General features: G+C 34.5%; 102 protein-coding genes, 8 tRNA genes and 1 other RNA gene (2 of these 111 cut by a window edge). 65 read left to right on the top strand and 46 right to left on the bottom strand.

The genetic code is table 11. The features are described from left to right. The 7 genes from CQ046_RS04850 to tilS all read right to left on the bottom strand — a co-directional run. Positions 1-455: the 5' portion of a patatin-like phospholipase family protein gene (locus CQ046_RS04850; protein WP_105701183.1), read on the bottom strand. The gene continues 352 nt to the left of window position 1, outside the view; 455 of the gene's 807 nt are visible here — the first part of the coding sequence; its start codon is at positions 453-455; its stop codon lies off the left edge, out of view. A gap of 72 nt (positions 456-527) precedes the next feature. Then, entirely contained in the window at positions 528-1,310 is a 783-nt protein-coding gene (locus CQ046_RS04855; protein WP_105701184.1) for an alpha/beta fold hydrolase, read from the bottom strand. 112 nt (positions 1,311-1,422) lie between these two features. Beyond that, on the bottom strand, positions 1,423-1,947 hold the full coding sequence (locus CQ046_RS04860; RefSeq protein WP_105701185.1) for a biopolymer transporter ExbD: 525 nt from the start codon (positions 1,945-1,947) through the stop codon (positions 1,423-1,425). 275 nt (positions 1,948-2,222) lie between these two features. Then, complete coding sequence (locus CQ046_RS04865) at positions 2,223-4,292, bottom strand: protein-disulfide reductase DsbD family protein (RefSeq protein WP_105701316.1); 2,070 nt, start codon at positions 4,290-4,292, stop codon at positions 2,223-2,225. A gap of 332 nt (positions 4,293-4,624) precedes the next feature. Continuing rightward, the gene (locus CQ046_RS04875; protein WP_105701186.1) at positions 4,625-5,584 is read right to left on the bottom strand and encodes a redoxin domain-containing protein; all 960 of its coding nucleotides are present in this window, start codon (positions 5,582-5,584) and stop codon (positions 4,625-4,627) included. An 80-nt stretch (positions 5,585-5,664) separates the two neighbouring features. Next, positions 5,665-6,162: an RNA polymerase sigma factor gene (locus tag CQ046_RS04880; RefSeq protein ID WP_228406879.1), complete on the bottom strand. Its 498-nt coding sequence runs from the start codon at positions 6,160-6,162 to the stop codon at positions 5,665-5,667. A 3-nt stretch (positions 6,163-6,165) separates the two neighbouring features. Next, entirely contained in the window at positions 6,166-7,518 is a 1,353-nt protein-coding gene (gene tilS / locus CQ046_RS04885; protein WP_105701188.1) for a tRNA lysidine(34) synthetase TilS, read from the bottom strand. Positions 7,519-7,605: 87 nt separating this feature from the next. Here tilS and CQ046_RS04890 point away from each other — a divergent pair, with 87 nt between their 5' ends. Then, positions 7,606-8,439 carry an OmpA family protein gene (locus tag CQ046_RS04890; RefSeq protein WP_105701189.1) on the top strand — a complete coding sequence of 278 codons (834 nt, stop codon included), beginning with the start codon at positions 7,606-7,608 and terminating at the stop codon, positions 8,437-8,439. A gap of 52 nt (positions 8,440-8,491) precedes the next feature. Here the strand turns inward: CQ046_RS04890 and CQ046_RS04895 are convergent, their stop codons facing one another. Genes CQ046_RS04895 through CQ046_RS04905 form a run of 3 tightly spaced genes read right to left on the bottom strand, consistent with a single transcriptional unit; the run spans position 8,492 to position 10,677 of the window. Beyond that, the gene (locus CQ046_RS04895) at positions 8,492-9,496 is read right to left on the bottom strand and encodes an HTTM domain-containing protein (protein WP_228406880.1); all 1,005 of its coding nucleotides are present in this window, start codon (positions 9,494-9,496) and stop codon (positions 8,492-8,494) included. After that, positions 9,462-10,031: a hypothetical protein gene (locus tag CQ046_RS04900; protein WP_105701190.1), complete on the bottom strand. Its 570-nt coding sequence runs from the start codon at positions 10,029-10,031 to the stop codon at positions 9,462-9,464. The genes CQ046_RS04895 and CQ046_RS04900 overlap by 35 nt, the downstream gene beginning before the upstream one ends. 52 nt (positions 10,032-10,083) lie before the next feature. Beyond that, positions 10,084-10,677 carry a hypothetical protein gene (locus tag CQ046_RS04905; RefSeq protein WP_105701191.1) on the bottom strand — a complete coding sequence of 198 codons (594 nt, stop codon included), beginning with the start codon at positions 10,675-10,677 and terminating at the stop codon, positions 10,084-10,086. Between the two features lie 774 nt (positions 10,678-11,451). Between CQ046_RS04905 and CQ046_RS24030 the strand changes: the two genes are divergently transcribed. The 5 genes from CQ046_RS24030 (at position 11,452) to CQ046_RS04925 (ending at position 14,953) form a co-directional block, all read left to right on the top strand. After that, entirely contained in the window at positions 11,452-11,607 is a 156-nt protein-coding gene (locus CQ046_RS24030; RefSeq protein ID WP_410493401.1) for a CCPGW family putative bacteriocin, read from the top strand. 119 nt (positions 11,608-11,726) lie between these two features. Then, complete coding sequence (locus tag CQ046_RS04910; protein WP_105701192.1) at positions 11,727-12,374, top strand: O-methyltransferase; 648 nt, start codon at positions 11,727-11,729, stop codon at positions 12,372-12,374. A gap of 85 nt (positions 12,375-12,459) precedes the next feature. Further along, on the top strand, positions 12,460-13,176 hold the full coding sequence (locus tag CQ046_RS04915) for a C40 family peptidase (RefSeq protein ID WP_105701193.1): 717 nt from the start codon (positions 12,460-12,462) through the stop codon (positions 13,174-13,176). A 22-nt stretch (positions 13,177-13,198) separates the two neighbouring features. After that, positions 13,199-13,666, top strand: coding sequence for a DUF1648 domain-containing protein (locus CQ046_RS04920; RefSeq protein ID WP_105701194.1), 468 nt, complete (start codon positions 13,199-13,201; stop codon positions 13,664-13,666). A gap of 48 nt (positions 13,667-13,714) precedes the next feature. Next, positions 13,715-14,953 carry a 3-deoxy-D-manno-octulosonic acid transferase gene (locus tag CQ046_RS04925; RefSeq protein ID WP_105701195.1) on the top strand — a complete coding sequence of 413 codons (1,239 nt, stop codon included), beginning with the start codon at positions 13,715-13,717 and terminating at the stop codon, positions 14,951-14,953. Here CQ046_RS04925 and CQ046_RS04930 read toward each other — a convergent pair. Genes CQ046_RS04930 through CQ046_RS04940 form a run of 3 tightly spaced genes read right to left on the bottom strand, consistent with a single transcriptional unit; the run spans position 14,945 to position 17,380 of the window. Next, entirely contained in the window at positions 14,945-15,571 is a 627-nt protein-coding gene (locus tag CQ046_RS04930) for a deoxyuridine 5'-triphosphate nucleotidohydrolase (RefSeq protein ID WP_105701196.1), read from the bottom strand. The genes CQ046_RS04925 and CQ046_RS04930 overlap by 9 nt on opposite strands. Further along, on the bottom strand, positions 15,571-16,326 hold the full coding sequence (locus CQ046_RS04935) for a glycosyltransferase family 2 protein (protein ID WP_105701197.1): 756 nt from the start codon (positions 16,324-16,326) through the stop codon (positions 15,571-15,573). The genes CQ046_RS04930 and CQ046_RS04935 overlap by 1 nt, the downstream gene beginning before the upstream one ends. A 22-nt stretch (positions 16,327-16,348) precedes the next feature. Next, positions 16,349-17,380: an acyltransferase family protein gene (locus CQ046_RS04940; RefSeq protein WP_165790466.1), complete on the bottom strand. Its 1,032-nt coding sequence runs from the start codon at positions 17,378-17,380 to the stop codon at positions 16,349-16,351. 145 nt (positions 17,381-17,525) lie between these two features. Between CQ046_RS04940 and CQ046_RS04945 the strand changes: the two genes are divergently transcribed. The 13 genes from CQ046_RS04945 (at position 17,526) to CQ046_RS05005 (ending at position 32,364) form a co-directional block, all read left to right on the top strand. Next, on the top strand, positions 17,526-17,999 hold the full coding sequence (locus CQ046_RS04945) for a lipocalin family protein (protein ID WP_105701199.1): 474 nt from the start codon (positions 17,526-17,528) through the stop codon (positions 17,997-17,999). 171 nt (positions 18,000-18,170) lie between these two features. Then, entirely contained in the window at positions 18,171-20,984 is a 2,814-nt protein-coding gene (leuS, locus tag CQ046_RS04950; RefSeq protein ID WP_105701200.1) for a leucine--tRNA ligase, read from the top strand. A 240-nt stretch (positions 20,985-21,224) separates the two neighbouring features. Continuing rightward, complete coding sequence (locus CQ046_RS04955; protein WP_105701201.1) at positions 21,225-22,088, top strand: MotA/TolQ/ExbB proton channel family protein; 864 nt, start codon at positions 21,225-21,227, stop codon at positions 22,086-22,088. Between the two features lie 61 nt (positions 22,089-22,149). Continuing rightward, entirely contained in the window at positions 22,150-22,758 is a 609-nt protein-coding gene (locus CQ046_RS04960) for an ExbD/TolR family protein (RefSeq protein WP_105701202.1), read from the top strand. Between the two features lie 11 nt (positions 22,759-22,769). Next, a complete protein-coding gene (locus CQ046_RS04965) occupies positions 22,770-23,336 on the top strand; it encodes a biopolymer transporter ExbD (RefSeq protein WP_105701203.1) in 567 nt (188 codons plus the stop codon). Positions 23,337-23,364: 28 nt separating this feature from the next. Then, positions 23,365-24,204 carry an energy transducer TonB gene (locus CQ046_RS04970; protein WP_105701204.1) on the top strand — a complete coding sequence of 280 codons (840 nt, stop codon included), beginning with the start codon at positions 23,365-23,367 and terminating at the stop codon, positions 24,202-24,204. Positions 24,205-24,282: 78 nt separating this feature from the next. Beyond that, on the top strand, positions 24,283-24,477 hold the full coding sequence (locus CQ046_RS04975) for a DUF308 domain-containing protein (RefSeq protein ID WP_105701205.1): 195 nt from the start codon (positions 24,283-24,285) through the stop codon (positions 24,475-24,477). Continuing rightward, positions 24,467-25,339, top strand: a complete 873-nt coding sequence (locus CQ046_RS04980; RefSeq protein WP_105701206.1) for a PstS family phosphate ABC transporter substrate-binding protein — start codon at positions 24,467-24,469, stop codon at positions 25,337-25,339. Before CQ046_RS04975 ends, CQ046_RS04980 begins: the two co-directional genes overlap by 11 nt. A gap of 91 nt (positions 25,340-25,430) precedes the next feature. Then, a complete protein-coding gene (locus tag CQ046_RS04985) occupies positions 25,431-27,083 on the top strand; it encodes a tetratricopeptide repeat protein (RefSeq protein WP_105701207.1) in 1,653 nt (550 codons plus the stop codon). Positions 27,084-27,164: 81 nt separating this feature from the next. After that, the gene (bshB1, locus tag CQ046_RS04990; protein WP_105701208.1) at positions 27,165-27,884 is read left to right on the top strand and encodes a bacillithiol biosynthesis deacetylase BshB1; all 720 of its coding nucleotides are present in this window, start codon (positions 27,165-27,167) and stop codon (positions 27,882-27,884) included. A 35-nt stretch (positions 27,885-27,919) separates the two neighbouring features. Next, positions 27,920-27,995: transfer RNA gene (locus CQ046_RS04995), tRNA-His, on the top strand. Positions 27,996-28,147: 152 nt separating this feature from the next. Then, positions 28,148-29,818, top strand: coding sequence for a right-handed parallel beta-helix repeat-containing protein (locus CQ046_RS05000; protein ID WP_105701209.1), 1,671 nt, complete (start codon positions 28,148-28,150; stop codon positions 29,816-29,818). 215 nt (positions 29,819-30,033) lie between these two features. Further along, positions 30,034-32,364 (top strand): FG-GAP repeat domain-containing protein, encoded by a 2,331-nt coding sequence (locus tag CQ046_RS05005; protein WP_123906570.1) that lies wholly within the window; start codon positions 30,034-30,036, stop codon positions 32,362-32,364. Between the two features lie 110 nt (positions 32,365-32,474). On the opposite strand, the gene CQ046_RS05010 is transcribed toward CQ046_RS05005, so the two are convergent. Continuing rightward, the gene (locus CQ046_RS05010; RefSeq protein ID WP_027375472.1) at positions 32,475-32,810 is read right to left on the bottom strand and encodes a DUF3276 family protein; all 336 of its coding nucleotides are present in this window, start codon (positions 32,808-32,810) and stop codon (positions 32,475-32,477) included. A gap of 99 nt (positions 32,811-32,909) precedes the next feature. Continuing rightward, positions 32,910-34,571, bottom strand: coding sequence for an ABC transporter ATP-binding protein (locus tag CQ046_RS05015; RefSeq protein ID WP_105701211.1), 1,662 nt, complete (start codon positions 34,569-34,571; stop codon positions 32,910-32,912). Positions 34,572-34,662: 91 nt separating this feature from the next. Between CQ046_RS05015 and CQ046_RS05020 the strand changes: the two genes are divergently transcribed. The 5 genes from CQ046_RS05020 (at position 34,663) to CQ046_RS05040 (ending at position 38,494) form a co-directional block, all read left to right on the top strand. Continuing rightward, the gene (locus CQ046_RS05020; RefSeq protein ID WP_105701212.1) at positions 34,663-35,568 is read left to right on the top strand and encodes a transcription antitermination protein NusB; all 906 of its coding nucleotides are present in this window, start codon (positions 34,663-34,665) and stop codon (positions 35,566-35,568) included. A 1-nt stretch (position 35,569) separates the two neighbouring features. Beyond that, the gene (locus tag CQ046_RS05025; protein WP_105701213.1) at positions 35,570-36,076 is read left to right on the top strand and encodes a DUF1573 domain-containing protein; all 507 of its coding nucleotides are present in this window, start codon (positions 35,570-35,572) and stop codon (positions 36,074-36,076) included. A 10-nt stretch (positions 36,077-36,086) separates the two neighbouring features. Then, positions 36,087-36,449 (top strand): preprotein translocase subunit YajC, encoded by a 363-nt coding sequence (yajC, locus tag CQ046_RS05030; RefSeq protein WP_105701214.1) that lies wholly within the window; start codon positions 36,087-36,089, stop codon positions 36,447-36,449. Positions 36,450-36,591: 142 nt separating this feature from the next. Beyond that, positions 36,592-37,326, top strand: a complete 735-nt coding sequence (locus CQ046_RS05035) for an SDR family NAD(P)-dependent oxidoreductase (RefSeq protein WP_105701215.1) — start codon at positions 36,592-36,594, stop codon at positions 37,324-37,326. Positions 37,327-37,648: 322 nt separating this feature from the next. Next, positions 37,649-38,494: a mechanosensitive ion channel family protein gene (locus tag CQ046_RS05040; RefSeq protein ID WP_105701216.1), complete on the top strand. Its 846-nt coding sequence runs from the start codon at positions 37,649-37,651 to the stop codon at positions 38,492-38,494. Positions 38,495-38,561: 67 nt separating this feature from the next. On the opposite strand, the gene CQ046_RS05045 is transcribed toward CQ046_RS05040, so the two are convergent. After that, positions 38,562-39,104 carry a hypothetical protein gene (locus tag CQ046_RS05045; RefSeq protein ID WP_105701217.1) on the bottom strand — a complete coding sequence of 181 codons (543 nt, stop codon included), beginning with the start codon at positions 39,102-39,104 and terminating at the stop codon, positions 38,562-38,564. A gap of 159 nt (positions 39,105-39,263) precedes the next feature. Between CQ046_RS05045 and CQ046_RS05050 the strand changes: the two genes are divergently transcribed. Both CQ046_RS05050 and CQ046_RS05055 read left to right on the top strand, forming a co-directional pair. Beyond that, positions 39,264-39,833, top strand: coding sequence for a Crp/Fnr family transcriptional regulator (locus tag CQ046_RS05050; protein ID WP_105701218.1), 570 nt, complete (start codon positions 39,264-39,266; stop codon positions 39,831-39,833). Between the two features lie 164 nt (positions 39,834-39,997). Beyond that, positions 39,998-41,266 carry an adenylosuccinate synthase gene (locus tag CQ046_RS05055; RefSeq protein ID WP_105701219.1) on the top strand — a complete coding sequence of 423 codons (1,269 nt, stop codon included), beginning with the start codon at positions 39,998-40,000 and terminating at the stop codon, positions 41,264-41,266. A gap of 82 nt (positions 41,267-41,348) precedes the next feature. Here the strand turns inward: CQ046_RS05055 and CQ046_RS05060 are convergent, their stop codons facing one another. The 3 genes from CQ046_RS05060 to CQ046_RS05070 form a co-directional block, all read right to left on the bottom strand. Continuing rightward, positions 41,349-42,680, bottom strand: coding sequence for a M12 family metallopeptidase (locus CQ046_RS05060; RefSeq protein ID WP_105701220.1), 1,332 nt, complete (start codon positions 42,678-42,680; stop codon positions 41,349-41,351). Between the two features lie 502 nt (positions 42,681-43,182). Next, a complete protein-coding gene (gene aspS / locus CQ046_RS05065) occupies positions 43,183-44,937 on the bottom strand; it encodes an aspartate--tRNA ligase (RefSeq protein ID WP_105701221.1) in 1,755 nt (584 codons plus the stop codon). Between the two features lie 138 nt (positions 44,938-45,075). Further along, positions 45,076-45,438, bottom strand: a complete 363-nt coding sequence (locus CQ046_RS05070; RefSeq protein WP_105701222.1) for an ankyrin repeat domain-containing protein — start codon at positions 45,436-45,438, stop codon at positions 45,076-45,078. A gap of 112 nt (positions 45,439-45,550) precedes the next feature. Between CQ046_RS05070 and CQ046_RS05075 the strand changes: the two genes are divergently transcribed. Beyond that, on the top strand, positions 45,551-46,945 hold the full coding sequence (locus tag CQ046_RS05075) for an MATE family efflux transporter (RefSeq protein WP_105701223.1): 1,395 nt from the start codon (positions 45,551-45,553) through the stop codon (positions 46,943-46,945). A 249-nt stretch (positions 46,946-47,194) separates the two neighbouring features. Continuing rightward, positions 47,195-47,314 carry a 30S ribosomal protein THX gene (locus CQ046_RS05080; protein ID WP_065119703.1) on the top strand — a complete coding sequence of 40 codons (120 nt, stop codon included), beginning with the start codon at positions 47,195-47,197 and terminating at the stop codon, positions 47,312-47,314. A gap of 59 nt (positions 47,315-47,373) precedes the next feature. On the opposite strand, the gene CQ046_RS05085 is transcribed toward CQ046_RS05080, so the two are convergent. The 3 genes from CQ046_RS05085 to CQ046_RS05095 form a co-directional block, all read right to left on the bottom strand. Next, a complete protein-coding gene (locus CQ046_RS05085; RefSeq protein WP_105701224.1) occupies positions 47,374-48,027 on the bottom strand; it encodes a DUF937 domain-containing protein in 654 nt (217 codons plus the stop codon). An 81-nt stretch (positions 48,028-48,108) separates the two neighbouring features. After that, positions 48,109-49,368 (bottom strand): protein O-mannosyl-transferase family, encoded by a 1,260-nt coding sequence (locus CQ046_RS05090; protein ID WP_105701225.1) that lies wholly within the window; start codon positions 49,366-49,368, stop codon positions 48,109-48,111. A 1-nt stretch (position 49,369) separates the two neighbouring features. Continuing rightward, on the bottom strand, positions 49,370-49,879 hold the full coding sequence (locus CQ046_RS05095; protein ID WP_105701226.1) for a DUF2480 family protein: 510 nt from the start codon (positions 49,877-49,879) through the stop codon (positions 49,370-49,372). Between the two features lie 78 nt (positions 49,880-49,957). Here CQ046_RS05095 and lpxB point away from each other — a divergent pair, with 78 nt between their 5' ends. The 13 genes from lpxB (at position 49,958) to CQ046_RS05160 (ending at position 74,183) form a co-directional block, all read left to right on the top strand. Next, on the top strand, positions 49,958-51,061 hold the full coding sequence (lpxB, locus tag CQ046_RS05100; RefSeq protein ID WP_105701227.1) for a lipid-A-disaccharide synthase: 1,104 nt from the start codon (positions 49,958-49,960) through the stop codon (positions 51,059-51,061). 41 nt (positions 51,062-51,102) lie between these two features. Continuing rightward, entirely contained in the window at positions 51,103-52,194 is a 1,092-nt protein-coding gene (locus CQ046_RS05105) for a glycoside hydrolase family 99 protein (RefSeq protein WP_105701228.1), read from the top strand. Positions 52,195-52,335: 141 nt separating this feature from the next. Continuing rightward, positions 52,336-54,108, top strand: a complete 1,773-nt coding sequence (locus CQ046_RS05110) for a ComEC/Rec2 family competence protein (RefSeq protein WP_228406881.1) — start codon at positions 52,336-52,338, stop codon at positions 54,106-54,108. Positions 54,109-54,253: 145 nt separating this feature from the next. Continuing rightward, complete coding sequence (locus CQ046_RS05115; protein WP_047373501.1) at positions 54,254-54,916, top strand: succinate dehydrogenase cytochrome b subunit; 663 nt, start codon at positions 54,254-54,256, stop codon at positions 54,914-54,916. Positions 54,917-54,931: 15 nt separating this feature from the next. Beyond that, complete coding sequence (locus tag CQ046_RS05120; protein WP_105701230.1) at positions 54,932-56,944, top strand: fumarate reductase/succinate dehydrogenase flavoprotein subunit; 2,013 nt, start codon at positions 54,932-54,934, stop codon at positions 56,942-56,944. Positions 56,945-56,967: 23 nt separating this feature from the next. Continuing rightward, positions 56,968-57,735 carry a succinate dehydrogenase/fumarate reductase iron-sulfur subunit gene (locus CQ046_RS05125; protein WP_062675785.1) on the top strand — a complete coding sequence of 256 codons (768 nt, stop codon included), beginning with the start codon at positions 56,968-56,970 and terminating at the stop codon, positions 57,733-57,735. A 309-nt stretch (positions 57,736-58,044) separates the two neighbouring features. Beyond that, on the top strand, positions 58,045-59,586 hold the full coding sequence (locus CQ046_RS05130) for a TlpA family protein disulfide reductase (protein WP_105701231.1): 1,542 nt from the start codon (positions 58,045-58,047) through the stop codon (positions 59,584-59,586). Positions 59,587-59,745: 159 nt separating this feature from the next. After that, a complete protein-coding gene (gene rlmD / locus CQ046_RS05135; protein WP_105701232.1) occupies positions 59,746-61,152 on the top strand; it encodes a 23S rRNA (uracil(1939)-C(5))-methyltransferase RlmD in 1,407 nt (468 codons plus the stop codon). A 75-nt stretch (positions 61,153-61,227) separates the two neighbouring features. Next, a complete protein-coding gene (locus tag CQ046_RS05140) occupies positions 61,228-61,704 on the top strand; it encodes a DUF6452 family protein (protein ID WP_105701233.1) in 477 nt (158 codons plus the stop codon). Beyond that, positions 61,670-62,335, top strand: a complete 666-nt coding sequence (locus tag CQ046_RS05145) for a DUF6048 family protein (RefSeq protein ID WP_105701234.1) — start codon at positions 61,670-61,672, stop codon at positions 62,333-62,335. Before CQ046_RS05140 ends, CQ046_RS05145 begins: the two co-directional genes overlap by 35 nt. 319 nt (positions 62,336-62,654) lie before the next feature. Then, the gene (locus tag CQ046_RS05150) at positions 62,655-64,670 is read left to right on the top strand and encodes a M43 family zinc metalloprotease (RefSeq protein ID WP_105701235.1); all 2,016 of its coding nucleotides are present in this window, start codon (positions 62,655-62,657) and stop codon (positions 64,668-64,670) included. Between the two features lie 168 nt (positions 64,671-64,838). Continuing rightward, positions 64,839-69,272, top strand: a complete 4,434-nt coding sequence (locus CQ046_RS05155; RefSeq protein WP_165790467.1) for a GEVED domain-containing protein — start codon at positions 64,839-64,841, stop codon at positions 69,270-69,272. 231 nt (positions 69,273-69,503) lie between these two features. After that, positions 69,504-74,183 carry a GEVED domain-containing protein gene (locus CQ046_RS05160; RefSeq protein ID WP_105701237.1) on the top strand — a complete coding sequence of 1,560 codons (4,680 nt, stop codon included), beginning with the start codon at positions 69,504-69,506 and terminating at the stop codon, positions 74,181-74,183. A gap of 138 nt (positions 74,184-74,321) precedes the next feature. Here the strand turns inward: CQ046_RS05160 and coaE are convergent, their stop codons facing one another. From coaE to ruvB, 4 genes are read right to left on the bottom strand one after another with little or no spacing between them, the layout of a single operon-like run. Next, on the bottom strand, positions 74,322-74,951 hold the full coding sequence (gene coaE, locus CQ046_RS05165; protein ID WP_105701238.1) for a dephospho-CoA kinase: 630 nt from the start codon (positions 74,949-74,951) through the stop codon (positions 74,322-74,324). Between the two features lie 9 nt (positions 74,952-74,960). Further along, positions 74,961-75,827 carry an MBL fold metallo-hydrolase gene (locus CQ046_RS05170; RefSeq protein ID WP_105701239.1) on the bottom strand — a complete coding sequence of 289 codons (867 nt, stop codon included), beginning with the start codon at positions 75,825-75,827 and terminating at the stop codon, positions 74,961-74,963. Between the two features lie 13 nt (positions 75,828-75,840). Then, positions 75,841-76,452 (bottom strand): FMN-binding negative transcriptional regulator, encoded by a 612-nt coding sequence (locus CQ046_RS05175; RefSeq protein WP_105701240.1) that lies wholly within the window; start codon positions 76,450-76,452, stop codon positions 75,841-75,843. Between the two features lie 53 nt (positions 76,453-76,505). Then, complete coding sequence (gene ruvB, locus CQ046_RS05180) at positions 76,506-77,528, bottom strand: Holliday junction branch migration DNA helicase RuvB (RefSeq protein WP_047425136.1); 1,023 nt, start codon at positions 77,526-77,528, stop codon at positions 76,506-76,508. Between the two features lie 261 nt (positions 77,529-77,789). Here ruvB and hutI point away from each other — a divergent pair, with 261 nt between their 5' ends. The 4 genes from hutI (at position 77,790) to CQ046_RS05200 (ending at position 81,783) form a co-directional block, all read left to right on the top strand. Further along, a complete protein-coding gene (gene hutI / locus CQ046_RS05185) occupies positions 77,790-79,013 on the top strand; it encodes an imidazolonepropionase (RefSeq protein ID WP_105701241.1) in 1,224 nt (407 codons plus the stop codon). A gap of 14 nt (positions 79,014-79,027) precedes the next feature. Further along, positions 79,028-79,429, top strand: a complete 402-nt coding sequence (locus CQ046_RS05190; protein ID WP_105701242.1) for a hypothetical protein — start codon at positions 79,028-79,030, stop codon at positions 79,427-79,429. A gap of 8 nt (positions 79,430-79,437) precedes the next feature. Then, entirely contained in the window at positions 79,438-80,352 is a 915-nt protein-coding gene (hutG, locus tag CQ046_RS05195) for a formimidoylglutamase (RefSeq protein WP_105701243.1), read from the top strand. Positions 80,353-80,490: 138 nt separating this feature from the next. Beyond that, on the top strand, positions 80,491-81,783 hold the full coding sequence (locus CQ046_RS05200; protein WP_105701244.1) for an aldehyde dehydrogenase family protein: 1,293 nt from the start codon (positions 80,491-80,493) through the stop codon (positions 81,781-81,783). 210 nt (positions 81,784-81,993) lie between these two features. On the opposite strand, the gene pyk is transcribed toward CQ046_RS05200, so the two are convergent. The 5 genes from pyk to CQ046_RS05225 are packed head-to-tail and all read right to left on the bottom strand — an operon-like array spanning position 81,994 to position 86,175. Then, on the bottom strand, positions 81,994-83,439 hold the full coding sequence (pyk, locus tag CQ046_RS05205) for a pyruvate kinase (protein WP_105701245.1): 1,446 nt from the start codon (positions 83,437-83,439) through the stop codon (positions 81,994-81,996). Further along, positions 83,432-83,905, bottom strand: a complete 474-nt coding sequence (locus CQ046_RS05210; protein WP_105701246.1) for an IPExxxVDY family protein — start codon at positions 83,903-83,905, stop codon at positions 83,432-83,434. Before CQ046_RS05210 ends, pyk begins: the two co-directional genes overlap by 8 nt. Next, positions 83,883-84,647: a ribonuclease III gene (gene rnc, locus CQ046_RS05215; RefSeq protein WP_105701247.1), complete on the bottom strand. Its 765-nt coding sequence runs from the start codon at positions 84,645-84,647 to the stop codon at positions 83,883-83,885. The genes CQ046_RS05210 and rnc overlap by 23 nt, the downstream gene beginning before the upstream one ends. A gap of 9 nt (positions 84,648-84,656) precedes the next feature. Continuing rightward, the gene (gene fabF / locus CQ046_RS05220; protein ID WP_105701248.1) at positions 84,657-85,901 is read right to left on the bottom strand and encodes a beta-ketoacyl-ACP synthase II; all 1,245 of its coding nucleotides are present in this window, start codon (positions 85,899-85,901) and stop codon (positions 84,657-84,659) included. A 34-nt stretch (positions 85,902-85,935) separates the two neighbouring features. After that, positions 85,936-86,175, bottom strand: a complete 240-nt coding sequence (locus tag CQ046_RS05225) for an acyl carrier protein (RefSeq protein ID WP_002976354.1) — start codon at positions 86,173-86,175, stop codon at positions 85,936-85,938. A gap of 851 nt (positions 86,176-87,026) precedes the next feature. Between CQ046_RS05225 and CQ046_RS05235 the strand changes: the two genes are divergently transcribed. The 3 genes from CQ046_RS05235 to CQ046_RS05245 all read left to right on the top strand — a co-directional run bounded on the left by CQ046_RS05235 (position 87,027) and on the right by CQ046_RS05245 (position 90,766). After that, on the top strand, positions 87,027-88,322 hold the full coding sequence (locus CQ046_RS05235; RefSeq protein WP_105701250.1) for a phage integrase SAM-like domain-containing protein: 1,296 nt from the start codon (positions 87,027-87,029) through the stop codon (positions 88,320-88,322). A 515-nt stretch (positions 88,323-88,837) separates the two neighbouring features. Beyond that, positions 88,838-89,101, top strand: a complete 264-nt coding sequence (locus CQ046_RS05240) for a helix-turn-helix domain-containing protein (RefSeq protein WP_105701251.1) — start codon at positions 88,838-88,840, stop codon at positions 89,099-89,101. 258 nt (positions 89,102-89,359) lie between these two features. After that, a complete protein-coding gene (locus tag CQ046_RS05245; protein WP_123906571.1) occupies positions 89,360-90,766 on the top strand; it encodes a hypothetical protein in 1,407 nt (468 codons plus the stop codon). A 34-nt stretch (positions 90,767-90,800) separates the two neighbouring features. Here the strand turns inward: CQ046_RS05245 and CQ046_RS05250 are convergent, their stop codons facing one another. From CQ046_RS05250 to CQ046_RS05280, 7 genes are all read right to left on the bottom strand, one after another. Beyond that, positions 90,801-91,808, bottom strand: a complete 1,008-nt coding sequence (locus tag CQ046_RS05250) for a hypothetical protein (RefSeq protein ID WP_123906572.1) — start codon at positions 91,806-91,808, stop codon at positions 90,801-90,803. 123 nt (positions 91,809-91,931) lie between these two features. Next, positions 91,932-92,951 (bottom strand): RES domain-containing protein, encoded by a 1,020-nt coding sequence (locus CQ046_RS05255; protein WP_105701254.1) that lies wholly within the window; start codon positions 92,949-92,951, stop codon positions 91,932-91,934. Beyond that, positions 92,951-93,910 carry a sce7725 family protein gene (locus CQ046_RS05260; RefSeq protein WP_105701255.1) on the bottom strand — a complete coding sequence of 320 codons (960 nt, stop codon included), beginning with the start codon at positions 93,908-93,910 and terminating at the stop codon, positions 92,951-92,953. The genes CQ046_RS05255 and CQ046_RS05260 overlap by 1 nt, the downstream gene beginning before the upstream one ends. 2 nt (positions 93,911-93,912) lie before the next feature. Continuing rightward, entirely contained in the window at positions 93,913-94,761 is an 849-nt protein-coding gene (locus tag CQ046_RS05265) for a sce7726 family protein (RefSeq protein WP_105701256.1), read from the bottom strand. Between the two features lie 93 nt (positions 94,762-94,854). Continuing rightward, positions 94,855-95,610 carry a hypothetical protein gene (locus CQ046_RS05270; protein WP_123906573.1) on the bottom strand — a complete coding sequence of 252 codons (756 nt, stop codon included), beginning with the start codon at positions 95,608-95,610 and terminating at the stop codon, positions 94,855-94,857. Positions 95,611-95,705: 95 nt separating this feature from the next. Further along, the gene (locus CQ046_RS05275; protein WP_105701258.1) at positions 95,706-96,020 is read right to left on the bottom strand and encodes a hypothetical protein; all 315 of its coding nucleotides are present in this window, start codon (positions 96,018-96,020) and stop codon (positions 95,706-95,708) included. Between the two features lie 12 nt (positions 96,021-96,032). After that, positions 96,033-96,524 carry a hypothetical protein gene (locus tag CQ046_RS05280; protein ID WP_165790468.1) on the bottom strand — a complete coding sequence of 164 codons (492 nt, stop codon included), beginning with the start codon at positions 96,522-96,524 and terminating at the stop codon, positions 96,033-96,035. 26 nt (positions 96,525-96,550) lie between these two features. Here CQ046_RS05280 and CQ046_RS05285 point away from each other — a divergent pair, with 26 nt between their 5' ends. Further along, entirely contained in the window at positions 96,551-96,859 is a 309-nt protein-coding gene (locus tag CQ046_RS05285) for a hypothetical protein (protein WP_228406882.1), read from the top strand. 130 nt (positions 96,860-96,989) lie between these two features. Here CQ046_RS05285 and CQ046_RS05290 read toward each other — a convergent pair whose 3' ends face one another. The 7 genes from CQ046_RS05290 to CQ046_RS05320 form a co-directional block, all read right to left on the bottom strand. Continuing rightward, positions 96,990-97,490, bottom strand: coding sequence for a hypothetical protein (locus CQ046_RS05290; RefSeq protein ID WP_105701261.1), 501 nt, complete (start codon positions 97,488-97,490; stop codon positions 96,990-96,992). A gap of 2 nt (positions 97,491-97,492) precedes the next feature. Next, on the bottom strand, positions 97,493-98,065 hold the full coding sequence (locus tag CQ046_RS05295) for a DUF6705 family protein (protein ID WP_123906574.1): 573 nt from the start codon (positions 98,063-98,065) through the stop codon (positions 97,493-97,495). Between the two features lie 11 nt (positions 98,066-98,076). Then, a complete protein-coding gene (locus tag CQ046_RS05300; protein ID WP_105701263.1) occupies positions 98,077-99,681 on the bottom strand; it encodes a hypothetical protein in 1,605 nt (534 codons plus the stop codon). Positions 99,682-100,383: 702 nt separating this feature from the next. Continuing rightward, the gene (locus tag CQ046_RS05305) at positions 100,384-100,695 is read right to left on the bottom strand and encodes a hypothetical protein (protein ID WP_105701264.1); all 312 of its coding nucleotides are present in this window, start codon (positions 100,693-100,695) and stop codon (positions 100,384-100,386) included. Between the two features lie 22 nt (positions 100,696-100,717). Next, a complete protein-coding gene (locus tag CQ046_RS05310) occupies positions 100,718-101,296 on the bottom strand; it encodes a hypothetical protein (RefSeq protein WP_185126148.1) in 579 nt (192 codons plus the stop codon). A gap of 6 nt (positions 101,297-101,302) precedes the next feature. Next, positions 101,303-101,824, bottom strand: coding sequence for a hypothetical protein (locus tag CQ046_RS05315; RefSeq protein WP_105701265.1), 522 nt, complete (start codon positions 101,822-101,824; stop codon positions 101,303-101,305). A gap of 285 nt (positions 101,825-102,109) precedes the next feature. Continuing rightward, positions 102,110-105,898 (bottom strand): hypothetical protein, encoded by a 3,789-nt coding sequence (locus tag CQ046_RS05320; protein WP_105701266.1) that lies wholly within the window; start codon positions 105,896-105,898, stop codon positions 102,110-102,112. Positions 105,899-106,550: 652 nt separating this feature from the next. On the opposite strand from CQ046_RS05320, the gene CQ046_RS05325 reads away from it, so the two are divergent. Further along, complete coding sequence (locus tag CQ046_RS05325; RefSeq protein WP_105701267.1) at positions 106,551-107,075, top strand: antirestriction protein ArdA; 525 nt, start codon at positions 106,551-106,553, stop codon at positions 107,073-107,075. A gap of 156 nt (positions 107,076-107,231) precedes the next feature. Here the strand turns inward: CQ046_RS05325 and ssrA are convergent. After that, positions 107,232-107,633: a transfer-messenger RNA gene (gene ssrA, locus CQ046_RS05330) on the bottom strand. Positions 107,634-107,902: 269 nt separating this feature from the next. On the opposite strand from ssrA, the gene rpsU reads away from it, so the two are divergent. From rpsU to CQ046_RS05405, 15 genes are all read left to right on the top strand, one after another. After that, positions 107,903-108,100: a 30S ribosomal protein S21 gene (gene rpsU, locus CQ046_RS05335; protein ID WP_045501128.1), complete on the top strand. Its 198-nt coding sequence runs from the start codon at positions 107,903-107,905 to the stop codon at positions 108,098-108,100. 78 nt (positions 108,101-108,178) lie between these two features. Continuing rightward, entirely contained in the window at positions 108,179-109,066 is an 888-nt protein-coding gene (locus CQ046_RS05340) for a tyrosine-type recombinase/integrase (protein WP_105701268.1), read from the top strand. Continuing rightward, the gene (locus CQ046_RS05345; RefSeq protein WP_105701269.1) at positions 109,063-109,353 is read left to right on the top strand and encodes an HPF/RaiA family ribosome-associated protein; all 291 of its coding nucleotides are present in this window, start codon (positions 109,063-109,065) and stop codon (positions 109,351-109,353) included. The genes CQ046_RS05340 and CQ046_RS05345 overlap by 4 nt, the downstream gene beginning before the upstream one ends. Positions 109,354-109,462: 109 nt before the next feature. After that, positions 109,463-109,536 (top strand) — tRNA-Thr (locus CQ046_RS05350). A gap of 18 nt (positions 109,537-109,554) precedes the next feature. Next, positions 109,555-109,635 (top strand) — tRNA-Tyr (locus CQ046_RS05355). A gap of 87 nt (positions 109,636-109,722) precedes the next feature. Next, positions 109,723-109,795 (top strand) — tRNA-Gly (locus CQ046_RS05360). Positions 109,796-109,884: 89 nt separating this feature from the next. Beyond that, positions 109,885-109,958, top strand: a tRNA-Thr gene (locus CQ046_RS05365). 20 nt (positions 109,959-109,978) lie between these two features. After that, a tRNA-Tyr gene (locus CQ046_RS05370) sits at positions 109,979-110,059 on the top strand. 86 nt (positions 110,060-110,145) lie between these two features. After that, positions 110,146-110,218: transfer RNA gene (locus tag CQ046_RS05375), tRNA-Gly, on the top strand. A 41-nt stretch (positions 110,219-110,259) separates the two neighbouring features. Next, positions 110,260-110,331 (top strand) — tRNA-Thr (locus CQ046_RS05380). Positions 110,332-110,396: 65 nt separating this feature from the next. Next, a complete protein-coding gene (locus CQ046_RS05385) occupies positions 110,397-111,503 on the top strand; it encodes a hypothetical protein (protein WP_105701270.1) in 1,107 nt (368 codons plus the stop codon). Positions 111,504-111,575: 72 nt separating this feature from the next. After that, complete coding sequence (locus tag CQ046_RS05390) at positions 111,576-112,256, top strand: response regulator transcription factor (RefSeq protein ID WP_105701271.1); 681 nt, start codon at positions 111,576-111,578, stop codon at positions 112,254-112,256. Next, the gene (locus tag CQ046_RS05395; RefSeq protein ID WP_105701272.1) at positions 112,257-113,621 is read left to right on the top strand and encodes an ATP-binding protein; all 1,365 of its coding nucleotides are present in this window, start codon (positions 112,257-112,259) and stop codon (positions 113,619-113,621) included. Positions 113,622-113,838: 217 nt separating this feature from the next. Further along, entirely contained in the window at positions 113,839-115,080 is a 1,242-nt protein-coding gene (locus CQ046_RS05400; RefSeq protein WP_105701273.1) for a TolC family protein, read from the top strand. A gap of 4 nt (positions 115,081-115,084) precedes the next feature. Next, positions 115,085-115,343 carry the 5' end (the start) of an efflux RND transporter periplasmic adaptor subunit gene (locus tag CQ046_RS05405; RefSeq protein ID WP_105701317.1) on the top strand. 827 nt of this gene lie beyond the right edge of the window, so 259 of the gene's 1,086 nt are visible here — the first part of the coding sequence; its start codon is at positions 115,085-115,087; its stop codon lies beyond the right edge, outside the window.

The raw sequence follows: 115,343 nt of genomic DNA on the forward strand, positions 1-115,343 counted from the left end.
AGAATAAAAGGAACACTGGAAGAAGCTAGTAACGGACCGAAAAGTTCTCCTTCAGAAAAGAAGTCTACAATACCCTGGGTCATTTCAGTAGCAGCAATGTAAACAGGGATTTCCAAAATACTGAAATTGTCTTCCGGAAAATAATCTTTGAACAGTTTTAAAATAAAATTAGAGCTGAAAATGCCGTTTTTGGATAGTTTTAAAGATGATCTTGAGAAAAATGAGGTCTGTCTTACAATTTCCATCATTTCATCCGGTGTTTTGCCAAAAGAATAAAAAGCCCCAATAATAGATCCAGCGCTGGTTCCGGAGATAATTTGCGGTTTTAGGTTATACTCTTCTAAAGCTTTCAGTACGGCAATATGAGCAATCCCACGCATTCCTCCGCCTGAAAGTGTAAGTCCGATAACCTGTGGTGCCGGTGGTTTCTTTTTTTTAAATGAAAATAAAGCCATTGCAAAAATTATCCTCTACTAATATACAGGATTTTTTGTTAAACACGGCTTTAATCTGTTATGAAAAGGATGTTATAAAACCAGTTTTTTAGGAAGGTTGTGAAGAAGTTCTGTATTGATGATTTCAGCACAAATGCCAGGTTTTTCCCAATGGCCATTATGTCCGCAGTCCAGAATATAAGATTTGATATTTGTTCTGTCCGGAAGATGTTTGATCATCATGTCCGTTTTTACAGCATTGTCATGTTTGCCTGCCAATACTAAGATTTTTGCCTCCAGGTTTTCCAGAATATGTCTTTTATCGGTTCTTTCTACCATTCCTTTCACACAGGCTAATGCACCCAGATTGTTGGTGGAAAGTGCCGTTTCAAGAGCGGTTTCTATTTTGCCTTCCAGGATATCCCTTTCATTGGGATTGAATAAATTGGGAACGCCAACTCTTGCATAATGAACAAAAGCATCTTTTATAATTCGGTAGCTTTTGATGCGCTGCTGTTTTTTCTCTTCATCATCAGGAAAGTAGGTAGAGAAAAATAAAGTCAGACTTTTTAAAGAGGTTGGATATTTTTCAGCAAAAGCAAGGGAAGTATACCCTCCCATAGAATGACCCAGAAGGTGAACTTTTTCTAAATGCAGATGATCTAAGACTTTTTTTACTTCCTCAGCCATCAGTTCCATGGTGTGAACTTCTGCAAGAATTTCAGACTGTCCGTGGCCGGGAAGGTCAATTTTGAGCAGTGAAAAATCTTTGGAAAGATGAGATTCCATATCGCTCCAGATGGATAGATTTTCCATAAATCCGTGAAGAAGTGCCAACGTTTCTTTTCCGTTTCCTTTTCTCTCAAAGTTCAGCATGATTCCAAAATTATAGAAGGTTAAAAATAATGCAGTCAGCTACGTACTGCAAATCCGTTTCTCCTTTCAAAAGTAAACAAAAAAGAGCATTTTTTAAAACGCTCTTCGTCTTTTATTGATTTAATTCCTTGTAAATCTTTGTTTCCCAAGGTTTGATATCAGTTACGCCATATCTTTCCTTTTTAGAGATAGCAAGATTATCCAGCATGTCTACAAAATTCTTGTAATTGGCATCGTCCGTTGGTTTTACAATTACGGTGAATTTTTCCTGAGCCGGAGCTTTTTGATAAGCTTCCGCAATGATCTTTGAAATTTTTATTCCACTGAAATCTGTTTCTTTAAGATTGGTGGTATTTAAATCTGTGGCATTGCTCTGATGATAAAATACACGGTTGTCTTTTCCTAAAATAAAAGTAATCTGATTTTGATCTCCGATTACAGTAATATCTGTTGGATGAGGATTAGGATCTTTTGCCGGGAGTCCCAGATCCATTACATTAGGTTTTGTAAAATTAGTGGTAAACATAAAGAATGTGATGAGTAAGAATCCTAGATCTACCATTGGAGTCATGTCTACTCTGATCATTTTTTTCTTTTGTTTGCCTCCTTGTTTCTCTTGTGCGATTACTTCTGCCATGATTAAAAATTTTTAAATGTTAAACGGTATTTGTTGAAAAAATCTTACAAAACACATGCCTTGTTTGTTGAATAATCAATAGATTCATGAATCTATTGATGGTTTTTGTAAATAATTTTAAAAATTCTACTATTTCTTAATCTCTCTTTTAAAGATTAATCATCATGATGCTTTGGTTTACTGATTTTTGAATTTTCAGAATAGTTTTTGTCAAAAGGTTTAAACAAAAAAACTCACACGATAAAGTGTGAGTTTTTAAACGATATATAAATGATTTATTTATTCTTTTTATAGAAATTAACGCCACATTCCAGGAATTTTTTGAAATCCTCTTTTGGCATATATCCTGAAACAGGAGTGTTGATTACTTTTCCGTCCGGAGTGATTAATACATAGTGAGGCTGAGAGTTATTATTAAAGTTAACCTGTTGGAATAAACTCCATCTGTCACCAATTGTTTTTACCTTTTTAATCTGTCCTTCCCCAAGGTCAATTTTAGTTTTTTGATCCTCAGGAAGCTCTTCTTTGTCATCTACGTATAGAGAAGCTAATACGACATCATTCTGTAATATTGGTAAGATGTCTGGTTCGCTCCATACAAATTCCTCCATTTTTCTACAGTTTTCACATCCGTATCCAGTGAAGTCAATCAGAATTGGTTTATCTTCTTTTTTAGCCAGTTCTATTGCTTTGAAGAAGTCGTGTTCCGGATGCATGCCTAGAATTCCGTCTTTTTCATCATGGAAATAGCTTACGTTTAATGGAGGCAAAATCCCACTTAATAATTGAAGTTTCGGACGATCAGAAGGGATTAAACCTTGAACCAGGTAGATCACAAAACCGATTCCCAATACGCCCAATATTTTTCTTGTGATAGAAATTTTAGGTTTTTTATCATCATGCGGGAATCTGATTAATCCTAACAGATATATTGCTAATCCTAATGCAATGATGATCCAGATTGCAATAAAAAGTTCTCTTTTTAAGAAGAATGTTTTAGATACAAGATCTGCTTTAGATAAGAATTTCAATGCTAACGCCAATTCTACGAAACCTAAAACCACTTTTACCGTATTCATCCATCCTCCGGATTTCGGAAGACTTTGTAATGCCTGCGGGAATAATGCCAGCAATCCAAAAATAATAGCCCACGCCAGCCCGAATCCAGCCAAAGCAAAGGTTAATAACATAGGAACGTTTGTAGAGCCTGTTACTGCACTTCCCAATAAACTTCCTAAAATAGGTCCCGTGCAAGAGAAAGAAACAATCACCAATGTCAATGCCATGAAGAAAATACCGATAATTCCTCCCGCTTCTTCAGCTTTCGAAGATTTGTTAGCAATTGAACTTGGTAACGTGATATCATAATACCCGAAGAAACTTCCGGCAAAGAAGATGAATATGATAAAGAAGGCTATATTCAGCCATACGCTGGTAGAAATCTCGTTGAAGATATTTCCGGCAATTCCATCAATAATGTGGAAAGGAACACTTAATAAAACGAAGATCAGAAGAATGAAAAATCCATAAATAAGAGCATCTCTTTTTCCTTTTGCTTTGTTCTTGCTTCCTTTGGTAAAGAATGAAACCGTCAGTGGAATCATCGGGAAAACGCAAGGTGTAAGCAAAGCGATTAAGCCTCCGATAAATCCTAAGAATAAATACGTCCAATAATTTTCATCCACTTTCGTAGATGCTGTACCACAATCTGTCAATGGCTTTTTGAAATCAATTGTTGCAATTTTTAGCTGCTTAGGATCCAGTTTTGAAGTTTCTGTGATCGTAGCTTCTGTTTTTGTAGGATTTTCAGTAATCGTTTTTGTTGTTTTTACAGAATCTTTTGCAGGACCTGCTGATTCCTCAGTAGCAACCTCTTCGGTAGCCCCTTTTGGCGTAACTTTTTGGTTGAATTCTAAGGTATTGGGAGCTAGACAAACTCTGTCGTCACACGTCTGATAGGTAATCTCAGAAGTGACATCTGCAGGTTTTGTAGGATCTTTTAATTTAAATTTTTGCTTAAATCCAGCTGAATTGGAGTAGAAAACAATTGTTCCTCCAAATGCTTCAGAAAATTCTTCATGTTTTTTACCTACTTCAGTAAATTTTCCAATCAATTCAATATTCTTTCCTGTTACTTTATACTCAGTAGGAATTCCGGTATCTTCCGGTAAATCTTTTGAGTAAATGTGCCATCCACTTTCCATCGTAGCATTCAATACAGCTTCGTATTGATTATTTCCAAGATCGTTGATGGTAAATTTAAATTTTACAGGATTTTTTATCTGTGCATTAATTCCTGTCGCTAAAAATAGTAGAATTAATAAAAACCAATTTCTAAATTTCATTGTTCCTTTCATTAAAAATTTTGAGACTCCACTTTGTCTTCTCATTCTTTGTATATCTTCCATTCTGTCTGAAAAAGAGTGATCCCGAGTACGGAATCATTACTGTCAGTCAGTATCCAGATTTTTGCCTCGCTAAAATAGATAATTTTTCGTCCCTAAAAAACTTAGAAACTTTCTTTTTTTAAGCCTGATGTTTAAAATATTTCGTCTATTGCCTTGATTGCAATAAAACTGTTACTTATTTAACCATTCAAAATGATTATTGATTTTGTGAATTCGGTTGATTTGGTATTATGATAAGCATTCTTCCAAGGCAAAAAACTTTAAGAAAATCAATTCAGATTTTTTACAATATCTTCTACAGATGCTCTCTTTTTATAGTCTGTATCAAAATGTCTCCATGTAATTTCTTTATCCTCGTTAAGGATGAAGGTTGCCGATACAGGAAGTCTTCCGGAATTATCCGATCTGCTGTTGGTAAAATCCTCCTTTAATTTTGAGTTGTAAAAATTAAGAGTTTCACTGTCGGGAGTATAAAGAACATCAAATGCTTCTGCAATTTTATATCCTTCATCATATAAAACCGTATAATCTGTCTTTGTTTTGCTAATCGTCTTTTCTATAAATTCCGGTTTTTCAGGAGAGATGATCACAAGTCTTGCATTTTTTGATTTCAATTCCGGAGACAGATTTTGTAATGTTTCCACATATTTGTTACAATAAGGGCACCATTGTCCGCGTATAAAAACGATGACCAGTTTTTTGCTTTCTTTTGATAAAGAAAATGTATTTCCCAGGTGATCTTTCGCATTGAAATCATCAATTTTATCTCCTACCATTTTTCCTTTTACCTGATTTAACATTTTTCCGGATTGAGGCTTCTTTTTTTCCAGAACAGAGGCTCCTACTCCTAAAAACTGTTCAGGATTATAATATCCGAAGTCATATTGAACCAGTTTTCCTTTTGAATCCAGAAATAAAAAAGAAGGATAGTTTACCACTTTAAATTCTTTCGCCAGGTTGATTCCTTCTTTTTCTGCATCTATAGCAAGATTTACAAAATTTTTGTTGAACATCTCACCAATTTTAGGATCAGTAAAGGTTTTTTTTGCCATGAGCTTACAAGGTCCGCACCAGGTGGTGAAAAGATCAATGAAGATCAGTTTATTCTCTTTTGCTGCAATTTTTTTCGCAGCCTCTAAATCAATTTTTTGAAAATTGATGCCTGTGCTTTGTGCATTAAATGAAACTCCTACTAATATAAGAAGACTCAATACGATTTTTTTGAACATATATTTCTTTTCTTATTAGGTTCCCTGAAAAAGAAAAAAATCACCCATAAATTATATGGTTTCGAGTAATTGTTTGATTTTCAGGTTAAAAAAATGCTTTTGTTTTTAATCTTTTTGATCTGCTCTACACATTTGTACTTTTGATTCTGAGCATTATGTTTGGTGGAGTACTGATATTTATTCTGGATTTCCTCCATACTTTTATTTTCAATAAAAATATCATGGATCAGATTTTGACAATGTGAAGAGATAGATTTCATGTAACCCATCAGCTTTTCCCAATAATATTTTTCATTTTCTATAGCAGCACTTATTTCCTGCTGATTTTCCATGAAATAGCTTTCGGGAGACTCTACATAAAAATTTCTGTTTTTTAATTTTTTTAACCACAAATTTTTAACGATTCCAATGATATAATTTCCCAGACAGGTTTGAACCTTGAATTCATCAGCATTCAGTTTTTCATAAAGAATCAGCAGTGCATCCTGAAAAATATCTTCCGCATCTTCCAGATTCCCTTTATTATTAAGAACGAATTTTTTGGTATAACCGAAATACTGTTGGTATAAAATCATCAACCGCTAACGAATTAGTTGTTCTTCTGTCCACTTTACAGTTATCTTTTTTTGAGTAGTTCTGTCTGCCTGATATCTGCGATCCTGTCTAAAAGGGATGATTCCCAAAATATGATTTCCGGAGTCACATAGTAACCAGATTTTTTCCCTGGCCAAAGCAGATAATTTTTCGTCCCTAAAAAATTTAGAAACTTTCTTTTTCCCTGAAAACTCTGTTGGATAGAATTCGTCCCCATCCTGTTGTCTTCTCAAAAGGAGAGGGAATTGAAGCTTTTCAGCATCGAAATCCCATTCAAATCTTTTGTTGATTCCATCAATGTTTTCAATACTATCTACGAGATTGATGCTGATCTGGTTTTGTGAAAAATCATAATGTTCAATCAGTAATACTTCTTCTTGAGCTTTCTTTTTGTCATTTTTATCAATAAAAATTAATTCATCACGATTGACAATCAACTGATATTCTTTTGATAAAAAAGAACTGTTGTTTTCTGCTTTAAAAATTTTGGGTATTTCTTCCTCCTGATTGAATCCGTATTTTTTTAAGATTTCAAATTTTACGAAATCGCTTTCCTGATCCAGCTTTTCCTTTGATAAAATTTTATAGTCTTTGTTAAATATTGTAAGATGATTTTCTATTTTCTGGATCTGTTTCTGAACAAAATCTTTGGTTTGATTCATCAGCAAAGAACTCTTTCTGAAGTTTTCCAGAAAGTGATCATTGGTTTCCATCAGGATGGGAACAATCTCATTTCTAATCTTATTTCTCAGATAATCATTCTTTTTATTAGAAAGATCTTCACGAAATTCAATGTTATTCTGTTTGGCCAACTGATAAATTTCTTTTTTTGAAAAATTTAAAAGAGGACGCAGAATATTATTGTCATTAGATGGAATTCCGCTCAGGCCATTGATACCTGCCGCTTTGGAAAGATTGATGATAAAAGTCTCCAGCTGATCATTCAGATGATGTGCTGTAACAAGGAATTCAAGTTTTTCTTTTTCCTGAATTTTTTTAAAAAAGGCATAGCGAAGTTCTCTTGCCCAGAGCTGAATAGAGTTTTCTGGTTTCTGATCTTTTTCCGAAACTTCATACAGATGAAATTTTATATGATTTTTCTCACAAAAATCCTGTACTGTTTTCTGATCCAGCTCCGAATCATTTCCGCGAAGTTTATAATTGATATGAGCTACCTGAAACCGGAACTTTGAATCCTTAATTTCATGCCCGAAATCCCTGAACAAAGAGGCTAAAACCATAGAGTCAGCACCTCCGCTTACCGCCAGAAGATAGGTGTGATTTTCCGGCTCGTGAACGAGATTTTTTAATTGATTGATAAAGGTTAATTTTTTCAACATATATGTTGAGAATTTCTTTTATGCAAAGATAACCGATATAATTCAATTGAATTTCCCTAACTTTGAGTAGTCTAAAAATGATTATTTATGAAGATTTTAAAAGTTTTAGCAATTTCTGCAATGGCGCTGGGAATGACATCTTGTGTCAGCAAAAAGCAGTATGATGCTTTGAGTTCCAACTATAAGCAGTGTATTGAAAACATTGGAGAAAGACAGAGAGAAATTCAGGATTTGAAATCTCAGAACTCTGCATTGACAGGTGAAAACAACTTGCTGAAAAGTCAGCATGATGCTTTAAAATCATCCCTTGATGCATGTCTTTCCAATACAGGAAAAAGTTCTGCTAACATTGATAAACTGGTAGGAGAAATCAATGCTTCTAATTCTTATATCAAGCAATTGATCTCCAGTAATGCTAAGAATGACAGCTTAAACCTTGCATTGTCTAACAAATTGAAGAGATCTTTGGATAATGTTTCTGATGAAGATGTACAGGTAAAAGTATTGAAAGGAGTGGTAATGATCTCTCTTTCTGATAAAATGTTATACAAAACAGGTGACTACAACATTTTGCCTGCAGCTCAGGAGGTGTTAGGTAAAGTAGCGAAAGTAATCAATGATTACGACAAATATTCAGTATTAATTGAAGGTAACACCGATAATGCTCCTTTGAATTCTCCAAATCTTCCAAGAGATAACTGGGATCTTTCTGCATTAAGAGGTACTTCTGTTGCTAAAGTTCTTCAGACTCAGTTTGGAGTAGATCCGGCAAGAATTACAGCTGGTGGACGTTCTGAATACAACCCTAAAGCGACTAACATGAGCGTTTCAGGTAGAGGAGAAAACAGAAGAACAGAAATCATCATTATGCCTAAACTGGATGAGTTTATGAAACTGATGGATATTACTCCTAAGAAGTAATCACTAAAACATATATTATAATAAATCCCGAAGCAATTCGGGATTTGTTTTTTTATGAACTGATCTGTTTCGGAATATAGTGAGTTGATAGTTTTTTCTTTGATGAGGTGACAGCCTTTTTAACGGGCTGTTCAAAATAAAAATTAGTGATATTCCATACAATCATAATGGCTGAAAAGTAGTATAAATTGAGGATGAGTGCAATTCCTATGTGCATAGAAATCGTTAGAAAAAGCCATGTTTTTTGTGTCGGTTTATACCAGATAATAATCGGATAGCACATTTCGATGAGAATTGTACTCCATCCGATGAGGCTTAAAATGTAAGAGTGTTCTATCAGCCAGCTGAAATCAATATTCAAATCTCTGTTAGAGTAGGGCAGATGAATGGCTTTCCAGATAGATTCTCCGTTCCACCAATTAAATCCTAATGCTTTATCCAATCCGGAAAAGAAATAAGCAATAGAAATATGAATCTGAAATAATCTTTTCACCGGAGTAATATTTATAGAGACGGGTTTTCTGTTGAAAATAAAATTTCTCAGTGAAAAATGCTGATCTGTTGGAAAAAGAATCAGATAGAATAAAGACATGCTTGTGAAAAAATCTGCACCATAAGCAAAGAAAGAACTTCCCTTAAGCAATGCAATCTGCAGGATAAGCAGCAACAATGCAGAAATTCTGGAATAAAATCCGGTAATAATAAATACACACAGTACAATAAATGATACTTTGGTAATCATAATTGTTGTAGTTTCTTCAATTCCAAAAGTTTGTAAAAAGCTTACTATTTTTGAGAACGTTATCAGCCAGTCTGGAGTGAAAACACTCATAATATCCTGTGGGATGATACTGTTGCTTGAAAATAATTTGTCAAAATCTGGCAATACTGCAGTAAACTGTAAGAGGATAACGATTCCTATGGCAACCCGGAAGAAGCTTAAGAATTCCGTTTGGTTATCCTGTTTGAAAAAGAAGTTTTCAATTTTGGTGTAGAATGTATTCAGCTTTTTCATGGCTTTATTATTTAAATTCATCAATGAGAATAAGGTTTTCATTCGTTTTTCCCTTTTTGAAATTGGCAATCGTAGGATAGTCATATAGATAAAGTTTGGTGGTGACACTGGCTGCTTTCGGATTCTCCTTCATGACATGTGCTGCAATCTGTCTGATAATAATATCCAGATATTGATAGTACTTTTTGTCGTATTTATTCTTGTCAGAAAGTTTATCAAGGAACATATTAAAGACTGTGGTATATCTTACTCTGCTTTCTTTATTTTTAAAGTATGGCAGATTTTTTTGTTCCAGAATTTTCCCATTTTGATCTTTTAATTCAAAGTTCATAACAAAGTCGCTGGCAACATTCGGTGCGTAGAAACCATATCCTGTATCAAAACCCGTGTAAGAAGTAAATATGTTGACAGGTTTTGACTCTGCAATATTCTCTGAAATCTTATAAAGCAGTGGCTTTTTATAGTCTTTGTTTTCATAATAAAAACCATAATAACCATCAAATGTTCCTTTCAGACCAATGGTGAAAACCACCAGCAGGATCATGAAAATTCCGGATAACTGAAGCTTTCTTTTCATGGCAAAAGATTTAAGAAAAGGCTGTCTTCGGACTAAAAACAGCCTTTTGTGGTTATTTATAATTCATCAATACACTGTTCAGTTTTACATTGATTCTTGGATCAATAGCTGTATTGACTTTGTAAGATTTTATGATCACATTGGTAAGATTTTTTCTTCCCATGGTTGGCGGACAGATGGTGTACTCTTCAGCGCCTCTTATCGTTAATTTACTTAAAGAGGCAATGTCCTTCTGGCTTAATAATGCTGCATTTGTAGCAACCTGGTTGTTTTGAATAGCATAATAATTGGCACCCAGTTCTTTAGCTCCGTATTTTTTCAGAATCCCTTCCACTTTTGCTCTCAGATCACCATATTTTGTCCAGTCGATGTTGGCTTTCATAAGACATCCGCGGATCACATACTGTCTGTTGATTTTGTAAATAATAAAATTGGTCCCCAAACTGTTCTGGTGAAGTTTCTGCAGGCTTAATAAACTCTTCATGTCTTCATCAGAAATTTTTTTTACATCTTTCAGAATGTAATTGTTGTCTACAATGTAATTGCCTTTTTCTTTATAAAAAGACATCTCCTGAGGCTTTAGTTGGGAAAAAATCATAACAAGTCCCACTATAGCTCCAATTAATAATAAAGTCTTTGTTTTCATGTGGATGTTTTTAAAATATCCCTACTCTGTTTAGGATTTTCGGGTTCCTCCTTGATTTGAATGTTTCATGGTTGAAAAACTTATATCAAAGGTAGGAGCACAAGAATGGATATACATAAGTGTTTTTCCTGTTTTTTTTGAGGATTTTGACTTTTGGAAATGAGGTTGAAGTAAAGATTTCCCGGATAGAATGCCTGTTCATAGTAATTTTAAGCGATGGTGAATTGCTTAAATCATGAATTTAGATAAAGGCTTGTAGAATGAATGTTTTAAATTGATAATTCAGGAATGGAATGTAGTGATTGGGTTTAAAGCAAAAATAAATCCCGAAGGTGGCCGGGATTTATTTTTTAATCAAATTAATTCTTCCTTTTTCAGGAGCGAAATAATTCGTTGCAAAAATGAAGTGGATATTTCTTTCTTAGTTTTTGCTGCAGAAGCATCAGCTCTACCTCTCGGTATGACTGTCTTGCGATTCTCATGGTTAGTTTGTGTCTCTCCTGCAATCATCTTGTTTCTCTTAGTGTTTTTACCCCTTATTCTTATTGCAAACTTATCATTAATACCATTACAATACCACCCGTATTTTCACGGTATTTTATATGGGGTTTTCACTGTATGTTTTGACTTTTCTATTTTTTAAATAAGATATTTAGTCATAATTCTTTGATTAATAAAAGAATATGTATATTTAAATCTCTGTAAAAGGAAATAAATAAAAAGAGATATCCGAAAATCTAAAGAGTAGGAAATTAATACTAAACTAAAATTATTATGAAAAATTTAAAAAAACTTTCAAGAGAAGCAATGAAAACTGTACAAGGTGCTATTAATGGGTGTAATCCACAGATATTTTGTACTAGCCCACAAACAAAATGTTGCCCAGGATGGGTTTGTGCTGGTATAAGACAATATTGTATAGCCGTATAATAATTTTTTAGAGCCAATACACACATATGGAAGAGAGATTAATTTCTCTCTTTTTTGTATCTTCTTTTGAATTTAAAAAGTAGCTTTAAAATCCTTAAATTTGCTTAAATTAAAATGGTATGAGTTTTTTTGAAGAAAAGAATCCTGAAATGGACAGATATTTGGAAGCACACGCTTCTTCGGAATCCGAAATTCTGAAAAAACTGAGAAGAGAGACTTACCAGAAGACGACACAGCCTCATATGATTTCCGGTTATCAGCAGGGAAGACTATTAACAATTATTTCCCAAATGCTGCAGCCGAAAAGTATTCTTGAAATAGGAACATTTACAGGATATGCTACCTTATGTCTTGCGTCAGGATTAGCAAAAGACGGAAAAATTACGACTCTGGATGTTAATGAAGATCTTGCCTATCTTCCAAAAAAATATTTTGAGTCAAGCGAATATGCCAGTCAGATTGATTTTAAACTTCAGGATGCCAAGGAATATTTAAAAGAAACGGATGAATTTTTTGACCTGATTTTTGTAGATGCCGATAAAGAAAATTACGCCGAATATTTCAGGCTCATCAAACCCCATACAAAATCTGGATCCGTAATTATGTTCGATAATGTTTTGTGGTACGGAAAAGTATTGGAAGAAAACCCAAAGCTGAAATCTACCCAGTCTATACAGGAATTAAATGATTTGGCAGCAAAAGATGACGATTTTGAAAATCTTATTCTACCTTTGCGTGATGGAGTCAACTTTCTGCGAAGAAAGTAATTAAAATATCCAAAGATTATAGCATTTAAAGAGAGTATAGTTCGTATTTTTTCTTTAAATTATTCAATCTTTAAATTGATAGTTAATGAATAAAGGAATTTGTATTGTTACAGTAGCGCCGGTTCGTGCAGAAAATTCTGACAGAGCTGAAATTGTTACGGAAATATTGTTTGGAGAAAGTGCCGATATTTTGGAAGTAGATAAAAACTGGACCAAAATAAAAATGCACTATGATGGTTATGAAGGATGGATGGATACCAAACAGTTGAAACCAATGACAGACGAAGATCTGGCCAAAAGAAAAATGACTATCGTTACTGAAGATTTTTCTTCCGTATTGATGAATGATGGCAAGACCTTACTATCTATGGGTTCAGAAGTAGAGTTCCCGGTAGTCGCTTCCAGAAGAAGCCATGATGTACGAGAAAGTATCGCTCTAACGGCAAAAGAGTTCCTTAATGTGCCTTATCTGTGGGGTGGTAAAAGTTTTTTTGCCGTAGACTGCTCCGGATTTACGCAATTGGTTTATAAAATTCATAATATAAAAATACCCAGAGATGCTTCACAGCAGGCTGAGGTAGGAGAAGCACTCACTTTTGTAGAAGAAACGCAGCCGGGTGACCTTGCTTTCTTTGAAAATGCAGAAGGGAAAATTATCCACGTTGGAATTATGCTGGACAATCAAAAAATCATCCATGCTTCCGGAAAAGTAAGAATAGATACGCTGGATTCCACAGGGATTTTCAATAAAGAAATGAATAAACACACTCATAAACTGAGAGTACTGAAAAGCGTCATTTAATTCTCATTAAATCTCATCTGAAATGGAAAATATTCTTTTTATAATTTTTGATGTTTTTAATTTTGGATGGGTAGCGTTCCTTTGGTGGTTTACCATCAGAAATTATAATACTTTACCCGAAAAAATTCCTGTTCACATGGATCTGGACGGAAACCCGGACAGATTTGGGGGGAGAATTTATGCTTTTTTAATGCCAGTACTGGCAACGGTATTTTATGTTGTATTTACCTATGCTACAAGGCATCCCGAAGGGACAAATTTTCCGGTAGAAATTACAGATCAAAACAAGCATGCCCAATTTTTAATTATGAAGATCTTTATGAGGGTTTTATTCACATTCCTGATGCTGATGTTTATAAATAATCAGGATTATATGATCAGACGTTCCACCGATGAGAATGCAAAACCGAAAATTTCGATTGCTACTACTATTTTAAGTGTTATTGCATTTTTGCCTATACTATTGGTAATTATCAATTTATTTAAATAATACCCTATAAAGTCAATTTGACAGAATTGAAATTAAAGAATAATTAAAATGGCTTTTCTCTACAATATATTTATCAGTCTCCTTACTTTCGGAATGAAAGTTTTCGCATTAATTCATGATAAAACTAAAAAAGGCGTTGAAGGGAGAAGTCAGTCTCTGGATAAAGTGAAATCTGCATTTTCAAAAACAGATAAAGTAATCTGGATGCACGCAGCCAGCCTTGGCGAATATGAGCAGGGCTTACCTGTTCTGGAAATGCTTAAAGAGAAATTTCCTCAATACAAAATACTGGTAACTTTCTTTTCACCCTCTGGTTATGAGAATGTGGTTAAAAAGAAACATATTGCAGATGTGATGTGTTATCTGCCATTCGATAAAAAAAGAACTATAAAGGAATTTATAGATCAGTTTAATACTGAACTATTTTTTACGGTTAAATATGATTATTGGTACAATCTCCTTGCTGAATTGAAAAATAAAGGAACAAAAATCTATGTAATTTCTGCACTTTTTTATGAAAGACAATCTTTCTTTACATCCTATGGAAAATGGTTTGTAAAACAGCTTCAGAAAAATGTAGATTGGTTTTTTCATCAGACTCAGTTTTCATTGGCTTTGGCGAAAAGTGTAGGGTTGATAAAGTCTTCCGTAACGGGAGATACAAGATTCGACAGAGTAAAACAGCTTCGCGAACGGGATAATCACGTAGACTTCATTGCAGAATTCCTTGGAGAGAATAAAGCAATTGTTTTCGGAAGTTCCTGGCAGGCTGAAGAGAAAATAGCAGAAGTGGTTTCCCGCAAAAACAATACGGTGAAATTCATTATAGCACCTCATGATCTGAAAAGAGTAGAGCATTTGAAAAATATATTTCCGGACGCTTTATTATACAGCGAATTACAAAATACCCAATCTTCAACTTTCAATTCTCAAATTCTGATCATAGACAGTATTGGTTTACTATCAAAGCTATATTCTTATGCAGATGCAGCTGTTGTAGGTGGTGGGTTTCATGATGCAGGACTTCACAATATACTGGAAGCTGCAACCTTTGGAGTTCCTGTGATCTTTGGAAATCACTATAAAAAGAATCCGGAAGCTGATGACCTGATCTCTGCTAATGGCGGAAAGTCTTTCCCTGACGAATATACAGCTTCAGAATTTGTTTTATTTCTCATAAATGAAGAGAATAGAGAAGAACTTGAAGAAATGTCTCAAAATGCAGGAAAATTCGTAGATGATAAACCGAATTCTACCAAAATGATTCTTCAGAAGATTTTAGCGTAAATATCCCTGGCTTTTCATTTCCTTCATAATCTGGTCAATGTTTTCAGGAATCCTGTCACATTCCAGCCAGCTAATATCAAGACCATTGTTGGTGCATAGTTTTTGAAGATAATGATTCTCTGAGATTTTCTTTTGAGTATCACGAAGATATTCATCAATTTCCATCCAGTAATCTTCATCCAGTTTTTTTATCAGGATTAATGATTTGAAAACTTTATTGATGATATAAATATAAAGTTTGTAAACATTGTCAAACCTTTGTCTGCTGAGATCGCTATTGTTTTCCAAAACCTTGTTCACGAGAAGAAGATTCAGTGAAACTTCCCCAAATTTATCAGTAGTAATTTTTACGTGCTCTGTAATTTCAGCACTTATTTTTCGAACGACAGTCAGGAAATATTTGGCATTTCCCACATATTTTGAAGCCAGAAGAACCTGTTTCTCCACATGTTCTTCCATGGAATTTCTTTTATCATCCGTGGTTTCCGGATCAATGAGTTCAAAGTAAAGCTTTTTAGACAATAATTTATCCTTTCTCAGGAGTCTGAAAATAAGTTTGTCTTTATCGGAACCGGAAAAAGCACTCAGAGCAGCTTTGAACTCTTTTGAATATTCCATTAATTAAAAATTTTCGAGTATTTCAGGAATCCGTTTAACGCCCAGTTAGCCGTGTAATACAACGATTTTACTGTGGAGAATCCCATGAAATCTTTATAAACAAGATATTGATCTTTGATGATATTTTTTTTGTTTCTGGAGACACTGTTTTCACGCATCCTGTATTTGGCCATTGTCTTTTTTACGGGAATCCCTTCAGGAATTACTTTTAAAAGATTCAGCCACATCACATGATCTTCACGTTTACTTTTTACAGGAAACAAAAACTTTCCTACTCTTTTGGTATCATACATGGTTGAAACCGGTGCAAGACGGCATGTTTTCAGCAGGTTGGAGAATGTAACCACTTTATCTGCCAGAAAATCTTTCAAAATAGGCTGAAGCTGTTCATTGCATCTTGAATAGTTACAATACACCAGTTCAACGTTATGTTCCTGCATATAATCCGTCATAGTTTCCAGATATTCCGGATACCAGTAATCGTCAGAATCCAGAAAAGCAATATATCTTCCCTGTGCTCTTTCCATGCTTTTGTTCCTTGCATTTCCGGCACCGCCGTTTTTTTCCAGTACCTGCAGTTTTATTCTTGGATCATTATATTTTCTAATGATTTCAACAGTATTGTCTTTGGAAAGGTCATCAGTAATCAGCCATTCCCAGTTTTCATAGGTTTGGTTCAGGACAGACTGTACGGTTTCCTCGATAAATTCCGCTGAATTGTAGCAAGGAGTAATAATGGAGACAAGATCTTTCATTTATGTTTTATAAACTGCAAAATTATAAAAATCTTTTTTCATAAAGATGCCAGGAGCTTACACCTACCGCAACAACCACCAGCATACATACCAAAGCCATTACAAATGGATTGTAATCTTCAAACAATCCTAAAGTCTGGAAAGTTCTGATAATAGGAAAATGGAAAATGTAGATTCCATAGGTGAAATCACCATATTTTCCGAAATTATTTAAGAATTTGAATGAATAGGCAATATACATGACGATAACGCCGATCATCATGGGAGAAAAAAGCTGAATATTTAAGAATAAATCAATCCATACGGTGGCAATAGCAATGATGAAAATGATATTTTTATGTTGGATGAATTTATCAAAATTAAAGTAAATAAGCATTCCGGGGATGAAATAAGATAGTGTTCCGGGAAGCTGTTTGGCAAGTGAAATTTTATTCAAAGATTCAAAATAATTGAGATAAATAAGCGACAAGAAGTATAAAATAACCAAACTTATATTCCTGTATTTATTATTCTTTCCGAAAAGCAAAAACAACAAAGGAACCGCAAAATAGTAGCACATTTCTATTTTCAGCGTCCATAAAGCGCCATTCACAGCTTGATTCCCAAAAACTCCGGGAAGCCAGGGTGCTTTAAAATTTAAAAATAATGAATTCCAAAATAGATATTTGTAAACTTGTGTATTGCTGAAATATTCGGTGAAAGAATAGGTACTCACCAAGCTTAATAAAATCGCACATAAAAAAATAACCAATAAGTAAGCGGGAACAATTCTTTTGATTCTCTTTTTTAAATAACTTTTCAGGCTTGAAGATCTGTCATAGCTCCTTGCAATAAGAAATCCGCTCACTGCAAAAAAACCGAAAACGGCAATTTCTATAGGGCTGTGCTCAAAAATCTTGAGATCAGGAGAAGCGCTGAGGGTGCCAAGATGTCCAAGAAAGACAATAAAGGCGAGGAGAACACGTATAAAGTCAAAATTGTTTTTCGTTATATCCTGCATTTGTATTTTGTTTCCTGCAAAAATAACTTTTTTAATAGAATGAATGATGCTCATGTATTCATTATTTGTTAAATAAAGGGAAAATGGGGTCTGAGTATTTAAATATATATATAAATAAAGGTTGATGAAATAATTTTTCATAAAAAATAGTAATATAAATCAAAAAAATTATAATTTTAGCGCTTGAAAAAATTGATCTATGAAGAAATTAGCATTACTATTTGCAGGTTTGTCATTGTTTGCCGCTACAGGATGTAGTGATAGCAATGATGCTGTTTTGGAAGCTCCTCTAGTTGGGACCTGGCAACCATTGAAAGAAGTGGTTACTACTGTTAAGACTGGTGAAGATCCGGTTTCTAACACGATTACTTATACGGACTGCCAGAAACAGACCAGATGGTGGTTCAGCGTTGATTCCAAAGGAGGAAAAACAAACTGGGGAGATACCGCTACACCAGGTCAGTGTGCTATTCTTTCAGATATAAAATTCAACTATACCTATAATAAGGAAGGGAAAGATGTTCAGATGAAAATTCAGGGAGTAGTAGAGCCTCAGAATGCAAAGATTATTACGTTGGATAATACAACACTCAATCTTGCTGTAAGAGAAGAGACTCAGGATCCTAAGATATTTCAGACCAGAACTTATACTTTCAAAAGAGTTCCACAATAATAATATACTTCAGGACATAAAAATAGATCTCATCCCCGGATGGGATTTTTTTGTTGAGCAGAGAATGGCAATTCATTATAAATTAAATTTCTATTTACTTTAAAATCATTAATTTTGTGAATCTTGTCAAAAAGAAAAATAATTCAGTCTAACATATAACAGATATATAAAGTGTTTTACGATCATCAGCAGATAGAAAAAAAGTGGCAGAAATACTGGGAGGAAAATCAAACCTATAAAACCTCTAATAACACAGATAAACCTAAGTTTTATGTACTCGATATGTTTCCGTATCCATCAGGAGCAGGACTTCACGTAGGTCACCCGCTGGGATATATTGCATCAGACATCTATGCGAGATACAAAAGACATCAGGGGTTTAATGTGCTTCACCCGGTAGGATATGACAGCTTTGGATTGCCTGCTGAACAATATGCTATTCAGACTGGGCAGCATCCGGCTGTTACTACAGAACAAAATATCAACAGATACGAGGAGCAGCTGAAAAAAATCGGATTTTCATTCGACTGGAGCAGAGAAGTAAGAACTTCAGACGCTTCTTATTATAAATGGACGCAATGGATTTTCATCCAGTTGTACCACTCCTGGTATAATAAAAATACCGACAAGGCTGAATCTATTGATTCATTAATTCAGCATTTTGAAGAAAAAGGAACAGAAGGATTAAGTGCCAATCAGAATGACGAATTAAACTTTACTGCAGAAGAGTGGAAGAATGCTTCTGATCTTGATAAAGAAGATATTCTTTTAAACTATCGTCTTTCTTACAGAGCAGAAACAACCGTAAACTGGTGTCCTGCATTAGGAACCGTATTGGCAAACGATGAGGTGAAGGATGGAAAATCCGAAAGAGGAGGATTTCCTGTATTCCAAAAGAAAATGATGCAGTGGAGTATGAGAATTTCTGCTTATTCTGAAAGATTATTGCAGGGATTAAATACATTAGACTGGCCACAGCCTTTGAAAGATTCCCAGGAATACTGGATCGGAAAATCTCAGGGAGCACAGGTTCAGTTTAAAGTAGAAGGTCATGACGAAACCGTTGAGGTGTTCACCACAAGACCTGACACTATTTTCGGAGCAACCTTTATGGTATTGGCTCCGGAAAATCCATTAGTGGAAACCATTACTACAGATGCTCAAAAAGTAGAAGTAGATACTTATATTGAAGAAACTTCCAAAAAAACGGAGCGAGACAGAATGTCTGACGTGAAAAACGTGAGTGGAGCTTTCACCGGAAGTTATGCGGTTAATCCGTTCAGCAACGAAAAAATGCCGATCTATATTTCAGATTATGTATTGATGGGATATGGAACAGGAGCTGTGATGGCAGTTCCGGCACATGATGAACGTGACCACAGATTTGCAAAGAAATTTAATCTTGAAATCAAAAAAGTAGTAGAAACTGAAGAAGATGTTCAGGAAAAATCTTTTGATTCTAAAGATTCCGTTTGTGTAAATTCTGATTTCCTAAACGGGTTACATTACAATGAAGCGAAAGCAAAAATGATTTCAGAGATCGAAACGAAAGGAATCGGTCATGGAACTACAAACTACAGACAACGTGATGCTATTTTCTCAAGACAGCGTTATTGGGGAGAACCTGTTCCTATATATTATAAGGATGGAATGCCTTACACGTTGCCAACTTCCGCTTTACCATTGGAACTTCCTGAAGTTGAAAAATATTTACCTACAGAAGACGGAGATCCACCACTAGGAAACGCAAAAGAATTTGCATGGGATGAAGCTAACCAGAAAGTAGTAGCTACAGAACTTATTGATGATAAAATAATTTTCCCGTTAGAATTATCTACAATGCCAGGTTGGGCAGGAAGCTCATGGTACTTCCTTAGATATATGGATCCTAACGATGAAGAAACTTTTGTTAAAAAAGAATTAGCAGATTACTGGGGGCAGGTAGACCTATATATAGGAGGAAGCGAGCACGCAACCGGTCACTTGTTATATTCCCGTTTCTGGAACATGTTCCTGAAAGACAGAGGATACATCAGCCATGATGAACCGTTCCAGAAACTGATCAACCAGGGGATGATTTTAGGAATGAGTGCATTTGTATACAGAATTGACGGTACCAATCAATATGTATCTAAAAATCTAGCTAAAGATTACCAGACTCAACAGATCCACGTAGACATATCCTTATTAAAAGGAACCTCTGATGAATTGGATACTGAAGCCTTCAAAGCATGGAGACCGGATTATGCAGAGGCAGAATTTATTTTGGAAGAGGGAAAATGCATCACAGACCGTGAAGTAGAAAAAATGTCCAAGTCAAAATATAACGTAGTAAATCCTGATGACATCTGTGAAGAGTACGGAGCAGACGGTTTAAGATTATATGAAATGTTCTTAGGACCATTGGAACAATCCAAGCCTTGGAATACGCAAGGACTAAGCGGAGTATATGGTTTCCTTAAAAAATTCTGGAACCTGTATTTCAATGGAGACGTATTTGAAGTTTCAGAGGAAGAACCTACAAAAGCGGAATATAAAGTTTTACATACCTTAATAAAGAAGGTAGTATATGATATTGAAAACTTCTCATTCAATACATCCGTATCATCATTTATGATTGCGGTGAATGAGCTGCAGAAAATAAAATGCAACAAGCGCAATATTTTAGAACCGCTTGCCGTTATCATTTCTCCGTATGCACCTCACATCTGTGAAGAACTATGGAGTTTATTAGGAAACGGAACATCTATCGAGTTTGAAAAATTCCCGGTATTGAATGAAGATTATCTGGTTGAAGACGAAATTGAGTATCCGGTAAGTGTAAATGGCAAAATGAAGTTCAAAATTTCACTTTCAGCTCAATTATCTGCTAAGGAAGTAGAAGATTTGGTGATTTCGAACGAGAAAATGCAACAGATTTTGGAAGGTAAAACCCCTAAAAAAATCATTGTAGTCCCTCACCGTATTGTGAATATCGTAATTTAAAAAAAAATTAACATTGGGAAATTAAAAAAAATGGGGGTCTTATTTTTTTGATTTTTTAACTGAAATGTTAAATTTGGAAAAAATAAATAAAATAATTTAAAATAATTATTATTTCGAAATCGTATTAAAATTTCTTTATCAAAAAAAAGCAAAATGTTTAATTAAGACTCTTGCATTTTAATTAATTTTGCCTTTAATTTACACCCTGTAAAATTTTAAAACAATATAATTTAGTTAAATATGGAAATGAATGTTTCAAAAAATGATGAGCAAGTAGTTGCTAGAAAGGCAGGAGGTTTAAATCCAGCTGTTATTATTCCTATTCTATTTGCTATAGGAGTATGTATTTATTTATTCGTTCTTGGGAGCCCAGGAAACTTTAAAGATGCAGATAAACTAGGAAGTGGTTCTGTAGCTTTTTCAAGTGTTGAAGGAAAAGACATTCACCCAGAATCGTTTTTAGGTATTATCTACAAAGGAGGGGTTATCGTACCAATCTTGATTACTTTCATGATTACTGTAATCGTTTTCTCTTTTGAAAGATATTTCGTTCTTGGTAAAGCTGCTGGAAAAGGAAACTTAGACAACTTCGTTGTACAAGTAAGAAGCTTACTAAACCAAAACAAAATTGACGAAGCTATCGAAGAGTGTGACAGACAACAAGGTTCTGTAGGTAACGTAGTGAAGGAAGGTCTTACTACTTACAAAGCACTTTCTCACGATAACACATTAAATAAGGAGCAGAAAATGGTAGCACTTAACAAAGCTATCGAAGAAGCTACAACTCTTGAGATGCCAATGCTTGAGAAAAACATGATGATCCTTTCTACTTTAGGTACTGTTGCAACGCTAATCGCACTACTTGGAACGGTAATCGGGATGATCAAGGCATTCTTCGCATTAGGTTCAGGAGGTGGTACTCCAGATGCTGCTGCTCTATCTACTGGTATCTCTGAAGCCTTGATCAACACGGCATTAGGTATTGGTACTTCAGCAATCGCTATTATCCTTTATAACTTCTTTACATCTAAAATTGATGGATTAACTTACAAGATCGATGAGATCTCTATGAGTATCCAACAATCTTTCGCTGAATTCAACTAAGAATTAGCAAGATATTTGCATTAGCAATTAAAAGAAGTTTAATTAAAAATATTTTATAATAATGGCGAGAGTCAAACCTAAAAGACATGGAGTCGTAACGGACATGACCGCAATGTGTGACGTTGCGTTCCTACTTCTTACGTTCTTTATCTTGACCACTCAGTTTAAAAAACCTGACGTGGAGCAGATCAAACCGCCATCTTCAATTTCGGAAAAATTGCTTCCTGATGCTAGTTTAATGACTATCAACGCTACTCCGGACGGAAAATTCTATTTCCAGCCGGTAGAAAATGCATCAGAAAGACTTGCTCTTTTGGATAAAATGGGACAAAAGTATGGAATTACTTTTGACAACAACCAAAAAGCAGCTTTCCAGAAAGTTCAGGCAATTGGAGTTCCAATGAACCAACTTAAAGGTTACTTGGACTTGCCTGCAGATGAGCAGAAAAATTATAAGAGTCCTTCAGGAATTCCTATGGACAGTACAAATAAGCAATTAATTGATTGGGTAAAAGAAAGTTTAAGCGTTAATCCTGACTACAAGTTAGCTATTAAAGGTGACGTTACAACACAATACCCTAAAGTGAAAAGCCTATTTGAGGGTTTAAGAGATATTGATTTTCTTAAATTTTGGTTGATTACATCACAAGAAGGTAAACCTAACGAATAATATCGATAGAAATGGCAGAAGTACAAGTACAAGAAAAAGGCGGCAAGGGCGGCAAGGTCCGTTCCAAGAAGCAGAACACCAGAGTCGATATGACTCCGATGGTGGACTTGGGTTTTCTATTGATTACCTTCTTTATGTTCACAACTACATTTAGTAAACCGAATGTTATGGATTTGGGTCTTCCGGCTAAACCGAAAGATGAAACAAAAAAACCACCTCCAACAGAAATTAAACTTTCAAACTCAATTTCTATCTTATTAGGAAAAAACAATAGAGTTTTTTGGCACCAACAAGATGCTACATCATTGAATGACCAAACTCTCATGGAAACTACTCTTGATAGAGAAGGTATTAGAAAAGTAATTCAGCAGGCAAAATCTAGAGCTGCAGATCAAACGAAATTTACCGTGATCATCAAGCCAACTGACGATGCTATATATAAGAACTTTGTTGATATTCTTGATGAAATGGCAATTACCAAAAGTGAGCAGTACGGAGTTACTGATATCAAACCTTGGGAAAAAGCTATTTATGAGAAGAAAGTAGGAGGTGCTGCTGCACCAGCTGCTACAAAGTAATTTAACCATAAAATTGTATATCTAATCTATGGCAGATGAAAATGTATACGGTCAGAATCTTACTTTAGACGAGATCGTATTTGAAAATAGAAACAAGGAATATGGTGCCTATGATCTTAGACATCAGTATCCGAGACTTTTAACAAAGTCTTTTATCATTGGAACAGCATTATTCCTTTTGGCGGCTTTGTCTCCGTTCATCTATCTTACGATTAAAAATCTTACAGCTCCACCTAAGCAAGAAGTAAAGGCAGATCTAGTAGATATTATCGAAGAAGAACCGATTATCGAGCAGCCTAAAGAAGAAGAACCACCACCGCCACCTCCTCCAAAAGAGGAAGAGAAAATTGAGGTGATTCAGAACGTGGTTCCAGAGCCTGTAAAAGCTCCGAAAATTGAAACACCACCGCCGCCGATTTCTAAGCAGTTGGAAACTACAACTGGTTTACAGAATCAGGAGGGGGTAAAGGCTCCGGCTTATACGCCACCGCCACCACCACCATCTACAGGTACTAAAGCTAGTACTGTGGAAGTAAAAGCGAATAACCCGAACGAGATCTATAAAGATGTTGACCAGTCTGCAGAATATCCTGGAGGTATGGGAGCATTAAGAAAGTTCTTGGGAGATAACTTCGATACTTCTCTAATGGAAGGAGGTGAAGGAACGCTTAAAGCTAAGCTTAAGTTTGTTGTAGAAAAAGACGGAACAGTTTCTGCAGTTACTATTGAAGAGAAATCTCCAAATGGCGACTTCAACAATGAAGCTATACGTGTAGTTAAGAAACTTAAAAAATGGACTCCTGCGAAGAGAAACGGGGAGAGCGTTAGATCTTACTATAGTGTTCCATTTACTATGAACTTTGAATAAGACTTATTTATTCGAAATATAAATAAAAAGAGAAGCATATGCTTCTCTTTTTATTTTTTTTGGTATTTTTGTTACATGATGTTCAATTGGTTATCCCTGGTTACGGGATTGTTTTATATCGTTTTAGGAATTGTAGTGATTGTCTACAAATTCTTCTTTACTACTTTAGAACCTGCAATTGCCTATGCATTAGGTGTAGTGCTGATTATTTATGGTATTTTTAGAATTTACAGGGCGATCTCAAGAATTAAAAAATCGAGAAATGAAGAATAGTTTTAAGCTTGTAGCAATTTTTGTTTTAAGCATAATGCTTGCAAGCTGCAAAAAGGAGAAAAACGCTCCTTCCTATCACAAAGGTGAACTTACAATTTTTACTGACGAATCCTTTCAAAGCGTCACAGAAGCATTAGCTGATGGCTATATGATCAATTACCCTGACACCCACATCAAAGTAGAAACAAAGAAAGAAGACTTAGGACTTCTTGATCTTCTGAAAGGAAGTGCAAAAGCAGTGGTAATGTCCAGAAATCTTACTCCTGAAGAAATAAAAACATACGAGGAAAGAACTGATCTGAAGTTCCTTCCCTCTAAATTTGCTGCGGATGCAGTGGTTTTTGTAGTTCCTAAAGATTCTCCAAAAGAAAGTATTTCAATGGAAGAAATCAATGCCGGCTTGATGTCTGATAAAAAAGAATTTATTTTTGATGGAACTAACTCAAGTAATCTGAATTTTGTCGCTGAAAAATTTAAAAAACAGCCAAAAGACCTTCAATTTTCCATTATTCCGGGAAATCAGAAGATTATAGAGGAATTAGGAAAATATCCTAATAAAATAGGTGTTGTGGGGCTCAATACTTTTAGCCGTCCTTATGATAAAACTTCGGAGAAATTGAGAGAAATGGTTAAAGTTCTTCCTGTAGTAAATAAAGGAAAATTGTATAATGCGGATTTCGAAGGACTTCGTACCATGGAATATCCATTTACAAGAGTACTTTATTTCCTGATTAACGAAGGCAATTTTAATATTGCCAATGGATTTATAAGATTTTCATGTACCCATTTAGGCCAAAAAATTGTGCAAAAAGAAGGACTGCAACCTTATAATATTTATAAGAGAGAAGTGCAGATGCGTTAAAAAATATTAAATTCGCAATTTATCCTTATTAAAAATTTTGATTTGGTCTGAAAATTGTGTAGAATAAAACTCAATTATTAGAAAATATAAAATGAAAGATATAATGAATATGAATGTAAAGAAGATTGCTTTTGGAGCAGCCGTGGTATTTTTTACCGGTTTTGCCTCTGCACAAACACTGCAGGATGGTATCAACAGTATAGACAGTGATAAATTTGCTCAGGCAAAAACGAATTTCACTGAAATGATCGCTAAAGAGCCTACAGCTGACAACTACTTCTATTTGGGAAATACTTTCTTAAGACAAGGAGAGCCAGATTATGCTAAAGCAACTGAAAGTTTCAACAAAGGATTAGCTGCTGATGCAAAAAGCTATCTTAACAAAATCGGTTTAGCTGCTGTTAAATTAGGTAAAGGCGATAAAAATGCTGTATCCGAAATTCAGAAAGTAGTAACTGATTCAAGAGAAAAAGATGCTGAAGTTCTGTTCAGAGCTGCAGAAGCTTTAACTTTATTCGAAAAGAACAGTTCACCTGATCTTGCTATCCAGTTTTTGACCAAAGCTATTGAGAAAGCTGAGAAAAAAGGTGTTCCTGCACATTACTATTATACATTAGGAGATGCTTACAGACTAAAAAGAATGCCGGGAGAGGCTATGTCTGCTTATGATAAAGCATTACCTACTGCTAAAAATAAAGCTTCCGTTTATACAAGAATGGCAACTTTATGGATGGCGGCACAACAGTGGCAGCAAGCCAAGCAAAACATTGATAAAGCTATTGGTGTAGATGCTACTTATGCTCCTGCATATAAAGCATTGGCTGGTTATGATATCAGATATCAACAGAATGCAAAAGCAACTCAAGACCTTATCAACTATACAAAATATGCTGATGAGGATCCGTATACTCAATTAGAAATTGCAAAATTATACTTCACCAACGAAGATTATGCAAACTCTAAAACTGTTTTAGATAAAATCTTTGACAAAATAGATGACCCTATCAAGTTCAAATTAAGAGCTTACCAGGCATATGCAGATAAAAACTATGCAGATGCTAAGCAAAATATGGATACATTTGTTTCTCAAGCTGAGAAAACAAGAGTACAACCTGCTGACCAAGGTTTACAGGGACTTATTGCTGCAGGTTTAGCAAAAGATGAAAAGGACGCTGCTAAGAAAACAGCTTTAATGACAGAAGCTCAGCAAAAAGTTGGTATTGCTAAAGCGGCTAAAGATGAAACCATGAAGTGGGATCTTGAATTAGCTAACATCGCTGGGGGTGGTGGTGTATCTCAGTCAGACGTTGACAAAGGACCTACTAACCCTGCTATTGAAGCATTAAAACAAAAAGTTGCGGCTAATAACCAGGATTCTGATTCATTATTTAAGCTAGCTACAGCTTACCAGGATGTTAAAAACTGGAACGGAGCAATTGCTACATGGCAAAAAATGTCTGCTCTACTTCCAGACTGGGCTCCTGCTTATTACAGTCAGGGGTATTCTTACCAGCAGGCAGGAAACAATGATGCAGCAAAAATGGCTTATGAGAAATTCATCAGTACAGTAAAACCTGCTGATCAGGAAGCAAACAAGCAAACTCTTGCTTATGCTTATTTTGCCGTAGCATATATGAGCAAAGACTCTGATGCTGCTAAGGCAAAAGATTATGTAGCAAAATCTCTACAGTTGGATCCTACTTACCAGGATGCTGTAAAATTAAATGCAGAGATCAATAAGTAATTTAAAAATTAAATTATAGATATTAAAACTTCCCATTCGTAATGTTTGGGAAGTTTTTATTTTAAACTTATCTTTGATTTTATGAAAACTGATATACTTGCTTTTGGAGCACATCCTGATGATGTAGAATTGGGGTGTGGAGGAACTATTGCTAAAATGGTTTCAGAGGGTAAAAAATGTGTGGTTGTAGATCTTACAAGAGGAGAGCTCGGAACAAGAGGTACAGATGAAACCAGAAAAGCTGAAGCTGCAGACGCAGCTAAAATTTTAGGACTCTCCGCAAGAGAAAACCTGGGAATGAAAGATGGCTTTCTTGTCAATTCCGAAGAATACCAATTGAGGATTGTAAAAATGATTCGCAAATACCGCCCGGAAATTGTCTTGGCTAATGCTATTGATGATAGACATCCAGACCATGCAAAAGGAGCGAAATTAGTGTCGGATGCGTGCTTTTTGTCCGGACTGAGAAAAATTGAAACTGTACTGGAGGGAGAAACTCAGGAAGTGTGGAGGCCGAAGCATATTTTTCATTATATTCAGTGGAAAGATATCAAACCAGAATTTGTTATTGATATTTCTGAACATCTTACTACAAAATTGGACGCTTGCATGGCTTATAAAACTCAGTTTTATGATCCAACTTCTAAAGAACCCGAAACTCCAATTACCACAAAAGACTTTTATGAGAGCTTAACCTACCGAGCGCAGGATTTAGGGCGATTATCGGGAGTTACTTACGCTGAGGGCTTTACGTCTGAAAAGTTAATTTCTTTGAAAAATTTTGATGGAATTGTTTGGTAGTTGAGGAAAATGTCCTATATTTGCACTCACAAAACGGTGATTGTAGCTCAGTTGGTTAGAGCGTCGGATTGTGGTTCCGAAGGTCGGGGGTTCGAGACCCCTCATTCACCCTAAATTAACACATTTTCGTAAGAAAATGTGTTTTTTGTTTTTATACCAAAAGCGAACAGATTAAATTCTTATGCCACTTTTTGGTGTGTTAATTTTCTTTATAATGACTTTTAAAAGTATATTTGCACGATCATTATCAACATAATCGGGGAATGAAAAATATATACTTTTTACTTTTTTTACTTAATTCTATTCTAATTTCTTCTACGGTAAGGTATGTAAATGCTAATTCCCATACTGGCATGGCTCCTTACACTTCTTGGGCTACAGCAAGTAATGATTTGCAGGCGGTAATAAATGCGAGCCAGCTTGGAGATGAAGTCTGGGTAGCCAGCGGAACTTATACTCCAGCAAGAGATCCTTTCGGAAACACTTCTCCTTCAGATAGTCGAGATAAAACATTTTATCTGAAAGATGGCATTTCTGTGTATGGTGGTTTCAGTGGAACAGAAGCATCACTAACTGACCGAAACATAAGCAGTAATATAACACTCCTGAGTGGTGACTTAGGTGTTTTAGGAACAGTCAATGATAATTGCTATCATGTTGTGCTGTTTTCTGGAAACAGTACCAGTGCAATTGGTGTAAAATTAGATGGATTTTCTATTGCCGATGGTTTTGCAATGGGTACTGTCAATAACAATGTAAACGGAAATGTTGCTTCGAGACTTGCAGGCCCGGCAATCTATTTTATTAATGGAGATAATATTATTTCCAATAATAAAATTTATATGAACATTGGTTATTCAGGCGGAGGGATCTATACTTCAACTGGCAATAATATTATTTCTGACAATGAAATCTATAATAATAAAGCGCATTATGATGGAGGAGGTGTAAGTGTCTTTAAGGGAACAAATACTATTACCAATAACTATATTCATGATAATACTGCTACTGGTGATGGAGGAGGTATATATGCCGTTTTGGGGGTAGATAATGTGATCAGTAAAAATGTAATCGGTAAAAATAAAGGAGGTATCAATCAGATTGATACTTATTACTACGGAGGTGGTGGAATTTACACTGAAAAAGGTTCAAATCTCATTACGAACAATGTGCTTTACGAAAATACTTCAAACTACATGGGTGGTGGGATTTTTCTGTACTATGGAAAGAATAAAGTAATCAACAATACCATTTACAAAAACACAGGAACCAGAGGTGGCGGCTTTTTTACGTATTTAGGAAATAATTTTGTGAAAAATAATATATTTTGGGGCAATATTAATGGAACGGATAGCCAGCCTGGAGCAGATTATAAAAATCATAATGACTGGCCGGCTGAGAATTATTTCTACAACAATATATTTCAATTACCCGCCGGCCTTTATACCTCGGCAAACCAAAATTCTTTGTATGGCTATCCTGATAATATATTCCAGACTAATCCTAATTTTAAAGATGCAGCCAGTGTTTTTGGTGCAGATGGTATTTTAAGAACTTCGGATGATGGATTATCATTACAATCAAATAGTGTTGCCATCAATTACGGGCAATTGACAGATGCACCAGCAGATGATATAACGGGAATAGCTCGTATGGGAAATCCTGATGTTGGAGCCTATGAATTGATGGGAAATTTGAGTAGTAAAGAATTAAAAATTAATCAGACTAGAATTTATCCTAATCCGGCCAAAGATGTTTTGAATATAGAAACCCATGATACAATTTTGAAGATAGAAGTCTTTACTATATCCGGGCAACTTATTAAAAATACAAAAGAATCGAAGATAGATATTTCAGCATTTCTACCTCGAACATATATTCTCAATATAGTGACGGAAAATAAAACCATTACAGAGAAATTTATTAAGAAATAATGTATTGGTAAATCTTACCCAATTTTTTAGCCTTTCAAATGTTGAAAGGCTTTATTTTTTCTTTTCACCTGAGTATAATTCTTTCTTTAGGCTACAAAAATGTTTCTAAAAGTTCTTAAATAAATTCTATGATTGGTGATTAAAACTTTTATATTTGTTTAACCAGAATCGTGAGAAAAAATCTCATTAAAACTATCTTAATCAAAGCTATTAACATGAAAAAACTCTTTACAATTCTTATTGCCTTTTTTGCAATAAAATCCTATTCCCAATCAGGTTCCCAATCTTATTATAAACGTCTGTTTGATACCAGAGGTCTTGACCAATGGGATGGTAATTCAACAAGCCAGGATCAACTTGAGTTTGCCTGGGGTGTACCTGCTCATATGGAAGCACTGGTTTTAATGTATGAAAAAACACTTGAAAAGAAGTATGCAGAAACTTTAATTAAGTGCATCGGAAATACTATTGACAGAAGAGATGACCTGAGAAATCCGACACTGGGATATCCGATAATTTATGATTACCGCCATGTTTCTGGGGCTGCCTGGTCTACTAATCATTACAATGCATCAACGGATACAACAGGTTTACCTTATTCTCATTTGGTGCATAGTGCTAATATTACCTATCCTATGGCTAAGTTTGCCGCAATAGTTAAAAATAATACTGCTATTCAAAATTTAACATATGATTCACCAACAGGTCGTTATGCAGGTCAAAGCTATATTACAATTGCTAATGACCTTATCCAGAAAATAAAAGAAACACTTGCTTATCATGCAGACCAGTGGTATACAGAACCAGGATCTGCTACTATAGGGTATTATAAAGAACGAAATGATAATAATCCGCCAATAGCTTATCCAGGTGTAATTTTGCCATTCAATATGCAAAGTTCAGTAGGAAGAGTGCTGGTACAGATGTATAGAGCAACGAGTGACAACAATTATCTTACCCAGCTCAATAAAATTGCTAATTTTATAAAATCAAATACCCAGCTTAATCCTACTTTGGGTTCAAATGTCTGGACCTATTGGAAACACGATGACTTACGTGAAGATATTTCTCATGCTGATTTGACAGCAGCCTTCCCTTATGAATGTAATAAGTATGGTATTTCAATCAATGGAAACCTTATTTATACCACTGCAGATATCAATGCCTATACTAAAACATTGACTAAAGATATTTATATCTCTCCCTTACATATAAAAAATGGGGTTAATTATAATGGTGAGAATTGGAATATCAAGTATAATGTTAATACCTCTGATCCTACTGTAACTCCTCGATATGGAACTTATACAGCTTATCTATGGCTATATTTATCGCAATATGATGATAAGACGCTATATCAAATAGTTTCAGATTTGCAGGCTGCCAAAAATTATTATAGTAACATAACGGTATTTGATTCTTCTATCACATGGGCGCTTTTATCAAATTTTGAAAACTTAGTTGTACCTGTCAATACAGATCATGAGTATGGAGAAGATTCTGATTGGAGAGGTATTGCAAACGGTAATTTTGATGGAGATAGCGACGAAGAATTTGTGGTAATAAGAAATTTTGATGGATTGATGCAGGCTTTAGAACCATATGACAGAGGTTTTCGCCAGGTGGCTACCAGTAAAGTATATGGTGGCTCCAATAACTGGAAAGGGTTAGCTGCAGGTGATTTCTTTGGGGATAATAAAAGTGAGATCATAGCTTTAAATGATCATACAGATGCCGCCCAAAACGGTATTTATGTTTTGAAAATTGAAAATGGCAGCATCGTGGAACATACAAAATATACCGGATGGGGAGCTCAGTCAGAATGGGTAGGTGTTGCTGCAGGAAATTTCATCAGCGGTGGAAAAGATGATGTTATCACAGTAAGAAATTTTAATAAAGAAGCTAGAGTGAGTAAATTTGTTGGAACAGATATGCAATCAGTGTATTTAAATACACTTAATCTGCCTGCAAGTTCTAAAATCAAAGCAGTGGCATCAGGTGATCTTGATAAAGATGGTAAAGATGAATTAGTACTGCTTGTAGATGCTGATGATAGTAATGCTATATACAATGGTATCCATGTTTATCGTGTAAGCGATAGTGGTGTTCTCACAAAAATTACTGAATTTACAAACTGGGGCTCAGCTTCGGATTGGAAAGGTTTGGCTGTTGGTGACATTGATGCGGATGGTGCTGCTGAAATTATTGCCCACAGGAACTTTGACGGAGACTATAAATTATTTAAACTGAATGGAAATATCTTATCAGGTATTACTGCTGAAAAGTTTCCGGTTCTGCAAACCAAAAATAATGTAATGTGTTTCGGAAATTTTGATCCAAGTACAAAGAATGAAGAATTGGCTACTCTTAGAAAAGATGGAGGTATTGTAATGTTTTCTTCAGCGAATGTTACAAACAGTGTTATTAACTTGAATAACAGAACTGCCGATCCTTGTAGAAATGAGCTGCCAGATGTCTTATTCAGTTTCCTGAAGTCACCCTCTTTACATAAAGAAGAATCTAAAGAAATAGTATCTGTAAAATAAGAAATTATAATATTCAATAGAAACGGGCTTTAGCCCGTTTTTTTATGTTTTGATTGTAAGGCATAAAAAAAGCATCTTTTTCAGATGCTTGTGTTTTTAAATATTCTTTTTTAAACTTCGTCGTCAGAATCAATAGTGAAAGATCTGCTCTTAAAGTCTTTGTCATGTTTTTCTGAAATTACATCCTCACCCTTTTCATTAATGATGAAATCTGTGGACTCATTAAACATCTCCTGGAAACTCTTAAAATCTTCCTTGTAAAGGTAAATTTTATGCTTCTCGAATGTAGCTTCCCCATTCTCTCCGAAATTTTTCTTACTCTCAGTAATTGTAAGATAATAATCTCCTGCTTTCGTCTCGCGCACATCAAAGAAATAAGTTCTTCTCCCTGCTTTTAACACCTTAGTGAAAATTTCATTTTCATGGCGTTCCTTGTATTCACTCATTGTTAGATATTTTTTAATCTTGTTAAGAACAAATATAAAAGAATTCTTTTAATCACAAAATTTTTTTTATGATTTATTTAACAATTGAGAACGAAATGGCTAAGCAGTTACAGAATTGGTAATTTCCGTAAGGTTGAGAATTTGATCCGCTTTTTGAGCGCTAGACTCTCTGTGTGTGATGATTATGGAAGTAGAATTGCTGATTTTTTTATCAATATTTTCCAGAATATTTTGCTCTGTTTCGGTGTCTAAAGCAGACAAAGAATCGTCAAAAATGATGATATTTGGGTCTTTAATTAAGGCTCTTGCGATACATATTCTTTGCTTTTGCCCCCCCGAAAGCATTACCCCGCGTTCACCAACAAGTGTTTTATATTGCTCTTTAAACTCAACAATATTTTTATGAACATCTGCTATATTTGCATATTCTATTACTTTCTCATGTGATGGATGATCAATGGCAAAACCAATGTTATTTTCTATAGAATCTGAGAATAAATAGCTCTCCTGAGGAATATACCCAATAAAGTCTCTGTAGTTATTCAGGTTATGATCTTTAAGGTTTTTACCGTCAATTAAAATCTCCCCTTCCGTAGGATCTATTAATCGGCACAACAGCAGGGCAATTGTTGATTTTCCACTTCCGGTTTTACCCATAATGGCTAAAGATTCTCCGGCTTTTACTTTAAAACTTAAATTATCCAGTGCTTTGATTCCGGTATTCGGATATACATAAGAAACATTTCTGAATTCAATATCTCCTTTGATAGGATAGTTTTCAAAATTAGTATTAATGATCTCAGACTTTTTATCCATGAATTCATTGATCCTCTGCATAGAAGCTTCAGCTCTCTGGTTCACAGAAGTTACCCATCCTACCATAGAAAAAGGGAAAATCAGAGTATTGATATACATGAAGAAATCAGCAATTTTACCAATACTTAATTCTCCTGCAATATATTTGGTACCTCCGATCCAGATGATCGCTACATTCAGTAACCCGATGACAAAAAGAATGATCGTAAAGAAATAAGCTTCTGTCTTGGCCAGATCCAAAGCTTTGTTCTGATAATCTGTTACTTTAATACCGTAATTTTTTTCTATATATTTTTCTCTTGCGAAAAATTTTACCACACGGATTCCCGAAAAGCTATCCTGAACAAAAGTTGAAATGGCAGACTGGCTTTTCTGCATGATTTTCGACTTTTTATTGATGATGGAGCTTACCTTATAAATAGCAAAAGACAAAATAGGAAGCGGAAGAAGCGTCCACATTGTCATGGAAGCATCCGTTTTCACCATATAAATAGCTGTGATTACTACAAGAACAATAAGGTTAGCCACATACATAACACCTGGACCAAGATACATTCTTACGGCAACAACATCTTCACTCAATCTGTTCATTAAATCCCCAATAGTTGTCTGCTTATAATCCGTTAAAGATAAATCCTGATAATGTCTGTAGATTTTATTCTTAAGTTCATATTCTATTCTTCTGGAGGCAACAATGATGGTCTGTCTCATCATGAAGGTGAAAATTCCGGTCAGAAGAGAACATCCTACAATAATTCCAACATAGATCAGAACCTGATTGTTAAAGCCAAGGTTTCCACTTTTTGTAAGTTCATCCACAGATTTTCCTACAAACTGTACTTTATATATATTGAAGAAATTACTGGCAATGATAAATAGTACCCCCCAAAACAACAGTATTTTGTGTTTCCAAAAATAGGGGTTTAAGGTTTTAAGCGCTTTCATATAGTTGCACAAAATTACAAAAATGTCATCACACTACGAATTTCATCAATTTTAAATTTTGTATCTTTGCAGCCATAAAAAAGCTCTTTGAATGTTAGGAAGACGACAAATCCGTGAAAAAGTAGTACAGACAGTGTATTCTTACTACCAAAATCCTGTAAAATTTGATGTTTTAGAGAAAAACATGTTTGCCGGGATAGAGAAAATCTATTATCTATACATCTATCAGCTCAACTTTTTGGTGGGTTTGAAAGATTTGGCAGAAAATCAGATCGAAATTGGTAAGAATAAATATCTTAAAACTGATGCTGATATTAATCCTAACCAAAAATTCATCAACAATCAAGTCTTGCTTAAACTGGAAGAAAACCCTGAAAGATTATTCTTTACAGGTCAGCACAAGCAATTGAAATGGGATATGCATGATGACTTATTGGTAAAGACTTTCCAGAGAATTACGGCTGGAAAACGGTATCAGGATTTCATGAAAGAAGAAGGATACTCTTTTGAAGAAGATCAAAAATTTATCGGTAAATTATTCTTAAGATATATTGCTGAAAATGAAGATTTTCATGATTACTTAGGAGATAAGGAACTTTCATGGTATGATGATATCCACATCGCCAATTCAATGGTACAAAAAACGATCGGTTTCCTGAGAGAAGATGAAGAAAGCAGAACTTTGATCAAAATGATTAAAGATGAAGAAGATAAAACATTCGCTGCAAAATTGTTGAGAGATACCCTGAACAACTGGGAAAACAATGAAAAGAAACTGGAAGAAAGACTGGAAAACTGGGATCTGGAAAGAGTTTCTCTAATGGATAAAGTAATTCTGTCTACAGCAATTGCAGAGCTTGATAACTTTGCTTTCACGCCTTCAAGAGTAATCATTAACGAATATATTGAAATTGCAAAAGTATTTGCGACAGACCGTTCCAATATCTTCATCAATGGTATTTTAGATAAATATTGTAAAGATCAAAATAGAATATAAAATGAAAAAGACGTTATCAATTATCGCCTTGTCTATTATAGGCTTTGGGTTAGTTTCATGTAAAAAAGAAAACACAGAAACTCAAAGTACTGAAACTGCAACTACTGATTCTGCAGCTGTTGCGGCTCCGGTAACTACTGGTTCTACTGCAGTACCTGGAACTGGTGAAACACCTGCTCCGGTTTCTAACGAACCATCTACTTCTGTTGCTTTATCTGAAAACAGCTTCGATTTTGGAAAAATCAAAAAGGGAGATAAAGTACAGCACGTATACGAAATTACCAATACCGGGAAAAATCCATTGATCATTTCTGAAGTGAAGCCTGGATGCGGATGTACAGCTCCTGATTTTACAAAAGAGCCAATCATGCCTGGTAAAAAAGGAAAAGTTACGTTGCACTTTGATTCTTCAAGCTTTGACGGAAACGTTCAGAAGTATGCAGATGTTTTTGCAAACGTAGAGAAAGCTCCAATCAGATTAACGTTCACAGCGAACATTCAACCATAATACTTAAAATATGTTGACACTATTTTTACAGGCAGCAGGTGGATCTTCACCTATGATGCTAATCATGATGGGGGTAATGTTTGTAGGATTTTATTTCCTGATGATCAGACCTCAGATGAAAAAACAAAAGCAGGAGAAAAACTTTCAGGAGAACCTTAAAGTAGGAACCAGAGTAGTTCTTACATCTGGTCTTCACGGAAGAATTGCTCAGGTTCAGGATGACGGTTTTGTGATCGAAACATTATCAGGAAAACTAAAGTTTGAAAAAGCAGCGGTTTCCAGAGAAATGACAGAATCACGTTTTGGAGATAAAGCAAAAACTGCTGATAAGGCAGACGACAAAAAAGAAACAGCAACTGAAGAAAAGAAATAATTCAGTCTGAAAAATATTTAGCTGCGGCGGGTGAACTTTGTTCACCCGCCGCTATTTTTTCTACACCATTCTAAGAAATGGTTATGTCCATTGTGAAAACAATTAATAGGAATAGTGTTTAATAAAAAATTATCTTTGCCCCATGAATCAAAACACAAATAAGACAGTTCTTATTCTGGGCGCCAATTCAGATGTGGCAAAGCAATGCATTAAGCAATATCTAGAAAAAGGGTTTGCCGTAATTGCCGCTTCCAGAAATACGGTATCTTTGGAAGAATTCATTCATTTCAATCATCTTGACCGTTCAAAAGTTTCTGTTTTGTCTTTTGATGCTGCGGATTTTGATTCCCATCAAAAATTCTATTCTGATCTTTCCACAAAACCTCATATTGTAGTGTATGCCGCAGGTTTTTTAGTAGACAATCAAAATGCTTTGGAAGATTTCAAAGGAGCGAAACAAATGATGGAAGTTAATTATATGGGTGGAGTTTCTATCCTAAGCATTATTGCGATGGATAAAAGCAACAAAAACCTTGAAAGAATTATTGGTTTATCTTCTTTGTCCGGAGTAAGAGGAAGGAAAAGTAATTTTGTCTATGGAAGCACCAAAGCTGCGTTTACTCAGTTTCTTGCCGGATTAAGACAGGAATTGGCTTCCCGTAACATCATTGTGAATGCTTTGGTTATTGGTTATATCAGAACAAAAATCAATGAAGGATTGGAGTTGAATGAGTCTTTGATTATGGAACCGGATTATGTAGCAAGATTCATTGTGAATGCCGGAAATTCTTTTACCATTGTTCCGAACTTTAAGTGGAAGATCATTTACTTTATTTTAAAAATGCTTCCGGAAAGTCTGGCCGCAAAACTTCCTTAATGAGATAGTAAATAATTAATCAATAAAAAGTTTACACAATATTAATTTCCGAATAATGGACTTCGGTATCGTTTTTGTAATTCTATGAGCGAAAAATTATTTCTTCCTGTAAGATTCAATTTCTGAATGATTATTGAGTAAGCTGAAACTATCTGTTCTGCTGTCAATCTATTTTAATCTATAATATGATTTACTTTCACTCATGCAGTGTGAGGTAAATTTCTTTTTGAAGCGGATTATACTTTTGTTCAATTTCATTTTTAAATCTTGCAGGAGATATCAATACATCATTGATATTAACAGTAAAAAATACACTACAAAAATGGACGATTTAGAACTGAACAAGATTCAACAACACTGGGATGCATTAATTTCTTCAGCAATTTCATGGGCACCTAGAATTTTCACTGCAATTATTTCTGCATTATTAATTTACCTGATCGGGTCATGGATGATAAGAATGATCAAAAAGCTGGTTGAAAAAGCGTTCAAAAAACGTAATATGGAAGCTTCCTTGCAGCATTTTCTTTTAAACATTGTCAGCTGGGGACTTAATATCCTGTTGTTTATTGTTGTAGTGACTCAGCTGGGAGTGCAGACTTCAGCATTTGTTGCAATGATTGGTGCGGCCAGTTTAGCATTAGGTTTAGCTTTACAGGGATCATTGACCAATTTTGCCGGAGGAATATTAATCTTATTATTAAAACCTTTTAAAATTGGTGATTTTATTTCTACCAATTCCGGTGCTTCAGGAACTGTAGATGCAATAGATATCTTTCAAACAAAATTGATCACGCCACAAAATCAATTGATCGTTATTCCTAACGGAGTGGTATCGAATAATAGCATTACCAATTTTACTCAATTGGGAACAAGAAGAACATCCTTGGATATTGGAGTTGCTTATGACGCAGATCTTAGGAAGACAAAAGATATTTTAATGAATGTTATTAGAGGCAATCAATATGCTCTTACAATGCCTGCTCCACAGCTAGTGGTGACGGAGCTTGGTGAAAGTGCTGTTAATCTATCGATAAGAGTAAGTACTGCTACAGAAAATTTCTGGACTATGAATGAAGAACTAATCATAGGTTGTAAAGAAGCTCTCGACAAGGAAGGAATTGGAATTCCTTTTCCGCAACGAGATATTCATGTTTACAATCAATAGTTATATTTAATTTTTTTAGAAACTCCTGCATGGTAATAATGCGGGAGTTTTTTTAATCCAATCATTCTTAATTTTCTTTTTTAGAATATTGCTGAAGAAAATCTAATAAAATGGTATAATCTTGCTCTTTAAATTCAGATTCTGTAAAAACGAAATTGATTTTATCATTGAGCATACTCAAAATAAGATATTGATCAACCATTTTATAAGTGACTTTACCCCAGACACAATTTATAGCGGTAAATGGATTTTTAATGGTAATGCTATTCTGATAAAGTGTTATAAAACTGACTTCATCTTCTCTTCTAAGATTTTCAATGAGTTCTTCTATCAGGCTAAATGTTTTGATTTTAGCTTTGAAATACTGATAAATAAGTAAAATAGTGTAGCCGATAAATAGAAAACTGCCATATTTAAAAATGATAGAAACTGGTCCCAGTTCAAAAGCCTTTAAAGGTAAAAACCCCAATACAATACATACTACGGTATAAATAATAGCCTTTTTAAGTTCAGTAAGATGCTTCTTCCATGTGTATTGAAAGAAAAATTTCTGATTTTCCCTTTCTGTATTTTCATTGAAATATAATTGTAATTTGATCGATTCATCCATGAGTAAAAGTTTTGGCTGCAAAAATATTGAAATTATTCAGTGTTTAAAGCAGTTTTAGCCATATGCTTTTTATTTTTTGAGGTTTTTGCCAAATGACAATTGTTTTTATTGGCTAGTTTTATACCTTTATCTTAACACAATCTGTGGATACAACAAAGCATGGAAGAACTTTTTCATTATATCAAAAAATTTGGGACACTGAATCCTCAGGATGAACTTCTGATTGCTGAAGGTATTCAGGAAATCACTGTAAAGAAAGGTGCTCCTTTTGTGGAAGCTGGAAAAGTGAGCCAAAGAATTGCTTTTGTGAAAGAAGGAGTTTTCCGGTCTTTGTACTATAATAAACAAGGGGATGATTTTACCCGCTATTTCATCTATGAAGGTCGATTTATAGGAGATTTTCAGGGTTTTACAGATCAGCTGCCTGCGCATGAAGATATTGAAGCTATTACTGACGCAGTATTGCTGGTGATAGATCTTAAGTATTTTAAAATTCTGGAAGAGAAAATTTCAGTCTGGCCGGTTCTATTTGCCAGAATTCATGCCTTTGTTGTTGAAAATAAACTGAAGGTTGCCAGTATCATGTTGAATCAGGATGCGAAATCACGTTATATTCACTTTTTAAATCATTATCCGGGGCTTGCCAACAGGGTTCCACAATCTATGCTTGCTTCTTATCTCGGGGTTACCCCATCTTCTTTAAGTAGAATCAGGAGAAATATAGTCTAGAATTATCAGTGATAAATGATATTATTTTGGGTGGGAAAGTAATAGAGTTTGTGAGTTTACTAACTTCTAAAATCTAGCTTCTCAATAAATCTCTTTTTGTCAAATGGCAATGGTCTTTCTATCTGACTGTCATAGCTTTGCTTCATAAAATTTAAAGTACGAATATGGATATTGTATTAGGATTACAATGGGGTGATGAAGGAAAAGGAAAGTTCATTGATCTGATCAGTGAAAATTATGACATTACAGCGCGTTTTAATGGCGGATCTAATGCTGGACACAGCATAGAAAGGAACGGACGCAGAATTACGCTTAAAATGATTCCTTCGGGGATTTTTATGAAAGGGGTGCAGAATGTTATCGGTACAGGAACCGTTCTGGATCCTGTAAGTTTTAAAAAAGAAATTCTGAATCTTCAGGTATTTGATGAAACGGTTCAGCCGGAAAACACTATCATTATTTCGCTGAAAGCTCACTTTGTATTGCCTACATATAAGTTTTTGGATGTTTTTATGGAAGAAAGTCCTGAGTATACGACTATCGGAACCACCAAAAACGGAATTGCGCAGGCTTATTCCAATAAAATCTTAAGACAGAATGTAAGAGTAGGAGATATGTTTGCTCCGGACTTTAAAAACAAGGTACAGCATATTTTGGACAGAGATTATAAAATGTTGACCGCAGGAGGAATGACGCTTCCTTCTCTGGAGGAAATAAGTAATGAATTTTTTGAAGCTGTTGATTTTCTGAAAAGATTTAAATGTACAGAGACGGAAATCTATCTGAATAATGCTTTGGCTGAAGGAAAGACAATATTGGCAGAAGGATCTCAGGCTGCTATGCTGGATATTGATCACGGAACGTATCCTTATGTGACTTCTTCATCAACCACTGCTTCAGGGGCTAGCAGCGGGTTAGGTATTTCACCGAAAAAGATCGGTGAAGTGTTTGGAATTGCAAAAGCTTACTGTACAAGAGTAGGGAATGGAGTTTTTCCAACAGAACTGTTTGATGAATTAGGGGAGGAGATCAGAACAAAAGGAAATGAGTTTGGTTCCAATACAGGACGTCCGAGAAGAACAGGCTGGCTGGATTTACCTGCTTTAAAATATGCAGTAATGATCAACGGTGTAACTCAGCTAGTACTGACTAAAGCTGATGTTTTGAGCGGATTGAAATCTGTAGCAGTCTGTACTCATTACGAGTTGGAAAATGGAGAAATAGTATCTGTTTCAGGTTTGCTTCCGGAAAACGGAAAGCCAATCCTGAAATGGATGAACGGATGGAATGCTAATTTTTCTGCTATGAAGAGCCCTTCAGAACTGCCAAAAGAAGTCATTGAGTTTCTGTCATTCTTGGAAGAAGAATTAGGAATTCCTGTAGCTTATCTTTCGACCGGACCGGGAAGAGAACAGATGCTGAAAATGATTTAATAATTATATAACGGGGAATTATATAAAAGACAAAAGAGGTTAGGAAATTTATCTCCTAACCTCTTTATTGGTATAAAAAAGTTTAATTAACTTTTGTAAGTATAAAACGTTGCTTTGTAGAAGGCTGAACCGTTTGGTCCGTAGTACCGATTACAATAGGAGTAAGATTGGTTGTGGTGCCATTTTTTACCTCTAATCTCAATGCTGGTGCATTCTTAGGAGCAAATCCAAAACCATTATTTCCCAGGTTGAATAATAACCATTTCTGAGCATCTGTATTGGAATTGGTTCTTAATTCAACAGCGGTTCCATTTGTTGTTCCGTTACTTTTTACGGTTAATACTTTTGTAGGATCCAATATGGATTTGATGGTATAATAACCATGATCTGATTTGGTAAATGTGAATCTCTGGTTATTTCCTGTAGAAGCTGAATACAGAATGATGCTGGTGCCATCCGTAGTAGAGCTTCCGGAAATATCTAAATTTTTATCACTCGCTAAAGCTGTGGTCATGGTATAAGTTCCATTGATTGCAGAAGAGGAATTAACAGGTCCGTACAAATGATTTATACCGGCATAATCACCTGCAGATAATCCTGTTCTTTGCTTGGTAAATGTAGATCCGTCCAGCTTCGTCATTACAGGCTGACTTGAGTCTATAGCAAAGTCTGTAGACTGATACATCATTACTGAGCCGAAATCAAATGCACCATGTCCTGCGTAATCATTATAAAGATTGAAGTTATGGCGGCTTCCTTCTACAGCTTTGTTGACATCTACAATAATGTATTGATCTCTATCTGGGCGACACTGCTCATGCATGATTCCCATAGAATGCATTACTTCATGAGCAATAATTGCAGGATATGTAGTATTATAAATTTTAATACCGTTAACCCTGTTTTTTTGCCATCCAAGTGGAGAACTGTTACTCGTTGTATAAGTAAAGGTGATGTATTCTGTTTGATTGGTTCGTTCAACAAACTGAACACTGGTTTGAGAAGAAATCATGTCAAATGCTTTGTTGATATTGGTAAGGAATGTATTGTAACTCTGAGTACTCAGACTCCCCTGGCTGGGTAATGTATAATAGACCGTTGCATTCGGCCATGTCTTAATAAAAGCGCTTACAATGGTGCTTTTCTCTGCTGTTAATGTTTCAGAATTAGCCTGCTTTTGTAATATATTAAACTGTTCTGGGCTAATGGTAATGTCTTCTGCATAAAAATATTCTCCATTGATTTCATTGACATAGGTGTATTTTCCGTCAATTAATAATTTGTGAATCTTAGCATTGGCTAAGTTTTCTGTTGTAGGGTTCATTGAATCTGCTTGTGTATTTTCAATATCCGTCCTACATGAATTCAGTGCCAAAACAAGGCATCCTGATAATAGTAATAGTTTGCTTTTCATATTATTTAATTTTGGTTTGGTGATCAGGTTGTAAAATATGAACAGCTATAGTATTACCCTACGCAAAAGATTACAAAATAAGTTAAGTCCTAATTTTGATTAAATCATCATTATAACCCAGCTGTATGTTGTAAATATATTGATAATATATTATACTTGAATATAACATAATATATTGATTGTTTTTATTGTGTTTTTATTTTATTTGTGTATTAATTTCGTTGATTATCTTATAATGTTTTATTTTTTACTATTAAATTTAAAATTAAGTTATTTCACGAATATTTGATGTAGAGTGTAAAATTGCATAATATACTAATATTACGTCTGTTTTATTGATAAATTAATAAATTTTGCTGAATTTTATAATAATATGAGCCTTGAATAATGTTATTTCATGAATATTGTTTGGAGAATAATATTGTCAGTGTAAAGCTTTGATATATTAAAGGTTACTGAAATTTGAATATAAAAAAAGCGGGGCAAATACCCCGCTTTACATTTATGCTTTTAAATTCAATTGTAATTCTAATTCGTCGAGCTGTGCATCAGCAATCGAAGCAGGCGCATCAATCATTACATCTCGTCCTGAATTGTTCTTAGGGAAAGCAATATAATCTCTGATTACTTCGTTTCCGTCAAGAATCGCTACCAAACGGTCAAATCCGAATGCCAAACCACCGTGTGGCGGGGCACCATATTTAAATGCATTCATCAGGAATCCAAACTGAGCTTCTGCTTCTTCTCTGGTAAATCCTAATAAATCAAACATTTTAGACTGAAGATCTCTGTCAAAAATTCTGATAGATCCACCTCCGATTTCGTTTCCGTTCAAAACCATATCATAAGCGTTGGCTCTTGCTTTTCCTGGATCGGTTTCCAGCAGGTGGATATCTTCCGGCTTTGGAGATGTGAAAGGGTGGTGCATCGCATGGTAACGTCCACTTTCTTCATCAAATTCCAATAGAGGGAAATCAACTACCCAAAGTGGCGCGAATTCGTTTCCTTTTCTTAATCCCAAACGGTTTCCAAGTTCCATTCTCAACGCTGAAAGCTGAGCTCTTACTTTATTTTCGTTTCCAGAAAGAATCAACATTAAGTCTCCTTCTTTTGCTCCGAATTTTTCAATAATTTTTGCTAAATCTTCTTCGTTATAGAATTTGTTTACCGATGAGGTTTTCACTCCGTCATTCTGGAATTTAGCCCAAACCAATCCTGAAGCTCCAATCTGAGGACGTTTTACCCAATCAACAAGCTCGTCGATTTGTTTTCTCGTATATTCTGCACATCCTTCTACGTTGATTCCAACTACTAATTCTGCATCATCAAATATTTTAAAGTCTTTTCCTTTTACCAGTTCATTCAATTCTACGAACTCCATTCCAAAACGGATATCCGGTTTGTCATTTCCGTATTTTTGCATCGCATCTGCGAAAGTCATTCTTGGGAAAGTTCCGAATTCCTGACCTGTAATATCTTTTATCAGCGTTTTAGTCATTCCTTCGAATACGTTCATCACATCTTCCTGCTCTACAAAAGCCATCTCACAGTCGATCTGTGTGAATTCCGGCTGTCTGTCTGCTCTTAAATCCTCATCACGGAAACATTTTACAATCTGGAAATACTTATCCATTCCACCCACCATCAAAAGCTGCTTGAAAGTTTGCGGAGACTGTGGCAATGCATAAAACTGTCCCGGATTCATTCTGCTTGGTACTACGAAGTCTCTTGCTCCTTCCGGAGTAGACTTGATCAAAACAGGAGTTTCCACTTCAATGAAACCTTCTTCAGATAAGTAATTTCTTACTTTCTGTGCCATCTTGTGACGGAAGATCAGTTTATCTTTTACCGGATTTCTTCTGATATCCAGGTAACGGTATTTCATTCTTAATTCTTCACCACCGTCTGTTTCATCCTCAATAGTGAAAGGCGGAAGCTGAGAATCGTTAAGAATTGTTAGTTTTTCTACCAGAATTTCAATTTCCCCAGTTGGAATATTAGGGTTTTTGCTTACTCTTTCAATAACTCTTCCGGTAGCCTGAATCACAAATTCACGGCCCAGTTTTTTTGCTTCTTCCATTAATTGTGCAGAAGAGCGGTCCTGGTCAAAAACCAGCTGGGTAATTCCGTAACGATCTCGAAGATCTACCCAAATCATAAATCCTTTATCACGGATAGTCTGTACCCATCCTGATAGTGTAACTTCTTCATTCAGATTTTTCAGAGATAGCTCTCCGTTGGTGTGTGATCGAAACATAATTATTTGTTTAAAGTTCAATGTTTAAGGTTCAATTCCGAACCTTGAATTTTTCGTTGGCAAAGATAAGATTTTTGCAGGTTTTATAAATAAAAAAAACTCCCTTTCGGAAGTTTCATATGTTGATTTTAGATTTTTTTAAATTCTATTACCACCTTTTGCAATCAGAATTCTTTTTACTTCTTCGCTGCCTTTTGTTTCATCAGCTACTTCAAGAGGTGTTTTGTTCTGACATTTTTTATTTACATTAGCCTTGTTATCTAAAAGAAAGTTGATAATATTCTTTCTGTCAGACATTACACTGAAACCAAGAGGTGAATAAAGGATGTCTCCCACGAGGAAGCATTTGTTGTAATCTCCCGGAACAAACTGTTTTTTAAAAGTAGCTATATCATCAGAATAAATGGCTTTCATCTTTTCCTGACTCATCTTCTGGGCAGATAACATACTGCCAGACAGTAACATTCCAAATAGAAAAGTAGTAGAGATTATTTTTTTCATAAGGATAATTTTTAAGAATATACAAATCTAAATTAAATTTTATTACCAATTGCTAAGTTTTTCTAATAATTGGATTTGTATTTTTGGGATTATCTAAATTATTGATTACAAAATGACAAAATATGTTGAATTTTTGAAAAAAGCATTCAGTGGTGAAGAAACCGATTTTACGCAAGTGAATATCAGAAGTGCCGTACTGCTTTTAGCGATTCCTATGATGCTGGAAATGGCTATGGAATCTGTATTTGCCCTTGTTGATCTCTATTTTGTCGGTCACTTGAAAGAAAGTGGTTTTGCTATTCAGACCGTGGGCCTTACCGAATCAGTTCTTTCGATAATGTACTCTATTGCGATTGGGATGAGTATGGCGGCCACCGCTTTGGTAGCAAGAAGAATTGGTGAGAAAAATCCTGAACAGGCTTCCAGAAGTGCTGCGCAGGTATTGCTTGTTTCTTTCGGTATTACTTTTATTTTAAGTTTATTGGGAGTGATTTATGCTGAAGAAATTCTGATTCTGATGGGTTCAAAACCGGAAGCAGCAGCCTACGGAAAGAATTTTACCAGAATTATGATGGGAAGCAGTACCATTATCATGCTTTTATTCTTAATCAATGGTATTTTCAGAGGGGCTGGAAATGCAATGATTGCCATGAAAAGTTTATGGATCGCGAATATTGCCAATATTATTCTCTGCCCGATTCTGATAAAAGGCTTGGGGCCTGTCCCTGCTTTGGGTTTGACCGGAGCAGCACTGGCAACAACAATAGGACGTAGTATCGGTGTTATTTATCAGTTGTACCATCTTTTAGTGGCTGATACCCAAATCCGAATAAAGATTCCTTATTTTAAACCCAATTATGAATTAATCAAATCCATTATAAAGATTGCAACCCCTGGGATCTTTCAGTTTGTTATCGCTTCATGCAGCTGGATTTTCCTCGCAGAATTGGTAGCGACCACGGGAGGCGAAAATGCATCAGCCGGTTACCAGACAGCCTTAAGACTGATGATGTTCTTTATGCTTCCGGCCTGGGGACTAAGCAATGCAGCATCTACGCTGGTAGGGCAGAATATGGGGGCAAATGAAATGTTGAGAGCAGAACAGTCGGTAATGAAAACCGTGAAATATAATGTTATCTTTATGTTGATCGTAAGTCTGGTATTTATTTTTATGGGAAATTTTTTAGTTGGTTTTTTCACTCAGGAAACGGCTATTAAAGATTTTGCGAAAAATGCGCTACAGATTATGAGTACAGGGTTTATTTTTTACGGAATCGGGATGGTGATGATCAATGCATTCAATGGAGCGGGGGATACCTGGACGCCTACATGGGTTAATCTTTTTGGTTTCTGGCTGTTTCAGATCCCTCTTGCCTATTTTCTTTCAAAATATCTTGAGATGGGTCCGAAAGGAGTTTTTATTTCAATCCCCGCTGCTGAAACCCTAATTACTATTGTTGCCTTTATTTTATTTAGAAAAGGAAAATGGAAAACAATAAAAGTTTAGGAGAGATGATGATGGAAGCTTGAAGAATGAAGTACTAGCAGCCTGCAGTATTTAAGCTAGCTATTATTAACAAGTATTATAGTAAAGATTTTGATCCGATAACAGAGAATTGAAAATAGTAACCTGATAGTAACTTCCAGCATCCATCCTCCAGTTTCCCTCCCTAATTAATAAAACTTTAACAGCTTTATTAATTGGATTTTAGTTTTGTATTTTTTAAATTCGTCATAACAACAAATACTTATTACTATGGGAAAAGGAGACAAAAAATCAAGAAGAGGAAAGATTAATTCCGGAAGTTATGGAAAAAGAAGACCTAAAAAAGCCTCGAAATCTTTTGCCGCTTCTGAAGAAAAATCTAAAAAGTAATCCAAATAAAAAAGACCGAAGATCATGTCTGCGGTCTTTTTTTATGAAAATTAAATTAATTATTTACCTCCAAGAATATTTCCAAGGATGCTGCCTAAACCGCCGCCTTGTTGTTGGTTTCCACCACCGCCCAATACACTTCCAAGTATATCGTTCAGAGGGTTTCCAGATGACTGAGACTGTCCGCCGCCTAAAACACTTCCAAGAATGTCATTCAAAGGATTAGACTGCTGAGCTTGTGCCTGGTTAGAAGCGTTTCCAAGAATTCCTCCTAAAAGATCTCCTAAACCACCAGCTCCTACATTGCTCTGTTGTTTCTGCTGTCCGATATAACCCATTACTACAGGAGCAAGCATGGCAAGGATAGGACCTATTTTATCTATTGAAATTCCTGTATTTTGTGATAACTGGTTTTCAACATTACTTTTCTGATCACCAAAAATATGACCAAGAATAGATCCGCCTTCAGCTTGTCTTGATTCGATCTGAGAAGCATCATTTAAAATACTTCCGTTGTGGTCTTTATCTAAAGCACTATTTAAAGCTTCTGCTTCTTTGGCATCCTGAGATTTATTTCTAAGATAAGAAATAATAAGAGGTGTAGCAACAGCTAATAAAGCGATTACCTGATTTTTGCTGATCCCAAATTTGTTTTCAGCCTGTTCAGCAACCTGGTTGCCTGTGTTGCCTGTAAGTAGGTCAATTAAACTCATTTTTTGTGTTTATTAAGTATTAAGTGAACCAAAGTTATCAAAAAATATGCCTCATAAAATAAGAGGCTTTCATAATTATTGTTAAAATTTTCTGATCTGCTCGTCAGTATACCCTTTGCTCTTTAAAAGTTTTATATATTCTACTGCACTGATGGTCATCCATTCAATAGGTTCGGGAGCTTGTTTTTTGTCAATAGTGAATTCCAGAATTCCTACATTGTTATTCATCCATGGCAGTATGTAATAATCAAGTCCGCCTTTATATTCTTTGAAGGCATGAAATTCTTTTCCCTTTTCTGTTAGGAATATAGCTTTATAAAGGGCAAAATATCCCACAGGAATCAATAAACATATCCATGAAAATTTTCTCAGACCTGCATACTTTGCTGCGGAAAGTCCATATCCGATGGACAATGCGAAAATGATGTTGAAAGGTAAAAAGAAAACATAATTGTCTGATACTGCATAAAAGGTTGCAAATCCGTATACACATACCGCACCTGTTGCAAAAACAAAAAACATTTTTCTATTGGTCTTGTACAACAAAATAATTCCAGCAACTCCAAAATAGGTGAAAATGTTGAAGTTATAGATCAGATACGCAAAAGACTGGAAAAAATCTTTCACATACTGAATAGTGCTTTTTTTCAAAGAATCCTCTACCCATGTTCCCTGATCAGAACTATAAGGAGATTTAAAAGGAAGCCCCTGAGAAATATTCAGAATAAATAAAGAACAGAATAATACAGCAAAAATCAATAGTGAAGCCGCTGCATATTTTTTTTCGTTTCTGAAATAAAATAAGAAAACCAATAAAGCGGGTATAAGCAAAATGTTTTGAATATGAACCCATAAACTGATTCCCAAAAACAGACTGCTCAACAGGATATACATTCTTTTCTTTTCAGTAAAACTTTTGATAACCGAAAAGAAGAAAAGGCTTATCCATAGGGAATTATAAGTATATACTTCCACTATTTCAGCATTTCTCCAAAAGGAAAAACTAAAGCCAAAAACAAAAGCTGCTGTAAGAGAAGTCCATTCTGTTTTTGAAATACTTTTTACCGTAAGATAAACAACGGAAACCGTTGCTGCGCCGGAAAAGACAACCAAAAATCTGCTGGCTTCAATGGCATTAATATCCAACAGGTTTTTAATAGAAATAACTGTATTGATATATAGAAAGTGACTGGTTGCTGTAGCTGTGGTTTCCCATACTCCAGTTTCTGCAATCAGTACAAATCCTACACAATCTGCAAAGGGAATTTTTGAAAAACTTCCGAAATAGTAGATCCCAAGAAAAATAATGAACAAAAATAAGGCGGAAAAATATTTGTTCATATTAGTTCTTTATGATAGGCACATTAGAGCATGCTTCTCCGAACATCAGAGATTTTACAATTGGTTTTAACTGTTCTACGAGTTCTATATAGGCATTTTCCGGAATATCTTTATCAGAGCAGCCTTTTACCAAAACTCTCTTTCCTCTCATTTCTTCAAAATCATGGGTTTGGATAGCATTGTGCATTAAAATAACATCAAGATCCTCACGGTTTCCGAAAACTATTTTTTTGGCAACATCTGTAAGTTTTGCTGTTAATACAAAATAAGCCCAAAGCGGGATAATCGTATCTACAGAGTTGTAAATATATATGTATGAATCTTTATATTGTTCAATATCTATTGCTTCTACCTTTTCACGGAAATCTTTTTCTTTCAGGATCATTTCCTGGAAAAGAAAATCTTTCAGGTCAATTCCCTTTCTTTCCCCTTTTGGAAGTAAAGTGGCTAAGTCAAAATTGATAAGGCCGCTTTCAGCAACTTTATTCCGGATTTCAAATTCTTCTGACATTTTTTATCATTATCTTTGAACAAATTTACGAATTAAGATCATATCTATTTTAATTTGTTCTCTATCCTTACTATAGAAATGAAGTATTATATTATTGCAGGAGAAGCTTCAGGTGATTTGCACGGAAGTAACCTGATGAAAGCCTTAAAACAAAAAGATCCTCATGCGGAGTTCAGATTTTGGGGTGGTGATCTGATGAAAGCTCAGGGCGGAACACTGGTAAAACACTACAGAGATCTGGCTTTTATGGGATTTCTGGAAGTAGTGATGAACTTACGAACCATTCTGAATAATATCAAATTCTGCAAAGGGGATATTCAGAATAACAGACCTGATGTTCTGATTTTGGTGGATTATCCGGGTTTCAATCTAAGGATTGCCAGATTTGCCAAAGAACTAGGGATTAAAGTTATTTATTATATTTCTCCACAGCTTTGGGCATGGAAAGAAGGTAGAGTAGAGACTATCAAAAAATATGTGGATGAAATGATGGTCATTCTTCCTTTCGAAGAAGATTTTTACAGAAAACATGGCGTTCACTCTCATTTTGTAGGTCATCCCTTGCTGGATGCTATTTCGGATCTTAAGGAAATCAGCATTGAAAATTTCAAATCGGAACACGGACTGAATGAAAAAGAAATCATTGCACTGCTGCCGGGTTCCAGAGAACAGGAAGTAGAAAAGATGCTTGAAATAATGCTTTCCGTAAGACCGCATTTTAAAAACTACCAGTTTGTGATTGCCGGAGCACCTAGCCTTCCTAAAGAATTTTATCAGAAATATGTGGATGATAATGTTCATTTTGTATCCAATAAAACCTATGATTTGCTGAGATGTTCCAAAGCCGCTTTGGTTACCTCAGGAACAGCTACTTTGGAAACTGCTTTATTGAATATTCCTGAAGTGGTTTGCTATCGCGGAAGTAAAATTTCTTATGCTATTGCTAAAAGATTAGTGAAAAATATCAATTATATTTCTCTGGTTAACCTGATCATGAATAGGGAAGTGGTAAAAGAGCTGATTCAGAATGATCTGAATACTAAAAACCTTGTAGAAGAGCTCAATAAAATTGTATCAGGAGAAAAAAGAACCCAGGTTCTAAATGACTATGAGCTTCTGAGAGAAAAGCTTGGTGGAAAAGGCGCCAGTGATCATGCTGCTGAGGTGATATTAAAAGTATAATTTTTACCATAACTTTTGAGAATTTAATCTACTTTTTAACGATGAATTATTGCAACCGTTTCCTGTTATTCTTGATATTCACATTGTTTTTCTCAAATAGTTCTGCCCAGCAAGGCAATTCAAGAGAGAAAGTTCAGATATTTTATTATGGCTGGTACGCAAATCCTGCAACGGATGGAAGTTATCAGCATTGGAACCATGAAATCCTTCCTCACTGGAGTAATCCGAAATGGAACAATCTGGGACATCACCAAGGAGGAGATGATATTGGAGCTAATTTTTATCCGTCACTTGGAAATTATAGTTCCAATGATGCAGAGATCATTGAAAAACATATGAAAATGATCAAAGACTCTGGAGTAGGAGTGGTTGTAGTAAGCTGGCTGGGGAAAGATTCATTCACGGATAAAAGTCTTATCAAATATTTGGATATTGCAGATCGTTTTGATTTAAAAATCGCATTCCACATTGAGCCGTTTTATAAAAATACTACAGAATTAAAGGAACAGCTTTCTTATCTTATAAAAACATATTCTCATCACCATGCTTTCTACAAAAAAGAAGGAAAGCCTCTGTTTTATGTATATGACAGCTATAAAATTCCTAAAGAAGAATGGGCTAAAATGCTATCCAAAAATGAAGAAAAAACAGTTAGAAATACAAATCTAGATGCGCTTTATATCGGGCTTTGGGTTGAAAAAGATGATGCGAAATTCTTTGATACATCGGGTTTTGATGGTTTCTACACCTATTTTGCCAGCGAAGGTTTTGTATATGGAAGCACAACTGCTAATTGGGATTTCATGGCCAGCTACGCCAAAGATCACAACCTGATTTTTATTCCTTGCGTAGGACCTGGTTATTCCGATACAAGAATACGCCCATGGAACGAAGCGAATTTCAAAAGCAGAGACAATGGAAAGTATTACGAAAAGATGTTTGATGCTGCTGTTAAAGTACATCCGGATTTTATCGGAATTACATCATTCAATGAATGGCATGAAGGAACACAAATAGAACCTGCCATCCCTAAAAAAGCAGGTGATTTCAAATATGAAGATTATGGGAAAGATCCTTTATTTTATATCAAAGAAACGAAGCGTTTGACGGATAAATTTCTGAAAAAGAAATAGTATACTTTCAATCCTGAATTTATCATAAAAAAATTAAGTGCCCCGTTGATGCTTTTGATGCATAACGGGGTGCTTTTTAGTTAGCTAAGAGATCATATTCTATTAATTAATTATCTATTTTCCCTTGATAATTAATTGAAATTGAAAAAGCAGCCTCTTCTTATTCTGGTCGTATTTTTTATTCTTGGAATTGTTTTTCAGGATAAGATGGTGTTGGCTGGTGCTGCATTTTATTTAGTAATTGGAGTGTGTTTTGCTGTACTTATTGCAATATGTTTTCATTCTTATTTTCTGCACAAAACGAAAGTTGTTTTGCTTGCACTTTTGTTCTTTGGCACAGGAATTATTCTTCATCATTATAACACTTCTGCAGAGGATGTTTATTCATCTTTGTCTAAAAAAGAAACGGTTACTTTCAAAATTTCTCAGAAATTAAATTCTACCGAAAAGTATAAAAAATACGAAGGAATTGTGCAGGTGGGAAATGCAAATTTAAATTCAATTCTGTATATTCCAAAAGATGTCAAAGAGCTGGATTTTATTCATTATTATAAAGGGGAAGCTTATATTACAAAACCTAAAGCTCCTGAGCATGATTTTCAATTCAACTATGTTCAATATCTGAAAAGAAAGCATATTGATGAGCAGATCTACTTTTCAAAAGAAATTGTATCTGCAGAACGAAACGACTTAACGTTGGCGGATCAACTCCGGCAATATAGATTTACGGCTCTTAACAGAATTGATAAAACCCCTATTTCTGAAAAAACCAAAGAGTTTCTGAAAGGTATTATTCTGGCAGACCGCACGGAGATTGATGCAGGAACAGTTCAGGATTTCAATAAGTCCGGACTGGTTCATTTTCTGGCCATTTCGGGAACACACATTGTGGTTATTTTTGGGATGTTTTATTTTCTATTGATTCGGTTTATTCCTTTACAATTCAGAAAATATGCAGTTATTCTAAGTTTGGTTTTTATTTGGCTGTTTGCCGCTTTTATTGGTTTTGGAAATTCCGTTTTGCGATCCTGTATCATGCTGAATGTTTATTTTGTTTTCATATTGCTTCAGAGGAAACCTGACCTGCTTCATTCGCTGGCTTTATCAGCTTTTCTTATTTTAATGGGAGATACACAGCAGCTTTTTGATGTAGGATTTCAGCTTAGTTTTTTAGCTGTTTTAGGAATTTATTGGCTGAATCAGCCTTTGTTGAAACTTTTTCCGAAACAGGATCATTATCTTAAAAAAATTTTGTTTAATACCATTACAATATCTTTATCCGCGCAGCTGGCAACACTTCCTTTGGTGCTGTATTATTTTCATCAGTTTTCATTCATATCCATCATTGCCAATTTCGTCATCGTTCCTTTTTCCGAAATAATTATTGTTTTCTCATTTATAATGACAGCTTTTGTCGCCTGTGGAATTGATTTTGGCTTGTTGAATAAAGTATATGACTTTGTTATTCAGATTCTGTTGAAAGTAATCCATTGGTTTGCGGAGGTAGACTTTTTGTTCTTTGAAAATATTTCTATGAATGGGTTTGAAGTACTGTCGGTTTTGATGATAGTCTATTTATTAAGACCGGTTGTTTTAAAGTTCAATTTTAAATATATGATGAGGTTAACGATGGCTATTATTGCGTTTCTGATGATAAGAATCGGAAGTAATATCTTTGAAAATCAGAAAGAAGAGGTGTTGATTTATTCTTTGGGTAAAAGCAAAGTTTTTTCTGTCAAAAGAAGAGATAAAGTCTGTTTTTGGATCTCTGATATGGAAGATAAAGCTAAAATTCTACGGTATATTATAAATCCCTATTGTTCCTCAAGAAGAGTGGATTATTTTGAAATAAAATCCCTCCCATCATCTTCTCAAAAAGTAGTTTTCCGAGATCAGGTTTATGATCTTAAATAATGCTTTATAATTTATGTGTTTTCCTGTATCAATAATGTATGGAATTCTTATTTAGAAACATTACAAACTGCCTAATTGTGAGATTTCTCACTTTTCGATATTGTTAAACTTTCTTAATTTTGTAGAAATTCAAATTTAAACTTATATGGCAGGTTTAACGAGTTCTACGATAGGTAGAAAATATGCTATGGCATTATCAGCTCTATTTTTGCTGATTTTTCTTATACTGCATTTGACGACCAATTTGTTATCAGTTCTGAACAAGGATGCATTCAACACCGCATCAGACTTCATGGGCTATAATCCTTTTGTGCAGTTCTTAATGCAGCCTATTCTTGGTTTTGCAGTAATTTTCCATTTCATTATGGGATTTGTGCTTGAAATCAAGAATAATAAAGCGCGTCCGGTAAAGTATGCAGCTAACAACGCATCAGTGAATTCTTCATGGATGTCCAGAAATATGATTATTTCCGGAGCTGTTATCTTAGCGTTTCTGGCGCTTCACTTATATGATTTCTGGTTGCATGAAATTAATTACAAGTATGTAGAAGGATTGACTCCTGATGCAGAACGTTTCTGGCCGGAACTTCATGAGAAGTTTGCTGATCTTTGGAGAGTGGCTTTATATGTGATCTCTTTTGTTTTACTAGGATTACACTTAGCACACGGATTCCAGTCTTCTTTCCAGTCTATCGGAGCAAGACATCCAAAATATACGCCGGTGATCAAAGCTTTCGGAACATGGTATTCAATCCTTATTCCTGCAGGATTCATCATCGTAGCAGTTTTCCATTTTATAACTCAATAATATCAATATACTAGTATGAGTAAATTAGATTCAAGAATTCCAGCGGGTCCTCTTAAAGACAAGTGGAAAAATCATAAAGACCATATGAACCTTGTTGCACCAAACAACAGAGATAAGATTGATATTATTGTTGTAGGTACAGGTTTGGCAGGAGGTTCTGCAGCAGCTACATTGGCTGAGCAGGGATATAACGTAAAAGCATTCTGCTACCAGGATTCACCAAGAAGAGCGCACTCTATTGCAGCTCAGGGAGGGATCAACGCAGCTAAAAACTATCAGGGAGACGGTGACTCTACTTACAGATTATTCTATGATACCATTAAAGGTGGTGACTATAGAGCAAGAGAGGCCAACGTTTACAGATTAGCTGAAGTTTCTGCAAATATTATTGACCAGTGTGTTTCCCAAGGGGTTCCTTTCGGTAGAGATTACGGCGGTCAGCTAGATAACCGTTCATTTGGTGGGGTTCAGGTAAAAAGAACTTTCTATGCAAAAGGACAAACAGGACAGCAGTTATTATTAGGAGCATATTCTTCAATGAGCCGTCAGATCGGTAAAGGAAGAATCAAGATGTATAACCGTCATGAAATGCTTGATCTTGTAATTGTTGATGGAAAAGCAAGAGGAATTATCGCAAGAAACCTTGTTACAGGTGAGATCGAAAGACATTCTGCTCACGCTGTAGTAATTGCTTCAGGAGGATATGGAAACGTATATTTCCTTTCTACCAACGCAATGGGATCCAATGTTTCTGCAGCATGGAAAATTCACAAGAAAGGTGCTTACTTCGCAAACCCTTGCTATGTACAGATTCACCCGACTTGTATTCCTGTTCACGGAACACAGCAGTCTAAACTGACTTTGATGTCTGAATCATTAAGAAACTCAGGAAGAATCTGGGTTCCTAAAAAGATTGAAGATTCAGTAGCTATTAGAGAAGGTAAATTAAGACCTGAAAATATTAAAGAAGAAGATAGAGATTATTATTTAGAAAGAAGATACCCTGCGTTTGGTAACCTTGTACCTAGAGACGTTGCTTCAAGAGCCGCTAAGGAAAGATGCGACGCTGGATTTGGAATCGAAAATAATGATACTCAGGAAGGAGTTTACCTTGATTTCTCTACAGAGATCATGAAAAAAGGTAAAGAATCCGCTATCGAAAAACATATTCATAATCCAACAGATCAGCAGATCTACGATTTAGGTAAGAGCTGGGTAGAGGAGAAATACGGTAACTTATTCGTAATGTATGAAAAAATTACTGCAGATGATCCTTACAAAACTCCAATGAAGATCTATCCTGCAGTTCACTATACAATGGGTGGTGTATGGGTTGATTATAACCTTCAGTCTACAATCCCTGGATGTTTCGTAATTGGTGAAGCTAACTTCTCTGACCACGGTGCAAACAGATTGGGTGCTTCTGCATTGATGCAGGGTCTTGCAGATGGATATTTCGTGCTTCCTTATACTATTGCAGATTACCTTTCTGCAGATATCAGAACAGGAGCAATTCCTACTAATTCAGGTGCGTTTGACGAAGCTGAAAAAGGAATTAAAGAAAAAATTGACTTCTTCTTAAATAATAAAGGAACGCATTCTGTAGACCACTTCCACAAGCAATTAGGAAACATTATGTGGAATAAAGTAGGAATGGGAAGAACTCCTGAAGGATTAAGAGAAGCGATTAAAGAAATTGAAGAAGTAAGAAACGATTTCTGGAAAAATGTAAAAGTACCGGGAGAAGGAGAAGGGATGAACACTGAACTTGAAAAAGCATTCAGAGTAGCAGACTTCCTTGAACTTGGACAATTAATGGCTATCGATGCACTACACAGAAATGAATCTTGTGGTGGACATTTCCGTGAAGACCACTCAACTCCGGATGGAGAAGCGGAAAGAGATGACGTAAACTACAAATACGTCGGAGCTTGGGAATATCAGGGTGACAATATCAACGCGGAAGTGTTGCATAAAGAAGAACTGATATATGACAACATCGAGGTTAAAACTAGAAGTTATAAATAATCTCCAACCTAAAATATAACATTATGAGTGCAAAAAAAGGCTTACATCTTACGCTGAAAATTTGGAGACAAAAAAATAGTAAAACTAAAGGTCAGTTTGAGACCTATAAAATATCAGATGTATCTACAGACTCTTCATTCCTGGAGATGCTGGATATTCTGAACGAAAACTTAATTAACGAAGGTAAAGAACCTATCGCTTTCGACCACGACTGTCGTGAAGGAATCTGCGGTATGTGTTCTCTTTACATCAATGGTAGAGCTCACGGGCCGGATACAGGGATCACTACCTGCCAGCTTCACATGAGAATGTTCAAAGATGGAGAGACTATCGTTATTGAACCTTGGAGAAGTGCTGCTTTCCCTGTTATCAAAGATTTGATGGTAGACAGAAGTGCTTTCGACAGAGTAATGGCAGCAGGAGGTTTCATTTCTGTGAATACTTCAGGTAATACACTGGATGCTAACGCAATTCCGGTTCCAAAAGAAGATGCAGACAAAGCAATGGATGCTGCAGCTTGTATCGGATGTGGAGCTTGTGTGGCTACATGTAAAAACGGATCTGCAATGCTATTCGTAGGAGCTAAAGTTTCTCAGTATGCATTACTTCCGCAAGGTAGAGTAGAAGCTAAGAGAAGAGTTCTGAACATGGTAAAAGCTATGGATGAAGAAGGATTCGGAAACTGTTCAAACACCGGAGCGTGTGAAGTAGAATGTCCAAAAGGTATTTCTCTTGAAAACATCGCAAGAATGAACAGAGAATACATGGCTGCTCTAGTAGATCAAGGATAGAATTGATTCAAATACATAAAAAATCGCCTTCATTTTTGGAGGCGATTTTTTTATGAAATGCTAAGCCCTGTTAAAGTTTGTTAACTTATTGATAGGTTTTAGTCATTCTTTATTTAATAAGTATATATTTGGAGGGCAGTTGAATTGTTTTTTTTAAACTTTCAAATGCGGCATGCTATTCAAAAAGAAAGGGTTGAAATAATTGGAATACCCTCTTTTGAACGGCAATAATAAAATTTTCAAAAAAAATAATTAGTGTGAATTAGCAAGCCCTAAAAAGCGTATTTTTGTGTAATATTAAAAATTGAAATGAAAAAATATCTTTTATTGTTTATCATCACATTCTTTGTGATGTCTTGTTCAAAAAAAGTAGAAGTAAAAGGAAAAATTACTGGAAGCTCATCCTTAGAAAGAATTGAATTTGTAGAAGCTTCAGGAGTAGGAACCCTGCCTTTGATTAATATTGGTTTAGATAAAGACGGAAATTTCTCAGGAAGCTTTGAAGCTCCTAAAGATGGAATGTACGTAATCAACTATGCAGGAAGACAAAACCTGATCTATCTTGAAGGAGGACAAAAAGTAAATATTTCAGGAAACGGAGCTACTTTCCCAAATGAATATATAATCACCGGAGATGCTAAAAAGAACAACGACTTCCTTACAGCAAGTATGAAGTTCTTGGCAGACTATGGAAGCAAAGTTAACTTAGCCGGATTAATGGGCGGAGACGAAGCTGCATTTTTGAAAGGAATGCATAAAGTTGAAGCTGATATTAATAAAAATGTAGACGACTTAGCAAAGAAAAATAACCCAAGCAAAGGACTTCTTGAATGGAAGAAAAACGATATAAAAGTGACCATTCTTAATTTGCTTGCCAACTATGAGATGTCTCACGGACCAATGTCTGGTAACCCATCTTACAAAGCTTCTAAAGCTTTCAAAGATTATGAAACTCAGTTAGAAACTGATAAAGAAGCGATGGTGAAATCAATCCCTCTTTACAGACAATATCTTCTTGTAAAAATGACTCCGGATTTCCAGAAGTATGCGGAAGCAAACAGCAAAGGAAAAACAGGAATTACAACTTCTGAGATGTTTGCTCAGTACTTAAAAACAAAGAAAGATTTATCTCAAACGGCGAAAGACTATCTTTTAGCATTTGTAATGGCTCAGGCTGATATTCATCCAACGACTACACCTGCAAACATTGATAAAATCAAAAAAATTATTGATTCAGATATTAAAGATGCTACTATTAAAAGTGATCTTTTAAAAATGCAGGTAGCTATTACAGGACTTAAAATTGGTGATGCCGCTCCTGAAGCAGCTTTAGCAAAACAAGACGGAAAAGCGTATAACCTTTCTGAAAATAAAGGGAAACCTTATATGCTATTCTTCTATGCTTCATGGAATCCTTACATCAGTGAAGCTACAGTGCCCGTATTAAAAGAAGTAGTAAACTTCTATAAATCTAAAATGAATTTTGTATTTGTAAACGTAGACGATACAAAAGATCAGTTCATTAAAACAAGTAACTCTCTTTTAAAAGGAATTCAGGGAGTGAATGTTTACGGAGAAGGAGGTCTTAACTCTGATATCGCTAAGAAATATGGAGTATACGGATTCAAATTGCCTTGCTTTGTAATTGTTGATAAAGATGGTAAGATTGCCAGCAGATCATTTGTAAACCTTGGTGAGCAGGAATTAGTAACGATTCTTGACAAGCAGACAGGTCTTGCAGCTCCAAAAGTAGAGCCAAATGCTCAAATGCAGCCGCAATTACAGCTTGATCCTTCTGCAATGCAGCAAGCTCCACAGCCAGCAAATCCTCAGCCGGCTCCAACAAAATAGTAAACTTTAACACAGTATAGAAACCTTATCTTCGGATAAGGTTTTTTTTATTGTATTTTTGCAAACGAAATTGGAACTGAAAGGTTTCACAGTTTATTAGAAAAAATAGAAAATAGATGAAGTATAGAGTAGAAGCTATCTTCATCACAAGAAATTGATATGAGAAAGAAGAAAGATGTAATTCTCGAAAATATTAAACTTTTCGCAGCAGGAGCAAAAGGAGTAGCTATTGGTAAAACTGAAGAAGGAAAAACTGTTTTGGTTTCCGGTGCGATTCCTGGAGACGTTGTAAATGCAAGAGTTAAAAAATCAAAGTCAAAATATTTTGAGGCTGAAGTAAAAGAAATTGTTGAAAAATCACCATTCAGAGTTGAACCAAAATGTATTCACTTCGGAACTTGTGGTGGTTGCAAATGGCAGAATATGACCTACGAAAAGCAGCTTGATTTTAAACAAGAAGAAGTTTACAATAATATTAAAAGAATTGGAGGAATTGAAGATTTTGAAACTGTTCCGATTTTAGGCGCTGAAGAACAATATTTCTACAGAAATAAAATGGAATTTTCTTTTTCTAATGCGAGATGGCTGACTCAATATGAAATCAGTTCTGAAGAAAACTTCGGAAGCAGAGATGCGCTTGGTTTCCATATTCCGGGGATGTGGAGTAAGATTTTAGATTTAAAAGAATGCTTCCTTCAGGAAGATCCGTCGAATGCAATTCGTTTGACAGTTAAAAAATTTGCTGAAAATAAAGGGTTAGATTTCTTTGATGTGAAAAGCCAGGAAGGGTTCCTGAGAACTTTAATGATGAGACAAAACTCTAAAGGAGAATGGATGGTTCTTTTCCAGCTTTACAGAGAAGAAAAAGAAAACCGTACTCAGCTTTTTGATTATTTGTTAGAGCAATTCCCACAGATAAAAACGTTGGTGTATGCTATTAATCCTAAGCAGAATGATTCTATTTATGACTTAAATATCAATGTATATTTCGGAGATGGTTACCTTATGGAAGAAATGGACGGATTGAAATTTAAGATAGGACCAAAATCTTTCTTTCAAACCAACTACAAACAGGCACTGGAATTATATAGAAAAACGCTTGAATTTGCCGATCTAAAAGGTGATGAAGTTGTTTACGATTTATACACAGGAACTGGAACAATTGCTCAATACGTAGCAAGAAATGCAAAACAGGTTATTGGAATCGAATCCGTTCAGGAAGCAATTGATGCGGCAATTGAACATGCTGAATTGAATGGTTTAACCAATACAACGTTCTATTGTGGAGATATGAAAAACCTCTTTAATGACGAGTTTTTAGAAAATCATCCAAAAGCAGACGTATTGATCACAGATCCACCAAGAGACGGAATGCATCAGAAAGTCGTAGAACAGATCATAAAGCTTTCACCGGAAAAAGTAGTTTATGTAAGCTGTAATTCCGCAACACAGGCTCGAGACCTTGCTTTGATGAAAGATCATTATACTTTAGTAAAGATCTTACCGGTAGATATGTTCCCGCAGACGCACCATGTTGAGAACATAGCGTTGTTGATTAAAAAATAAATTTATTTAAATTTGAATTTCAAATCGTAATATGAAACGTCAGTTCCATCTGACCAAATAAAATAAAATGTACAGATGAAGTATTTTAAATTTCTCATAGCAATCTGCTTTTTAGGAATGCTTTTTTCCTGTGGAGGAGATGATGATATTTGCGAAAGTGGAGAAGGAACTCCCAGAATGAAGGTAGGTTTCAGAACACTGTCAAACGGAAAAGATACTACTATAGATACGCTGTATGTATCAGTAGACTATGGTGCAGGAAAAGTAGATTTGGGAAAACTTGCAAAAATTGATTCCCGACTAATTCCTTTGCGGGTAGACAATTCACCTTATACAGATGTTTATTTCAAAACTAGATACAAAGGTCCTGAATCTCACGTGAGGGTAAGTTATGGTACAAAATCAACCTATGTGTCTCCCGGATGTGGTATTAAAAAGTATTATGAGAATTTAAGTTCAGAATTAGTAACTCCGAATCCTGTTCAGAAAGTGGATGTAGGACAAAATCAAATAGAGAATGAAGACAAGACTAATCTTTACCTTTCTTTTTAGTTTATTTGGAATAATAAGCTGGGCACAAGACAAAAAAAAGGAAGCTGAGAAAAAGGTTCATGAAAAATATGTACCCAATTTTATGGTTGGCCTTGATGTATTGAACACCGGAGCAGGTTTCTTTTCAGACAGAAAACTGTATCAGGGATTTATTTCTTCAAAAATCAGAGGAAATGTTCACGCTATTGCAGAAGCTGGTTTTGAAAAGAATGTATATCAGAAAAATGGTTATGATGCCAAGGCAAGTGGTCCTTTCGTTAAGTTGGGAGCGTTCTATATGCTGGCAAAGGATTCCGAAAATGAATTCAACGGATTTTATGCCGGAGGAAAAGTGGCCGGATCATTCTATAACCAGGAGTATATGGCTGTTCCGGTACGTGGATTTGGCGGAAGTAACTCTTCAGAAGCTTTTCCTTCATCCTCGCAGTCTTCTTTTTGGCTGGAAGGAACTATTGGAGGTAGAGTGCAGTTATTCAGTTCCAACTTCTATATTGATGTGAATCTTCAGCCGAGATATATGGTATACACCTCTAAGCAGGATGACATCTCTCCGATGATCGTTCCTGGATTTGGAAGAAGTTCTTCAAAATTTAATATGGGATTTGCATGGAATATTGCCTATAAGTTCTAAATAAAGATACTTTAGATAAATAATAACCCTGGGAAATTTTCTCAGGGTTACTTTTTTATGATTGCCCAATCTTGAAATATATATCTTGAAGTGTTATTTTATATTTTTAATCATTGTGTGATATATGTTAGTGTATTTATATCGATGTATTCTTTTTATTGAAAGGGATTGTGTGTGTAAATAAGTATCTTAAAAGTGAATATTCATATAAATAATGGCTTAATATTTGTATTTTGTTATAATTTGCTGATTATTTTTTAAAATATATTATAAGTTTTGTTAAAAACTAATATATTTGTAAAGTTTATAAAAATTAAAGATGCAAAAATCTACTACTTCAAAATCACTCTTTTTATTACCTTTATTATGTGCTGGTTTAATGAGCGCACAGAATACTGGCTGGACGGGGCAGAAGAAAGAATCTGTTGCCAAATCTCCACAGGAACTTGCGAAAACTAACGGTTTCGACAGGTGTGGTACAACAGAATATGAAGACTTCTTAAGAAGACATTTTCCGGGAAGACTTACTACAGAGCAGTTTGAAGATTGGTTGAGACCATTAATTCAAAAAGCTAAGAATGAAAAATCACAAAATGGAGGTATTATTACTATTCCTGTAGTTGTTCACGTTATTCATGGTGGACAGGCAGTAGGTACAGCTCCAAATATTGTAGATGAGCAGGTGATGTCTCAGATTACAGTAATGAATCAGGATTACCGTAAACTGACGGGAACTCCAGGATTTAATACAAATGCTGTAGGAGCAGACGTACAAATTCAGTTTGCGTTGGCAAAAGTAGATCCAAACGGAAACCCTACCAATGGAATTGATAGAGTAAACTTATGTCAGTCTTCTTTTAAGAAAGATGCTATTGATGCCTTTGTAAAGCCTGAAACGATTTGGGATCCTACCCAATATATGAATATGTGGAGTGTGGCATTTGCTTCTCCAAATACGAATTTGTTAGGATATGCTCAGTTCCCGGACGGGTCAAACCTTCCAGGATTAGACCCACTGGGTGGATATGGTAAAACAGACGGTGTTGTTGCTAACTTTGCTACATTTGGAACCAGTGATTTAAATACTAATGGTACTTTCTTGTTATCGGCTCCTTATGATAAAGGAAGAACAATGACTCATGAGGTGGGGCACTTTTTAGGATTAAGACACATCTGGGGAGATGCTACTTGTGGAGATGACTACTGTGCAGATACACCTACGGCACACACTTCTAATGGTGGTTGTCCTACTAACATTGCAAGTTGTAATGATCCTTTAGTAATGGAAATGGTTCAAAACTATATGGATTATACCAATGATACCTGTATGAATATCTTTACAATTAATCAAAAAGATAGAATTACAGCGGTTATGAACAATTCTCCTAGAAGAGCTTCGTTGAAGACTTCAGTTAAAGATATCGCGATTCCTTTATTTGCAAATGATGCGGAGGTTAAATTAGAAAGAACTTGTTCAGCAGTTACTTGTTCAGGATCATTGAACGTTCCGGTATCGTTGTTCAACAGAGGAACAGGAGTGCTTACTTCAGCTCAAATCACTTATACAATTAACGGTGTTGCACAAACTCCTTATAACTGGACGGGTAGCCTTGCTCAGGATAAGTCTCAGCTGCTTAGCCTTCCGGTTACGGCGGGTACAATGGGTGGGCCAATGACAATCAGCATTAGTACTGTAAATGGAGGAGCAGATCAAAGAGCTTCCAACAATACAATTAATGATACTTATGTAGGAGGGCCAATGCCAGTTGCTCAGAATGTAGTATTTAATCTTCAGTTAGATTATTACGGATCTGAAACATCCTGGACATTAAAGAACAGTGCAGGAACTACTGTTTATAGTGGAAGTGGTTATGCAGATCAAACAACGGCTGTTCTTCCTGCATTGATTACTCAAAACTGGACATTAAGTACAGATGACTGTTATACTTTCACAATTAATGATTCTTATGGAGACGGTATTGCTCTGGATGGAGGTTATTATAACATCAAAACTACCTCAGGAACTGTTCTGTTATCTGGTGGAAGCTTCACAACTTCTCAAAGAAAAGTGATGAAAGCTCAGACTTTAGGTACAAGTGAAGTTGATAAGAAAAATAACTTTGGAATCTATCCAAACCCTGTAAATGATTTCTTAAATGTTACAAAAGTATCTGCTAAGGCTACATTTGAAATTCATAATGCAGTGGGTCAGCTTGTAAAACAAGGAACAATTGATAACAACAAAGTAAATGTAGGTGAGTTGTTAAGAGGAAATTATATTATTACTGTAAAGGATAATAATATTTCAGAAAACTTTAAATTCATCAAAAAATAAAGATAATCTTTAAATTTTATTAAATCCCCGGGGTCTCTCGGGGATTTCTTTATTTAAAGCATAAGTGGAGATATTATCATTTTTTTTCAAAAAAAACATAAATGTAGCGGTAAATTAATAATAAAAAATGATTAGATTTGTCTGATTAATATTATAATGAAAAACATTATGAAGAAACTCTTTACCTCTTTAATTCTGTTTCTCTGTTTGATTTGCACAGGCTTTGTATCCAAAGTCTCAGCTCAGGCAGGCCAGATCGGGACAGGAACGGGTACCTCAGTGTATCTCCCAATACGTTCCTATTATGGGTATAGTTATTCCCAGCAGATTTATACTGCTTCGGAAGTTTCGACTGCCATTGGTACGTCGACCTATATCACGGCAATAAAGTTTTATTCTACCACCGTTGCAACCTCTCAGGATGTGTATAAGGATTGGGTAGTATACATGGGAAACACCACCCAAAATAACTTTGCCTCCCTTACAAACTGGGTTCCTTTAAGTGCCCTTACTCAGGTATATGCCGGAGTCATACCCACTTTAACAAATGGAAACTGGGTAACTCTTCAATTGGCAACACCATTTTTATGGAATGGAACAGACAATCTTGTGGTTGCTGTAAATGAGAAAACTCCAGGTTATGCATCTTCACCAGGTACAGCTTGGGGATCTTATAATGCAGGAGCAAATAGAGGTATGATTTATTATGAAGATTCTGCAAATCCGGATCCTGCTGCACCACCCGCAGCAAAAGACAGACTTGCTGATATTCCTAGAGTGCAGTTTGAAAGTCATGCGCTGCCGGCTTGTTCAGCAGCACCACCTACTAACATTACGGTTTCAAACCTTACAACAACTTCAGCTAATGTAGGCTGGTATCTATCTGCTGGTGCTACTTATGTTGTAAGATACAGACTTTTATCCGGAGGACCGTGGACTACAATTAATGTCACAACTCCTTTGGTAGGGAACCAGATTATTACTGGATTAACGGAACAGACGGCATACGAAGTTCAGGTAGCTACTGTTTGTGGAGGTTCTACAGGAACCTTCTCTCCAAGTGTAAACTTTACGACCCCGGCATTAAGTTATTGTGCTTCTGCTGCTACAAGTACTTATATAGATGGATATATTGGCCAGGTTGCAGTGAATGCACAGGGTGCGCCTTCCATGCTAAGTAATTCTGGTCAAAGTGGATATACAGACTATAGTACAGATCCTACAAGATTGGTTACTTTGGTAAGAGGTGGTACAGGTACTGTTTCTGTATCGAAAGTATGGCCGGATTATCAGTATAGCTTCTTAACTGGAGTTTGGATTGACTATAACCGTAATGGTGTTTTTGAAGCTTCTGAAAGAGTATTGACTTCACCAAGTAATACAACAACTCCGGTTACAGCAACATTTACGGTACCTACCACTGCAAGTGGAAATGTATATACAGGAAACCTGACGACCAAAATGCGTGTTGTAATGAATGAGTATAGCCCTATTAATGCTTGTGGTACTTATTCTTATGGAGAGACTGAAGATTATGCTGTTAAACTTATTGATTTGTCAGCATGTACTACAGCTCCACCTTCAAACATTACTGTAAATAACATAACTCCTTCTTCAGCTAATGTTACTTGGACGTCAACTACAGGAGCTACTTATATTGTAAGATACAGAGTTTCACCTTCTGGTGCTTGGCAGCAGATTACTGTAAATACTCCTTTAATAAGTAACCAATTACTTACAGGATTATTGGAGCAAACTGCGTACGAAGTTCAGGTAGCTACTGTCTGCGGAGGTACTACAGGTGCCTTCTCACCAAGTGTAAACTTTTCAACTCCGGCTCTTACTTACTGTACAGCAGGTCCTTCAAGCAATACAGCTACAAGTGGCTATATTAATAATGTAACGGTTACTCCAACGAATGCTCCTATTATGTTGAGCAATTCCGTATCAGATAATTATAAAGATTATACAACGGATCCTACAAGAGTCGTTATCTTTGAAAGAGGTTCTGCAAATAATAAAATTTCTGTGAACAAATACTGGCCAGGTACTCCTACATCTTATGGAGTTGCAGCTTGGGTAGATTTTAACAGAAATGGAACATTTGAAACTAGTGAGAAGATTCTGAACAGCACTTATAGTACAACTACTCCTGTTACCGCTACTTTTGCTGTACCAACAGTTGCCAGTGGAAATGTATATACAGGAACTCTTCCTACCCGTATGCGTGTCGTAATGAGATATTTCGATAATGCTAACCCTTGTGGAACATTCACTCAGGGAGAAGTAGAAGATTATCCGGTAAGATTTGTAGATTCTCAACCTTGTACAACTGCTCCTCCAACGGGTATTACAGTAAATAATATTTCTGCCACCAATGCGACTGTATCATGGATTTCTACTGTGGGAGCTACTTATACGGTAAGATGGAGAGTAGCACCAAGTGGAGCATGGCAGACTGCTACCGTTCCTGCAGGTCAGAACTTCTACGGAATTACTGGTCTTACAGAACAGACGAATTATGAAGTTCAGGTTTCTACAACATGTGGAGGAACTACAGGAGCTTATTCATCGTCAGTAGCATTTACAACACCACCATTGGCTTATTGTCAGATGACTGGTTCCGGAACCAATGACCATATTTCGAATGTAACGGTTACCTCTTCGAACCTTGGAGTTCCACCAATGAATAACACTTCAGTACAGACTAACTATACCAGCTATACGACTCCTGAGACCCTTATTACTTTAGACGTCAATTCTCAAAATAATAAAATCTCTGTAGCAAAAGGCTGGACCGGAGCAACCGGAAATGATGCTGTAACTGCATGGCTTGACTTTGACAGAAACGGACAGTTTACTGATGCCGAGAGAATCTTAATTTCTCCTGCCAATACAACGACTCCTGTTACTGCTACTTTTGCAGTTCCGTCAACGGCTTATACAGGACCATTGACTACTACCCTGAGAGTTGTGCTTAAACGTACAAGTGCTCCGGTAATGTGTCAGAATGCAGTAGATGGAGAAGTAGAAGATTATAGAGTAAGAATAAGACCTTGCAGCAATGCAACACCAAATGCACCTACATTTACAACTACGCATACATCAGCTACTGTTACCATCACAGGTGCAGGAGTAAGTTATGTGGTAAGATACAGAGTTCAGGGAACAACAACCTGGACATCAGTATATGCTTCAACACAATTGGGTAACCTTCCATTAGTGATTACCGGATTGACCCCTGCTACAACTTATGAAGTAGATGTAGCTGCTATTTGTGGAGATATTGTAGGAACAGCAACTCCGATCAAGACCTTTACGACAAGATGTGATCCTACACCTCCAAACGTAACAGTAAGTAACATTACTCCAACAACAGCATTGATTACATGGGCTCCGCTAGCAGCAAGTTCTACGTATACGATGAGATGGAGAAAAGTAGGAACTACAACATGGAATATTATAAGTTTACCGGCAGCTCCTGCTAACACTTATGTATTAGGAAGTGCAACTCCACTGGAACCATACACTACGTATGAAGTACAGATTGCTAACCAGTGTAATGGAGAAACCACATTGAATCCATATTCTAATCCTAAAGTATTTACCACAGAAAGAATATGCCAGATTCCTCCTCCGGGATTAACCATTACTCAATTATTGCCTACATCGGCAGAGATTACATGGGATCCTTTCCCAGGAGCAACTTATGTTCTTAGATATAGAAAAGTAGGAATTCCAAGTTGGACAGAAGTACCATCAATAGTAAATAACTTAGTATTGACAGGTCTTACCGAATTAACGAAATACGAGATGCAGGTAGTAAATATCTGTAACGGTACCCCAGGAAACTATACTCCTCCATACTACTTCACGACTCCTACAGTGATCTACTGTAAGATGAAGGCAGGAAGTTCAGTAGGAGAGCATATTTCTAAAGTAACAGTGAAGCCAACTGGTAAGAAAACGATGGAGAACGAATCAGGAGCATCTACGTATACTGATTACACAGGAGTTCCTAAAACATTCATCGAAATGATTCAGGGATCTACAGATAATGAGATCATCATTGAGAAAAAATGGACAGGAACTACTTACAACGAAGGAATTGCTGTATGGATTGACTTCAACAGAAACGGGGAGTTTGATATTAACGAAAGAGTATTTACTTCTTCACCGAATTCAAACAGCCCTGTATCCGGGAAGTTCAATGTACCCGCCGATGCATTCGTAAGTATGACAGATTACAAGTATGTTGTGATGAGAGTAGCGATGTCAAGAGATGGTATCCCTGTAAACTGTACAGACTTTAAGAACGGAGAAGTAGAGGATTATACAGTGAGAATCTCAAAACCAATTGCGTCTAATCCAATTGATCAGACAAGTATCATGATTTATCCAAACCCTGTAAGTTCCGTATTGTTTGTGAAGAATATCAGCAAGAGAGCTAAATATACGATCTACAATGCAGCAGGACAGGTAATCGCCAATGGTATCTTACTGAACAACCAGATCAATGTAAGCAAATTGATTAACGGTGTTTATGTAATCGATATCGAAGATAACGGTAACACTGTTCAGAAGAAATTTATCAAAGAATAGATAAGTTTAAATTTCAAATAGAATAAGCCTCCAGCAGTGGAGGCTTATTTTTTTATAAAAATTACTGATTTTCTTTGTGAATTTCGATTAAATCACTGTTTTAAAGTATGAAAGAATAATTAGAGTTATTCTTTTATTAGTATATGTTAATGATTTACTGAATCTAATTGGTTATTGATAAAAATATGATTAATTTTGTAAAGATTAACATATATATCTAACCAAAACATTATGAAGAAACTCTTTACCTCTTTAATTCTGTTTCTCGGTTTGATCTTTGGGCTCTCATTACATGCCCAGGTCGTAACCATTGGAACAGGAACCAGTACGCAGCGATATCCTTTGACGCCCTACTATGGGTATCAGAGATCTGCATCGCTATATACTGCTGCAGAAATAAACACTCCTGGTGGAGGAAGTATCTTATCCGTAGGATGGGAGGCTACCACAACCATGAACATTACCTTCCCGGTAAAAGTTTATTTAAAATCCGTACCATCCACTACTACAGCTATCACAGCTCAAAACTGGAATACGGTAACTACTGGAGCTACCTTAGTATATAGTGCAAACGTAACCAGCCTTGCGGTTGGGTGGAATACGCTTCAATTACAGCTTCCATACAATTACAATGGAACGGATAACCTAATGGTTTTAGTAGAAACCAATTATGGAGGATCCGGAGGAGGCTCCGGAACTGCTGGAGCAGGCTTTAAGTATAGTACTGCAACTGCAAGCCATATGTATTTCGAAGCTGATACTACAGCACCTGCAGGGAATGGAACAGTAAGCGCGAACAGACCTAATGTTCGATTAACTTTTGGTACACCGCCTACATGCTTACCAATGCCTCCGGGCGGAACTTTATCTACAGGAACAATAACACCTACAAGTGCAGTATTGAACTGGACAGCATATTCATCTGTACCTGCAGGAGGATATGATATCTACTACAGTACCACAAACACTGCTCCTACAGCAGCAACGGTACCATCACAAAACGTTCCTGCCGGAACCACAGCAACTCTTTCTCCATTAGTGCCTAACACAACGTACTATGCATGGGTAAGAGCAAAATGTAGTGCTACAGACCAGAGTACATGGTCTGGACCTGTAACAATTACTACACCTCCAACATGTCCGCCTATGCCTGCAACCGGATCATTATCTATTGGTACGGTAACACCTACAAGTGCAGTATTGAACTGGACGGCTTTTGGATATGTACCAGCAGGAGGATATGACATTTATTACAGTACAAGCAACACAGCTCCAACAGGGGCAACGGTACCGTCACAAAACGTTCCATCCGGAACTACAGCAACACTTTCTCCACTCACTCCAAACACGACATATTATGCGTGGGTAAGAGCAAGATGTAGTGCAACAGATCAAAGTGCATGGAAAGGACCTCTTTCTTTCTATACAGGATATTGTATACCTACAGGAGGAACTTCTAGTACTTCATATTATCTGAATAATATTACAACTACAGGTGGTATTGCCAACTTGAATTATACAGCAAACAGTTATACGGCCTATGTCAATAATTCTGCTACAGTCCTTTCAGCAATCCCGAGTACCTCTGTAACAGTGAATCTGGCTGCTTCCGGAAGCAGCACTTATTATTATTATATCTGGGTTGACTGGAATAATGATATGAACTTCAACGGACCTGGCGAAACTATTCTTGCCACTACTACATATGCAGGAACTGCTACAGGTACTATTCCGATTACAGCAGGACAGGCGCCGGGTAATTACAGAGTAAGAATGGGAACATCATGGTCTGGAAACCCAACTTCTTGCGGGCCGGCTCCTTACGGTAATTTCGTAGATTTTACATTAAACGTAATTGCTTTACAACCATGTTCGGCTGCACCGCCAAGTAATATAGCGGTTTCAAACCTTACAGCAAGTACAGCTCTTGTATCATGGATCCCTGCAATAGGGGCAACGTATACATTGAGATATAAAAAAGTAACTGATGCTACATGGACCACAATTAATATTACAACTCCGCTTACAAGCAGCCAGTTATTAAGTAATTTAGTAGATCAGACTGCATACGAAGTTCAGGTAGCTACTATTTGTGGAGGTACTACAGGTGCCTTCTCACCAAGTGTGAACTTTACAACTCCGGCTCTTACTTATTGTACAGCTAACCCTACGGGTAATACAGGAACAAGCGGATATATTAATAATGTAACGGTTACTCCGACAAATGCTCCTATTATGTTTAATAATTCGGGATCGGATGGTTACAAGGATTATACAACAGATGCTACGAAAATGATCATCCTGGAAAGAGGTTCAGGAAATACGAATAAAATTTCTGTGAACAAATACTGGCCAGGTTCCAGCAGTTCTTATGGAATTTCAGCTTGGATCGATTTTAACAGAAATGGAACATTTGAAACTAGTGAGAGGGTTCTGAATACTACAGCCAGCACAACTACTCCTGTAACCGCTACTTTCCCTGTACCTACAATTGCCAGTGGAAATGTATATACAGGAACTCAGCCAACCCGTATGCGTGTTGTAATGAGTACAAGTAGTACGAACAATCCTTGTGGAACATTTACTCAGGGAGAAGTAGAAGATTATCCGGTAAGATTTGTAGATTCTCAACCTTGTACAACTGCTCCTCCAACGGGTATTACAGTAAATAATATTTCTGCCACCAATGCGACTGTATCATGGATTTCTACTGTGGGAGCTACTTATACGGTAAGATGGAGAGTAGCACCAAGTGGAGCATGGCAGACTGCTACCGTTCCTGCAGGTCAGAACTTCTACGGAATTACTGGTCTTACAGAACAGACGAATTATGAAGTTCAGGTTTCTACAACATGTGGAGGAACTACAGGAGCTTATTCATCGTCAGTAGCATTTACAACACCACCATTGGCTTATTGTCAGATGACTGGTTCCGGAACCAATGACCATATTTCGAATGTAACGGTTACCTCTTCGAACCTTGGAGTTCCACCAATGAATAACACTTCAGTACAGACTAACTATACCAGCTATACGACTCCTGAGACCCTTATTACTTTAGACGTCAATTCTCAAAATAATAAAATCTCTGTAGCAAAAGGCTGGACCGGAGCAACCGGAAATGATGCTGTAACTGCATGGCTTGACTTTGACAGAAACGGACAGTTTACTGATGCCGAGAGAATCTTAATTTCTCCTGCCAATACAACGACTCCTGTTACTGCTACTTTTGCAGTTCCGTCAACGGCTTATACAGGACCATTGACTACTACCCTGAGAGTTGTGCTTAAACGTACAAGTGCTCCGGTAATGTGTCAGAATGCAGTAGATGGAGAAGTAGAAGATTATAGAGTAAGAATAAGACCTTGCAGCAATGCAACACCAAATGCACCTACATTTACAACTACGCATACATCAGCTACTGTTACCATCACAGGTGCAGGAGTAAGTTATGTGGTAAGATACAGAGTTCAGGGAACAACAACCTGGACATCAGTATATGCTTCAACACAATTGGGTAACCTTCCATTAGTGATTACCGGATTGACCCCTGCTACAACTTATGAAGTAGATGTAGCTGCTATTTGTGGAGATATTGTAGGAACAGCAACTCCGATCAAGACCTTTACGACAAGATGTGATCCTACACCTCCAAACGTAACAGTAAGTAACATTACTCCAACAACAGCATTGATTACATGGGCTCCGCTAGCAGCAAGTTCTACGTATACGATGAGATGGAGAAAAGTAGGAACTACAACATGGAATATTATAAGTTTACCGGCAGCTCCTGCTAACACTTATGTATTAGGAAGTGCAACTCCACTGGAACCATACACTACGTATGAAGTACAGATTGCTAACCAGTGTAATGGAGAAACCACATTGAATCCATATTCTAATCCTAAAGTATTTACCACAGAAAGAATATGCCAGATTCCTCCTCCGGGATTAACCATTACTCAATTATTGCCTACATCGGCAGAGATTACATGGGATCCTTTCCCAGGAGCAACTTATGTTCTTAGATATAGAAAAGTAGGAATTCCAAGTTGGACAGAAGTACCATCAATAGTAAATAACTTAGTATTGACAGGTCTTACCGAATTAACGAAATACGAGATGCAGGTAGTAAATATCTGTAACGGTACCCCAGGAAACTATACTCCTCCATACTACTTCACGACTCCTACAGTGATCTACTGTAAGATGAAGGCAGGAAGTTCAGTAGGAGAGCATATTTCTAAAGTAACAGTGAAGCCAACTGGTAAGAAAACGATGGAGAACGAATCAGGAGCATCTACGTATACTGATTACACAGGAGTTCCTAAAACATTCATCGAAATGATTCAGGGATCTACAGATAATGAGATCATCATTGAGAAAAAATGGACAGGAACTACTTACAACGAAGGAATTGCTGTATGGATTGACTTCAACAGAAACGGGGAGTTTGATATTAACGAAAGAGTATTTACTTCTTCACCGAATTCAAACAGCCCTGTATCCGGGAAGTTCAATGTACCCGCCGATGCATTCGTAAGTATGACAGATTACAAGTATGTTGTGATGAGAGTAGCGATGTCAAGAGATGGTATCCCTGTAAACTGTACAGACTTTAAGAACGGAGAAGTAGAGGATTATACAGTGAGAATCTCAAAACCAATTGCGTCTAATCCAATTGATCAGACAAGTATCATGATTTATCCAAACCCTGTAAGTTCCGTATTGTTTGTGAAGAATATCAGCAAGAGAGCTAAATATACGATCTACAATGCAGCAGGACAGGTAATCGCCAATGGTATCTTACTGAACAACCAGATCAATGTAAGCAAATTGATTAACGGTGTTTATGTAATCGATATCGAAGATAACGGTAACACTGTTCAGAAGAAATTTATCAAAGAATAGATAAGTTTAAATTTCAAATAGAATAAGCCTCCAGCAGTGGAGGCTTATTTTTTATACTATGATATCAAGGAATTATTCCTCAGAAGTTATTTTTTAACAGAAAAAAACTCGTTAGAAAAGTTTCCAACGAGTTCTTATTTATTCAATACTGAAAATTACTTTTTCAGTCTGTTCTTTTAATTCTTCCAGATTGGTGTTGTTATAGACGATACAATCTGCCATTTTAATTTTATCCCTTTCAGGCATCTGTTTTTCCATGACAGCCTCTACCTCACGATAGGTTTTATTATCCCTGTCCATTACTCTTTTAATTCTGATATTATCCTCAGCAGTTACCAAAAGAGATTTATAACATTGTCTGTTAAGCTTTAATTCAAACAAAAGAGCAGTTTCTTTGAAGACCAAATACTTGCTTTGTTTCTTTACCCAGTTTTCAAAATCAATCTTTACTGCAGGATGTATGATTTCGTTTAAATGCTGAAGCAGATCTCTATTACTGAAAACCTTATCGGCAACAAATTTTCTGTCATACAATCCATTTTCATCATAAGAATCTTCGCCCAGAAGTTCTTTGATTTTTATTTTCAGATCCTCGCTTTCATTAACGATTGCTTTAGCTCTGTCATCGGAATAATAAACCGGGAAACCAAATTCCTCTATAAAATGGGCTACTGTGGTTTTTCCTGAACCTATTCCGCCTGTTAAACCTATGATCTTGGGTGCTGGTTCCGGTTCCGCCTGTTGTGTTTCTGAATGTAATTCTTCCATGATTAAAAATTAATATCCAAAAATATCATTAAAGCTAAACGTTTCATCAAGTCTCACTCCTTTTTCGGTCATTTTAAGACTTGCAAGTTCATTGTGAGCATCATGTTCAAAGAACAGTAAATATTCATTATCTACACACTGCTTCAGGAACTTTGCTTTCTCTTCCATTGTTAAAAGAGGTCTGGTATCATATCCCATCACATATACCGGGTTGATATGTCCTGCCGTAGGAATAAGGTCTGCAGCAAAAACAACAGTTTTTTCCTGGTATTGAATTACCGGAAGCATTTGTTTTTCCGTATGACCGTCTACAAAGATGACATCCATCTTCAGATCCGGAGCAAAGCCATAATTTCCGGTAGTAGGAAGAGGTAGATAGTTAAGCTGACCACTTTCCTGCATCGGCATAATATTTTCCTTCAGGAAGCTTGCTTTTTCTCTTGCATTAGGCTCTGTTGCCCATTGCCAGTGGTTTTCATTCGTCCAGAAGTTGGCATTTTTGAAGGCTGGTCTGTATCCGGTTCTGTCGTCATTCCATTCGATAGCACCACCACAGTGATCGAAATGAAGGTGAGTAAGGAATACATCCGTAATATCCTCCTTTATAAAGCCATATTTTTTAAGATTTTTATCAAGAGAATCATCTCCCCAAAGAGAATAATGTCCGAAAAATTTATCATCCTGTTTGTTACCAAGACCGCAGTCTACCAGGATTAGTTTTTTTCCGTCTTCAATAAGCAGGGAACGGGTTCCCAGCTCGATTAGGTTTTTTTCGTCTGCAGGATTCGTTTTTTCCCACAAACTCTTTGGGACGACTCCGAACATAGCACCGCCGTCCAGTTTAAATTTTCCACATTGTATTGGATATAACTTCATATGTATATTTTGATTATTTTTTTATTGCTTTCATTTTCTCAGCAATTTTTCTTGCGTTATCATCAGATTGCTCAAGTTGAGTAATGATATTGTTAAAATCATTCTCTTTTCTGTTCTGAGAAAGTTTTTGTTTGATAAATATTTCGGTTGGAATTATTTTAATCCCAAAAGCTCCCTTCATTTCCTTTTCCACAAATTCTCTTCCCATATCTTTCACCATCATTGGACATTGCTGGAAAATTTCGTATTTGGATGTTAATTTATCCAAATGGGCATACAGTTCATCGTGGTTCATTAATTCAACTTTTCCATGGATTTGTACCGCTTCATAATTCCAGGTGGAAACATTAATATGATCATACCAGCTGCTGGATATATAAGTATGAGCACCTAAAAAATCACAAAGAACTTCATCACCGTTTTTTAAGGTTTTAGCCTGCGGATTGGCCCTTGAAATATGAGTTTCAACATAAATATTTTCAGGATCATCTTCATTGAGCATCATCATAGAATGAGTGGCTCTTATCTTATCAACAGAAGAGATCAGTAATGCAAAAGAATTTTCCTTGATGATATTTCTCATCACATCAAAATCTTCACTTCTGTATAATTTCGGTATAAACATATAAACTAAAATAAATTCTTATTAACCTTAAACCTAGAATTCAAAACTTTGAATTAAAATAGCTCTCCCGGATTTTTAGGTCTTGTAATATTTAAATGTTTGTAAGCCTTGTCGGTAACTTCTCTTCCTCTCGGAGTTCTGATAATAAATCCTTCCTGGATCAAAAAGGGTTCATAAACTTCTTCCAGAGTTTCCGGATTTTCGGCAATGGAAGTTGCCAAAGCAGAAATACCTACCGGCTTTCCTTTAAAATTTTCAATCATGACACGCATGATCTTATTGTCCATTTCATCCAGCCCGAATTCATCTACATTCAGAGAATTTAATGCGTATTTGGTAATATTGATCTCAATTTCACCATTCCCTTTGATCTCCGCGAAATCACGTACTCTTCTTAATAATGCATTCGCAATCCTAGGCGTTCCACGGCTTCTTCTTGCAATTTCAATGGCAGCATCTTCATAAATAACCACTCCTAAAACCCTTGCACTTCTCTGAATAATTGTTGACAAAAGCTCAATAGAGTAGTATTCCAGCCTGCTTTGAATCCCAAATCGTGCAAGCATTGGCTTTGTAAGCATACCACTTCTTGTAGTAGCACCTACCAATGTAAAAGGATTCAGTCCAATTTGTACACTTCTGGCATTGGGACCTGTCTCCAGCATAATATCAATCTTATAATCTTCCATCGCTGAATACAGATATTCCTCTACTACAGGAGAAAGACGGTGAATTTCATCAATGAAAAGAACGTCATTTTCTTCCAGATTAGTCAATAAACCAGCTAAACTTCCAGGTTTGTCCAGTACAGGACCTGAAGTAATCTTACAGTTTACTCCAAGCTCATTCGCGATAATATTGGCTAACGTTGTTTTACCCAATCCCGGAGGACCATGTAATAAAACATGATCTAGCGCTCCGCCACGTCTTTTAGCAGCGGTAACAAAAACCTCAAGGTTCTCCAGCGTCTTTCTCTGTCCCGCAAAATCTTTAAAGCTCTGGGGACGGATCTGTTCTTCCTGCATCAGCTCCTCTCGTGAGTAGTTTTCCTTATCTGGATGTAAAAAATCTGGCATTAATTCATTTCATTTACTTCAAAGATAGCAAATTTCGAGTAAGGTTGAAGGGCAGATTGAGAAAACGTTAAGATTGATACAGAGGTTTAAGGCAAGGTTGAAAATGAGAACAGCTAAGATTTAAATAATTGGGATATTTTAAGTATTTTTGAGAGGAGAAATTATTAATAAAAATTAATAAAATTTTGAATGTTTAGAAAACAAGTGTTGAAAGAAGAATCAATCAGCATGAATCTAAATATTACGACTAACTTTAAATAAATGAAATTAATAGGACCATTTAAGCAAGTGGTAACGCTTGCTAACTTACCATTAAGAGGAAAACTTTCCGATGAACAACTGGAAATTATTGTAGACGGAGGAATTGTAGTAGATCAGAATACCATTCAGAAAGTTGGACATTTTGAAACATTAAGAACAGAAAATCCCAGCATAGAAATTGAACAGATTGAAGGAGAACAGATTGTTCTTCCTGCTTTTATAGATTCACATACCCATATCTGCTTCGGAGGAAACCGTGCCAATGATTTTGCCATGCGTAATGCGGGGAAAACCTATCTGGAAATTGCAGAAAGCGGCGGTGGAATCTGGAGTTCCGTACAGCATACAAGAAATGCTTCAGAAGAAGAATTATTGAAAACTCTGGTAGAAAGAATCAACTTTTTGGTTGATCTGGGAATTACAACTATTGAAGTGAAGAGCGGTTACGGCCTGGATGTGGAAAATGAGCTGAAAATGCTTAGAATTATTAAAAAAGCACAAAATGAAACTAAAGCAACTTTAGTTCCTACTTGTCTTTCCGCCCATTTAAAACCAAGAGATTTTGAAGGAAGCAACCCTGAGTATCTTGAATATATCATCACAGAAATTTTACCAAAAGTAAAAGAAGAAGGATTGGCGAATAGAGTAGACATTTTTATTGAAAAGTCCGCATTTCAGCCTGAAGAAAGTAAAGAATTCTTACTTAGAGCAAAAGGATTGGGCTTTGAAATTACGGTTCATGCAGATCAGTTTACCCCAGGAAGCTCAAGAATTGCGGTAGAAGTGGGAGCGAAATCTGCAGACCATCTGGAAGCAACAATAGATGAAGATATTCAATTTCTGGCAGAGTCTGATACAGTGGCAACAGCTCTTCCGGGGGCAAGTTTAGGATTGGGTGAGAAGTTTACTCCGGCAAGAAAATTATTAGATGCAGGAGCTATTGTAGCCATCGCAAGTGACTGGAATCCAGGTTCTGCGCCCATGGGGAATTTAATTACCCAGGCATCTATTTTAGCCACTTTCCAGAAGCTTACTACCGCCGAAGTATTGGCAGGGATGACTTTCCGTGCTGCTTATGCATTGAATCTTGAAGACAGAGGGCAATTGGAAGCCGGAAAAAAAGCTGATTTTGTCACATTCAAAACCAATAATTTCCAGAACGTACTTTATAATCAAGGAAGCTTGAATGCGGAGTGTGTCTATATTAATGGAAATAAAAAGTAGTAAAAGATACAACCATGAAAATTAAATTAGAAGAGGTTAAAGAAAAATATGTCTCTCTTGGTGTTCCTGAAAAAAATGTTGAATATGCATTAAATGCTGTAAAAACAGGTACGAAGAAAGATTTTATTATGAAGAATTTGACTTCAGATATTAGAAAAGTGGATGCCACAACAGCCAATAATATGCTGGATGAAATGTTTGCTGCAAACGGAGGAGAGTTTAAACATGAAAATAGAGGAGGATATCTTTACTCTACCTTTTACTTAATAGCTATTGTTGCTTTAGGTATTGTGACTTTTTATTTTAGTAAAGAAAATAGAAGCATGCAATTTAAATTTGGTGGTGCTTTATTACTGTTTATAGTTTTATTTTTCAGAACATTTATACCTACTATCAGAGGTAGGTTTAGAGAATAATTTAGATTATGATTTGGCAAGGCAGATTGGACGGAGAAGAACTTCTCTATCACAGATTATTTCAAAGAGTAAAAGAAGAACATAATTACGACATTATTTCTACAGGAGATTTTGCTTTGCATGGTTTTGCTGTAGATGAAGGAGTAAGAAGAAATAAAGGTCGTCAGGGAGCAAAAGATGCCCCGAATGTGATCAGGAAAAACATGTCTAATTTCCCAGTGATTCTTCCGGATTTTTCAATGCTGGATTTTGGGAATGTTACCTGTGAAGACGGTAATCTGGAAAATACTCAGAATAACCTTGCCAAAAATGTCTCAAAAGTCCTTTTAAAAGGAGGAAAATCCCTTGTTTTAGGCGGTGGGCATGAAGTTACCTATGCTCATTATTTAGGCGTTAAAACAGCCTTTCCGGAACAGAAAATAGGGATTATTAATATTGATGCCCATTTTGATAACCGACAGCCGGAAAAAGGAGTAGGTCCAAGTTCAGGAACAGGATTCTGGCAGATTGCTCAGGAAGGTCCTATTAATTCTTTGCATATCGGAATTCAGAGAAACTCCAATACGTTGAAGCTTTTCGATACAGCCCATCAGTATGGGATGAAATATATCCTGGCAGATGAGCTATTTTTTGAAAATCTTACTTCCATCTATCAGCGTATTGATGAACTGCTGGACAATGTAGATTATGCCTATCTTACCATTTGCATGGATGTTTTTAATGCATCAATCGCTCCAGGAGTTTCAGCTGCAGCTTATAATGGTATCTTTGCAGATGCTGCGTTTATGCATTTTTACAGGCATATCTTAAAAAATAAAAAATTGGTGGCATTGGATGTAGCGGAAGTTAACCCTTCTTTCGATATCCAGGACAGAACCGCAAGACTGGCAGCATGTCTTGTGAATGAATGGCTAATGATGTAAGAGAAATTTATATTCTTCCGATAGAGAAAATCATTATTTTATTAACCCTTAAGGAATGGAATTTGCTGATTTCACCGTGCTTTTAAAATAAAAGCGCTCATAAATTCATTAGTTGAATTTAAAACAGAAATTTATATTATGGAACAATTAATTGAAAGCAAGCTTATTAAAGCAGATAAAGCGTTTTCAGTGTGGAGAAAAGTGCCGTTTGAGGAAAGGCAGAAGTTAATTGCAAAAGCAGCGGAAATTTTAAAGAATAATTCGGAGAAATTTGGAAAAATAATTACAACAGAGATGAATAAACCCATTTCAGAATCTATTGCTGAAGTGGAAAAGTGTGCTTTAATGATGAATTATTATGCAGCCGCTGAGAATATTTTACAACCCGAAAAAGTAGAATCAGAATTTGCTTATTCTGAAGTTCACTATGCTCCGAAAGGAGTAATCTTAGGCGTAATGCCTTGGAATTTTCCTTTTTGGCAGGTACTGAGATTTGCTACTCCTGCTATTTTAGCAGGTAATACAATTGTTTTGAAGCATGCTTCAATTTGTTTCGGAAGTGGAAATGCCATTGAAGAAGTTCTTTTGGAAGCAGGTTTTCCGGAAGATGTTTTTCAGAATCTTGAAGTAGGGCATAAGGCTGTAAAAGAAATCCTTGAGCATGATGCTGTAAGAGGAGTAAGTCTTACAGGGAGCGGAAAAGCTGGAGGTGAAGTAGCTTCAATTGCTGGTTTAAATATCAAAAAATCTTTGCTTGAATTAGGTGGAAGCGATGCTTTTATCATTTTCGAAGATGCAAACCTTGAGGAGGCAGCAAAAGCCGGAGCGAAATCCAGACTTCAAAACTGCGGACAAACCTGTACAGCAGCCAAAAGATTTATCATTGATGAAAAAATCGAAGATAAGTTTTTACCTATATTCATTGAAGAATATAAAAAATATGAGATTGGAGATCCTTTAGATAAAGAAACCAAACTGGCTGGTATGGCAAGACCGGATCTTGCTGATGAATTGGAAGCTCAGTTCAACAGAGCGTTGGAAAACGGTGCGGAAATCATCATTCCTCTGGAAAGAGTTTCTGAAAATGAATTTAAACCAGGTTTAATCAGGGTTCAGGAAGGAAATCCGATTTTAAAGGAAGAACTTTTCGGGCCTCTTGGTATGATTATGATTGCGAAGAATGATGAAGAAGCTTTACAGATGGCTAATGATATTCCTTTCGGGCTTTCCAATTCGGTATGGACAAAAAACAAAGACCGTCAGTTGTTCTTCATTGAAAACCTTGAGTCAGGAACCGTTAATATTAACCGTATGACGAGTTCTGATCCACGTTTTCCTTTCGGAGGGTCAAAGGCATCAGGATATGGGACAGAACTGTCTTTATTGGCTTTAAAAGAATTTGTAACGGCTAAGACCATTGTAGGTAATTAAATAGGTATGGATGTCATTCCGAGGAGCCGAGGAATCTCAGATATTCTTCACTTCACCCCGTTTTGTTCTGAATGACAACATTCCCCATTTATAAAAATAAAAACTCCCGGAAATTGATTTCCGGGAGTTTTTTTATATGTTTTGACAAAAAGTAACTTTGCTTATTGCTTATTGCTTATTGCTTATTGCTTATTGCTTATTGCTTATTGCTTATACTGTAGTCAGTCTCAACGTATTCGTTTTTCCACCTTCGTAAGATGGAGTTGCATTGATGTTGATTACGAAATCTCCTGATTCAATATAACCGTAGTTATGTGTCAGCATATTTACCTGGATGATTGTTTCATCAGTAGATTTCTTCATATCATAATAGTATGCATGAACACCCCAAAGAAGATTCAGCATAGCAATCACTCTTCTGTTACCACTATATACGATGATATGAGAGTTTGGTCTGTGTGCTGCAAGCTGGAAGGCCGTATACCCAGAATGAGTAAGTGTTACAATAGCAGAAACGTTGGTTGTTTTAGCAATTCTTACTGCCGCAAGACAAACCCTGTTAGTAATGAATCTCTCATCAATACAGTTGTAATCTTTCTCGATTGGCTCATTTTTGTGTTGATAAAAATGAGTGGTTTCGATATTCTTTACAATTTTAGCCATGTTTTCCACAACCTGTACCGGATATCTACCTACAGAAGTTTCTCCGGAAAGCATTACCGCATCAGCTCCGTCCAATACAGAGTTAGCAACGTCATTTACTTCCGCTCTTGTTGGTGTTAAGCTGTTGATCATCGTTTCCATCATCTGAGTAGCGATGATTACCGGCTTAGAATAGAATCTTGCTTTTTCTACAAGATTTTTCTGGATAGCAGGAACTTCTTCCATTGGAACTTCCACTCCAAGGTCTCCACGAGCAACCATTAATCCGTCACATTCAAGAAGGATTTCCTCGATATTTTTAACACCTTCAGGTTTTTCAATCTTCGCAATAATCGGAGTCTTGAATTTACCGTTTGGATGACTTGCAATTAATTCTTTTAGGTCAATGATGTCCTGTGCGTGACGTACGAAAGAAAGGGCAATCCAGTCTACCTCCATGTCAAGCATGAAATTAGCATCCTGAACATCCTTTTCTGTCAAAGCAGGAAGAGAAACATTCGTATTAGGAAGGTTAACCCCTTTTTTAGAACTTAACGGACCTCCTTGAATGGTTTTCGCTTTTACAGTATCTTTTTCATTGGTTTCGATAACCTCCAACATTAGTTTCCCATCATCAATAAGGATTCTTTCTCCTACTTTTACATCTTGTGGAAACTGTTGATAAGTCATGTACACCTTTGTGGAATCTCCCTCCATCTTTTCATTGGTGAAAGTAAGAATATCACCTGGATTCAGGTAAGACCCTTCCTTTACGACTCCCACTCTCAGCTTAGGTCCCTGAAGATCTCCCAGGATTCCTACTGAATAACCATACTCGCTGTTGAGCTCTCTAATTATTTCAATATTTTTTCGAACTAAGTCGTAATCTGCATGGGAAAAATTTATTCTGAAAATATCAACACCCGCTTTCATTAAATCTAACATTACCTCCTTCGACGATGAAGCAGGCCCTAGTGTTGCGATAATTTTTGTCTTCTTTAAATACTTATTCATAATACTGGATAATTTGATAAAGTTCCTCTTCAGAACTCAGTGTATAATCTTGAATTGGAAACACAAGATTTTCAGGGAGCAAAATTACGGAAAAATCAGGAAACTGTTCCGAACTATGCAGAATATATTCCACATCTACCTGATTATTTAATAAAAATTTAATGTTTTCTTCTTCTGTAAAGAGTTCTGTCTGAATTTTTTTTTGCTTACTTTCAGAAGATTTATTAGAAATGAAGGTAAAACAGGTCTTTGAAAACTTGTGGTAGGCCTCATATCTTGGAAAAAAATAATCATAATACCCCCCATGAAAGACAAGATCTTTCTTTCTTGAAAAACTGAGGTCGTTGGTTTGATTTATTTTATAGAAAAACTCATGAGCAGGTATATCTTTGGCTAATCTTACCAATCCTATGGCAATATCTTCAAATTCTATATCATCAAGATCATAAAGTTTTTGGATTTCCAAGTATATTTTCTTTTTTATTTAAAATATAAAATGCCCTCTGTGCTGCCTTTTCCTCTGCTTTCTTCTTGGAAGTCTCTGTTGCGTTTGCAATTTTTTCGTCTCCCAGCCATACATGGCACCTGAATATGACAGATTTATTAACTTGTATTTCCTCGCAGGTTTCGTACTTTATATTGACCTTCTTCTTCTGGCTCCATTCTAACAGGAGACCTTTATAGCTTACAATTTTGTTTTCAAGCTTATTGATTTCGGAAGGGGTCAGCAATTTTTCCAAAATAATCCTTTTACAGGTATCATAATGGAAGTCTAAATATACGGCACCGATTAAAGCTTCAAATAAATTTCCGGAGATATTCTCACCCAAAGCTGAAGAACTGTCTTGCTTTTGCAAAAGGCTTGTAAGCTTGAGGTCTTCTCCTAATTTATTGAGATTTTTCCTATTAACAATCTTAGATTTCATTTGTGTCAGATATCCCTCATTGGCCTGAGGGTAGGTCTGGAACAAATGACAAGAAATAATTGTACCCAAAACAGAATCTCCCAAAAATTCAAGTCTTTCGTAGTTGCTGTCTTGATTTTTAGAAGAATTTTTCAAAGAAAAAGCTTCGCGGTAAAGAGCAATATTTTGTACCTCTGTACCCAATACTTTTTTAAGTTCGGTACTAAGAAAATACTCTCTCTCCGTTAGTTGTCTTTTTCTTTTTTTGAGAAGGAATTTAGAAAAGTATTTCTGTAACTCCATTCATTGAATTTAGATTTTCTTAAATAGAACGCAAGCATTATGCCCGCCAAATCCAAAAGTATTGCTCATGGCTACTTTTACATCTTTCTTCACAGCTGTATTAAACGTAAAGTTTAGTCTGCTGTCAATATTTTCATCATCAGTAAAATGGTTGATGGTAGGAGGAACAGTACCATGAATAATAGTTCCCAATGCAGCAATAGCTTCAATAACACCGGCAGCTCCTAAAAGGTGGCCTGTCATTGATTTTGTAGAATTAATCTGAATGTCATAAGCGTGCTCGCCTAATAATCTTGAGATTGCATTGGATTCTGCGATGTCTCCTAATGGAGTAGAAGTACCATGCATATTGATATGATCTACTTCATCAGCAGTTAAACCTGCATCTTCCAGGCAACTCTTCATTACCAGATAAGCACCAAGGCCTTCAGGGTGTGGAGCGGTCATGTGATGTGCATCAGCACTTAAACCTCCTCCTAATAATTCTGCATAAATTGTAGCACCACGTTTTACAGCGTGCTCATATTCTTCAAGAATTATACATCCTGCTCCTTCTCCCAGCACAAATCCATCTCTGTCTTTGTCAAAAGGTCTTGAAGCTGTTTTAGGATCGTCATTTCTTGTAGAAAGTGCCATCATTGCATTGAATCCACCGACACCACTTGCTGTAACGGCTGCTTCAGAGCCTCCGCACACAATCACGTCTGCTTTTCCTAGCTGGATCAGCATTTTGGAATCAATAATAGCGTTTGCTGAAGAAGCACACGCAGATACAGTAGTATAGTTTGGCCCGTGGAAACCGTACTCAATAGAGATATGCCCAGGAGTGATATCCGCGATCATTTTCGGGATAAAGAAAGGGTTGAATCTCGGAATTTCCGTATTGGCCCATCCTAGCACTTCAGTTTCAAAAGTCTCTAAACCTCCGATTCCGGAACCCCAGATTACTCCAACTCTGTTTTTGTCCACATTGTTTTCAATAATTCTGGAATGTGCTACTGCTTCTCTTGCTGCAACAAGTCCCAGCTGAGTATTTCGGTCCATTTTTTTAGACTCTTTCTTATCGAAATGCTGTAACGGATCGAAATTTTTTACCTCGCAAGCGAACTTTGTTTTAAAGTTTGTGGCATCAAAAAGAGTAATCGGAGCGGCACCGCTCTCACCTTTTACAAGATTTTCCCAGTATTCTTTTGCATTATTTCCTATTGGTGTTATTGCTCCGAATCCGGTTACAACTACTCTTTTTAATTCCATAAACTTTGTTTAATTTCTTTTTTGTTGAAGAATATTATTTATTTACTACTTCTTCGATGTAAGCGATAGCGTGTCCTACAGTAGTAATTTTTTCAGCTTGGTCATCAGGGATCTGAATGTTAAATTCTTTTTCAAATTCCATGATAAGTTCAACTGTATCTAGTGAATCAGCTCCTAAATCGTTAGTGAAGCTAGCTTCAGGAGTTACTTCTGTTTCTTCAACGTCAAGCTTATCAGCGATGATAGCTTTTACTCTTGATGCAATGTCTGACATAGTAAATTATTTTTTTAATTGTTAGATGGTGCAAATATATAAAATTCTTTACGATAAAACATTTTTTTAGTCTTTTTTGTGGACCAGAAGCTTTCATTTTAGATTGTTTGGCTTTAGTCTTTTAGTTTTCAGATGGTTATGTTAGGATGTCTGTTGAAACGAAATTGAAGTGTTGTTGATTAAAATAATACCATCTATTTTTTAAGCTCCTATTTTCTTTATTTATCATCATTTTATTAAGTAGAAATTATTTCAGTCATTCCAAAACCGGTATTATCTATCATAAAATTTATATACTATTATTTAAAACGAGCCTTATCTATTATAAAATTGAGTGCAAGACCTTATCAATTGAAGGAGGTTTATGATAACCTGGCTCTTGTTTATGAAAAAGAAAAGATTATAAGAATTGCTTGTTTTACAGAAATAAATATAAAAAACTTGATGATAGTTTGCGCAATGTCGAAAAATATGCATTGCTCCGTCTCAATTTTTCTACGAAAGAAATTGCTCATTATAATCACCTGACTATTCGGGGAATTGAAACCAAAAAAAACAGATTAAGGAAAAAACTGGATATTCCTTCGAATGAAGACCTCAATAACTGGATGATGAAATTTTGAAAATTGAGTTGTATATCTATATGGTATAATAAAATAAAAAAAGGACCTTGAAAAAGGACCTTTTTTTATTAAAAGTGGAGTTGGAGGGATTCGAACCCTCGTCCAAACAAGCAATATGTAAGCTTTCTACATGCTTATTCTACTATTGGTTTTCGACTGGAGGCAGAGAGCAGATGGGCATCTTCTGATTTTCGGGAACAATTTTGGGAACAATTTTGAAATCACGAAATGGCATCAGTAAGTTTTTTTATTCGCGGAAAAGTAGCAGACAAAGAATCTACAATTTGGGTAAGATTTAGAGATAAGGGTATTGATATAAAAGCCCCAGTGCCTTATCTGAAATGTAAACCGAAAGATTGGAAAGATGGTAAGTGTAAACTTACTTCAAAGAAAATAACAGAGAATGATTCCGATACAATTAATATCCGTTTAATTAAATTGGAAACAGAGATTATCTCTAAGTATTATGAAGAGAGTCCAGATATTGACCTAAAGGATTGGCTAGAATATGTAATTCTGCCAACTAAATCAAAGCCAGATAAAGAGGAGTATTCTGACAATGTACTTTTGTTTATAGACGATTACATTTCACTAAAGGAAAGGAATGTTGCTAAATCAACTATAAAGAAGACAAATGTTGTAAAACAACTTTTGAATAGATATGTCGAAGATAGGAAGATAAGAAAGAAAAACTTTAAAAATCTGCGATTTAAAGATTTGGATAATAGTTTTAAAGCCGATTTTGAGGAATATTGTCAAAAGGAAAACTATAAAATATCAACTACTTATAGGAATCTTAAATTCCTTAAAATGATTTGTAAAGTGGCTGAGTCTTTTGATATTGAAGTTCATAAACATACTGCAATGTGGAAATTTGATATTGAGAAGGCTACAAAAGCAATACCTAAATCTATATATTTGACGTTTGATGAACTTCAAAGAATCGAAGAAAAAGAAATGCCCTTTGATTATCTGGATAATGCAAAAGACTGGTTATTGATAGCCTGTTACACTGCACAAAGGGTTAGCGATTATTTGAGATTTACTTCATCAATGATTGTAGAGGATAGCGAAGGACAGAAATACTTAGAATTTACTCAGCAAAAAACAAACGCAAGAATGAAAATTCCATTGTTGAAGAAAGTTCAGGATATTTTATTTAAGAGGGGAGGAGAATTTCCCCGAAAAATTTCCGATGTTAATCTAAATCTTTACATCAAACAAGTTTGTGAAATTTCTGGTATCAATGAAATAGTATATAATGGAAAGGTTATGGTAGTTGAAAGAGAAGACAAAAGTAAGATAATACGAAAGGTTTTTGGTTCTTATCCTAAGTATGAGCTTGTAACCTCTCATATTGGTAGGAAGAGTTTTGCTTCAAATTTTTATGAAAAAATACCTACTGCTTATTTGTTGAACTTTACAGGGCATACAACAGAAAAACAGCTATTGACATACATTAATAAGACAGATGTTGAAAAGGCTAAATCTACAGCCCAAATTTTTAACAAATTAGGTTTTTAGATTTTGTTTGGCTTAATTTTTGATAAAATTTAGATAGATTATAAATGTATTATGTCACTTTTTTGTGATTAAAATTTATAGTTAAGAGTAGACGCTATTTTATATTAATTTTAGTAATTATTACAAGGTCTTGATTAATTAAATGCAATCTTGAATTTTGTAAAACATTAATAATCAATTCTTTGAATTGAAATAATAGTTACGCCAGAAACCGTAAATAGAATTTAATCCTTAAGTTGTATAAACTTTTTTTGAAGGATGATGTTTATATGGTTTTTGAAGGTTGCGGGAAGTCCTCCGAACTAAAATAAAAGGTACAGTTTCTTTTTCAAAGGAGAAATTATATTTAATCAAAATATAGCTTTTAATATCAATTAACAAACATACAAGACTCAATCTAATGATTGGGTCTTATTTTTTATGTCTAAATATCAACAGGAAATCTTGTAAAGGGTTTCCTTTTTTTATGCCTGTATGTCACGTAATTGAACCGATAACAATAAAAAAATATAATTATGAACAGTAAAAACAACAACAATAGTAATAACACATTATTAGTCCAAATGACAAAAGATGGACTAATGCAGGATTTTGAGCAGGTAGTTCGCAAAGTAGTCAATCAAATGCAGGAACAACAAGCATCAAAGAATGAGAAACTGACTTATACGCGTGATGAAACGGCTGAAATCTTAAATGTGACTCTAAAAACACTTCATAACTGGAATAAACAGAGGATTTTTAAGCCTTCTACAAAGGTTGGTAAAAGAGTATTATTCTAAAGATGAGGTATTATCAAGGCTAAAAGGGGAATAGCTGAGCGTATAAAAATCATCTTTATTATTATGCCGTACAATTCTTATACGTACGAATATATAGAACAGAATCTTTTACAATTACACCATACAACTCTGTGTGCGTACATGTAAGGCCTCATAAATACCCCAAAAATCAACTAAAACATTTTTTATAATAAAATCTAAATGCATTGCAAAAAAGCTGTGTACGGCCATTGTTATGCCCTTTTTATAACATTAATTATGAACCAATATTATATCTTAATACCCAAAAACCTGAATCTGGAACAAAGATTGTCTAAATTTCCGCCTGATTTTAAACTGAGCAGTGATTATTGTCATTATTTTATCTCTGAACTTATTAAAGAATCAAGTTATCAGAATCAAAAAAAGAATGACTTGTCGTCTTCAACAAAATTTTTTATACCTCGATGTTCACAAATCAATCAATCTATTTACAATGATTCAAAAAAACACTTAGATTACCTTTATAAAGATTTTGGAGGTGAGGGTCGGATGTTGTTTAGAAAAAATTATGAAGAAAGTAAATGTTTTTCTTATAATTTACCCGAATACTATTGGGGCGATGGTGAATTGAAACTTGTTTGTATTACTGAAGAAGACCTTATTGATAATATTAGAAAATATGACAAGCCTCAAATTGATAATATAGTCCGAAAACGCTTCAATTTCACAATAAACTACTTTGATATTGGCCGTTTTGAATTTGATGCAGAATCAGCTTTAAATGAGCTATATCAAAAGTATAAACAGACAGGAAACTACGCAAAATATCTTAAAAATGCTGTCAGAGTCATGAAATTCAAGAATGGTTACTTTCCTTTCTGGCACAAGCCTAAAACGGACGGCAGATTACATACCGCTATTACACAGTTTCCTAAGACTTGCAGAAAGTATCTAAAATATGACGGTGAAAGGCTAGCGGAAGTCGATTTGTCGTCCTCAATCCCATTCTTCTTGTCTTATATACTCTCTATTCCCGCATATACACCTACAGCTATATCGGCTAAGGATGCCGTACTATGCGCACAGTTACCGTACAGTGAAGACATTCTACATCATTATATGTTAGTGGAATCTTTGGTAAGGCCTTCTAGCAGGGAGATAACGGATTTCGCAGAGTTGATTCAGAATAACCGACTTTATGAGTTCTTTATGATTGATTTTATGAACCTTGATAATTTTGATGTGGGATTTGAAAATATGTTCCAAAGACCTTTTGATGGAGATATGGATGATTTGAAAACATACAGTAAAAGAAGGCTATTATCTATGTTCTTTGCAAATGCTAAATATTATGAGCAGGAACAATTGGTTTTTTACCGTCATTTTCCAAGTATACACGATGTTATCAAAAAATTTAAACAGACGAAATTTAGAGATTTTAAGAAATCTAAACGACATAAAAAACTTGCTTTTATGCTGTTTCAATTAGAATCTCATTTTATGTTGAATATTATTGCCCGTGAGATTAATAATAAATTTAAACGCAAAATTCCACTTTTTACGCTTCATGATTGTTTGGTTTTAAAAGAATCTGATTTAGACCAAGTTTATGAATTGATGCATGAAATATTTATCCGTGAAATTGAATATGCTCCAAATATGACTAAAAAAATATGGATATAGATGGATTTGTTGATTAATATTTATTTTGTATTTGTTATTTTTTTGGGATAATATTTACCTCTTCAAAATCTATTTTTTCTGTTTCAAACTCTAATAAATCTACTTTATCTTTTGCTATTTTATACTTAAATGAAAATTTAACATCAAAGTCTTCCTCGACTAAAAAATAATGGTCGTTCCAATCCCAATCAGTTATTTGAATATTTCTTCTTTCATCAAATATGTAATAATCGGATTTATATATAAAATATTCAATTGTGAAGAGACCTTCGGCTTTAATTGGGATATAGAAGTAGTTATCAATATATTGAATTTTTGAGCTATCTATTTCAATGTTTGAAACTTCATCAATGCCAACCAGTCTTCCTTCGTTATTATCATCAGGGATATTAGTGCTGAATATTATAATATCGTTTAATATGTTATTCCAAATATCATCATTTGCAATAACTTTAATTTCTTGTATATTATCTTCAATTATTAGTAATTCATCTGCATAATGCTCAATTGATTTATATTTATCATTTATTAATTTAAATTCAGGTAAATCGTATAATTCGGAAAACTCTTTTATACCTATTATATTTGGAAGATTGTCACATGATTCTCTTAAATTATTGTCATCACAAATAAAGTGAATTTGACCAAACGTTTTGCTCATTGTTTTTAAAGCCTGATAAATAAATGCATCAGGAATATCCTTTCTACTTTTAGGTGTTGGAAATGGCTCTGTTCCCTCAAAGTAAGAGTTCATAACATTTTCTCCATGCTTTTCATCTATTGTATGAAGTATTATTTTTGAATCTTTAATAAAATTTTTCCAATGTTTTTGAGTTGATTTTTCGATATCAATAGCTTCAATTTCTCGGGCTATTTTTTTGAATTTAAAAAAATCTATATCATCTACTCCTTTTTTGTTAATATTATTTAGCTCTTTAATGACTTTATTAATTATTTCTTTGCTTTCAAGGTAGTTAGTTGTTGTAATTTCTTTATACACAATCCAAGATATGTGAAATTTTAAAAGTCCAAGCTTACTCATTTTCGCGAGTAGAAGAATATCGGAGCTACTGAGTGTTCGGTCACGCCTTAAAATACTACTATCGATTGAAATATTCATCATTTTAATTAAGGAATGTTTATAATGTTTTGTTCCTGAATATATTTATATATTTCGGAAAATTAAGTCTAATTGTGAAACTCTAATTTTTTTTACATCAACACATTCCATGATGTCTTGCTTAAATAAAACTAAGTTGTTCCCAATATTATGTACCGAACTTCGAAATTTTATACCTTGAACACCCGTAAATATTTTTATGAACTCACAAATAAACTGTGTAGGAATGTAATCTAATTCTGAATCATATCTTCTCATAGGCTTAGATAAATCTAAGCTAATTAGATTTTTTAATAGGGTAGATTTTATTTTTTTTGTTATTTCATTGGGGTGAAATAAGGTTGGAGATTCAGTAAAATCAGATATATAAATTTCATCACTAACTGTGGGGTTTAAAGAAAAGGTCGCTATTGAAACTTCATCTAAATATGTAGCACGTATCTCATGTAGTATAGTTTCTTCATTGTCGCTTAGGTAAAGAAATGGTATACCTGATGGATTTGCTCTTCCTGCTGATGCTATTTCTTTTTGAGGGGCAAACATTTGTGTATTGGGATAAGTAGGTTCATTTGATTTATGATGTAATCTTGCCCTATAAAATAAATCAGATTCGCTAATTGTAATTTTACTTTCGAAGAAACCGTCCCAACCTAAATCTTCTGTAAGAAAATTTATATTAGTTAAATATCTTCTTTCCCATTTTAATTGTTCTTTAAGCTTATTCCAGAAATTTACGTTTTCAAGAATTTCATTATTGAAGTCTATTAACTCTTCAGAACTTTTAATATTTGTGTCAATTTTCCTAACAATGAAATTAATAATTCTATTTCCTGTGTCAATATTATTAAATAGGCTCCAATTACCTTGAATTTTAGATATTAATCTCTCTCCATCAGCTTTTGGTGTGAAATTGTCAAATAATTCCTTAAAAAAATCATAAAGCTCTTCTAGATTGATTATTTCAATGTTTTTATTGTTGCAGAAACCACAGTCACCAATACTAGCTAATGATGTAATAAATCCTTTTAATTCTACATCAGAAAAGCAATCTTTGCAAACTAACATTAAATTTGATTTAAATAATTGCTAACAACGATTAAGTGATTTTTTATTGAGATTTTTTTTACAGTTCCCAAACCAGGATATCTACCAATTGCTCCATCTTCATGCACAAAAGTTAAATATCCTCTCATTTCGTTTACTGCTGAATTTTCTATATTATTCTCATCACAAAAAACTATCATCTTTTGGGCAGCTTCATAAAATTTTCCTTGTACGTTTGCTATCGTATCATTTGTTTCAGAAGTAAAGTGTCTAACCCATATTTGATTATCTTCATGAGGATTTAAATACGTAAAATGTATGACAACAGCTCTTGGTGTACTTCCTCCATCAATATACTCACTGGTAAGAACTGTGAAATCTGAAAAACCTTGATAATTTTCCTCAACATAATACAGATGTTCTTCGGTGAATTTATGTGCAGGTATGTTAAGGAAATCTGCATTTCTTTGTTGTCTTTCAAAAACATCATCCAATCTTATATATGACTTATTTAGCCCTTTAATATACCTATCTAATCCTCTATATTTACTAGGGTCTTGTAACATTATATGTGTAATGGAGGGATTTTGGCATAATTCTTTAAAAGACTCTTCATCAGAAAAATTTTCTAAACAAATTAATAAACAATTGTTGAGTTTATATTCTTCTATGCTACCTAAAATGTAATCAGTGTTATCGGAATAATGAAAAGCATGTAAAAAATGACAATTATCTAAATTTGATAAGTAGTCTAAAAAGACATTTGTATCACCGGGAATTTCTCCTTGAAATGGATTTACTATTAAATATGGGCTGAAATTTTTGTCTTGAAAAACACGATGTGCTAAGTTTAAATTATTAAAACTTTCTTTGACGGGCTCTAAAACAGGTATGATTTTGTCACTTAAAATTTCTTCATTTACTAATTCTCTGAGTGAAATTAATTCAAATTGTCTTGCTCTTAAATAAGGATAATACATGGTTAATTGATGTTAGTTTTTAGTTTTTCGATTAATTTATTTTTCTCAACTTTACTTAAATTTAAAGATAAACAAATTTGATTAAATTCATTGTTTATTTTGTTGAAAAACAAATTATTAATCTTTCTTTTTTTAATAACATCAAGAAATAATAAATTTAATTCTTCATTTGGTATTTGAAAAAGTAATTTTTTACACGTTTCATATTGTGTAAAAACACTCATTTCGGGTAAATAGCCAAAAAAGCGAAGGATGATTTCTAAATATTCTTTTGTATGTAAAATTTCCATTAAAGAATCAGAGTCAATTTCATTGTTTCTAATTGCTTTCCTTTGTAATTCGAATTTTTTACTTTCTAATTCATATGAGATAATACCAATACAATTATCATAATTAATATATTTATTAATTTGAGTTTTTGGTATGATAATATATAATTCATTAAATATTTTTTTATACTCTTGTATTTGGTTAGATAACCTATACTCCTTATCTAAAATTGTTTTAATTTCAAAAGCTTTAGAAATTCCGTTAAACATTGCTAAGTCAGCAATTGCTTTTCCTGTTCTAAATTCATTTATAATTAATGAGTTCTGATTTCCAAATTCACTTTTAAGCCATTGATTTAGGAATTCATTTTTTAGAATATATTCATTAGGGTAATTATCTCCTAAAATTTTATATGTATTTTTTAGAACATTTAAATAATTAGAACCTTGATATTTTTCGAGTAGATTATATCTTTCAAGTTTTAAATCAATTGCTTTAAAATCATCTTTAAACCACCTTTTAACTTCTTTCCTTGTAAAAAGTGATGAAAAGTCACGTAGTTGATTTATATGATATGACATTAGATATTTTTTGCAAAAATAGGTACAATTTTTTTAACTACTTATGATTGAATTTTATTGCTATCTCAGAAATAAAGTATTAAAAATTATAATTTACTTAATGAAAAATTCCTCTTCCATATTTTTAATTATTTCAGGGAAGGTTTGTCTATTTATTTTATCAAACTCTTCAAAAGAAATCTTTTCACCAGGAACGTTTTTAAGGTATTCTTTATATAGAATAGGCAAGTGTTTTTCTCTTTTCTCTAATAAACTTTTGAATGCGTCCTGAACACAGATGTTTGTGTTTTTATAAAAAAATGTATCTTCTGCTACTTGTGCTTCTTTAAAAGCTCTAACTATATTATTGTCAAAGACCAAATTGCTGTAAAAAGTATGAAACAATTTGTATATATCCGTAACATATTCTTCGTATTTTGATGCTATTAGTGAGTTGAAAGGTGCCTTTTTCTTAATGCTAATTTTTTCACCTATGTATATTCCATGACATAAAGCTAGAATAAGGTATAGTCCATTTTTAGATTTGATGTTGATTTTTCTTGTCAGGTTTTGAATTTCTTCCCAAGTAATTAATTTTTTATCATTTCCAATTATCCCATCTAGTTTTGAGGAACCGTGTGTATAAATGTGAATTAAAATATTGCTATTTGTTATCTCATCTTTATATATTGAATCTAAAATTAAAAAAAAATCTTCTTTCGTCTTGAATTCAAAGTATTTAGTTTCGATTGAATCGTCAGTAATTTTTAATTTTGTTGCTGTATCATTATATAATGCAAGAGCATTAGTGTGTGGTGATTCTGTAGAATCAATACATTCAATGAAATAGAGTTTATTTAATTTATACATAATTTTAATAGTTATTAGTTTATTACAATAATAAGAAATTTCGACTTTAAATTGTATAATAAAATTAAGCCTCATGACGAAGCTTAATTTCAAAATTATTTACCACTAAAAGGATTATTGCTTTCACGCATAAAAACTGTACCCATTTTCTGATATTTGATAGTTTTGCCTTTAACACAAGCTGTATAAATTCCACTTCCTAATCCATTCTGCGCCCGAATAATGATTACGTCTTTCTCTTCAACGCCATTATCAATAGCTACAAATTTTTTCAATCTATTGTTTTTGATTGGTTCTTTAAAATCATTAGGTAAATCACATTCTTTTGCAGTTTCTTTTGGTTTTTCTTCCTGCGCAAAAAATAATACTGGTGTCGTTGCTAATAATAGTGTAAAAAATAATTTTTTCATAATAAATTGATTTTAGTTATAATTGTTGTTTCTTTTCTGTTCATTTTCCCAGATTTCATATTCAGCCTGCAATCTCTTTGCTTCTTCCCATTCTTGTGGCGTAATACTTTTTAGTTCTTTAATAGCTTGTTCCTGTTCTTCTTTAGTCATAGTTTTTGGAGTTTGGCTATTGGTGGTATTACGGATTTTAGAAATTTTTTCTTTTTCCTTACTTGCTTCTGCATAGCTGTCAAATCTCATCATGTATCTTTCAAGAATGTTTTTGTTAAACAAATAGGCGTTGCATTTAGCCTGTGTGTCATCCAAAATCATATATTCTTCATCCGCGCTAATAGTATAAGGTGTGTTAAAGATTCCTGTTACAATTGCAGATTCTTTCCCAAAATATTTATCTTTTACCTTGAAGACTACAAACGAAGGTTTTACGGCTGTTTGAAGCGTGTTTTGAGGTGTTGAATGCTTGGATTTTTCAATCTTTGAAATGACGGATAAATTTCTGGTCAAAAATCTGCTAAGAGAAAGTGTCGGTAATGACTGTCCGCATCTTTCCAAATGGTTTGACTACCACTGATAAGCCAGATTCATTCAAACTGTTCCCCAAACTTTTGCAACAGATTGAATCCGATTGTATGATTGATACCATTACAAAGCAGATTGCAGAAACAATCCCTAATATGCCACTTTGGACGATACATGATTCTTTTTGTACTACACAGAGTTGGTTTCCAGTTCTGGAATCTATGGTGCAGGAGCTGTTTTTGAGCTATTCTCAGGGTGTTTTGCCGAGTTTTAAGGCAGAATTATGGTGCAATAGTGATGAGTGCCTTAAAGTGGCTTAAAATCAAAATGATTGGCTTTACCTGTATGTGGTAGAACCAATCATTTTTAATATTACAGTGGGTGAAATATTACCATAGCTTTTTTCCTAAACATATTTCCAAAGGAAAAATAGCTTTTTTAGTAACAAATCTAATTTACTTCTTGAATATTGAGTTTTGCTGCCTTTAAAATTAATTCTATAGATTCATAAAATTTTCCATGATATTCCTTTGAAATACCATAGCTATATAATTTTTTTGTAAGAGTATCTTTCCTTAAAATTATTGAATTATTTCCACCATCAGTTATAGATGTCATTACATTAGGGTTTCGTGGTAATTCTATATCTTTTTGATTGGTTTTTATAATCAATTCATAAATTCTCTGATACTCAACAAGTGTTATTCTTCTATTATTATATTGTTTATTATTTTTTAAAGTTTTTACAATAACAGGTTTTTTCCTTTTAGCCTGTGTAGGAAGTAAGGTAATGGTTAATCTATCTCCTTTTATGAACATGACATTTTCATGGTTAAGTTGTATGTACTCATTAGTATTTTTTTGTGAAATACATGAATCTAATAACAAAAAAATGAAAACTATAAGTAATAATTTTGTCATTTGGAATAAAAAGAAAATCTTCTTAGACATATTTATTGCTTTGTTAATATAATATCTTTAGGGAAATTAATAGGAAAGTCACCATACTGGTCTATATAGGCATTGTGTTGACAGCTTGGGTCTACAAAACTTGGCTCATACTCAAAATGTAAAGTCATTTGATTTCCTACAAAGCTAGTGATTTCTAACAGGGCTGTTTTCCTACACATATTTTTCGGATAAAAACTTATAGTTTGTTTTCCTGCATGGTGAAGACTTTTGTGAATTCCTCTGAATTCTGGATTTTGGGTGTCAAAATTGGTAATTCTATCTATTTCTACAGTAGTACCATCTGTAGCAATGATTTTTCTTTCTCCAAAAATCTTATCTATATAATATGGTTGATTATCATTGTAATAATATTTAATCTTTTTTAATTCTAAATATAGTGTTTTTCCATTCCAAGTACCCTTCCATAAGCCAACATATTTATCCAACTCATTGTTAGTATCTTTTATATATGCGTTATTAGGGATGTCACTTGGACTAGTGTTAAGAGGGAAAATTTGCGCTTTACAGAAAACTGTAATAATTGTTGAAAATAATATTAATAATAATTGTTTCATAATTTTAGATTTTAAGGACATTGTTTTGTTTTTCTGTTTCCGTTTTCAAGATATATTTCTGTATTAGTTCCATCACTATTGATTTTAAAGAGTTTAAATCCGACCATATTCATTTTGTCTTTCACAAATTTCAAAAACTCTTTCTCTAATTTCTCCATATCATATATAACCTCTTGACTTACATTTGTTACCTTAACAGCACTATTTAATTTCTCCTTATACTTCTCATTTAAATCATAAAATTCCTTTTCTGTATAATTTGGAAGAGAAACAACATCTGAACCATCGAAAGCCATTAAATAATTCCCATTACTTGTTACTACTGTGTATGTAAGATGATTTAAAGGAATTTTAGGAGTATTTGTTGGTATATCATTCCACCCTTTTGCCCAAATTATCCATTGGTTAAATTGCAAGACATCACCAGGAGAAAATATTGGATATATACCATCATAGTGAGTATGTTGTATTGCAAAAGTATTAGGGAAAAATTTAACATCTACTTGTGTGGTTCCAGGTTGATTTTGTAAGAGTTGATTTTGTGTTCCTGTTTGAGATGTGCCCAGTCTGTAACCATTTTCATAATTTAAGCCTGTTTTTCCTTCTAATGAGGTTATGTTAGCTTTAAATTTTTCATCATCAGTCGATTTTTTTATTCTACCACAAGGAGTATTTTTGGGGAGTGTTAAAGTTGGGGAAGTTGGGATACCTGAACAGCTACTTCCATCTCCTAAATCGGTGCTTGAGCCTAATGGGTCTGTCGCTATACCATTTCCATTACAAGGTGTTTCTGTTGGATTAGGAGTTGTGTCCCCTGGGTCCGTGCTTCCACCTCCCAAACCTCCTCCATCACCAGAACCAGTTCCACCTCCTGGTGCACCGTCATCTCCTAAGGCTGTACTCGCTGTACAAACTAATGCAACTGTAGTAATGTGTAGAGGAGGATAACCTCCATCAGCATTCTGCCAATTACATCCACCCCAAGTGCTTTCGTTACCCGAATGATGCTCACCTGTATAGCAGGAAAAAACCATATCTACCGTTTGGTAAGAGCAGGATTCGGCACCTCCCATACTTCTATTAGAAATCACACCTCCATAAGTTCCTTTTACGAGCTCTACTACAGTAGTTTTTCCTTTAGTCTTTATGCTTTTTCCTAAAAGTAAATCCTGTTTTTCCTGTGGTGTGAAATTGTAAGTTACTAAAAGTTCTTTATAACTTCCGTCATTTAAAGGAACTAATACCAAATTTTCTAATGGTGCATTTTCAGGCGCATTTTCCCTTACCAGATTAAATGTATAAGTGTGAAAATTTGGGCCGTTTTCTATATATGTTACATTGTCTGTGTCAATGGAAACTCCATTTGCATAATCAATTGTTTTCCCTAATGCATTAATACTGGTTTTTTGGAGATTAGTTTGTGCTTTTTGTAATTCAGATTTAAGAATCAATTTGTGTTTACTTTGTTCTAAACTAATTGTTTTGGATGTTGGTTTGAATTGACTACTGTTGTTGTAAGTTTCCTGATGTTCAGATAAATAATCATTCCTGCAGGAATGCATAATGGCTAAGATAGTTACTAATAAAAGTAACTTCGACATAAATTTGTTTTTCATTAAATGTTTTATTTAAAAGTTATAAAATTAATTATTTTTTCTAATTGTCAAAATTTATTTCTTTATTTAATATTACAAAGATATACACTCATGGCGTCAAAACTTGACGTATTTTTTTTTCCACTAAGTTCCCGCCCCGATTAGAATGTTTAGATAGGTTTGAGTGTGATATAAGTAAGATAATATTTGGTATAAATTTGTAGTATATATAGGTACTATGTAGCAGATTCTTTGTTAGCCCCTCTTTTTATAGGTGTTTACAGAGATTTAAAACATAAGCCTCAACCCCTAGGTCAAGGCTCAATTTTACAGTAAATATCCACTATAAATGTACTGCCAATTGTTGTATCTAAGATTGATTATAGCATTTTCACTTTTACTTATTACAAGTGTTACAGTACATCTTTTACCACTTGAATCCACGCAATAATAATCCTGTACCAAACTATCATCAATGTATTGTGTTGGTTTGAAATCAAGGATTTTATATATTTCCTGGGGGCTTGAATGTACTATGATTCTTTGTTCATCAGCATTTATAGTTACTGTAACAGATACCTTTCTTAATCCGCTCTATTCAGCCCAATATCCGTCTTTGTTCTGCCTGTATTTGATATACTCTGTTTTTATTTGGGATTTTTGCCCGAAACATATTACAGATACTATGCAAAATATAATTATTAGTAGGCTTCTCATGGCTAATTACTTTTTGAAAGGATTGTTATTTTCACGCATAAAAACTGTTCCCATCTTTTGATATTGGATAGACTGCCCCTTTACGCAGGCTGTATAGATTCCGCTACCTAATCCGTTTTGTGCTCTGATAATGGTTACTTCTTTCTCTTCAACTCCATTATCAATGGCTACGAATTTTTTCAAACGTTTGTTTTTTATTGGCTCTTTGAAATCTTTAGGTAAATCACATTCTTTTGCAGTTTCTTTTGGTTTTTCTTCCTGTGCAAAAAACAATACTGGGGTAGATGCTAGTAATAGCGTAAAAAATAATTTTTTCATATTGATAAATTTTAATTTAAAATCAGTTGTTTATAGCTGTTATATTGGTTTTCTGAAGCCCTTGTGTGTTTTCAATATTTGAAGTGGTTTTTACAGTGTCTATGTGTCTTATGCAGTCTCCTAATGTCTCATGTTTAGACTTCCTACAATTGATGCCTAAAATTGGTAGAATAAGAATCAAAACCTTTAATCGGTATCTCTTGAAAAACAAAACGATTAGCGTGTATGCTAACCAAAATAGTAGGAGATATTTGTAATCTCTAAATACAGATTTTGCATACAATACCCCTTTGTTAGAGTATCTTTTGAAGTCTGAATCATACAGTAAATCACTGCACATTATTCCATTTATCGGTAAATCTATCTTTGTTCCGAAAGTAGTAGTTTGGTACAATGCACCTACGGGAGTTGTTGTCGGGTCATACGTTTGGCTTAAAATAATCTTTCCATTACTATCAATATTCGGAATGTTCAAATTGGGGATATATGAAAATGTACTAAAATGCTCTACTGCAAAAACAGTCAAAAAAGCTAATACAAAACCTTTCAATATTGATTTAAGTATATTGTGGTCAATCTGAATAGTTGTTTTTTCTTTCATGACAGATTAATTAGCTGTAACATTTCTAATTATGGTATTTACAGAATCATATAGCCACTGTATAACACGGTTAGTTTCATTTGCTGATGCATAGTTGATTCTTGTTCTATTTATCTCATTAATACAGCTTTTTTGAAAAGTATCAGAGATAAGTTTCCTTTGTTCATCGGTTACATCTAAACTATTGATTTGATTAGATATGGTATTTACTGTATTTTGAACTTGCTGAACATTATTGTTATATCTGTTTTGTAAAATAGTTGTGGTATTTCCTAAACTTGAAATATTCAATTGCTGTGGGTCACGATATTGTGTAGGTTTGCGAACAGTGTTTGAAACTGCTGAACCATCAATATTATACATTTCCCATTGTTTAGTGAAGCTATTATACTTTTCGTAACTAATCATGCTACCACTTGGCTCATAATATTCATATCTATCATAGTATGAATTGTATTTTCTGGTAATAGATTGAGAAAAACAAAGGGTTCCTAGTAAAAAACATACGGAAATGGTAATTTTTTTCATAAGTGATTTATTGTATCACTCAGTCCCTAAAGTGAAGGTTAATAATGCAGAAAGCGTGGGACTAAGCCTTATTGGTCTCAGGCATCGCCAAACGCCCCACCCCAAATAAGTTTAGCCCACGCCATAGCGCAGGCATTAACCTATTATTTTTGAGGTGTGTACTTTAAAATTGGCGATTTTGAGACACTCAAATAATAGCTAACGCTTTATTTTTCGATAAAATTCTTCTGCAAATATATAATTTAATGACTATAAAAATTAAAAAATAATTGTATGTATTTGTGATTATTTGCTAAAATCGTTTAGCCAAACCCGGATTCTATTATTTTTTGCAGGTTTAGATGTTCCTGCAATATTGACGGTTTGTAATAAGTTTATGTATTGAATGTTATATGGTGTGTTTTCAAGCATTAACTCTGATTTTGGAGATGTATGATATTCTTCTGATAATAAATTTTGAATATCAAGAATTCCTTGTTTTGTTAAGTTATCACCGAATGAATTAACTAATTTAACTTTTTGCTCGTCACTAAAATTATGACTTAATATTATTTTTAGCTTATTAAAATCAATTAAATCATGTAAAGGTATTGGATTATTTAAAACAAAGTAAACAATTTCACTAGCCAAAGTCTCATCGTTTAAATCATCACTTGATATGCCATTTTTTATAATATCTAATTTTGAATTATTGTCTAAATTGTAATGTTCCAATAGTAAAATTTTATCTTCAACAGATAGTTGAAATTCATTGATATTTTCTAAGTAGTTCCAATCCTTAAGCAACAGTTCGATATGTAAATCTGGGTGGTTAGCTTTTATTTTTTCATAATTATTTTTAGTTAAAGGAATTATCCCATTATCAATAAGTACTTCAATTTTTTCTTTATTTATGATTTTAATTTCAAAGTCATCAGAAAGTTTAAAATCAGTTGGGATACAATTGCGTATAATGTCTTCATATCGGTTTAACTCAATCTCGTCATTAACAAGTAAATCTTCAATAAATATATCTCGAACTTCATTTTCTACATCTATATTCATTTTAGATTCGCCAATTAAATCTGAACAATTTTCTATTTTATTAATAAAGGTATTCAAGTGTTCGCTGAAAGTATCAAAATTCATTCGATAGTGTTCATAGACATTTTTCCACGTAGCCTCAACTTTGTTCATCTGAATAACTAAGTTATAGACTTCGGCGGTCTTTAAATCTCCAATATATTTAATAACATTATTTTGTTTTTCGAGGAAAAGAATTTTTTTATCGGCTTCTAATATTTCATTATTAAGAATTTTTAGAAGGAAACTTTCATCGTCATATTGTTCATCAATTAAATTTGAATATACATTATCTATGTAAGAATTAAAATTGTCGTCTTCAATATAATTTATTAATTCACCTAAATCATATACTTCGCATTCATATATGTATGATAGATTACTTTTACTGAAACTCTCTAAATCTAATCCTGTATCAAGTTTTTGTTCTATAATTATACCGATATTATTTTTGTTAATTGTATATCTATTATTTTCATATATGAAATTGAATAATTTATGTGATTTTTCAGGAAAAGTTATAATTTCATTTATCTTTATATTTAGAACGTTAATAGATAGAATATCTGTTATTCTTTTTACCTCATTATCAGTTTCGAAATCAAATAAAATACTTACATTATTTGAAATGTAATTACTCAATTGAAATTCATGGTTTAGGGAAATTAATGTATTATAATCTGCTTGAGTTAGTAGATGTTGTAATATTTGTTTTTTATCCGTTTCAATAAAAGTTGTGTCTGAATTTATAACTGCCCAGAAGTTATTCCAGCTATTAGCTAGTTCAATTATAAATTTATCTTTTTGACTCCCTCTATAAATATATAAACTTAAAAATTCTTTAATTCTGTCATTATTCCACTGTGATATTATGAATAAAATTCCATGAAATTTTTCAAGATATAGGTTTTTTGAAACAACTAAAGTATCCAATAAATTAATATTTAAGATTCTACTATTTCTAAAGTATTTTGTTGGCAACTCTTGAATTATATCATCAATGTTATGTAGTTCATAATCAATTGGCTTTGGTCCGTGAATTTTCGAAATTAAGTTTATTTTAAATTCATAGTCTGATTCTGTTAAGCCACCCTTTTGAAATATAGAAATATAATCCTTGTAGTGTTCATTTATATAGCCATTTTCTAAAAGAAAAATAAGTAATGGGTCATTGTGAGCTCTTTCTTTTTCTTCGATAATAATATCTTTATATAGTTTATTAAATTCATCTCGTAAAGATTCTTCTGAATAATTCTTTGTTTTTATGATTTCTTCTAAATTCCAATTTTCAATATCAGCAAGTTTTTCTCGCCATTCTTTGATATTTTTTTCCTTATCCTGAATATCTTTGTCCTTATTAATTATAAAATCATATTTCTTAGAGTATGAATAGCCAACAGTGGTTTCGATTGTTTTAAGTGTCGCCCTTAAATTCCCTTCATAGGGGTAACCTTCGAGAAAATATTTAATGTATGAATACAAAGGGTCTAAATTTAATGTATTGTCAACTATATTTTTAAAGCTTTGTTTTTCTTGTCCGATAAATAATCCTAAAACATTTGAATTTGAAATTTGTTCCCGAATGTGGTATAGGAATATTGTATTTAGCTCTTTAATGCTATTTAAATTATCTTTTTTTATAACTTCTATCTCCTGTTTTATTTTAGTAATTTTATTTCTTATCTCATCTATTGAACTTTTAATAAGTTTTTCCTTATTTTTAAAAACAACATCAATATTACTTAAACTAAAATGTAATTTTGAAAAATCTTTTGGTCTAAGATTCTTATAAATAACAATTGCCAATAAGTTTTCTGGATTTAATTCTTCTTGTTCAAGTTTTTGCTGTTCTTTAAAAATTATAAATTCATTTAATATATTAAGTAGTGTTCTATTGTCAGTGATAAAAGTAGAAACTGTATTAATAAACTCTTTACTTGGCTTTTCAAACACTCTTTCATTTTTAAATATTTCATCAAGTTTGCTACTTAAAACATTTTTTGAGTTACTATAATTTACAAAAGGAATAGCTGGGATAATAAGGTCAAAAAATTTTGTTCTATCAAGCTCGTTTAAAAATAAATCATCCTTAATGGCATATAAAAATGTTATTTTTCTTAAAGTATTTTGTTCAAGATTTTCTAAATAGGTATTAATTAAGAAGTTGACTTCTCTTAATGTTCTATATATTTCTGTTGTATTAAACCTGTCTAAATCTTCAATTACAACTACGTCAATGTGAATTTTTTCAAAGAAATAAATTATTTCATCAATATGCTTGTTCAGTATATCTTTATTGTCGTCTTTTTTGCCTAATTCAGCTTCACCACTTAAACTAATTTTATTAATTTTAGAATTAATGAAAGATTTAATTATTAACTGTCCGCCAAAAAATAATGAAATCAAGAGAATTAAAATTAATACTATAAAACTCCATGAAATACTAGTGAAAAACTCTCCAAAAGTATTTGATAAATACCAATTGTTAGGGTTTAGTTGGAACTTATAAAAGCTTAAAAGAATGTATGTTGATATTAATATGCCTAAAATTGAAGACATGTTAATCCAATTACTTTTATTCCAAATATTTGTTTCAGTAATTCTATTAATTCTTGATTCAGGTAATTTATCAGCCTTTTGGCTATAAATTATTTGTTGTAATATATTTAGTTGAATTTGGTCTTTGAAATCCTTATAATCAGTATCTTTTATTTCCATAAAAGAAGCTAGAGAAATATGTAAAATCTTAATATCAGAATATAAAGATTTAAATGACTTTATTATTGTACTTTTTCCTGAGCCATATACCCCTGATAAAGCTAAGTTTTTTACATCTTCATTATCTATAGCATCTTTGATGTGTTTTAAATATTTTTTAACCCTAAAATCATCCTTTTTGTCCAAAGGTGATAAAACTTCGAGTTTAATATTTTCTTCATTATTCCGTTGTGTGGAATTTGTATTATTTATTTCGTTTGATTGAAGAGTTGTATTTTGATTTAGATTATTCATAGTTATGTTTTGGGATTAAATCACTCAAAAATCTTACCCATTTAAATGTCTACGAAATAATGACAACGCTCTATTCTTATTTGTGACTTTTTGTCAGTGGTTCAAAAAGTACAAGAGTTTTATATTCAATGTTTTGTCTGTTTGAAAAAATAGAATAAATATTATTTTCCATACAGTAAGGTCTGGGATTTATTTACAAGACTATAATAGATAAAATGCATATTGAGAAAATTTATTTAATTATATTTATTGGACAATTTACCCTAAAATAATTAAAAATATTTCCACTCCAAGAATTTCAAAATTTTCAAATGTGTATCGACAGGCTCCCTACCATAGAGAAAGTATATACCCACTCGAAAGTTTTTTTCGATATACCCCCTACATGATGTTTTTTGTTTTTGACGGCTGGTTTTGTTTTCCTGCTCTCCGAGTAGTTAAAAAGTTTTTAACAGACATTGATATTTTGGTTAAAAAGTGCTGTAAATACTTGTATTTATGGGCTTTTTGTTGTACATTTATACATCTTTACAAGCTACTTTTAGCCTTGTGTCTTTGGATACAAGGTTCAATATAAAAATAAAAATGCCTAGCTGTCTCGAACACAACTAGGCTACATCAATAAATTTTAACATATCTAAAACTTATCGACATGACAAAGTTAACAAATTGTCTTGATACTGCTTGTATCTATGTAGGGACGTACGCAAAGTACAACAACGGCTCATTATTTGGGAAATGGCTAAACCTTTCGGATTATTCCGACTATGACTCATTGCTCAACGCAATGTATGATTTACACAATGACGAATCCAAACCTGAATTTATGTTTCAGGATTACGAATGTCCTTTTCTTGAAAAAATGGGATTGTTGAGCGAATGCCATATATCTGTAGATATTTACGAAATAATTGAGCAAATCAACGATTCAGGTCATGACCTAGAAGTTTACGAAGCGTGTTTGGATAATCTAGGTAGAATGGATTTTCAAAGTTTATATGAGTATGCAAATAATTTTTATTACGGCGAATTTGCAAGCGATGAAGATTTTGTACAATGGCTGTATGAAGATGATACGCTTACAATTCCTAATTGGGTCGTCATTGATTGGAGCGCAACTGCACGGAGTATAATGTTTGATTATTTTGAAAGTAACGGACATTATTTCAAGGCTTAAATAACTATTTAATATATTTGTATTTATAATTAAATTGTATTCCGTTAATCAGGAGATTTTGTAAAAATGTTTGGGAACAATTTCGGACACAAAAACAAAAAAGAGAAAATGTAAATATTTAAAATTCAATAATTTACAAATTCTCTTTTGTTTAAAAAGTGGAGTTGGAGGGATTCGAACCCTCGTCCAAACAAGCAATACATAAGCTTTCTACATGCTTATTCTACCATTGGTTTTCGACTGAAAGCAGAGGATAGACACCCAACTACCAGCTTATCTTCTGAATTTTTCGAGCTTTAGCCAAAGCTTCTAAAGCCTTATTTCCGCATTCCTATATCCCAGAATCAAACGCCGCAGAACAGAGCATTTGTGGAATATCTTGCTTCCCTACTGAAATCTTCGGGAAAACGCTTGATCTACTATACTTCGATATTAAGCTGCAAGAGCGAACTCTTCGTTGCCAGTTAAAATTTTGTAGCAAGGGATTATAGAGATCGCGCTACGGTTCTCTGCATGCTTACTTACCCATTGGTCTTGCTGTCGAAACCAGTCAACCCCATGAATAAAGTGGATGCAAAGATAATGCTTTTTGTTTACATTTCATTAATATGAATGAGTTTAATGAAATAGCATAGGGAATAAACAAGTTGGAGGTATTGAAATTTAAATAGTTTAGTGATTGTGGATAAAAATATTATTACGCGTTAACGACCTTTATTACTGGATTTATTGAAATGTTTGAAATAGGGTAGCCGTTCTTTATGGCAATATATTTTGTGTTGTAAAAAAAAATGTCTAGTTTTGCAATCCAAAATGAGATGTAAAATATGTTAATAATTCCAGTTAAAGATGGTGAATCCATCGACAGAGCTTTAAAGAAATACAAGAGAAAATTTGATAAAACAGGTACTGTTCGTCAATTAAGATCTAGACAGGCTTTTATCAAGCCTTCTGTAACTTTGAGACAATCTAAGTTGAAAGCTGCTTACAAACAAAGAGCGCTTAGCAAAGAAGAGCAGGCTTAAGATTTTTTCTTAACCATATATTAATTCACTTCTTAAATTCTTATATTTGAGGAGTGAATTTTTATTTTTATACCTATGATGCTGGAAAAGTTTTTAGAATACTTACAATTCGAAAAAAGATATTCTCCTCATACCATTACAAGCTACAAAAAAGACCTTGAAGACTTTTCCCATTTCTTTCTCCGAACAGAATCTTCCGAAAATTTAGCCAAAGCAGACAAAAAAATTATCAGAAATTTTATTGTCGAACTAAGCGAAAATGATATTTCCAAGAGAAGTATCAATAGAAAATTATCTTCCCTTCGCAGTTTTTATCTTTTCCTTTTAAAAATAGGTGAAATTAAGGTTTCTCCTACTGAAGGTATCTCTTCTCTGAAATTTTATCCTGAGAAGCAAATACCTATATCTATAGAAGAAATGACGGATCTTAATGAAAGGATCTTTGAACAGGTGCACGATGTGCTGGAAAAATGTATCATGGAGGTGCTTTATCAGACAGGCATGCGTAAAGCTGAATTTTGTGGCCTGATATTTGAGAATGTTGACTTATATGGAAATGAATTAAAAGTAATAGGAAAAGGGAACAAAGAAAGGGTTATTCCTATTTCCAATGAATTGTCTGAACTTCTTAAAAGTTATCTGGAAATAAGAAATCCACAGACAGAATTTAAATCATATTTTTTCGTCAATAAGAAAGGGAAAAAACTCAACGAAAAATTTGTTTATGTGGTAGTTAATAAGTACCTTAGTCTTATAACAACGAAAGAAAAAAAAAGTCCTCACATCCTTCGGCATAGCTTTGCTACACACGTTTTGGATAATGGGGCGGAGATCTCCAAAGTGAAAAAAATATTAGGGCATTCCAGTCTTGCCAGTACTCAAGTCTATACGAATGCTAATATTGAACAATTGAAAAAAGTGTTTAATCAGGCTCACCCTCGAGCATCAAAAAAAGAAGAATTATGAAGATTTCAGTTCAATCAATTGGTTTAACACCACACGAACCACTAGAGTCACACATTGACAAAAAAGTAAGCAAATTGGATACCTTTTATGACAAAATTCAGGAGTGTAAGGTATTTTTAAAAGTAGAAAATAACGCTGATAAAGTTAATAAAACTGCTGAGATTATTTTGGCGGTTCCGGGAGACGATATCGTAGTAAAGAAGACATCCGCGAGTTTTGAAGAAAGTTTGGATCTTTGTGTTGATACAGCTAAAAAGCTACTAATCAAGAAAAAAGAAATGGCTTAGGAAAAAAAGTTAAAAAAAGTTTATAAAATATTTGAGAATTCAAAAAATCCGTTCTATATTTGCACTCGCAAAAAAGGAACAGCGATCTTTTGAATTCTTTTTTATATTTGCCTCCATAGCTCAGTTGGCCAGAGCACGTGATTTGTAATCTCGGGGTCGTGGGTTCGAATCCCTCTGGAGGCTCATAAAATATAAACTTTTGGGGAGATTCCAGAGTGGCTAAATGGGACTGACTGTAACTCAGTTGCTTCGGCTTCGTAGGTTCGAATCCTGCTCTCCCCACTTTATATTTTTATAAAAAAACTTGCAAGATTAAATAAGTTTTCTTAGTTTTGCACAGCATTTACCAATAGTTTTGGAAACAAAATTGCGGAAGTAGCTCAGTTGGTAGAGCGTCAGCCTTCCAAGCTGAATGTCGCGGGTTCGACCCCCGTCTTCCGCTCAAAAAAATTACCCATTAAAAGTGGTTTTTTTTAACACTGAAATATGTAGAGTAGAGTTTCTCAATCAATTTCAGTCTTTTATTAAAATGCCTCCATAGCTCAGTTGGCCAGAGCACGTGATTTGTAATCTCGGGGTCGTGGGTTCGAATCCCTCTGGAGGCTCATTTTAATATAAAATATCTGGGGAGATTCCAGAGTGGCTAAATGGGACTGACTGTAACTCAGTTGCTTCGGCTTCGTAGGTTCGAATCCTGCTCTCCCCACATTTTATATTATAAAAAAACTTGCAAAATTAAATAAGTTTTCTTAGTTTTGCACAGCGTTTACCAATAATTTTGGAAACAAAATTGCGGAAGTAGCTCAGTTGGTAGAGCGTCAGCCTTCCAAGCTGAATGTCGCGGGTTCGACCCCCGTCTTCCGCTCAACAAAAATCACGCTACTCAGTGTGATTTTTTTAGTTGATGCCGACTTAGCTCAGCGGTAGAGTGCTTCCTTGGTAAGGAAGAGGTCACGGGTTCAAGTCCCGTAGTTGGCTCTAATTTTTTTATATTTAGATATAAAAAAATCAAACATAATATATGAAAAAAAAACAAACCCTTTTTGGTTTACATTTTAAATTATAAAACGGCTATTGTTTTATTTTTTTTCCTATTTTTAAAGCATATAAGTAAAAATTTATATTTTTTTGATAAAAATAACAATGGATGGAGCTATGCAGATTGGCTCATCAATTATCAGGATGGAGGATTTAAGCGAAGAGGATTAGGAGGAACTTTTTTTATATATCTTCATGACATTACAAATATTCCTTTATATAGGATAGTCTACTTTACTCAGTTTTCTATATATCTTATATTTTTCATTTATTTTATACTGCTTCTTTATAAAAAGAAATTATCACCATTATATTTAACTTTAATTTTTACTCCTCTTACTTTCTTATTTTACTATTTTGATATATATATTATAGGTAGAAAAGAAATTATTTTTATTACATTATATGCTGTTTTTATTTACTATACGAGCAGTAATAATTATCGGGGAAAAAAAGAAGTTTTAGTAATTGGACTTCTATTTTTATTTTCTTTTTTTCATGAAATAATCATTTTTTATATCCCTTATTTTATATTTTCCTTATACTATTTTGATGTTAAGAATAAGCTGAGAAAAAGTTTAGCATATTTATTGGCATGTGTTCTCCCAACAGCCTTTTTCTTTTTTATAGGATCAAAAATAAATAATGGTAAATCTTTGCAGATATTGAAAAAAAGAGGGGTTGTATTGTCAAAAGGTAATATTTTTGACTGGGATGAAAATCTCAATACGGGACACCAAATTATGTCGCAGATTTCAGATTATGGTTTATATGGATTAAGTTTTATAATAGTTTTTGCTGTATTTACCTATTACATCTGCACAAAAACACTCAACAGTAAAAAAATCCTATTGGGCTTTATATTTTGTTGTATCATTACAATCCCTTTATTTATTAATGCAATTGACTGGGGAAGATGGCTTCATATACACTTTATGATGTTGTTGTTATTTTTAACCTCTATTTTACCAACCCAAAATCTGGAAAAGAGTGAAATAATACTAAACAAAGAATTTTTCATCAGTCTTTTGATTGTACTTTTGTTATCTGTTTTTCATGTAAGACACTGTCAGTTTGGATTTCTATTCAATTTAATTAATAACCAACCCTGAGACGTGTATTTTTATTTATACTTTATTAAACTCCTGGAAATTTTCGTTAAATTCGTGTAAAATAAAATTTTGATGAATATTCTTTTATTAGAAGATGATCTCATTCTATCTGCAGAGCTATGCAGATTTTTAGAATCCAATAATTTTAATTGTGATAAGATTTATGACGGGGAAACTTTTCTCCGCCAGATAAAAAATAATACTTACGATCTGTATCTGCTGGATATTAATGTCCCTAAAATAAATGGACTTGATGTCTGTCAGACGATTCGTTCTTTTGATAAAAATACTCCAATCATTATCATTTCTGCCTATGGAGATATTTCAGATAAAAAAGATGCATTCACCCGATTGGCTGATGATTATCTTGTAAAGCCATTTCAGTTTGAAGAACTTCTTTTAAGAATCAATTCTTTACTGAGACGGAAAGCTCCTTCTGATAATTCCGATCAGGAGATCATAAGAATTGACGATCTTATTATCAACAAAACAGAACAGAAGGTCTATCGCGGAGGAAATGAAATAACCCTTACCCTAAAAGAATTTCAGCTGCTGGTTTACCTTGCAGAAGCCCAGGGAAGAACAGTTTCCAAGCAACAGATTACAGAACATGTATGGGAACACAATTTTAATACAAATACCAATACCGTAGAAGTTTATATCAATTTCCTGAGGAAAAAGATTGATAAAGATTTTAAAATAAAACTGATCCATACCCGTTCTGGATTCGGATATTACTTAAGCCCATTATAAATGTCTTTAAAAAGAAAGATAGCTTTAACGATCAGTATCGCCTTTTCATTACTTTTTGGAATGGTGATGGCCGTTATTTATTTATCTTTTAATGATTTCAGAAGGGATGAATTTAAAGAACGATTCAGACAGCGACTTGAATTTACTTCCCATTTTATCTCAAAATCGAAAGACTTTGAAGAAGAGGCTCCGGTTTTCTTCAACGAAAATTCTGATAACATTCTTTTGAATGAAAAGATTTTAATTTTCAATGAGAAAAAAGAATTGATCTACAGCACTATCAAAGACCGGAATGTCACCTGGGATAGTGCAATGCTTAAAGAGCTGGATAAAAAGAAGATCATCTATACGGAAAAAACTATTCCGGAGATCTATGCTGCACTCAGGACCATTAACGGGGAAAACTATTATATCCTTACAAGTGCCTTTGATACCAATGGAAAATCAAAATTGGGATATCTTAAATATCTTTTAGTTACGGCCTATGTAATGAGTACGATGCTTATCGGCTTTTTCAGTTATTATTTTGTGGAAAAGTTTCTTCGCCCGCTGGAAGATCTTAACAAGGAAATTTCTGAAGTTACGGCCCATAAACTGACCACACAGATTCCTGTTGAGCAGTCCAATGATGAAGTAAGTGTTTTGGCAAAATCATTTAATACAATGATTGGAAGGCTGGATGATGTATTCCAGTCTCAAAAAGATTTTACGGCAAGTGCTTCCCATGAGATCAGAACACCTATAACAAGGATGGCTTTCCAGTTGGAGAACCTGATTAAGTTTGAAGAACATTCTCCGGAAACACTATCTTCTTTGCAGCAAATTCAGAGAGATGTGTACCAGTTGTCGGATTTGACGAATTCACTTTTATTGCTTACAAAATTTGATAAAGAAAATATCCAGAGTATTTATGAAGAAGTGAGGATTGATGAAGCCATCTTTGAAGCTTTTGAAGCGGTAGAGAAAAGTTATCCACAACTTAAACTGGATTTCATGATTAATGAAGACAGTTCAGAAAATGCTTTTTTGACCATAAAAGGGATTCAGTCGCTATTGGTGATCGTGTTTATTAATTTGTTTAAAAATGCAGCCGTATATTCAGATAATTCCGAAGTGAACGTTTTGATTACAGAAACCAACGAAAATCTGTCCATTGAAGTTATTTCTCACGGAAATACCATTACTGAAGAAGAGCAGACGAAATTGTTTGAAGCTTTTACAAGAGGAAATAATGCTCAGAATATATCCGGATCAGGTCTTGGTCTTAGAATTGTGAAAAGAATCCTGGAATATCACGATGCTGATATCATATATTCTTCTCCTGAAGATTATATTAATAAATTTACCCTGTTTTTTAAAAAATAGAAGTAAAAGCAACTGAATCCAAAAACAGCTGCTTTTTTGTTAAACTATAGATTGAATTTTTAACATAAAATTCAACATTTGGGGAAAAATATACTTTATTTCTTCGTTAAATTTTCTTTGAAACGGTCTGTTTAAGCCTATTTTAATATTTTTTTAAGCGTCATTTAAGTTTCTTTTAATCGCATCAAAGCAATTTTGTATTTTAAAAAGAAAAATAATGAACAGAATTGCAGTGCTGTGCCTCGCCGTTTCCTCATTCGCGGCGGCACAACAGCAGATGTCTCTTTTGGAATGCGAAGAAGCTTTTCAGAAGAACAACCTTCAGCTGCTCGCCGAACAATACAACATCAATATGGCTGATGCGGATATTCTGCAGGCCAAAATCTGGCAATTACCCCAATTGAGCGGACAGGTCAATGCTTATAACCCCAAGGACAAAAAGGTTTTTGATATAGCACACTCAAAAGGAGCGGGTGTTACACAGTTGATCTATATGGGTGGTAAAAAGAAAAATGAAATTGCTTTTGCCAAATCCAATAAAGAATTGGCTCAGCTTCAGTTTTCGCAACTGCTGGTGGATTTAAGATCCCAGCTTCGTTCTGCCTATTTCAATCTTTACTACGAAAAATTAAAACTGGAAAATACCAACAGGCAATTAGGATATATGAATGATCTTTTAAATGCCTATCGTGTACAATCGGCAAAAGGAAATGTTTCCCTTAAAGATGCCGTAAGGTTACAGAGCATAGTAATTCAGCTGAACCATGATAAACTGGAGATAAATAAAAATATTCTGGATTTTGAACAGAACCTAAAAGTTTTAACAGGAGTTTCAGAAGAAATAGAACCAACGATGTCTGAAACTGAAGCTAAGGAAGCCCTGGCAGCACAGCCTTTCGGTGATGAAAATGAACTGAAAAGTAAAGCGCTGGAAAATAATGCTGACTACCAGTACAATTTGAAACTAATAGATAACAGTAAGCTGTATGCACAGTGGCAAAAGTCATTGAATGTACCGGATCTTACCGTAGGGGCTGCATGGGATCAGGCTGGAGGAACTTTTAATAATGAAACGAATCTGACGTTAGGAATTCCTTTGCCTTTATGGAAAGCCAATCAGGGGAATGTGGTAAAAGCCAACTATGCCATTCAGCAGTATCAAAAAAATGCAGACTTTCAAAAACTGACCCTTGAAACGAAAGTTCAAGCTGCCTATAAAGTCTGGAAAGCACAATATGACCAGCTTCAGGATGTGAAAACCACAGATCTTCAGAATATGGAACTTGTTTACAATGGAATGCTCACCAATTTCAGAAAAGGAAATGTCAATCTGATTGAATTCACAGACTTTATGGACAGCTACAGAGAGACAGCCCTTCAGATCTATGATATGAAAAATGAAATCATGCAGGCGGCAGAACAGCTTAATCAACTAATACAAACGAAAATCTTCTATTAAAATGATGAAAACATATATTATCCCCACATTGATGGTCCTTTCATTAATGGCCTGTTCCAAAAAAGAGGAAGAGAAAAATATTCACGCCAAAAAAGGATTTGAACTGAGTAACACGATGCTCAATTCTATTTCTTTAGCAAAAGTTGAAAAAAAGAATATAGAAGATGAATACAGCTTTTACGGGAAGATCTCTGCAGATAAAAACAGTTATATAGACGTTTATCCGCTGGTAGGAGGAAATGTGATGAGTGTGAATGTAGAAT

The organism is Chryseobacterium sp. MYb7 (genome assembly GCF_002979455.1).
In the GTDB taxonomy this organism is placed as follows: domain Bacteria; phylum Bacteroidota; class Bacteroidia; order Flavobacteriales; family Weeksellaceae; genus Chryseobacterium.

Bases quoted from the DNA above. Each gene is read 5' to 3' on its own strand.
- yajC (WP_105701214.1), top strand. From the start codon at position 36,087: ATGTTGACACTATTTTTACAGGCAGCAGGTGGATCTTCACCTATGATG.
- hutI (WP_105701241.1), top strand. From the start codon at position 77,790: ATGAAATTAATAGGACCATTTAAGCAAGTGGTAACGCTTGCTAACTTA.
- CQ046_RS04910 (WP_105701192.1), top strand. From the start codon at position 11,727: ATGAGTTTTTTTGAAGAAAAGAATCCTGAAATGGACAGATATTTGGAA.
- CQ046_RS05200 (WP_105701244.1), top strand. From the start codon at position 80,491: ATGGAACAATTAATTGAAAGCAAGCTTATTAAAGCAGATAAAGCGTTT.
- CQ046_RS05285 (WP_228406882.1), top strand. From the start codon at position 96,551: ATGACTGTCCGCATCTTTCCAAATGGTTTGACTACCACTGATAAGCCA.
- CQ046_RS05005 (WP_123906570.1), top strand. From the start codon at position 30,034: ATGAAAAAACTCTTTACAATTCTTATTGCCTTTTTTGCAATAAAATCC.
- CQ046_RS04860 (WP_105701185.1), bottom strand. From the start codon at position 1,947: ATGGCAGAAGTAATCGCACAAGAGAAACAAGGAGGCAAACAAAAGAAA.
- CQ046_RS05190 (WP_105701242.1), top strand. From the start codon at position 79,028: ATGAAAATTAAATTAGAAGAGGTTAAAGAAAAATATGTCTCTCTTGGT.
- CQ046_RS04855 (WP_105701184.1), bottom strand. From the start codon at position 1,310: ATGCTGAACTTTGAGAGAAAAGGAAACGGAAAAGAAACGTTGGCACTT.
- CQ046_RS05080 (WP_065119703.1), top strand. From the start codon at position 47,195: ATGGGAAAAGGAGACAAAAAATCAAGAAGAGGAAAGATTAATTCCGGA.
- CQ046_RS05340 (WP_105701268.1), top strand. From the start codon at position 108,179: ATGCTGGAAAAGTTTTTAGAATACTTACAATTCGAAAAAAGATATTCT.
- CQ046_RS24030 (WP_410493401.1), top strand. From the start codon at position 11,452: ATGAAAAATTTAAAAAAACTTTCAAGAGAAGCAATGAAAACTGTACAA.
- CQ046_RS05290 (WP_105701261.1), bottom strand. From the start codon at position 97,490: ATGTCTAAGAAGATTTTCTTTTTATTCCAAATGACAAAATTATTACTT.
- CQ046_RS05250 (WP_123906572.1), bottom strand. From the start codon at position 91,808: ATGAGTAAGCTTGGACTTTTAAAATTTCACATATCTTGGATTGTGTAT.
- CQ046_RS05115 (WP_047373501.1), top strand. From the start codon at position 54,254: ATGGCAGGTTTAACGAGTTCTACGATAGGTAGAAAATATGCTATGGCA.
- CQ046_RS04970 (WP_105701204.1), top strand. From the start codon at position 23,365: ATGGCAGATGAAAATGTATACGGTCAGAATCTTACTTTAGACGAGATC.
- CQ046_RS05125 (WP_062675785.1), top strand. From the start codon at position 56,968: ATGAGTGCAAAAAAAGGCTTACATCTTACGCTGAAAATTTGGAGACAA.
- CQ046_RS05270 (WP_123906573.1), bottom strand. From the start codon at position 95,610: ATGTATAAATTAAATAAACTCTATTTCATTGAATGTATTGATTCTACA.
- CQ046_RS05055 (WP_105701219.1), top strand. From the start codon at position 39,998: ATGGATATTGTATTAGGATTACAATGGGGTGATGAAGGAAAAGGAAAG.
- CQ046_RS05395 (WP_105701272.1), top strand. From the start codon at position 112,257: ATGTCTTTAAAAAGAAAGATAGCTTTAACGATCAGTATCGCCTTTTCA.
- CQ046_RS05140 (WP_105701233.1), top strand. From the start codon at position 61,228: ATGAAGTATTTTAAATTTCTCATAGCAATCTGCTTTTTAGGAATGCTT.
- CQ046_RS04865 (WP_105701316.1), bottom strand. From the start codon at position 4,292: ATGAAATTTAGAAATTGGTTTTTATTAATTCTACTATTTTTAGCGACA.
- CQ046_RS05095 (WP_105701226.1), bottom strand. From the start codon at position 49,879: ATGTCAGAAGAATTTGAAATCCGGAATAAAGTTGCTGAAAGCGGCCTT.
- CQ046_RS05240 (WP_105701251.1), top strand. From the start codon at position 88,838: ATGAACAGTAAAAACAACAACAATAGTAATAACACATTATTAGTCCAA.
- CQ046_RS05175 (WP_105701240.1), bottom strand. From the start codon at position 76,452: ATGTTTATACCGAAATTATACAGAAGTGAAGATTTTGATGTGATGAGA.
- CQ046_RS05155 (WP_165790467.1), top strand. From the start codon at position 64,839: ATGAAGAAACTCTTTACCTCTTTAATTCTGTTTCTCTGTTTGATTTGC.
- CQ046_RS05085 (WP_105701224.1), bottom strand. From the start codon at position 48,027: ATGAGTTTAATTGACCTACTTACAGGCAACACAGGCAACCAGGTTGCT.
- tilS (WP_105701188.1), bottom strand. From the start codon at position 7,518: ATGTTGAAAAAATTAACCTTTATCAATCAATTAAAAAATCTCGTTCAC.
- hutG (WP_105701243.1), top strand. From the start codon at position 79,438: ATGATTTGGCAAGGCAGATTGGACGGAGAAGAACTTCTCTATCACAGA.
- CQ046_RS05235 (WP_105701250.1), top strand. From the start codon at position 87,027: ATGGCATCAGTAAGTTTTTTTATTCGCGGAAAAGTAGCAGACAAAGAA.
- rpsU (WP_045501128.1), top strand. From the start codon at position 107,903: ATGTTAATAATTCCAGTTAAAGATGGTGAATCCATCGACAGAGCTTTA.
- CQ046_RS05025 (WP_105701213.1), top strand. From the start codon at position 35,570: ATGAAAAAGACGTTATCAATTATCGCCTTGTCTATTATAGGCTTTGGG.
- CQ046_RS04935 (WP_105701197.1), bottom strand. From the start codon at position 16,326: ATGAAAGATCTTGTCTCCATTATTACTCCTTGCTACAATTCAGCGGAA.
- CQ046_RS04915 (WP_105701193.1), top strand. From the start codon at position 12,460: ATGAATAAAGGAATTTGTATTGTTACAGTAGCGCCGGTTCGTGCAGAA.
- CQ046_RS05075 (WP_105701223.1), top strand. From the start codon at position 45,551: ATGACAAAATATGTTGAATTTTTGAAAAAAGCATTCAGTGGTGAAGAA.
- CQ046_RS05045 (WP_105701217.1), bottom strand. From the start codon at position 39,104: ATGGATGAATCGATCAAATTACAATTATATTTCAATGAAAATACAGAA.
- CQ046_RS05160 (WP_105701237.1), top strand. From the start codon at position 69,504: ATGAAGAAACTCTTTACCTCTTTAATTCTGTTTCTCGGTTTGATCTTT.
- CQ046_RS05050 (WP_105701218.1), top strand. From the start codon at position 39,264: ATGGAAGAACTTTTTCATTATATCAAAAAATTTGGGACACTGAATCCT.
- CQ046_RS05105 (WP_105701228.1), top strand. From the start codon at position 51,103: ATGAATTATTGCAACCGTTTCCTGTTATTCTTGATATTCACATTGTTT.
- CQ046_RS05130 (WP_105701231.1), top strand. From the start codon at position 58,045: ATGAAAAAATATCTTTTATTGTTTATCATCACATTCTTTGTGATGTCT.
- CQ046_RS04940 (WP_165790466.1), bottom strand. From the start codon at position 17,380: ATGAGCATCATTCATTCTATTAAAAAAGTTATTTTTGCAGGAAACAAA.
- CQ046_RS05150 (WP_105701235.1), top strand. From the start codon at position 62,655: ATGCAAAAATCTACTACTTCAAAATCACTCTTTTTATTACCTTTATTA.
- CQ046_RS05310 (WP_185126148.1), bottom strand. From the start codon at position 101,296: ATGAAAGAAAAAACAACTATTCAGATTGACCACAATATACTTAAATCA.
- pyk (WP_105701245.1), bottom strand. From the start codon at position 83,439: ATGAATAAGTATTTAAAGAAGACAAAAATTATCGCAACACTAGGGCCT.
- CQ046_RS04920 (WP_105701194.1), top strand. From the start codon at position 13,199: ATGGAAAATATTCTTTTTATAATTTTTGATGTTTTTAATTTTGGATGG.
- CQ046_RS05325 (WP_105701267.1), top strand. From the start codon at position 106,551: ATGACAAAGTTAACAAATTGTCTTGATACTGCTTGTATCTATGTAGGG.
- CQ046_RS05060 (WP_105701220.1), bottom strand. From the start codon at position 42,680: ATGAAAAGCAAACTATTACTATTATCAGGATGCCTTGTTTTGGCACTG.
- CQ046_RS05035 (WP_105701215.1), top strand. From the start codon at position 36,592: ATGAATCAAAACACAAATAAGACAGTTCTTATTCTGGGCGCCAATTCA.
- CQ046_RS05400 (WP_105701273.1), top strand. From the start codon at position 113,839: ATGAACAGAATTGCAGTGCTGTGCCTCGCCGTTTCCTCATTCGCGGCG.
- CQ046_RS05070 (WP_105701222.1), bottom strand. From the start codon at position 45,438: ATGAAAAAAATAATCTCTACTACTTTTCTATTTGGAATGTTACTGTCT.
- CQ046_RS04900 (WP_105701190.1), bottom strand. From the start codon at position 10,031: ATGAAAAGAAAGCTTCAGTTATCCGGAATTTTCATGATCCTGCTGGTG.
- CQ046_RS04875 (WP_105701186.1), bottom strand. From the start codon at position 5,584: ATGTTCAAAAAAATCGTATTGAGTCTTCTTATATTAGTAGGAGTTTCA.
- CQ046_RS05170 (WP_105701239.1), bottom strand. From the start codon at position 75,827: ATGAAGTTATATCCAATACAATGTGGAAAATTTAAACTGGACGGCGGT.
- CQ046_RS04905 (WP_105701191.1), bottom strand. From the start codon at position 10,677: ATGAAAACAAAGACTTTATTATTAATTGGAGCTATAGTGGGACTTGTT.
- CQ046_RS05020 (WP_105701212.1), top strand. From the start codon at position 34,663: ATGTTAGGAAGACGACAAATCCGTGAAAAAGTAGTACAGACAGTGTAT.
- CQ046_RS05225 (WP_002976354.1), bottom strand. From the start codon at position 86,175: ATGTCAGACATTGCATCAAGAGTAAAAGCTATCATCGCTGATAAGCTT.
- CQ046_RS05120 (WP_105701230.1), top strand. From the start codon at position 54,932: ATGAGTAAATTAGATTCAAGAATTCCAGCGGGTCCTCTTAAAGACAAG.
- CQ046_RS05145 (WP_105701234.1), top strand. From the start codon at position 61,670: ATGAAGACAAGACTAATCTTTACCTTTCTTTTTAGTTTATTTGGAATA.
- coaE (WP_105701238.1), bottom strand. From the start codon at position 74,951: ATGGAAGAATTACATTCAGAAACACAACAGGCGGAACCGGAACCAGCA.
- CQ046_RS05315 (WP_105701265.1), bottom strand. From the start codon at position 101,824: ATGAAAAAAATTACCATTTCCGTATGTTTTTTACTAGGAACCCTTTGT.
- CQ046_RS05090 (WP_105701225.1), bottom strand. From the start codon at position 49,368: ATGAACAAATATTTTTCCGCCTTATTTTTGTTCATTATTTTTCTTGGG.
- aspS (WP_105701221.1), bottom strand. From the start codon at position 44,937: ATGTTTCGATCACACACCAACGGAGAGCTATCTCTGAAAAATCTGAAT.
- CQ046_RS04890 (WP_105701189.1), top strand. From the start codon at position 7,606: ATGAAGATTTTAAAAGTTTTAGCAATTTCTGCAATGGCGCTGGGAATG.
- CQ046_RS04965 (WP_105701203.1), top strand. From the start codon at position 22,770: ATGGCAGAAGTACAAGTACAAGAAAAAGGCGGCAAGGGCGGCAAGGTC.
- rnc (WP_105701247.1), bottom strand. From the start codon at position 84,647: ATGGAGTTACAGAAATACTTTTCTAAATTCCTTCTCAAAAAAAGAAAA.
- CQ046_RS05000 (WP_105701209.1), top strand. From the start codon at position 28,148: ATGAAAAATATATACTTTTTACTTTTTTTACTTAATTCTATTCTAATT.
- CQ046_RS05295 (WP_123906574.1), bottom strand. From the start codon at position 98,065: ATGAAACAATTATTATTAATATTATTTTCAACAATTATTACAGTTTTC.
- CQ046_RS04930 (WP_105701196.1), bottom strand. From the start codon at position 15,571: ATGGAATATTCAAAAGAGTTCAAAGCTGCTCTGAGTGCTTTTTCCGGT.
- CQ046_RS04925 (WP_105701195.1), top strand. From the start codon at position 13,715: ATGGCTTTTCTCTACAATATATTTATCAGTCTCCTTACTTTCGGAATG.
- CQ046_RS05345 (WP_105701269.1), top strand. From the start codon at position 109,063: ATGAAGATTTCAGTTCAATCAATTGGTTTAACACCACACGAACCACTA.
- CQ046_RS05015 (WP_105701211.1), bottom strand. From the start codon at position 34,571: ATGAAAGCGCTTAAAACCTTAAACCCCTATTTTTGGAAACACAAAATA.
- CQ046_RS04895 (WP_228406880.1), bottom strand. From the start codon at position 9,496: ATGAAAACCTTATTCTCATTGATGAATTTAAATAATAAAGCCATGAAA.
- CQ046_RS05245 (WP_123906571.1), top strand. From the start codon at position 89,360: ATGAACCAATATTATATCTTAATACCCAAAAACCTGAATCTGGAACAA.
- CQ046_RS04945 (WP_105701199.1), top strand. From the start codon at position 17,526: ATGAAGAAATTAGCATTACTATTTGCAGGTTTGTCATTGTTTGCCGCT.
- CQ046_RS04975 (WP_105701205.1), top strand. From the start codon at position 24,283: ATGTTCAATTGGTTATCCCTGGTTACGGGATTGTTTTATATCGTTTTA.
- CQ046_RS05305 (WP_105701264.1), bottom strand. From the start codon at position 100,695: ATGAAAAAATTATTTTTTACGCTATTACTAGCATCTACCCCAGTATTG.
- CQ046_RS05260 (WP_105701255.1), bottom strand. From the start codon at position 93,910: ATGTATTATCCTTATTTAAGAGCAAGACAATTTGAATTAATTTCACTC.
- CQ046_RS04985 (WP_105701207.1), top strand. From the start codon at position 25,431: ATGAAAGATATAATGAATATGAATGTAAAGAAGATTGCTTTTGGAGCA.
- CQ046_RS05040 (WP_105701216.1), top strand. From the start codon at position 37,649: ATGGACGATTTAGAACTGAACAAGATTCAACAACACTGGGATGCATTA.
- CQ046_RS04980 (WP_105701206.1), top strand. From the start codon at position 24,467: ATGAAGAATAGTTTTAAGCTTGTAGCAATTTTTGTTTTAAGCATAATG.
- CQ046_RS04955 (WP_105701201.1), top strand. From the start codon at position 21,225: ATGGAAATGAATGTTTCAAAAAATGATGAGCAAGTAGTTGCTAGAAAG.
- CQ046_RS05390 (WP_105701271.1), top strand. From the start codon at position 111,576: ATGAATATTCTTTTATTAGAAGATGATCTCATTCTATCTGCAGAGCTA.
- CQ046_RS05265 (WP_105701256.1), bottom strand. From the start codon at position 94,761: ATGTCATATCATATAAATCAACTACGTGACTTTTCATCACTTTTTACA.
- CQ046_RS05320 (WP_105701266.1), bottom strand. From the start codon at position 105,898: ATGAATAATCTAAATCAAAATACAACTCTTCAATCAAACGAAATAAAT.
- CQ046_RS05275 (WP_105701258.1), bottom strand. From the start codon at position 96,020: ATGAAAAAATTATTTTTTACACTATTATTAGCAACGACACCAGTATTA.
- CQ046_RS05010 (WP_027375472.1), bottom strand. From the start codon at position 32,810: ATGAGTGAATACAAGGAACGCCATGAAAATGAAATTTTCACTAAGGTG.
- CQ046_RS04960 (WP_105701202.1), top strand. From the start codon at position 22,150: ATGGCGAGAGTCAAACCTAAAAGACATGGAGTCGTAACGGACATGACC.
- lpxB (WP_105701227.1), top strand. From the start codon at position 49,958: ATGAAGTATTATATTATTGCAGGAGAAGCTTCAGGTGATTTGCACGGA.
- rlmD (WP_105701232.1), top strand. From the start codon at position 59,746: ATGAGAAAGAAGAAAGATGTAATTCTCGAAAATATTAAACTTTTCGCA.
- bshB1 (WP_105701208.1), top strand. From the start codon at position 27,165: ATGAAAACTGATATACTTGCTTTTGGAGCACATCCTGATGATGTAGAA.
- fabF (WP_105701248.1), bottom strand. From the start codon at position 85,901: ATGGAATTAAAAAGAGTAGTTGTAACCGGATTCGGAGCAATAACACCA.
- ruvB (WP_047425136.1), bottom strand. From the start codon at position 77,528: ATGCCAGATTTTTTACATCCAGATAAGGAAAACTACTCACGAGAGGAG.
- CQ046_RS05300 (WP_105701263.1), bottom strand. From the start codon at position 99,681: ATGAAAAACAAATTTATGTCGAAGTTACTTTTATTAGTAACTATCTTA.
- CQ046_RS05255 (WP_105701254.1), bottom strand. From the start codon at position 92,951: ATGTTAGTTTGCAAAGATTGCTTTTCTGATGTAGAATTAAAAGGATTT.